The organism is Paraburkholderia graminis C4D1M, from assembly GCF_000172415.1.
Taxonomy (GTDB): Bacteria; Pseudomonadota; Gammaproteobacteria; order Burkholderiales; family Burkholderiaceae; genus Paraburkholderia; species Paraburkholderia graminis.
Genome location: NZ_ABLD01000027.1, coordinates 1 through 82,115, shown reverse-complemented (window position 1 = coordinate 82,115; position 82,115 = coordinate 1). Strand labels below are relative to the sequence as shown.

The 82,115-nt window shown below is 63.9% G+C and carries 71 protein-coding genes and 2 pseudogenes; 31 read left to right on the top strand and 42 right to left on the bottom strand.

The annotated features are described in order from the left end of the window. The first annotated feature begins 20 nt into the window (after positions 1 to 20). Positions 21 to 1,118: a galactofuranose ABC transporter, permease protein YjfF gene (yjfF, locus tag BGRAMDRAFT_RS28635; protein ID WP_006052388.1), complete on the top strand. Its 1,098-nt coding sequence runs from the start codon at positions 21 to 23 to the stop codon at positions 1,116 to 1,118. A 36-nt stretch (positions 1,119 to 1,154) separates the two neighbouring features. Here the strand turns inward: yjfF and BGRAMDRAFT_RS28630 are convergent, their stop codons facing one another. Both BGRAMDRAFT_RS28630 and BGRAMDRAFT_RS28625 read right to left on the bottom strand, forming a co-directional pair. Then, on the bottom strand, positions 1,155 to 2,456 hold the full coding sequence (locus BGRAMDRAFT_RS28630) for an MFS transporter (protein WP_006052387.1): 1,302 nt from the start codon (positions 2,454 to 2,456) through the stop codon (positions 1,155 to 1,157). Between the two features lie 67 nt (positions 2,457 to 2,523). After that, positions 2,524 to 3,303 (bottom strand): putative hydro-lyase, encoded by a 780-nt coding sequence (locus tag BGRAMDRAFT_RS28625; protein WP_006052386.1) that lies wholly within the window; start codon positions 3,301 to 3,303, stop codon positions 2,524 to 2,526. Between the two features lie 209 nt (positions 3,304 to 3,512). Between BGRAMDRAFT_RS28625 and BGRAMDRAFT_RS28620 the strand changes: the two genes are divergently transcribed. Further along, positions 3,513 to 4,451, top strand: coding sequence for a LysR family transcriptional regulator (locus BGRAMDRAFT_RS28620; protein ID WP_006052385.1), 939 nt, complete (start codon positions 3,513 to 3,515; stop codon positions 4,449 to 4,451). Between the two features lie 27 nt (positions 4,452 to 4,478). Here BGRAMDRAFT_RS28620 and mdcH read toward each other — a convergent pair whose 3' ends face one another. The 8 genes from mdcH to BGRAMDRAFT_RS28580 all read right to left on the bottom strand — a co-directional run bounded on the left by mdcH (position 4,479) and on the right by BGRAMDRAFT_RS28580 (position 11,614). Then, entirely contained in the window at positions 4,479 to 5,411 is a 933-nt protein-coding gene (gene mdcH, locus BGRAMDRAFT_RS28615; RefSeq protein ID WP_006052384.1) for a malonate decarboxylase subunit epsilon, read from the bottom strand. Continuing rightward, positions 5,411 to 6,106 carry a malonate decarboxylase holo-ACP synthase gene (locus BGRAMDRAFT_RS28610; RefSeq protein WP_006052383.1) on the bottom strand — a complete coding sequence of 232 codons (696 nt, stop codon included), beginning with the start codon at positions 6,104 to 6,106 and terminating at the stop codon, positions 5,411 to 5,413. Before BGRAMDRAFT_RS28610 ends, mdcH begins: the two co-directional genes overlap by 1 nt. Beyond that, the gene (gene mdcE / locus BGRAMDRAFT_RS28605) at positions 6,106 to 6,921 is read right to left on the bottom strand and encodes a biotin-independent malonate decarboxylase subunit gamma (protein ID WP_006052382.1); all 816 of its coding nucleotides are present in this window, start codon (positions 6,919 to 6,921) and stop codon (positions 6,106 to 6,108) included. The genes BGRAMDRAFT_RS28610 and mdcE overlap by 1 nt, the downstream gene beginning before the upstream one ends. After that, a complete protein-coding gene (locus BGRAMDRAFT_RS28600; RefSeq protein WP_006052381.1) occupies positions 6,918 to 7,814 on the bottom strand; it encodes a biotin-independent malonate decarboxylase subunit beta in 897 nt (298 codons plus the stop codon). Before BGRAMDRAFT_RS28600 ends, mdcE begins: the two co-directional genes overlap by 4 nt. Further along, the gene (locus tag BGRAMDRAFT_RS28595) at positions 7,811 to 8,125 is read right to left on the bottom strand and encodes a malonate decarboxylase subunit delta (protein WP_006052380.1); all 315 of its coding nucleotides are present in this window, start codon (positions 8,123 to 8,125) and stop codon (positions 7,811 to 7,813) included. Before BGRAMDRAFT_RS28595 ends, BGRAMDRAFT_RS28600 begins: the two co-directional genes overlap by 4 nt. Positions 8,126 to 8,130: 5 nt before the next feature. Further along, positions 8,131 to 9,024: a triphosphoribosyl-dephospho-CoA synthase gene (locus tag BGRAMDRAFT_RS28590; protein WP_044021937.1), complete on the bottom strand. Its 894-nt coding sequence runs from the start codon at positions 9,022 to 9,024 to the stop codon at positions 8,131 to 8,133. A 143-nt stretch (positions 9,025 to 9,167) separates the two neighbouring features. Beyond that, positions 9,168 to 10,829, bottom strand: a complete 1,662-nt coding sequence (gene mdcA / locus BGRAMDRAFT_RS28585; RefSeq protein ID WP_006052378.1) for a malonate decarboxylase subunit alpha — start codon at positions 10,827 to 10,829, stop codon at positions 9,168 to 9,170. Between the two features lie 8 nt (positions 10,830 to 10,837). Beyond that, the gene (locus tag BGRAMDRAFT_RS28580; RefSeq protein WP_006052377.1) at positions 10,838 to 11,614 is read right to left on the bottom strand and encodes a GntR family transcriptional regulator; all 777 of its coding nucleotides are present in this window, start codon (positions 11,612 to 11,614) and stop codon (positions 10,838 to 10,840) included. Between the two features lie 563 nt (positions 11,615 to 12,177). Here BGRAMDRAFT_RS28580 and BGRAMDRAFT_RS28575 point away from each other — a divergent pair. Both BGRAMDRAFT_RS28575 and BGRAMDRAFT_RS28570 read left to right on the top strand, forming a co-directional pair. Next, positions 12,178 to 12,471, top strand: a complete 294-nt coding sequence (locus BGRAMDRAFT_RS28575) for a type II toxin-antitoxin system Phd/YefM family antitoxin (RefSeq protein ID WP_006052376.1) — start codon at positions 12,178 to 12,180, stop codon at positions 12,469 to 12,471. 10 nt (positions 12,472 to 12,481) lie between these two features. Further along, positions 12,482 to 12,733, top strand: coding sequence for a Txe/YoeB family addiction module toxin (locus BGRAMDRAFT_RS28570; RefSeq protein WP_006052375.1), 252 nt, complete (start codon positions 12,482 to 12,484; stop codon positions 12,731 to 12,733). Positions 12,734 to 12,812: 79 nt separating this feature from the next. Here the strand turns inward: BGRAMDRAFT_RS28570 and BGRAMDRAFT_RS28565 are convergent, their stop codons facing one another. Next, positions 12,813 to 13,745, bottom strand: coding sequence for a DMT family transporter (locus BGRAMDRAFT_RS28565; RefSeq protein WP_006052374.1), 933 nt, complete (start codon positions 13,743 to 13,745; stop codon positions 12,813 to 12,815). 113 nt (positions 13,746 to 13,858) lie between these two features. On the opposite strand from BGRAMDRAFT_RS28565, the gene BGRAMDRAFT_RS28560 reads away from it, so the two are divergent. Continuing rightward, positions 13,859 to 14,731, top strand: coding sequence for a LysR substrate-binding domain-containing protein (locus BGRAMDRAFT_RS28560; RefSeq protein ID WP_006052373.1), 873 nt, complete (start codon positions 13,859 to 13,861; stop codon positions 14,729 to 14,731). A gap of 99 nt (positions 14,732 to 14,830) precedes the next feature. On the opposite strand, the gene BGRAMDRAFT_RS28555 is transcribed toward BGRAMDRAFT_RS28560, so the two are convergent. Beyond that, positions 14,831 to 16,375, bottom strand: a complete 1,545-nt coding sequence (locus BGRAMDRAFT_RS28555) for a carbohydrate porin (protein WP_083803860.1) — start codon at positions 16,373 to 16,375, stop codon at positions 14,831 to 14,833. 252 nt (positions 16,376 to 16,627) lie between these two features. Here BGRAMDRAFT_RS28555 and BGRAMDRAFT_RS28550 point away from each other — a divergent pair, with 252 nt between their 5' ends. The 9 genes from BGRAMDRAFT_RS28550 to hutC (BGRAMDRAFT_RS28510) all read left to right on the top strand — a co-directional run bounded on the left by BGRAMDRAFT_RS28550 (position 16,628) and on the right by hutC (BGRAMDRAFT_RS28510) (position 25,104). Beyond that, entirely contained in the window at positions 16,628 to 17,317 is a 690-nt protein-coding gene (locus tag BGRAMDRAFT_RS28550; protein WP_029971796.1) for a hypothetical protein, read from the top strand. A 51-nt stretch (positions 17,318 to 17,368) separates the two neighbouring features. After that, positions 17,369 to 18,205 (top strand): arylamine N-acetyltransferase family protein, encoded by an 837-nt coding sequence (locus BGRAMDRAFT_RS28545; RefSeq protein ID WP_006052370.1) that lies wholly within the window; start codon positions 17,369 to 17,371, stop codon positions 18,203 to 18,205. A gap of 20 nt (positions 18,206 to 18,225) precedes the next feature. Further along, positions 18,226 to 18,906: a methyltransferase family protein gene (locus BGRAMDRAFT_RS28540; protein ID WP_006052369.1), complete on the top strand. Its 681-nt coding sequence runs from the start codon at positions 18,226 to 18,228 to the stop codon at positions 18,904 to 18,906. Positions 18,907 to 19,185: 279 nt separating this feature from the next. Beyond that, positions 19,186 to 20,046 (top strand): transporter substrate-binding domain-containing protein, encoded by an 861-nt coding sequence (locus BGRAMDRAFT_RS28535; protein WP_006052368.1) that lies wholly within the window; start codon positions 19,186 to 19,188, stop codon positions 20,044 to 20,046. Positions 20,047 to 20,148: 102 nt separating this feature from the next. Continuing rightward, complete coding sequence (locus tag BGRAMDRAFT_RS28530) at positions 20,149 to 20,871, top strand: ABC transporter permease (RefSeq protein WP_006052367.1); 723 nt, start codon at positions 20,149 to 20,151, stop codon at positions 20,869 to 20,871. Between the two features lie 13 nt (positions 20,872 to 20,884). Further along, positions 20,885 to 21,640 carry an ABC transporter permease gene (locus BGRAMDRAFT_RS28525; RefSeq protein ID WP_006052366.1) on the top strand — a complete coding sequence of 252 codons (756 nt, stop codon included), beginning with the start codon at positions 20,885 to 20,887 and terminating at the stop codon, positions 21,638 to 21,640. 33 nt (positions 21,641 to 21,673) lie between these two features. Beyond that, entirely contained in the window at positions 21,674 to 22,465 is a 792-nt protein-coding gene (locus BGRAMDRAFT_RS28520) for an ABC transporter ATP-binding protein (protein ID WP_006052365.1), read from the top strand. A gap of 72 nt (positions 22,466 to 22,537) precedes the next feature. Beyond that, positions 22,538 to 24,202, top strand: coding sequence for an HAL/PAL/TAL family ammonia-lyase (locus BGRAMDRAFT_RS28515; protein WP_006052364.1), 1,665 nt, complete (start codon positions 22,538 to 22,540; stop codon positions 24,200 to 24,202). A gap of 218 nt (positions 24,203 to 24,420) precedes the next feature. After that, positions 24,421 to 25,104 carry a histidine utilization repressor gene (hutC, locus tag BGRAMDRAFT_RS28510; protein ID WP_029971790.1) on the top strand — a complete coding sequence of 228 codons (684 nt, stop codon included), beginning with the start codon at positions 24,421 to 24,423 and terminating at the stop codon, positions 25,102 to 25,104. A gap of 30 nt (positions 25,105 to 25,134) precedes the next feature. On the opposite strand, the gene hutC (BGRAMDRAFT_RS28505) is transcribed toward hutC (BGRAMDRAFT_RS28510), so the two are convergent. From hutC (BGRAMDRAFT_RS28505) to BGRAMDRAFT_RS28485, 5 genes are all read right to left on the bottom strand, one after another. Further along, positions 25,135 to 25,944, bottom strand: coding sequence for a histidine utilization repressor (gene hutC / locus BGRAMDRAFT_RS28505; RefSeq protein ID WP_006052362.1), 810 nt, complete (start codon positions 25,942 to 25,944; stop codon positions 25,135 to 25,137). Positions 25,945 to 25,995: 51 nt separating this feature from the next. After that, on the bottom strand, positions 25,996 to 26,868 hold the full coding sequence (locus BGRAMDRAFT_RS28500) for an amino acid ABC transporter ATP-binding protein (protein ID WP_006052361.1): 873 nt from the start codon (positions 26,866 to 26,868) through the stop codon (positions 25,996 to 25,998). A 17-nt stretch (positions 26,869 to 26,885) separates the two neighbouring features. Continuing rightward, positions 26,886 to 27,548, bottom strand: coding sequence for an amino acid ABC transporter permease (locus tag BGRAMDRAFT_RS28495; RefSeq protein ID WP_006052360.1), 663 nt, complete (start codon positions 27,546 to 27,548; stop codon positions 26,886 to 26,888). Between the two features lie 18 nt (positions 27,549 to 27,566). Continuing rightward, positions 27,567 to 28,217 (bottom strand): amino acid ABC transporter permease, encoded by a 651-nt coding sequence (locus BGRAMDRAFT_RS28490; RefSeq protein ID WP_006052359.1) that lies wholly within the window; start codon positions 28,215 to 28,217, stop codon positions 27,567 to 27,569. Between the two features lie 72 nt (positions 28,218 to 28,289). Continuing rightward, complete coding sequence (locus tag BGRAMDRAFT_RS28485) at positions 28,290 to 29,117, bottom strand: transporter substrate-binding domain-containing protein (protein ID WP_006052358.1); 828 nt, start codon at positions 29,115 to 29,117, stop codon at positions 28,290 to 28,292. Between the two features lie 296 nt (positions 29,118 to 29,413). Between BGRAMDRAFT_RS28485 and BGRAMDRAFT_RS28480 the strand changes: the two genes are divergently transcribed. After that, positions 29,414 to 30,403, top strand: coding sequence for an isopenicillin N synthase family dioxygenase (locus BGRAMDRAFT_RS28480; protein WP_006052357.1), 990 nt, complete (start codon positions 29,414 to 29,416; stop codon positions 30,401 to 30,403). A gap of 13 nt (positions 30,404 to 30,416) precedes the next feature. After that, positions 30,417 to 31,832, top strand: a complete 1,416-nt coding sequence (locus BGRAMDRAFT_RS28475; protein WP_044021935.1) for an FAD-binding oxidoreductase — start codon at positions 30,417 to 30,419, stop codon at positions 31,830 to 31,832. Positions 31,833 to 31,854: 22 nt separating this feature from the next. Here the strand turns inward: BGRAMDRAFT_RS28475 and BGRAMDRAFT_RS28470 are convergent. Both BGRAMDRAFT_RS28470 and BGRAMDRAFT_RS28465 read right to left on the bottom strand, forming a co-directional pair. Beyond that, positions 31,855 to 35,264: pseudogene (locus BGRAMDRAFT_RS28470) on the bottom strand (GMC family oxidoreductase N-terminal domain-containing protein). Positions 35,265 to 35,509: 245 nt separating this feature from the next. Then, entirely contained in the window at positions 35,510 to 36,301 is a 792-nt protein-coding gene (locus BGRAMDRAFT_RS28465) for a hypothetical protein (protein ID WP_006052353.1), read from the bottom strand. 353 nt (positions 36,302 to 36,654) lie between these two features. Between BGRAMDRAFT_RS28465 and BGRAMDRAFT_RS28460 the strand changes: the two genes are divergently transcribed. Further along, a complete protein-coding gene (locus BGRAMDRAFT_RS28460) occupies positions 36,655 to 38,475 on the top strand; it encodes an ATP-binding response regulator (protein ID WP_006052352.1) in 1,821 nt (606 codons plus the stop codon). Here BGRAMDRAFT_RS28460 and BGRAMDRAFT_RS28455 read toward each other — a convergent pair. The 4 genes from BGRAMDRAFT_RS28455 to BGRAMDRAFT_RS28445 form a co-directional block, all read right to left on the bottom strand. Beyond that, the gene (locus tag BGRAMDRAFT_RS28455; protein WP_006052351.1) at positions 38,441 to 39,205 is read right to left on the bottom strand and encodes a response regulator transcription factor; all 765 of its coding nucleotides are present in this window, start codon (positions 39,203 to 39,205) and stop codon (positions 38,441 to 38,443) included. The two genes, BGRAMDRAFT_RS28460 and BGRAMDRAFT_RS28455, sit on opposite strands and share 35 nt — an antisense overlap. 340 nt (positions 39,206 to 39,545) lie before the next feature. Further along, positions 39,546 to 39,704, bottom strand: coding sequence for a hypothetical protein (locus BGRAMDRAFT_RS35105; protein ID WP_006052350.1), 159 nt, complete (start codon positions 39,702 to 39,704; stop codon positions 39,546 to 39,548). Continuing rightward, positions 39,679 to 40,683, bottom strand: a complete 1,005-nt coding sequence (gene cydB, locus BGRAMDRAFT_RS28450; protein WP_006052349.1) for a cytochrome d ubiquinol oxidase subunit II — start codon at positions 40,681 to 40,683, stop codon at positions 39,679 to 39,681. Before cydB ends, BGRAMDRAFT_RS35105 begins: the two co-directional genes overlap by 26 nt. Before the next feature lie 30 nt (positions 40,684 to 40,713). Continuing rightward, positions 40,714 to 42,126 carry a cytochrome ubiquinol oxidase subunit I gene (locus BGRAMDRAFT_RS28445; RefSeq protein ID WP_006052348.1) on the bottom strand — a complete coding sequence of 471 codons (1,413 nt, stop codon included), beginning with the start codon at positions 42,124 to 42,126 and terminating at the stop codon, positions 40,714 to 40,716. Positions 42,127 to 42,681: 555 nt separating this feature from the next. Between BGRAMDRAFT_RS28445 and BGRAMDRAFT_RS28440 the strand changes: the two genes are divergently transcribed. The 3 genes from BGRAMDRAFT_RS28440 (at position 42,682) to ilvD (ending at position 47,046) form a co-directional block, all read left to right on the top strand. Further along, positions 42,682 to 43,539, top strand: a complete 858-nt coding sequence (locus BGRAMDRAFT_RS28440; RefSeq protein ID WP_006052347.1) for an NAD-dependent epimerase/dehydratase family protein — start codon at positions 42,682 to 42,684, stop codon at positions 43,537 to 43,539. A gap of 32 nt (positions 43,540 to 43,571) precedes the next feature. Continuing rightward, positions 43,572 to 44,870 (top strand): MFS transporter, encoded by a 1,299-nt coding sequence (locus BGRAMDRAFT_RS28435; protein WP_006052346.1) that lies wholly within the window; start codon positions 43,572 to 43,574, stop codon positions 44,868 to 44,870. 316 nt (positions 44,871 to 45,186) lie between these two features. Next, positions 45,187 to 47,046 carry a dihydroxy-acid dehydratase gene (gene ilvD, locus BGRAMDRAFT_RS28430; RefSeq protein WP_006052345.1) on the top strand — a complete coding sequence of 620 codons (1,860 nt, stop codon included), beginning with the start codon at positions 45,187 to 45,189 and terminating at the stop codon, positions 47,044 to 47,046. 112 nt (positions 47,047 to 47,158) lie between these two features. On the opposite strand, the gene BGRAMDRAFT_RS28425 is transcribed toward ilvD, so the two are convergent. From BGRAMDRAFT_RS28425 to garL, 3 genes are all read right to left on the bottom strand, one after another. Continuing rightward, positions 47,159 to 49,072 carry a glycoside hydrolase family 28 protein gene (locus tag BGRAMDRAFT_RS28425; RefSeq protein ID WP_232292381.1) on the bottom strand — a complete coding sequence of 638 codons (1,914 nt, stop codon included), beginning with the start codon at positions 49,070 to 49,072 and terminating at the stop codon, positions 47,159 to 47,161. 307 nt (positions 49,073 to 49,379) lie between these two features. After that, complete coding sequence (locus tag BGRAMDRAFT_RS28420) at positions 49,380 to 50,294, bottom strand: 2-hydroxy-3-oxopropionate reductase (RefSeq protein WP_083803859.1); 915 nt, start codon at positions 50,292 to 50,294, stop codon at positions 49,380 to 49,382. 33 nt (positions 50,295 to 50,327) lie between these two features. Next, positions 50,328 to 51,134: a 2-dehydro-3-deoxyglucarate aldolase gene (garL, locus tag BGRAMDRAFT_RS28415; RefSeq protein ID WP_006052342.1), complete on the bottom strand. Its 807-nt coding sequence runs from the start codon at positions 51,132 to 51,134 to the stop codon at positions 50,328 to 50,330. Between the two features lie 238 nt (positions 51,135 to 51,372). Between garL and BGRAMDRAFT_RS28410 the strand changes: the two genes are divergently transcribed. After that, the gene (locus BGRAMDRAFT_RS28410; RefSeq protein ID WP_006052341.1) at positions 51,373 to 52,980 is read left to right on the top strand and encodes an aldehyde dehydrogenase (NADP(+)); all 1,608 of its coding nucleotides are present in this window, start codon (positions 51,373 to 51,375) and stop codon (positions 52,978 to 52,980) included. Between the two features lie 116 nt (positions 52,981 to 53,096). Here the strand turns inward: BGRAMDRAFT_RS28410 and BGRAMDRAFT_RS28405 are convergent, their stop codons facing one another. From BGRAMDRAFT_RS28405 to kdgD, 3 genes are all read right to left on the bottom strand, one after another. After that, a complete protein-coding gene (locus BGRAMDRAFT_RS28405) occupies positions 53,097 to 53,840 on the bottom strand; it encodes a FadR/GntR family transcriptional regulator (protein WP_006052340.1) in 744 nt (247 codons plus the stop codon). 166 nt (positions 53,841 to 54,006) lie between these two features. Further along, positions 54,007 to 55,356 carry an MFS transporter gene (locus BGRAMDRAFT_RS28400; RefSeq protein WP_006052339.1) on the bottom strand — a complete coding sequence of 450 codons (1,350 nt, stop codon included), beginning with the start codon at positions 55,354 to 55,356 and terminating at the stop codon, positions 54,007 to 54,009. A 176-nt stretch (positions 55,357 to 55,532) separates the two neighbouring features. Next, positions 55,533 to 56,450 carry a 5-dehydro-4-deoxyglucarate dehydratase gene (kdgD, locus tag BGRAMDRAFT_RS28395; protein WP_006052338.1) on the bottom strand — a complete coding sequence of 306 codons (918 nt, stop codon included), beginning with the start codon at positions 56,448 to 56,450 and terminating at the stop codon, positions 55,533 to 55,535. A gap of 217 nt (positions 56,451 to 56,667) precedes the next feature. On the opposite strand from kdgD, the gene garD reads away from it, so the two are divergent. The 7 genes from garD (at position 56,668) to BGRAMDRAFT_RS28360 (ending at position 65,067) form a co-directional block, all read left to right on the top strand. Beyond that, positions 56,668 to 58,257, top strand: a complete 1,590-nt coding sequence (garD, locus tag BGRAMDRAFT_RS28390; protein WP_006052337.1) for a galactarate dehydratase — start codon at positions 56,668 to 56,670, stop codon at positions 58,255 to 58,257. A gap of 120 nt (positions 58,258 to 58,377) precedes the next feature. Beyond that, positions 58,378 to 59,220 (top strand): NAD-dependent epimerase/dehydratase family protein, encoded by an 843-nt coding sequence (locus tag BGRAMDRAFT_RS28385; protein WP_006052336.1) that lies wholly within the window; start codon positions 58,378 to 58,380, stop codon positions 59,218 to 59,220. Continuing rightward, positions 59,217 to 60,167, top strand: a complete 951-nt coding sequence (locus BGRAMDRAFT_RS28380; protein WP_006052335.1) for an SMP-30/gluconolactonase/LRE family protein — start codon at positions 59,217 to 59,219, stop codon at positions 60,165 to 60,167. Before BGRAMDRAFT_RS28385 ends, BGRAMDRAFT_RS28380 begins: the two co-directional genes overlap by 4 nt. Positions 60,168 to 60,838: 671 nt before the next feature. Further along, positions 60,839 to 61,831 carry a TRAP transporter substrate-binding protein gene (locus BGRAMDRAFT_RS28375; RefSeq protein WP_006052334.1) on the top strand — a complete coding sequence of 331 codons (993 nt, stop codon included), beginning with the start codon at positions 60,839 to 60,841 and terminating at the stop codon, positions 61,829 to 61,831. Positions 61,832 to 61,907: 76 nt separating this feature from the next. Further along, positions 61,908 to 62,423: a TRAP transporter small permease gene (locus tag BGRAMDRAFT_RS28370; RefSeq protein ID WP_006052333.1), complete on the top strand. Its 516-nt coding sequence runs from the start codon at positions 61,908 to 61,910 to the stop codon at positions 62,421 to 62,423. 7 nt (positions 62,424 to 62,430) lie between these two features. Next, positions 62,431 to 63,783 carry a TRAP transporter large permease gene (locus tag BGRAMDRAFT_RS28365; RefSeq protein WP_006052332.1) on the top strand — a complete coding sequence of 451 codons (1,353 nt, stop codon included), beginning with the start codon at positions 62,431 to 62,433 and terminating at the stop codon, positions 63,781 to 63,783. A 78-nt stretch (positions 63,784 to 63,861) separates the two neighbouring features. Further along, positions 63,862 to 65,067 (top strand): porin, encoded by a 1,206-nt coding sequence (locus tag BGRAMDRAFT_RS28360; protein WP_006052331.1) that lies wholly within the window; start codon positions 63,862 to 63,864, stop codon positions 65,065 to 65,067. A 110-nt stretch (positions 65,068 to 65,177) separates the two neighbouring features. On the opposite strand, the gene BGRAMDRAFT_RS28355 is transcribed toward BGRAMDRAFT_RS28360, so the two are convergent. From BGRAMDRAFT_RS28355 to BGRAMDRAFT_RS28345, 3 genes are read right to left on the bottom strand one after another with little or no spacing between them, the layout of a single operon-like run. Continuing rightward, positions 65,178 to 65,369 carry a 4-oxalocrotonate tautomerase gene (locus tag BGRAMDRAFT_RS28355; protein ID WP_006052330.1) on the bottom strand — a complete coding sequence of 64 codons (192 nt, stop codon included), beginning with the start codon at positions 65,367 to 65,369 and terminating at the stop codon, positions 65,178 to 65,180. Between the two features lie 59 nt (positions 65,370 to 65,428). Then, a complete protein-coding gene (locus tag BGRAMDRAFT_RS28350; RefSeq protein ID WP_006052329.1) occupies positions 65,429 to 66,205 on the bottom strand; it encodes a class II aldolase/adducin family protein in 777 nt (258 codons plus the stop codon). Positions 66,206 to 66,236: 31 nt separating this feature from the next. Continuing rightward, positions 66,237 to 67,106 carry an urea transporter gene (locus BGRAMDRAFT_RS28345; protein WP_006052328.1) on the bottom strand — a complete coding sequence of 290 codons (870 nt, stop codon included), beginning with the start codon at positions 67,104 to 67,106 and terminating at the stop codon, positions 66,237 to 66,239. 223 nt (positions 67,107 to 67,329) lie between these two features. On the opposite strand from BGRAMDRAFT_RS28345, the gene BGRAMDRAFT_RS28340 reads away from it, so the two are divergent. Further along, on the top strand, positions 67,330 to 67,884 hold the full coding sequence (locus BGRAMDRAFT_RS28340; protein WP_006052327.1) for a putative glycolipid-binding domain-containing protein: 555 nt from the start codon (positions 67,330 to 67,332) through the stop codon (positions 67,882 to 67,884). Here BGRAMDRAFT_RS28340 and BGRAMDRAFT_RS28335 read toward each other — a convergent pair. The 7 genes and pseudogenes from BGRAMDRAFT_RS28335 to BGRAMDRAFT_RS28305 form a co-directional block, all read right to left on the bottom strand. Then, entirely contained in the window at positions 67,859 to 68,815 is a 957-nt protein-coding gene (locus BGRAMDRAFT_RS28335; protein ID WP_006052326.1) for an alpha/beta fold hydrolase, read from the bottom strand. The two genes, BGRAMDRAFT_RS28340 and BGRAMDRAFT_RS28335, sit on opposite strands and share 26 nt — an antisense overlap. Then, on the bottom strand, positions 68,812 to 69,693 hold the full coding sequence (locus tag BGRAMDRAFT_RS28330; RefSeq protein WP_006052325.1) for a metal-dependent hydrolase: 882 nt from the start codon (positions 69,691 to 69,693) through the stop codon (positions 68,812 to 68,814). The genes BGRAMDRAFT_RS28335 and BGRAMDRAFT_RS28330 overlap by 4 nt, the downstream gene beginning before the upstream one ends. A 76-nt stretch (positions 69,694 to 69,769) precedes the next feature. Further along, positions 69,770 to 70,678: an SDR family NAD(P)-dependent oxidoreductase gene (locus BGRAMDRAFT_RS28325; RefSeq protein WP_006052324.1), complete on the bottom strand. Its 909-nt coding sequence runs from the start codon at positions 70,676 to 70,678 to the stop codon at positions 69,770 to 69,772. A 51-nt stretch (positions 70,679 to 70,729) separates the two neighbouring features. Beyond that, the gene (locus BGRAMDRAFT_RS28320; RefSeq protein WP_006052323.1) at positions 70,730 to 72,337 is read right to left on the bottom strand and encodes a flavin-containing monooxygenase; all 1,608 of its coding nucleotides are present in this window, start codon (positions 72,335 to 72,337) and stop codon (positions 70,730 to 70,732) included. Positions 72,338 to 72,509: 172 nt separating this feature from the next. Next, complete coding sequence (locus BGRAMDRAFT_RS28315; protein WP_006052322.1) at positions 72,510 to 73,382, bottom strand: MerR family transcriptional regulator; 873 nt, start codon at positions 73,380 to 73,382, stop codon at positions 72,510 to 72,512. Between the two features lie 38 nt (positions 73,383 to 73,420). Further along, positions 73,421 to 74,002 (bottom strand): GNAT family N-acetyltransferase, encoded by a 582-nt coding sequence (locus BGRAMDRAFT_RS28310; protein WP_006052321.1) that lies wholly within the window; start codon positions 74,000 to 74,002, stop codon positions 73,421 to 73,423. Between the two features lie 136 nt (positions 74,003 to 74,138). Beyond that, positions 74,139 to 75,025: pseudogene (locus BGRAMDRAFT_RS28305) on the bottom strand (DMT family transporter). Between the two features lie 115 nt (positions 75,026 to 75,140). On the opposite strand from BGRAMDRAFT_RS28305, the gene BGRAMDRAFT_RS28300 reads away from it, so the two are divergent. Then, positions 75,141 to 76,583, top strand: coding sequence for an aminotransferase-like domain-containing protein (locus BGRAMDRAFT_RS28300; protein ID WP_006052319.1), 1,443 nt, complete (start codon positions 75,141 to 75,143; stop codon positions 76,581 to 76,583). Positions 76,584 to 76,623: 40 nt separating this feature from the next. On the opposite strand, the gene BGRAMDRAFT_RS28295 is transcribed toward BGRAMDRAFT_RS28300, so the two are convergent. The 3 genes from BGRAMDRAFT_RS28295 to BGRAMDRAFT_RS28285 all read right to left on the bottom strand — a co-directional run bounded on the left by BGRAMDRAFT_RS28295 (position 76,624) and on the right by BGRAMDRAFT_RS28285 (position 80,755). Then, on the bottom strand, positions 76,624 to 77,703 hold the full coding sequence (locus BGRAMDRAFT_RS28295; RefSeq protein WP_006052318.1) for a TAXI family TRAP transporter solute-binding subunit: 1,080 nt from the start codon (positions 77,701 to 77,703) through the stop codon (positions 76,624 to 76,626). Between the two features lie 68 nt (positions 77,704 to 77,771). After that, a complete protein-coding gene (locus BGRAMDRAFT_RS28290) occupies positions 77,772 to 78,818 on the bottom strand; it encodes a hypothetical protein (RefSeq protein WP_006052317.1) in 1,047 nt (348 codons plus the stop codon). 365 nt (positions 78,819 to 79,183) lie between these two features. After that, positions 79,184 to 80,755, bottom strand: coding sequence for an MDR family MFS transporter (locus BGRAMDRAFT_RS28285; RefSeq protein ID WP_006052316.1), 1,572 nt, complete (start codon positions 80,753 to 80,755; stop codon positions 79,184 to 79,186). A 73-nt stretch (positions 80,756 to 80,828) separates the two neighbouring features. Here BGRAMDRAFT_RS28285 and BGRAMDRAFT_RS28280 point away from each other — a divergent pair, with 73 nt between their 5' ends. Next, entirely contained in the window at positions 80,829 to 81,653 is an 825-nt protein-coding gene (locus BGRAMDRAFT_RS28280; protein ID WP_044021933.1) for a TetR/AcrR family transcriptional regulator, read from the top strand. Positions 81,654 to 82,115 lie beyond the last annotated feature (462 nt).

The window sequence follows — 82,115 nt, the reverse complement described above, 5'->3', positions numbered from 1 at the left end:
CGATCACGCGGGGTGGCACGATGAGACGATTGTTCGCAGCGTGGGCGCATATCGTCGATCCGCGCACCTTGCCCATCGCGGTTACGATCCTGCTGTTCTGCGCGCTGTTCGGCTTCGGCTCGGTCATGTACACAGGCTTTTTCTCGTGGCAGGTGCTGCTCGATCTACTGGTGGATAACGCGTTCCTGCTGATTGTCGCCATCGGCATGACGTTCGTGATCGTGTCGGGCGGGATCGATCTGTCCGTCGGTTCCGTCGTTGCGCTCACTACGATTGTAGAAGCGGTATTGTCCGAGCGGCTGCATGTGTCGGTATGGATCATTCTGCCGATCGTTCTTCTGATGGGCACCGTGTTCGGCGCCGTGCAGGGCGCGCTGATTCACTTCTTTCGTCTGCAGGCGTTTATCGTGACGCTCGCCGGCATGTTCTTCGCGCGCGGCCTGTGTTTTCTGATCACCACGCAGTCGATCACGATCACCGATCCGACCTTCCACGCGATCTCCGCATTCCGTCTGGACATCGGCATCGGCTCCGTGACCGCGAACGTGCTGATCGCGTTCGTCGCGCTCGTCGGCGCCATTTTTATCGCGCACTTCACGCGCTTTGGCCGCAATGTGTACGCGGTGGGCGGCAATGCCCGCTCCGCGCTGTTGATGGGCTTGCCGGTCGCGCACACGCGCATCGGCGTGTATGCGCTGAGCGGCTTCTGCTCGGCGCTCGGTGGCGCGGTGTTCACGTTCTATGTGCTGTCCGGCTACGGCTTGCAAGGGCAGGGCATGGAACTCGACGCGATTGCCGCGACCGTGATCGGCGGAACGCTGCTGACGGGCGGCGTCGGCTATGTGGTCGGATCGCTGTTCGGCGTCGGCATTCTGGGCACCATCCAGACGCTGATTACGTTCGACGGCACGCTCAGTTCCTGGTGGACCCGCATCGTGATCGGCGCGCTGCTGTGCGCTTTCTGCCTGCTGCAGCGGCTGATCGAACGGCATGCGAAGTCAGTGCGGCGTCCCGGCGGCACCGGCGCGGTCGTCACGTCGGGACGCGAACGCGCGCATGGAGAAGCGTCGGCAGCAACCGACTCGCATGTGATAGGCCGCGCGCCCGAACAGGCCTGAGCCTCGCACTAAAGAGGGTGGCAGGGGCGCGCTTTTTTAGTCGTCGAGCGCCCGGCCTCGCGTTTCCGGCAGCGTAAGCGCGGCGAGAATCACGATTCCATAGGCCGCCGCCGCGAATGCGCCGATTGCGTGGCCGAGCGTCATCGTTTGCGACACGTAGCCGATCAGGAACGGGAAGGTCGCACCGACAGCGCGGCCGAAGTTGTAGCAAAAGCCCTGGCCCGAACCGCGAATGCGCGTAGGAAACAGTTCGGTCAGGAACGCACCCATGCCTGAAAAAATACCGGACGCGCAGAACCCGAGCGGGAAGCCGAGCATCAGCATCGAGAAGTTATCTAGCGGAAGCTGCGTGTAGATCGATGCAATCGCGCACGAAGCGAGGGCGAACGCAATGAACGCGCGCTTGCGGCCAATACGGTCGCTCACATACGCACCCGTCAGATACCCGCAATACGATCCGACGATCACGACGCCAAGATAACTGCCGGTGCCGATCACGCTCAGGTGCCGCTCCGTCTTCAGATACGTCGGCAGCCACGTCGTCACCGCGTAGTAGCCGCCTTGCACACCCGTCGCGAGAATGGACGCGCGCAATGTCGTCCAGACGATGTCGCCGCGGAAAATATCAAACAGCGAAGGACGCGCCTGCGCCGCATCCTGCGCCTCTTTCTGCCGCCGATGCACCTCCGGTTCTTCGACGAAGCGGCGAATCCAGATCACGAACGGCGCCGGCGCGATGCCGATCGCGAACAGCACGCGCCACGCGTAGTCGGCGGGAACGAGCGAGAAGACGGCCATGAAGAGCAACGTCGACACGCCCCAGCCAATCGCCCATCCCGCCTGCACGAGCCCCACCGCCTTGCCGCGGTCGCGTGCGCGAATCACTTCGCCGATCAGCACGGCGCCCGCCGTCCATTCGCCGCCGAAGCCGAGTCCCATCAATCCTCGCGCCCACAGCAACTGCGAGAAGTTCTGCGCGAGCGCGCACGCCAGCGTGAAAACGGCGAACCAGAGGATCGTGATCTGCAAGGTCTTCACTCGTCCGACGCGATCGGACAGTACGCCCGCTGCCCATCCGCCCACCGCGGAACTCAGCAGCGTGACGGTGCCGATCAGTCCCGCGTCGCCACGCGTGATGCCCCACGTCGCGATCAGTGTCGGAATCACGAAGCTCAGGAACTGCGTGTCCATTGCGTCGAGCACGTAGCCGATCTTGCAACTCCAGAACGCACGCTTCTCGGCCGCGGAGATCCGCCGATACCATGCGAACGGGCCTTTCCCCGCGCCGGACGCGCCGTAGCGCTCGGCGTCCGCGGTCAACTGCGCTTCGGTTTCCATGCTTGAACTCCGGTCGTCGTGATGGACCGCGTCTTCGCGCGCGGCTTGCGGATGAAATGGCGCCGCGCTAGATCACGGCGAGCGTGGTGTTGAGGATGTCGGTGACGAGCATGTGCCCCGGCTTGTGCGCGATCGCAAATGGCAGGCGCGCGCTTTCTATCGCGGCTTGCGGTGTGACGCCGCAGGCCCAGAACACCGGCAGTTCGTCGTCGTGGATGTCGACCGCATCGCCGAAATCGGGCCGCGACAGATCGCGAATGCCGATCAACGACGGATCGCCGATATGCACCGGCGCGCCGTGGACAGCAGGAAAGCGGCTCGTGATCTGAATCGCGCGGATGGCGTCGGCGGCTTTCATCGGACGCATCGAGACGACGCGATTGCCGCCGAACACGCCGGCGCGCACATTGGGCTCGCGCGTTCGATACATCGGCACATTGACCTGCTGCTCGATATGACGCAGACCGATGCCTTCGCGCCGCAGCATTTCCTCGAATGAAAACGAGCAGCCGATCGCGAACACGACGAGGTCGTCGCGCCACAGTTCATCGAGGCTGCGCACTTCCTCCGCGCGTTCGCCGTGGCGATACACATAGAACGCCGGCACGTCGTTGCGAATGTCGAGATCCGCGCCGAGTGCGGGCACGCGCCACGCGCCCGGTTCGCCGATGCCGAGCAACGGACACGCCTTCGGATTGAGCGTGCAAAAACGCAGGAAATCGCCAGCGTATTGCTGCGGAAGAATGGCGAGATTGGCTTGCGCATAGTCGCCGCAATAACCCGCGGTGGGACCGGACAGGGGACCGCTGCGCACTTGCTGACGAAACTCGGATGGCGTGTAGGACATGAACTGCTCGACTGAAGTTGACGGGACTGGCCTTCTGATGCGTTCCAGATTAGTAACGTCAAAAATATCGATCCAGCGAGTTTTTCTTGCGATTCGTTAAATTAAACTTAACGGCGGCGCGACCCGTTTTCCGGCGATGATCGTGGGCCTCATTCGCGTCTCATTCGCGTCTCATTCGCGCCTCATTCGTTATCGCGAGACCTCATGCAATGAATACCCGCTTCGTCGAAACGTTTCTCACGCTCGCGCGGCTCGGCAGTTTTCGCGCGACGGCGACCGCGATGCACGCCACCCCCGCCGCGATTTCGTTGCGTATTAAAACGCTGGAATCCGAGCTTGGCGTCGAATTGATCGAGCGCGACGCGCCCGAGTTCAAGCTCACGGCAAACGGCGAGCGTCTGCTCGCGCATGCGCGCTCGGTCGTGCAGGCCACGCGCTCGCTGCAACTCGCCGCGCAGGACGAAACGCAATTGGCGACGCGTCTGCGCCTCGGTGTGATCGAAACGGTCGTGCATAGCTGGCTGCCCGACTACATTCGCATGCTGAACCTCGAGTACCACCGCATCGTCGTGGACTTGACCGTGGATTCAAGCGCGGTGCTCGGCCCTCGTCTGCGCGCGGGCGAACTCGATCTCGTGATTCAGGTGGAAGAAGTGGGAGAGCTGGAGACGTCGATCGTATCCGCGCTGCTCGCGAGTTATCCGGTGCGCTGGATCGCGCGCAGCGACCTCATCCCCGCGACTCGCGCGAAGCATGCCGACACGCTGTTGAGCAAGCCGGTGCTGACGTTCGGCCGCGGCACCGCGCCGCAAATCGCCGTCGAGGCTATCGTGCAGACGCTTGCGCGCCGTGCCGGCGTGCCGTTTGCCGAGACGCAGGTGACGTGCATGCCTTCCGTGGCGGTCATCGTGAAGCTCTTGCGCGACGGCTATGGCATCGCGGCGGTGCCCGCGCTTTTCGTCGAGCCGTTTCTCGGGAGCGGAGAACTGGGGCACTTGCAGGTGCGCCCGCTGCCGCCGCCGATCAATGTAGCGATGTACTACCGCGACGACGCGGACGTCGGCGTGCTGGCGGCCGCGCGCGTCGCACGCAATGCGTGCGATCAGTATGCGAAAGCGATGGGGCGGCAGTTGATCGAAAAGCGCTAGATCAAGCGCTGCATGAAGCGCGGCTCGCTACTCGCGTTCGAGGCGCCGCCGCGCCGTCGCGGCGAGCCGTTCAAACGGAAGCGTGCTCGCTGCAAGCGCGGCCATCTCCGGATAATGCTCGCGCGCGATGTCGGTCAACACCTGGCCAGGCGGCGCCTCGATCGTGACGCGCGCACCCATTTCCTGCATCACGGTGAGCGCGTCGAACCAGCGCACGGTGTAGCGCATGTTGGTCGCGAGATCGTCGCGAATCGCATCGGCTGTATACAGCGGACGGCCGCCGCGATTGCCGATGTACACGCTTTGCGGCGCGCGAAACGGAATCGTGCGCGCATACGCGCTGAGTTCGTCGCTTGCTTGCGCGAGCAGTTCGCAATGCGAAGGAACGCTGACCGCAAGACGCGTCGCCTTGCGCGCGCCTGCATCCAGAGCGCGGTGGATGAAGCTATCGAGCGCGGTGTTCGCCCCCGCCATCACGATCTGACGCGGCGCGTTCACGTTGCCGATATAAACGGGCGGCTCGCCTTCGTCGATGTGCCGTGCGGCGAGCGCGGCGAGTTCATGCTCCGTCAAGCCGGAAACAGCCGCGAGACCGTAGCCCGATGGATACGCCGCTTCCATCAGTTCCGCGCGGCGGCGGACCATCTTCAAAGCGTCGGGGAAGGGGAGCGCGCCGCAGCTCACCGCCGCCGGGTACGCGCCCACCGACAAACCGGCGCTCAGGTCCGGCGTCAGTCCTTCATTCGCGAGGGCACGCGCGATCGCCACGCCTGCGACGGTCAGTCCGCATTGCACGGCAACAGTCGAGCGCAACGCATCGGGCGTGTCGAGTGTGAGCACGTCGGCGCCTAGCACGCTGGACGCTTCATCGAATGTTGCGCGCACGGCGGGATGCGACGGCAGCCGATGCAGAAAGCCGTCGCTCTGAGCGCCCTGGCCTGGGAAGATCAGCGCGAGCATCAGAGTTCCGTCCGATGAACGCAGACCCACGGATCGGCAAGCAGTTGCGGGCCGCTTGCATGACGCGCCATCACGCGTGGCTTGCCGGCGGCCCACTCGGCGAGCGCGACGCCGCCTGCTGGTGTCTCGAGTTGCGCGTCGATGCGAATGCCGGTTTCGCGCGCGAGCGTTTGCAGATAGCTCAGCAAGTCCGCCGCGCATTCACGCGACAAACGTTCCGGTGTCCGAATCAATAGATCGAGATCGCTCGATTGCGTGACTGCTGCCGTTTGCGTGGCGAGTTCGAAACCAACGCTGCCGGTCGGGCCCCAGACAAGCGCGTTGAGTGCGCTTTGTGCATCCCGTTGCAACCGGGCGAACGCGACGAACGCGGGCAACGCGGCGCGCGTTGCATCGGGCTCGTTTCGCACCAACGCCTCGGGCGAAACGGCTTCGACAATATCCGTCGATGCGGCCCACGTGCCGTACCGCTGAGACCGCTGCGCGCCGCGCAAGCCGATCGCAACGAAGCCGGGCGCGGCGAGCGCGCGCCGCACGACCGCATACGGCGCGCGCTCGAACGCATCGCGCACCCAGTCGGGTTCGCCGTCGAATGCAGCGAGGCGCCGCAAGCGCAGCAAGTCATGCGCGCGCCAGCGTTCGTCGCACGACGCAGCGGCCTCGCTTGCAAACGGCGGCGCGGCGCAGATCGGCATTACACGGCATCCCATTGCTCGGCGAGACGCCGCCGCACTTCGATGGACGCCGCGCGGTTCTTCTGCGCCGCCGCGGATTCGAGCCGACGCGCAAGCGTGCGGCTGCCGGCGCGCGCACTGCCGATCTGTTCGCACAACACCTGCTGCACGCGCGCGATCTGCGCGGCGTCCGGCGCGTCGGCGTCGATACCTTCGATCAATTGATCGAGCAGACCGAGCTTCGCGAACGAGGCCATCGAGTAAGACATCGGCACGATCGTCTCGCCGAGCGCGTCGAGCGCCTCGACCGTGCGGCGCGTGACGCGCGCGGCGGCTTCCTTGCCCATCGCGTGAACCATCGTGCCGGGCGCGTCGAGCGCGACGATGCGATCGGCCTGATAACCGTGCGCGAGGAACGCGCCCGACATTGCCGGTCCGACGATCAGCGCAATCACCGGATGCCCCGCATCGCGAGCGGACGCATACGCGTCGACCGCTGCGGCGCACGCGAGATGAATGCCGAGCATTTCCTCGCGATAGCCGTACGCCTGGCTCTTCACATCGACGATCGCGACGATCGGACGACGCGTGGCGCTTGCCGCATCGTCAGCGATCACTTCGCGAACGGCTCGCGCGAGCAGCCAGCCCTGTTCGAGTCCGACGACGTTGTCGGTCGCGCGCGGAAAGCGGTTGGCGGCGTCGGGCACGACCGTGATGAAGCGGGCGGTTTCGCCGCCGAGCGGCGCGTCGGCGCTCCACACGGGCGCCGCGTTGCGGGATTCGCCGGCGAGCGCATGGAACCAGCGCGCGCCGCGGCTCAGTGAGGTGTCGCTCATGCTTGCTCCTTGCGTGAGTGGGATTGTGGCGCTTGAGTCGCTTCGGCTGCATAGACCTCGCGCATGCTCTCCGGCGTGACGCTCGCCGGATCGATCCGCGCGAGCCGCTGCAAGAACGTGTCGACCTGTTCGCTGCGATGCGCGGCCGGCACGCCTTGCACGAACGCGGCATGCACGGCGGCGCGCACGTCCGCGGCGTCGTCGTCCACGAGCTGGTCTGCGAGCGAACTCGCCACGCGCTGCTCGCCGCCGATCAACTGCCACACGCGGCGCCGGTCGGACGCATCCAGTTCGTCGATGCCCGCTTCCTGCTCGATCACTTCGGGCCCGTTCATGCCGAGCCGCCCCTGCTTCGTCACGACCAGATACGAGCACAACGCCGCGGCCAGCGACATGCCGCCGAAGCAGCCCACCATGCCCGCGATCACGCCGACCACCGGCACGTGCCGGCGCAGCGCGACGATGGCCGCCTGCATCTCGGCGATTACGGCGAGGCCCAGGTTGGCTTCCTGAAGCCGCACGCCGCCGGTTTCGAACAGCACGACCGGCCGTACGATCTTGCCGCGCTCGCAATCGCGCAACGCCATCTCGAGCGCGGCGGCGATCTTGCTGCCCGACACTTCGCCGATGCTGCCACCCTGGAACGCGGACTCGATCGCGGCAATCACGGCGGGCTCGCCGTCGATCGTGCCGCGCGCGATCACGCAGCCGTCATCGGCCTGGCACACGACGCCTTGCAGCGGCAGCCACGGCGATTCGATCCTGTCGAACGGGCCGAGCAGTTCGCGGAAGCTGCCCGGGTCGAGCAGCGCGCGGGCGCGCTCACGCGCGGGCAGTTCGATGAAGCTCTCGCGCAGCAGCGGCGCGGCATGCACAGTCGCGGGCGTGCTCATGCGTCGTCTCCCTGTTCGGCGGCCTCGACCGCTTCCGCGAGCCGCAATGCGACCACACCCGGCGTCGCGCCGAAGTCGTTGATTTCGATTTGCGCGGCGCCGTCGTAGCGGGTGAAAAAGCGGTCCAGCACGCTTTTCCAGATATGGCTGTAGCCGTCGACGCTCGTTCGAACCACGACATGTGCAGCGAGCGCGTTGGGATTATCGGTGGGCGAGAGCAACACTTCCAGATCGCCCGAACCCACCACGCCGACGTGCGCACGGGCCGTGACGGCGCGTTGCGCCGGATAGTCGAAGGTCAGATGTTCCATGAGGCTCAGCTCCCGCTGACGTCGTGATGCGCCAGCATGTCGAGGAAAAGGGTGGCGGCGAGCAGATCGGCTGCGCCGCCGGGCGATGCGTTGAGCGACAGCAAGTCGCGTTCGAGCGCGGCCAGCGCGTCACGGCCTGCGCGCGTCGAACTGCCGCCGGCTTGCAGCACGCGCCGCGCGCCATGCTGGCCGGCATGCAAGCCTGCGAGACCCGCGCGATGCAGCAGGCAGGTGTCGTCGAGCGAGGCCATGATGGAGAGCAGGGCGTCGACGCGCGCGGCGTCTTCGGCAATGCCGCGCTCGCGTGCCGCGATCAGCGCCGGCAAGCCGACGGCGATCACATGCGGGAAGCCTTCCTGCGCCTCGCGGCGCGCGCCGCCGACCTGATAGCGTTGACGCGCGCGTTCGCCGTGACTGTCGGTGGCGGCTGCGAAGCGATCGGGGAAGCAGGCGATCTGCGCGGCTCGCCGGCAGATCGCCGAGGGGTCGAGCCGGAGCGCGGCATCCGCGAACGACGCGCCCGCGACCAGCAGCCCGACGATCCAGATCGCGCCGCGATGCGCGTTGCTGCCGCCGGTCGCGCGCAGCATGTCCTGCTCGCCCGCGCGGCCGATTTGCGCGAGTTCGGCGCGCAATAGCGCCGACGGCTCGCCGCGCCGCCGCGCCGTGCGCGCGAGTGCGGCGAAGGTCGGCTCGAGCGCGTGCGCCGAGCGTCGCATGATGGCGAGGTCGAGATCGCGATGCGCGCCGCTGCCGCGCCGGTCGACGAGCGCGGGCTTCGGCGTGAGCTCGGCTTCGTCGATCAGCGCGGTTACGGCGTAATGGGCAAGTTGCGAGTCAGAGCATGAGTCTTGTGCGCGCTTCGCGACACGTTCGTCAGAAGCAGCGGCCGCTGTCATGACCGGATGCAGAGCTTGCGTGGCCCGGGCATACGGCGCGTCGTCGCGCTCGGTCCAGGCACACGCTCGCGCGAGCGGCTCGGGCATCTCTATCGCGGACACGCATGGCGCCTCTTCGCGCTCCAACAAAGCAGCGGCTCTCATCACCAGCTCCTGAAGCGCGCCGGCGGCGCGTACAAACCGCCCGACCAGGTGACGAGATCGTCGATGCTGCGTGCCGCGAGCAGCGAACGCTTCGCTTCGCCGCGTCGAATGCCGAGATCTTCCGGATACGCGACGATGCCGCGCCGGCGCAACTCCGCCGTCTTTTCCGGCTTCGCGCGCAGGCCGATCGGCGTCACGCCGGCGACCGCGGCAATCGCCGCGCGCCGTTCGTCGATGCCCTCGGCCTTGTGCAGATGCGCGATGCCTTCCTCGGTGACGACGTGGCTCACGTCGTCACCGTAGATCATGACGGGCGCGATCGGCATGCCGTTTTTCGCGCCTACCGCGACCGCGTCGAGTTCATCGACGAACGTGGGCTCGCCGCCCTTCTTGTACGTCTCGGCCAGTTGCACGACGAGCTTTTGGCCGCGCGACACGGGCCCCTGATCTTTCAGCAGCTTGAGCCACGCTTCGCTCGAATGACGCCGGCCGCGCGGATCGTGACCCATGTTGGGCGCACCGCCAAAGCCGGCGAGGCGGCCGCGCGTGACCGTCGACGAATTGGCGTCCGCGTCGATCTGCAGCGTCGAGCCGATGAATAGATCGACCCCATATTGCCCGGCCAGTTGGCACAGCACGCGGTTCGAGCGCAGCGTGCCGTCGCTGCCGGTGAAGAACACGTCGGGGCGCGCCTCGATATACGCCTCCATGCCGACCTCGCTGCCGAAGCAATGGATGCTGTCGACCCAGCCCGATTCGATCGCGGGGATCATCGTGGGATGCGGATTGAGCGTCCAGTTGCGGCAGATCTTGCCCTTCAGGCCGAGCGACTCGCCGTAAGTGGGCAGCAGCAGTTCGATGGCCGCGGTGTCGAAGCCGATGCCGTGGTTCAGCGACGTCACGCCGTACGGCGCGTAGATGCCGCGTATCACCATCATCGCGGTCAGCACCTGGAGGTCGCCGATATGGCGCGGATCGCGCGTGAACAGCGGTTCGACGGCAAAGGGGCGGTCCGCCTCCACGACCACGTCGACCCACGAGCCGGGAATATCGACGCGCGGCAGTTCGTCGACGATCTCGTTGACCTGCACGATCACGATGCCATGACGAAACGCGGCCGCCTCGGCGATGGTGGGTGTGTCCTCGGTATTCGGACCGGTGTAGAGATTGCCGTGACGGTCGGCCTTTTCCGCGCACAGCAGCGCGACATGCGGCGTGAGGTCGACGAACATGCGCGCATACAGTTCGACGTACGTATAAATCGCGCCGATCTCCAGTTGCCCGTCTTCGAGCAGTTGCGCGACGCGCAGGCTTTGCGGGCCGGCAAACGCAAAATCCACTTTATGTGCGATGCCGCGCTCGAACAGCGTCAGATGCTCAGGACGACTGATGCTCGAGATGAGCAGATGCAGATCGTGAAGCTTCTGCGGATCGACCTTGGCCAGCGAGCGCGACAGGAAGTCGGCCTGCTTCTGGTTGTCGCCTTCGAGCGCGACGCGGTCGCCGGGCTGGATCAGCGTCTCGAGCGCATCGACGATGCGCGTGGACGGCAGCACGCCGTCTTCGAGCCACGGCGCGATGGCCGCGAGGCGGCGCTTTTTTTCGTCGCGGCGCGTGGTCCACGAACGTGCGGCGGATGGTGCTTCGGCGGGTGCGTTCATCGGCTCAATCAACTCCCGGTAGTAGCGCGCGGCGGACGGCCGCGCGGCTTGGGTTGGCTTGCGAGCGCGGCTTCCGCCTGCGCGCGTTCGGTCAGGAAACGGTGCAGCAGTTCGCCCGTGCCGAGCAGATGCGCGACGACGAGCGCCTGGGCGGCCGGCACGTCGCGGCGCCGCACGGCGTCGAGCAATTCGGTGTGTTCATCGTCGGATTCGCCCTTGTAGGACGGCAAGCCGAACTTCAGGCGCAAGTAACGCTCGCCCCGCCGATGCAGCACGCGAATCAGGTCTTCGAGCTGCGGACGCGCGGCCGGCGCATACAGGCTCATGTGAAACGCCGCGTTGCGCGCGACGTAGAGCGACGGGTCCGCCTCGCGCTCCGCCGCCCGGCCGAGCGCGGCGCATTCGCGCAACGTGGCGGCCGTGTGCTTCGGAATGGCGAGTCCGATTGCAAGGCTCTCGAGCGCCGAACGGATCTCGTAGATTTCGCGCGCCTCATCCGCCGACAACGGCGCGACCGTCGCGCCTTTGTGCACCGCGACCTTCGCCCAGCCTTCGGTTTCGAGCAGGCGCAAAGCCTCGCGCACCGGGATCGCGCTGACCGAGAAGTGCCGCGCGATCGCGTCCTGACGCAGCGGCGCGCCGGGCGCCAGCGTGCCGTCGATAATCGCTTCGCGCAACGCGTCGGCGATCACGCGGGACGTGCTTTCGCGCGGTGCGGCCGCCCGCAGCAGCGGGGCGCGCGCCGGGGTGTCCAAGGGGAGAAGGTCGGTGGTTGTGTCGCTCATGGTTCAAATATTATATACAAAAACGAGGTATTTAAACGCGGGCAAACCCGGAGATTTTTTGCGTGGGCGGCGCGGGCGTTTCGTGGGCGGCATCGTTCGGACCGCTCAGCGGTGAGTGCGTGAATTTTCTGATTGTCGCGGCGTCTTTTCGCGTGCATGCGATGGGCTTGCCGCTCGCTCTGACAGCGCTCGCGCTAGTCGCTCGTCTGTTTGTGATTTCGTTCGCGCCACAGACAAGCGCAACGCACCGTCCAGCAAGGCGAAAGGGCCGCTCGGCGTGGCCCCTGGCCATTCGGCCGACTGGCGCAGGCGGTCGTGGAGAGGCATGCTGCTGTTCGTTAGAAGGTGCGTTCGTCCGCGGTTCGATGTTTGCCGCGCTGTACAGCAGTCTGTACAATGGTCGCCGTGGCCCCAAGTCTTTTCTTTTGCGCCACGCTTCGACCGGCAGCCGCAAATCGCCAGCCCGACCCGCAACCGCAAGGGCAGGCAAACCGCGGCGGCGGAAGCGTTTTCTAACTTTTGACAGGAGTGGCCGGAGGGCAACCTCGCAGGCCGGATAACCCATGAACGTCCTTACTTACAGCGAGGCCCGAGCCGGCTTTAAGCCGGCAATGGATGAAGTCTGCCGCGACCACGCACCGATGCTCATCACGAGACAAAGTGGCGAAAACGTGGTGATGGTGTCGCTGGAAGACTTCAACGCGATGCAGGAGACCTTGTACCTGCTGAGTTCGTCGAAGAATGCCCAGCGGCTCGCGCGATCCATTGCCCAGTTGAATGCCGGCGGTGCGGCCCCGCGCGAACTGCTGACCGATGATCCGACACAAAAGCCGCAACGAACACGCCGCAAAGGCTGACAGCATCTTTATGTTTACCGACGACGCCTGGGACGACTACGTGTATTGGCAGGAGACCGATCGCAAGGTCGTCCGCAAGATCAATGCGTTGCTGGAGGAGTGCCGGCGCGATCCGTTTATCGGCACGGGAAAACCGGAGCCGCTCGTCGGCAGCCTGAGCGGTTTCTGGTCGCGCCGCATCACGTTTGCCGATCGGCTCGTGTATCTGCCGAAAGATGGGAAGATCTATGTGATCGCGTGCCGGTTTCACTATGACCAGTGAGCGAGTACCGAGCGAGTACTGCGCGAGTACCGAACGACCGCTGCGCGACCAGCTACATCTCGAGCCGTACGCGCGCCATTCACTCGGCCTGTCGCCGCGCGCGCCCGCCCGAACCCAGCAACGAAAAGAGCGGCCAGCCGAGATTCACGCCGAGGCTCGCGATCGCGATCAGCGCCATGCCGGCCCACTGCGCCAATGAAAGCGCGCGGCCGTACACGATCGCATCGACGGCAATAGCGGTGAGCGGATAGACGAACAGCAGCACCGCGATGATCGGCGTGGTCAGCTTCGGCAGCGCGCCATAGATCAGCACGTACGAAAGCCCCGTGTGCAGCACGCCCATGCCGACAATCCAGAACCATTGCATCGGCTCGATATGCGTGGCGTCGAAAGGTGCAGCGAGCGGCGCGATGAACGGCAGGCACACCACGCCCACCGCACATTGCATCAGCGTCAGCAGGTGCGGGCGCAAATTGCCGAGCCCTTTGGCGATCAACGTGACGCTGGCATAGAGCACCGAGCCGGCCAATGCCTCGCCGATGCCGATCAGGTAGCTTGCATGGCCCTGCAGATTTTCCGTGGCCGCCACGCCCGACGCGAGCACGAGCCCGCCGAAGGCCGCCGCGATCCAGCCGAGCCGATCCGCGCCGAGCCGTTCGTTGAAGAGCGCCGCGCCGATCAGCACGACCCAGAACGGCTGCACATGAAACACCACGGTCGCGACGGCAATGCTGGTGCGATGGATCGCATCGAAAAAGCCGACCCACTGCGTGACCATCAGCACGCCGGAGATGAGCGCGAGCGTGAGCGTGCGTCGCGTGAAATGCGCGCGCGTGAAGTAGCCTTTCCACGCGCAATATGCAGCCAGCGACAGAAAGCCGAACAGGCAGCGGAAAAACACCAGTGTCAGCGCGCCGAGCCGCGCTTCCTCGACGAACACGCCGAGCGTGCCCATCAGCAGCCCGCCGCCGGCCAGTGTGATCGCGCCTTGTTGACGTTGGGTGAGGGACATGCGCCGCGTCTCCGTTAGATCTCCGTTGGGTGATGCATTGAAGTATTGCGCCGCTTGCGGGCCACGCACAAACGAATTAAATTGAGAAATTCCATAAGCGCCATTGATAAATCATGCACCCGGAATTCGACGTCGATTTGCTGCGCACCTTCGTTGCAGTCGTGGATACGGGCAGCTTCACGAAGGCATCGACGACCGTGCATCGCTCGCAGGCCGCCGTCAGCATGCAGATCAAGCGGCTCGAAACCATGCTCGGCACGACGCTTTTCGCGCGCAACACGCGCAATCTTTCGCTGACGCGGCCCGGCAATACGCTGCTCGAATATGCGAGGCGCGTGCTCGCGTTGCATGAAGAAGCGTGGTCCGCGATCGTGCGGCCCGAGGTGACCGGCCGCGTGGTGCTCGGTGCGCCGGACGATTACGTCTCGTCGCTGTTGTCGCCGGTATTGCGGCGCTTTTCGAACCTGTACCCGCACGTCGAAATTGAAATTGTCTGCGCGCAGAGCACGTCGCTCGCGCCGATGCTGGCGGACAACAAGATCGACCTTGCCTTCGTCACGCGCGACCGCAAGCTGCGCGGCGAATTCGTGCGCAGCGAGCCGATGGTGTGGGTGGGCGCTTCCGTCGATACGCCGGTGCTGGCGGCGTCGCCATTGCCGGTCGGCTTATACGAGCCAGGCTGCGTGGCGCGTCAGCATACGCTGGCCGCGCTTGACGGCGCGCGGATTCGCTACCGCGCGGCCTTCAGCAGCGCGAGCCTGATGGGCCTGGTCGCCACCGTGGACGCGGGTTTGTCGGTGGTTGCGCTGACGCGCTGCAGCGTGCCGTCGCGGCTCGCCATTCTCGGCGAAGCGCAAGGCTTGCCGCACATCGAGCCGCTCCAAATCGTGGTGGCGCGCAGCGCGAAGTCGGACCGGCCGACTTGCGATTATCTGGCGGCGCAGATGGTGCAGGATCTGTCGCTGCGCGCGCAGCCGCGCGCGTAAGCGGCGGCGGCTTCGTGACACGGCGCAGCGCCGTTCACGCGCGCGGCTGCGCGGACAACGGCGACGCGGACAACGGCGACGCGGACAACATCAAAAACATCAGAACGCGATATTCGTGCGCACACCCACGACGAACGTGTTGCGCAGCGGCTTCGTCGGATCATTCGGATTCTGCCCGGCGCCCGCGTTGAACGTGTATTGCGCGTCCGCTTGCAGCATCCACCACGGAGCGATCTGATACTGGTAGGTCGCTTCGAGCGCGGTTTCGCTGGTGCGCACGCCGTACGGGCCGCCGCTAAATGCCAGGTTATCCTGATCGATTCCGCGCGTGTGGCTGCCGATCTTGATATACGTCAGCGCAAGGCCCGCGCTATCGTTGTCGCGGCCCGCGAACGGCGCTTTCAGCACGACGCCGAGATTCGCCGCGAGGCTCACGAGATTGCGGTCGCCCGGCGCACCCATGACACGCGCGAATATGCCGAGGCTGCGTGCCTCGCCGGGATTCGGCCGCCAGATGGTCTGGTCGGCCACCGCATAGAAGCTGTAATCGCCGCGATGGTTCGCCGCAACCCCGCTGGACGCAGGACTCGCGAGCGACACACCGTTGTTATCGTAGCGCGGGTCCGCGAAGGGGCCGTTGTTGTACCAGAGCCCGATCTTGTAGGTGCCCGGCAGGCTGCCTCGGGTTGCGCCTGGCGCTGCGCCTGGCGCCGCGGCGGCGTCGCTATCGGCTGGTTGATTGATCGCATACTGCAGCTCGCCGATGAACAACGTCCCGTTATGCAGATTGAAGTTGGTGCCGCTGCGGTTGTTCGGGTTGTTGCCGAGCGGATCGCCGTCGAACACGCCGGCGAGCGCCGTCAACGAAGGCGTGATCTGTCCGCGCACGCGCACGCCGAGCGCAGACAGCGGATACGCGGGGCCGCCGGACGGCATGTCGTACGAGGGCAGTGCGGGCCACCCGAACATCGTGTTGATGAATAGCGCCGAGTACGTGCTGGAGATGAATTCCTGATCGATACTCTGCTGACCGATTTTCACGTCGACGCGTTTGTTCAGGAACGACTGCTGATACCACAGCTCCCACAGGCGCGTGCTGGCATCCGCTTCGATGCCGCTCGCGGTGTTCAATGTGCCCAGCTTGTCGGTGCTGAGATTGCGGCCGTGAATCTGCAATGCGCTGACGTTGAACTGGCCGCCTGGCAGGCCGAAGGCTTTTTCGGTGTCGAGTTGCAAGGTCGCGGTCGTGAGGCCGTCGTACGCGACGCCGCGCGCCAGTCCACCGCGCAGGTTGCCGAGCAGTTCGCTCGTTTCCGTGAGCGCGAACGTCACGCCGTATTGGCCGAGCCACGGACGCAAGCCGCCCATGTCGCCGAATAGCTGGTCGCGGTTCCAGAGACCGGTCTCGTTGGCCGGCGTTTTGTTCGCATCCGCGCCGCTCGCTTCGCTTGCGTCGCGCACCGTGTCCGAACTCGTTTGCGCCATTGCCGCGCCTGAAACGGAAGCCCAGGCGAGTGCGACATACAACGCCGCGTGGCGCAGCGAAAAAAGGCGCGGGCGCCGGCCGGTCGCGCCGCTCGACCGTGCGAACTCACGGCCTGCACGCAGCAGCGCAACGCGTCGAAGGGAGGATGCGAGCTTCATCGAAAGCCTTTAATGTTGTTATCGACTGCCGGGTGTTTTTGCGCGGTTAAATGGCTGTTTAACGCGTGCGTCGACGCATCGGTTCGCGCGACTTGCGGAATGGGCGTGATCGTACCGACGCAGTCTGGGTGCGTCAACGAGACGGGCCGACGCACGGCAAGCTGACAAATTGATGAATTCGCGCGAACGCGCGGAGACAGCGTTTGTCGAACCGCACGAGATTTCCGCAGCCCACTTACAAGGACTTACATGATGAAGAAGCGCACCCTCCTGATTTCGTTGCTGGCGAGTGCTGGCCTTTTCGCAAGCGGCGCCGCGAACGCACAACTGAATCTGAAGCAGTTCGGCATTGGCGGCGGAGACAGTTCCGCGGATGCCGGCGCCGCCGCGTCGCCCGGCGGGCTCTCGCAGTTGTTGCAGACCTACGTGGGCGCGAACCAGCAAGTGCTGAGCGGACAGTCCACGCTTGCGTCCGCGATGGGTCTGAGCGGCGCGGCCGGCCAGGCGCAGCAGGCAGCCGGCTTGCTAAGCAGTGGTGGCACGCCGTCGGTCAGTCAGTTGACGCAGGTCGGCAGCACGCAGCAGTCGCTGTCGCAAACGCTCACGCAGGCTTTCGCGAGCCGCGCAGGCGGTGCGAGCGGCGCATCGCAAACGCCGGTGAACAAGCAGGCGTTCACCGACGGGTTATCGTCGCTCGCCAAAGGCGTGACCCAGTATTCGAGCATGCAGTCGGGGCTCGGCAGCATCGGGCAGATGAACCCTTCGTCGCTGTTGCAGGCCGGGATGAATCCGCAGACGATGCAAAGCGCGTCGTATATCGCGCAGTCGGCGCCGGGGCAATTGCAATCGCTGATGTCCACGCTCAGTTCCGCGGTACAGTTTGCGTCGAGCCAGGGAATCAGCGTGCCGTCGATCGCGAGGTCGGCGCTCGGCGGGCAATGAGCGCGCAGTGAGGCGCGCAGTAACACCCCATAAGCCACGAACGGATCACCAATGTCACACACATTGAATCTCGACAACTACTTCGCGCGCATCGGCTATGCGGGCCCGCGCGCGCCGACGCTCGAGGTGCTGCAGGCCATTCACCGTCTGCATCCACGGGCCATTCCGTTTGAAAACCTGAATCCGCTCACGCGCCGCGCGGTGAAGCTCGACCTCGAATCCGTCGAAACAAAGCTCGTCGACGATCATCGCGGCGGCTATTGCTTCGAACAGAACACGCTGCTCGCGAATGTGCTGCAGGAGTTGGGCTTTCGTGTGACGCCGCTGATAGGGCGCGTGCTGTGGGGCCGCGAGCCCGGCGCGGTGACGCCGCGCACGCACATGGTGCTGCGTATCGATCTGGATAACGAAGCATGGATCGCGGACGTGGGTCTCGGCAGCGTCACGCTGACGTCGCCGCTGCGTCTGTCTCCAGGTCTCGCGCAGCGCACGGACCTCGGCATCTTCCGGCTCGCGGACGCGTCGCGCGACGCGCTCTACCTCGAAGTGCAGGCACGCGATGAAAACTGGTCGCGTGCGTATCGCTTCGACTTGCATCCGGTCGAGTGGATCGATTACGAAACCTCGAACTGGTACACGTCGACGTCGCCGGAAGCGATCTTCGCGAGCAATCTGATCGTATGCCGCGTGTTGTCCGGGACGCGGCTCACGCTGCTCAACGACCAGGTGAACGAACGCGCGGCAGACGGCAGCCTCATCGGCGAGCAGCGCCTTGCGAGCGCGGACGAACTCGCGGCCTGTTTGCGCGAGCGCTTCGGTCTGAACACGGGGGACATCGACATCGCAGATATTTTCGAGCGCGTGCGCACTCGGGCCGATTCGGCGTGAGCGCGGCACAAGGCCATGCCATGATTGCGCGCCTCGTCGTCCAGACCGTGCTGTGGCTCGCGGGCATGGGCGTGCTGCTGTTTGGCGCGGCCGGCACGCTCGCGTGGCCGGCGGCGTGGTGGTATCTGATCGAACTCGGCGTATTGAGCTTGTGGATCGGCGTGTGGCTCGCAGGCCATGATCCCGGCCTGCTCGCCGAGCGCCTCGCGCCGTTCGTGCAGCAACAGCAAAGCCGCTGGGACCGGCTCTTCATGATCGGCGTGGCGTGCGTGTGGTGCGGCTGGCTGATCGTGATAGGACTCGACGCGATGCGCTTTCACTGGTCCGCGCCGCTGCCCGTCGCGCTGGTGAGCCTCGGCTCGCTTTGCGTGGCGCTTTGCATTTTCATGTGCCGCTTCGTGTTCGAAGCGAACAGCTATGCGGCGCCCGTCGTGAAGATTCAGGCGAGCCGCGGTCACAAGGTGATCGACAGCGGTCCCTACGCGCGCGCGCGTCATCCGATGTATTCGGCGGCGCTGCTGTTGTTCGTCGGCACGCCGTTGCTGCTCGGCTCATGGTGGGGTCTCGCGTTCGTTCCTCTCATGACGATCGGGCTCGGCTGGCGCGCGGTGCGCGAAGAGCGTGTGCTCGCCGAACAACTCGACGGCTATAGGGAGTACATGACGCGCGTGCGTTTTCGCTTCGTTCCTCTCATCTGGTAGACGCGCAAAGCCGCCGCACATTTGCGGCGCACGCATGAACCTGTCTAGACAAAACGCACCACACGCGAGCATGAATTAATCTCGTCGCGCGCTCGCCGTTCTTCGAACATGTCCGTAGAAGCCCCGTCCTGTCAGGGCGCCTAGGGGCTTACCCGATGATTCGCGCGATTTCGCATGAATCCCCTTGCGACTGCTTTTTGACTCGTGCAGACTTGTCTATACAAATTCAGCGGCAGTAAACATTCGGCTCGACGGTTCCCCCCATCAAGGAGTTTCGACGTGAAAGTGAAACGCACGACGGCAGCAAAAGCATTGATCGGCGCCGTGTTCGGCGCCGCGGCAATTTTCGCGGCACCGGCGCAGGCCAAAGACTGGAAGACGGTGACGATCGCGCTCGAAGGCGGCTACGCACCGTGGAACCTGACGTTGCCTGGCGGCAAGCTCGGCGGCTTCGAACCGGAACTCGTCGCCAATCTTTGCGAGCGCATCAAGCTGCAATGCAACTTGGTCGCGCAAGATTGGGACGGCATGATTCCGGGCCTGCAAGCAGGCAAGTTCGACGTGCTGATGGACGCCATCTCGATCACGCCGGAGCGCGAAAAGATCATCGCGTTCTCGAAGCCGTATGCGGCCACCCCCGCGACCTTCGCCGTCGCTGATACCAAAGTGCTGCCAAAGGCCCCGCCTGGCGCCGCCGTCGTCAAACTCTCGGGCGATGCTAAAGCCGATCAGCCGACTGTCGACGCGCTGCGCAAGCAGTTGAAGGGCAAGACGATTGGCATCCAGTCCGGCACCGTCTACACGAAGTTCATCAACGAAGGCTTCAAGGACATCGCCACGATCCGCGTGTACAAGACTTCGCCCGAGCGCGATCTCGATCTGGCGAACGGCCGCATCGACGCATCTTTCGACGACGTCACGTATTACGCGGCGAACGTCGACAAGAAAGAAACCGCGTCGATTTCGATGGCCGGTCCGAAGATCGGCGGCCCGATCTGGGGCCCGGGCGAAGGCCTCGCGTTCCGCAAGCAGGACGCCGACCTGAAGGCGAAATTCGACACCGCGATCAGCGCGGCGCTCGCCGACGGCACGGTCAAGAAGCTCTCCGCCAAGTGGTTCAAGACCGACGTGACGCCCTGATTCACGAGGCGTCGAACGAATGCGGCACGTGCGGGCGCGAGCTCGTGCGTGCGGCTGTTTCGTGCGGCTGTTGCATCGGCCGTCATGAATGAGAGGTAGGCAATGGCTCTGATACAGATGCTCGGCTTCGGGCCGGAAGGCTGGGGCGGCGTATTGCTGCTCGCGGCGTTGATGACCGTCGCGCTCACGCTGGCCGCGCTCGCGGTCGGCGCCGTGTTCGGTGCGTTGATCGCGGCGGCCAAGCTGTCGCGTCTTCGCGTGTTGCGCGTGATCGGCGAAACCTATACGACGGTGTTTCGCGGCGTGCCCGAACTGCTCGTCATCTATCTGTTCTATTTCGGCGGCTCGACGCTCGTGACCACGGTCGGCCAGTGGTTCGGCGCCGAGGGCTTTGTCGGCGTGCCGCCGTTTGTCATCGGCGCGCTTGCTGTCGGCATGATTTCCGGCGCGTATCAGGCCGAGGTGTATCGCTCGGCGGTGCTCGCGGTGTCGCGCGGCGAACTCGAAGCGGCGCGTTCCATCGGCATGCCGACGCTGACCATGGCGCGCCGCATCCTCATTCCGCAAGTGCTGCGTTTCGCGTTGCCGGGCATCGGCAATGTGTGGCAACTGAGCCTGAAGGACTCCGCGCTGATCTCGGTGACGGGTCTCGCCGAACTGCTGCGCACGAGTCAGGTGGCGGCCGGCTCCACGCATCAATACTTCACGTTCTTCGTGGTGGGCGGCGCGCTGTATCTGCTGATGACCAGCATCTCGAACCGGGTCTTCAACCGCGCCGAGGCGCGCGTGGGCCGGTCCTTCAAGCGCAACTTCGCGCGCAACTGACGGCGGCCGCATCATGAATTTCGACTTCGACTTCCTGCTCGACACGATCCGGCAATTGCTCGCGGCCGTGCCGACCACGCTCGGGCTTTTCTTCTGCTCGCTGGTTCTCGGCGGACTGCTCTCGCTCGTGATCGTCACGATGCGCGTGTCGCCGCACTGGCTGCCGAATCGTTTTGCACGCGCTTATATTCTCGTGTTCCGCGGCTCGCCGCTCCTGATCCAGATGTTCCTCGTGTACTACGGCATGGGTCAGTTCGGCGTAATTCGCGAGAGCTTTCTGTGGCCGGTGCTGCGCGAGCCGTATATGTGCGCGGTGTTGTCGCTTGCGCTGTGCACGGCGGGCTATACCGCTGAGATCATTCGCGGCGGCCTGATGGCCGTTCCCGTCGGGCAGATCGAAGCCGGCTATTCGATTGGCCTGTCGGGTTTCGCACTGCTGCGCCGCGTGATCGGCCCGATTGCATTACGCCAGTGTTTGCCGGCGTATTCGACGGAAGCGGTGCTGCTCGTCAAATCGACCGCGCTCGCGAGCCTCGTCACCGTGTGGGAAGTGACGGGCGTCGCGCAGCAGATCATTCAGCAAACGTATCGCACGACGGAAGTGTTCATCTGCGCCGCGCTGATCTATCTGTTCCTGAACTTCGTCATCGTGCGCGCGCTCAGCATGCTTGAGACGCGTCTGTCGCGGCATCTGCGCGCGGCGCCGAAGTCTGCCGCGCCGAGCCGCCCCGTGTCTGCCACCACCGAAGCACGCCGCGCCGCGCCTTAAGCGCCGCCATTCCGGATGAACCTGGAGAATTCCATGAACGCTACGGCACCCGTTGCACTGTCGGTCAAGAACATTCATAAATCGTTCGGCGATCATCATGTGCTCAAAGGCATTTCGCTCGACGCTCATCAAGGCGACGTGATTTCGATTCTCGGCGCGAGCGGCTCGGGCAAAAGCACGTTTCTGCGCTGCCTGAACCTGCTCGAAACACCGGACGACGGCTCAGTCGCGCTCGCCGGCGAAGAACTGAAAATGAAACGCCGCGGCGACGGCAAGCTGCAACCGAGCGACCGCCGCCAGGTGGATCGCGTGCGCTCGCAACTCGGCATGGTGTTCCAGAACTTCAATCTCTGGTCGCATATGACGGTGCTCGAAAACCTGATAGAAGGACCGATGCGCGTACTCAAACGCAGCCGTGCGGAATCCGTCGAAGAAGCTGAGGCGCTGCTTGCGAAAGTCGGTCTCGCGGAAAAGCGCGGCCACTATCCGGCGCATCTGTCGGGTGGCCAGCAGCAACGCGTGGCGATTGCGCGCGCGCTTGCGATGCATCCGAAGGTCATGCTGTTCGACGAGCCGACTTCGGCGCTCGATCCCGAACTCGTCGGCGAAGTGTTGCGCGTGATGCGCTCGCTTGCCGAGGAAGGCCGCACGATGCTGGTCGTCACGCATGAAATGGGTTTTGCGCGTCACGTATCGAACCGCGTGATGTTCCTGCATCAAGGGCAAGTGGAAGCGGACGGTACGCCCGACGAAGTATTCGTCGACTGTAAGTCCGAGCGCTTCCGGCAATTCGTGTCGAGTCACCACGACCGCACGACGAACTGAGCGGCGCATCGTCGGCACGTCGCTGTATCGGCATCCGCATCACACACGTAAGTTATCGCGCAAGGCAACATCATGGCCGTGATCCGTTCCGATCGTCCTCTCGACTGGACCCAGGTGGCGGCGGTCGCCGCCGGCGAACCGCTCGAACTTTCCGCCGACGCCCGCGCGCGCATCGCGGCGGCGCGCATGCTCGTCGAGCAGATCGTCGAGCGCGGCATTCGCGCGTATGGCGTGAACACCGGAGTCGGCGCGCTGTGCGACGTGATCGTGTCGCCAAGCGAGCAGCGCACGCTGTCGCGCAACATTCTGATGAGCCACGCGGTCGGCGTCGGCGCGCCGCTCGGCGTGGCTGAAACGCGCGCGATCATGGCCGCCGCGGTCAACAACTTCGCGCATGGACACTCGGGCATTCGCCTTGAAGTGGCCGATCAACTCGTGACCTTGCTCAACGCCGATTGCTTGCCCGAAGTGCCCGCGTTCGGCTCGGTCGGTTATCTGAGTCATATGGCGCATATCGCGCTGGTGTGCATCGGCGAGGGTTATGTGCGCTATCGCGGCGAGCGTCTGACGGGCCGCGACGCGCTGCGTCTGCTCGGCCGCGAGCCGCTCGTGCTCGAAGCGAAAGAGGGGCTTAGCCTCGTCAACGGTACGCCTTGCGTGACGGGGCTGGCGGCGCTGGCGCTCGCACGCGCGGTGCGGCTGCTCGATTGGACGGATGTGGTCGCGGCAATGAGCTTCGAGAATCTGCGCGGCCAGCTCGTTGCATTCGACGAAGACTCGCTTGCGTTGCGCGTGTCGCCCGGTCTGAATCTGGTGGGCGAACGCATGCGCACGGCGCTCGCCGACAGCGGCATTCTGGCGGCGGTGGTCGGGCAGCGCACGCAAGACCCGCTTTCGATGCGCACCATTCCTCACGTGCACGGCGCGGCGCGCGACGTGCTGACCGCGACCGCCGACGTGGTCAATCGCGAACTCGCGTCGATCACCGACAACCCGATCGTCGCCGGCACGCCCGAAGCGCCGCGCGTGTATTCGCAGGCGCATGCGGTGGGCGCATCCATTGCGCTCGCGATGGACAGCCTCGCCACCGCGATCGCCCAGGTCGCCGCGATGGCGGAACGGCGGCTCGATCGCCTCGTCAATCCGCTCGTGAGCGGCTTGCCCGCGTTCCTCGCGGAGCCTGGCGGCACGTGTTCAGGCTTCATGATCGCGCAGTACACGGCGGCCTCGCTGGTCGCGCAGAACCGGCGCCTTGCGTTGCCCGCGAGTCTCGACGGCGGCATCACGTCGGGCTTGCAGGAAGACCACCTGTGCCACGCAACGCCCGCTGCGCTGAAGGCGCTGGAGATCGTCGATAACGCGGGGCGCATCGTCGCCATCGAATTGCTGGCCGCCGCGCAAGCCTACGATCTGCAAGCCACCGACGCGCCGCGTGCGCCGCATACGGAAGCGCTGTGGCAACGCGTGCGGCAGATCGTGCCGACGTATCGCGACGACCGTCCTCTCGCCGACGACATGAGCGTCGCATTCCGCATGATCGCCGGCGAGGCGCCGCCGCCGTTGCCGAGTCCGGGTAAGATAAGGCCGCGCCATATAACACCTGGTGGGGGCGCGGAGTTCGTTGCGGGCGCATCGATTGCGAGCCTCGCCGCGGCGGCCACATTTCCCGCGGCAGCGAACAGCGGGAGCAACATAAACAGCATGAACAGCCCACTGAACACAGCGCGCGTCGCCTGACACAAAAACCGCTGGCGCGCGGGCTTACCCGCCGGCGCGCCAGAGACGTCGTGCGGACGTACGAGCGGTACGACGGCTACGACCCCCAACCCACTCACGAGGTCGGAGTGAACACAGTCACGAATAATCAGAAAGAAGGCCGGCAGCCGGCGCAGCCAGGCGCGCACAGCGGCGGCACTTCTCAGCGCGCCGCTTGCAAGGAGACCCCGGCGAAAGCGATGCCCGCCTACGAACAGATCAAGCGTTATGTGATCCGGCGCATCAGCGAGGGCGACTGGAAGCCGGGCGGGTTGATCCCTTCCGAAACCGAACTGGTGAAAGAGTTTGGCGTCGCGCGTATGACGGTGTCGCGCGCGCTGCGCGAGCTGACCGCCGAACGCGTGCTGACGCGCGTGCAAGGTTCAGGCACGTTCGTCGCGCCGCAGCGGTACGAATCGACCGTGCTGGAAATCCGCAACATCGCCGACGAAATCGCCGCGCGCGGTCATCGTCATGCGGCGCGCGTGCTGACGCTCGAACCGAGCGACGATCCGCACGCGCTCGAAGCGCTCGGCCTTACGAGCGGCCCGGCGTTTCACTCGTGCATCGTCCATAGCGAGGAGGGCGAGCCGATCCAGTACGAGGACCGCTACGTCAATCCGAAGGTGTTCCCCGAGTATCTGCAACAGGACTTCAGCGTCGAGACGCCCAATCACTACATGGTGCGGCTCGCGCCGATTCAGCGCGCGGAATTCCGCATCTACGCGCAAAAGCCGGATGCGTATGTGCGGCGTCATCTGTCGATGGAAATCGGCGAGCCGTGTCTGTTGCTGTGGCGTCGTACGTGGGTCGGCGACGATGTCGCGACGTCCGTGCAGCTATGGCATCCGGCGTCGCGCTTTCATCTGGCGGGGAATGTCTAGCCGGCAAGCGGCGCTATAAGCTGCATCGCGTCAGCCTTGCCGTTGCGACATATCCGGCGAGAACCGGCAGCCGAGCCGGTAACGTGATCCCGGGTGCACGAATCGCGCGAAGGTGACGGCCACGCCGCTCGTCCATGTGCGGCGCACGAGCGTGAGGCATGGTTCTTCCGCGCGAATGTCGAGCAGTTCCGCTTCCGCGGGAGTGGGCAGCCCGGCGTCGACAATATGTTCGACGTCGTGCGCGGGCACCGTTTCGTACAGATATTCCGACGGCCTGATCGCCGAGAAATCCTGTTGCAGAAAATCCGGCGCGATGATCGGGTTCACGTAGCGATCCTCCAACTGCACCGGCAGACCGTTCTCGCGATGCACGCAAATCACATGAAACACCGAAGCGCCAGGCGCGAGCCCTAACGCATTCGATACCACGACGGATGCGGTCTCGCGTTGCAAAAGCACGGTACGGTAGCTGTATTCGTGTCCGCGCGAACGAATTTCGTCGCCGATATGCGCGATCATCAGCAGCGTGGATTGCGGCCTCGCTTGTGCGACGAAGGTGCCCACGCCCGATACGCGCGTGACGAGCCCTTCGTGCGCGAGTTCGCGCAGCGCGCGATTCACCGTCATGCGCGACACGCCGAGCGTCGCGACGAGATCGAGTTCGGAAGGAAGACGTTCGCCGGCCTGACGCGCGCCCGATTCGATGATGCCGCGAATGTGATGCTTGACCTGTTCGTAGCGCGCAGCCGGCGCATGTTCGGCGGCGCGCGCATTTTTAGCCGCGTCGGCTAGCGGCCGCTCATCGGCATGGTGACGCTTGCTGCGAAGCATGGCGGACATCGGCGGCCCCTTTTCACGGTTCGCGCAATGCGCTTGGCGCAGTGCGCGCGCTCATAGCGCTTCAGCGTCGGCGTCGTCGGGGCCGCGCGCCCAGAAAGCGTTGCGGTCGAAGTAGTTTTGCAGGAACTGCCGCAAGCGCGGTTGCCCGGCGTCGTGAAAGACCTCGCGCGGTTTGCCCTGCACGGCGATGCGTCCTTCGTCGATGAACACGACTTTGTCCGCGACCTGCGCGGCAAAACCCATTTCGTGTGTGACGACCGCCATCGTCATGCTGTCGCGCGCGAGTTGCTTCATCACTTGCAGTACCTCGCCGACCAGTTCGGGATCGAGCGCGGACGTGGGCTCGTCGAAGAGCATGATGTGCGGCTCCATCGCGAGCGCGCGTGCGATTGCCACGCGCTGCTGCTGACCGCCCGAAAGCTTCGCCGGATACGCGTCGCCTTTGTGCGAAAGGCCCACGGTTTCCAGCATCGCATTCGCGCGGCGGCGCGCTTCGTTGTGCGACAGGCGCTGCACTCGCAAAAGCGCTTCCATCACGTTGCCGAGCGCCGTCATGTGCGGCCACAGGTTGAACTGCTGAAACACCATGCCGACGTTGCGCCGCACGCGGTTGATGTCCGCTTGCGACGCGCGCACACGCTTGCCGTTGCGCTCGCTGTAGCCGAGCAGTTCGCCTTCGATGCGCACGTCCCCGTGATCGTAGGTTTCGAGCGCGGCGAGGCAGCGCAGCAGCGTGCTTTTTCCCGAGCCCGAAGGACCGATGATGCAGACCACTTCCGAGCGCGCAATCTCGAGATCGACACCGCGCAGCACTTCGACTTCGCCGAAGCGTTTGCGCAGATCGCGCACCTCGATCAACGGTGCGCCGCGCTGAGACTGCGCGACAGTAGACGCGGAAGAGGGCATGTCGGCGATGGCGTTCATGATGTGATCCGTTTCCTTTATGCCATGAAACGGGCGATGCGGGCTTCGGCCCACATGCCCGCGCGCGAAGTCAGTTCGACGAGCGCGAGATAGCACACGCAGAGCATCAGCAGCGTTTCGACGAAAGCAAAGGTCGCCGAGCCGATGCCCGTCAGCACGAATGTCAGCTCGGGCACCGTGACGATCGAGAGCACCGCGGTCTCCTTGCTCAACACGATGATGAGATTCGTGAGCGCGGGCACGATCAGCACCAGCATTTGCGGCATCTGGATGCGCAGCACCGCTTGCATGCGCGTCAAGCCGAGACACGAGGCGGCCTCCAAATGACCCGGCGGCACCGATTCGAATCCCGAGCGGAACGCTTCGGCAAAATAGGCGCTGCCATAGAGGCCGAGTCCGAGCACGCCGGCTGTCATCGGTTCGAGCGTGAGGCCGAACGACGGGCCGCCGTAGTACAGCAGAAACAGTTGCACGAGAAACGGCGTACCGCGAAATAGCTCGATATAAACACGCAACAGCGCGCGCACCCAGCGTCCGCAAAAGAGTTGCAGCACCGCGATCACGAAGCCGATCAGCATGCCGATAACGACGCCCGCGGCCCACGTGCCGAGCGTCGTCGCGAGACCCGCGGCAATCGGCTGAAGATTGTGCGTGATGACGGTGGGATCGAACTGTTGCATCGCGTGGGCTCCGGTCGATCAGGCGTGCTTCAGCCGATACTCGGCTGCATGCGCAACGAGTGCGAGCGCGCCGCAGATCACGAAGTAAATGAGGCCGGCGGCGACGTACGCTTCGAGCGGTCTGTAGGTGCTCGCCGCGAGGTTCTGCGCGGTGCGCGTCAACTCCGCGACGCCCACTACCGAGATCAGCGACGAAGCCTTGATCAGCAGCACCATTTCGTTGACGAGCGAAGGCAACGTCAGACGGAATGCCTGCGGCACGAGAATGCGCCGCAGCGTGTCGAACGGCGAAAGGCCGAGCATGCGCGCGGCCTCGATATGACCTGGCGGAATGCTGAGAAAACCGCCGCGCAGAATTTCAGCGATATACGACGCCGAGCACAACGACACGGCGCTGATCGCGGCCACGAGCGGCGATACGTTGATGCCCGCGAACGGCAGCAGGTAGTACACGAGCAGCAGTTGCACGAGCATCGGCACGCCGCGAAAGAAGAACACGTACGCACCGCCGAAGCGGCGCGCGGCGCGATTCGGCGAGAGCCGCGCCGCGCACACGCCGACCGCGACGAAGAAGCCGATGAAAAGCCCCGTCAACGAAACGCCGATGGTCGCGAGCGCCGCGTGCAACAACAGCGGCATGCCCTGAACGAAGACGGTCGTGCTGAACATGAGCGTCGCCCTCGCTGATGTGCGGTCAATAGTGCGGTGAATGTGCGTTTAAACGCGCCTGCCTGGCACGCGTCAATAATTCGGCGTCGGCATCGTAGTCGGCGCATCCATCGCCACGCCGAACCATTTCTTCTGCAACGCGGCGAGGCGTCCGTCGCCGTGCATCTTCACGAGTGCCGCGTTGAAGGCATCGGCGAGCGGCTTGCTGTCCGCGTCCTTGCGCAGGCAGTACGCGAAGTACACTTTCGCGCCGAACGGCGGTTGCACCACCGCGAACGTTTCGGGGCGCTGCTTCGCCACATACGCGATGTTGGTCATCGAGTTTGCGACCGCCGCAATGCGGCCTGCGGCGAGGTCCGCATAAGCCTGATTGTTGTCGACGTATTCGCGGATTTCAGGCGGCTTCGGCAAGGTGGCGACGTATGCCTTCAACTGGTCGAGTTGCGCCGAGCCCTTGCCCGCGCCCACGGTTTTACCCGCAATATCCGACGATTGCTTGAGCGCCGAATCGTTCGCGCGCTTGAGCAGCGCGTCGGTGGCGTCCGCGATGGGGAGCGTGTACGTGTAGCGCTCCATGCGCGCCTTGGTCACGGTGATCGGACCGCCGACCATATCGAACTTGCCTGCTTCGAGACCGGGCAACACGCTCGGCCACGGCAGGTCGATGAAACGCACCTTCACGCCGAGTTCCTTGCCGACCTCGGCAAAGAGATCCTTGTTAAAGCCCGCTTGCTGACCGTTTTCGAGGAAGTCGAAAGGCGCGAACTGCATCTCCGTGCCGACCACGAGCTCGCCGGCTTTCTTCACTTTGGCGAGCTGGTCTTCCGCATAAGCGCTGACGCTTGCCGCGCACAACGCCAACATGACCAGACGACACTTCCAGCCTGCAAGGATGCTCATGAGATTCTCCAGTGGGCACAGCGCGGGTCGTACGAGCGACGCGAAACGCGCCGCAAAAGATCGGCGCGGCGCAAGTCATGCGAGGCAGTATATACCGCAGTTTTCGCGCAAAATAAATAAACGCGCGAGTAGAGAAAAGCCCTTACGCGCAGCGCCGCGAGTTCACTTGCGGGTGCGCTTTTGGCGGTATATACCACTGCAATGGCGATGGCGCCCCCGGCTAAGGCGCCCCCGGCTAAGGCGCCCCCGGCTATGGCGCCCCCGCAATTCGTCGGACCTTCTCACGGAGTAACGCGATGCCTGTGACCCGCATTCCGCTCATCGACTTTGCCGGCGTTCGCGCGGGCGACCCGCATGCGTTGCAAAGCGTGGCGCGCGAAATCCGCGACGCGTGCACGACCATCGGCTTCTTCTACATCGTCAATCACGGCGTGCCGCAAGCGACCATCGACGCCGCCGCACAGGCCGCGCGAACCTTCTTCGCGTTTCCGGTAGAGACGAAGCGGCGCGCGGCGGTCAATCATCGGCATCGCGGTTTCAATGCGCTTGGCGACGCGACCATGTATCAGGCGAAACGCCCCGATTACAAGGAGTTTTTCAGCATCGGACTCGAGTTGCCCGAGGACGATCCCGATGTACTCGCGGGCCAGGCGCTGCGCGGCCCGAACAATTGGCCGGACTTCATGCCCGAGTTGCGTCCCGCGCTGTACAGCTACTATGAAGCAGTGGGCGCATGCGGCGCCGATCTGCTGCGCGCAGTCGCGGCGAGCCTCGGCGTCGACGAACATTTTTTTGCGCCGCGTTATACGAAGCGGATGCAGCGCACGCAAATGGTCTACTATCCGCCGCAGCCGCCACAGTCCGATGAAGATCAATTCGGCGTCGCGCCGCATACCGATTACGGCTGCATCACATTGCTATGGCAGGATCAGGTGGGCGGATTGCAGGTGCGTGAAATTGCCAACGATACCTGGATCGATGCGCCTCCTGTGGAAGGCAGCTTTGTGGTGAACGTCGGCGATCTGCTCGCGCGCTGGACCAACGACCGTTTTCGTTCGACGCTGCATCGCGTGATCAATGCTTCGGGACGCGAGCGTTATTCGATCGCGACGTTCTACGATCCGACGTACGGCGCAATGGTCGATCCGCCCGAACTGGGCGCGAGTGCGGACGACGTCAAATATCAGCCGGTGGCCGCGGGCGATTACATTCTCGGGCGCATCAACGATTCGATGGGTTATCGGAAGAAGCAAAACCAGGAAACGCTGCATGACACAAAACGATAACGCGCGTCACGACATGAATCACGACACGCAGCCGCAACCCTGCACGGCGCCGCTTGCCGCCACGCTCGACGTGCTGCGTGCCGCGCTCGGCGACGATGCGGTGCGCGTCGGCGAACAGATCGGCGAACGCGCGATGACCGACTGGACGCGCCACGATCCGACGCGCCCCGCAGCGTTGCTGCTGCCGCGCACGACGGACGAGGTCTCGCGCGCGCTCGCCATTTGCCACGCGGCGCATCAACCTGTGGTGCCGCAAGGCGGCATGACGGGGCTTGCGGGCGGCGCGATTGCACGCACGACGGACATCGCGTTGTCGCTGGAACGGCTGAACGGCGTCGAGGAAATCGATGCGGCTTCGGCCACGCTGACCGTGCGCGCCGGAACGACATTGCAGAGCGCGCAGGAAGCCGCTGCCGAAGCGGGCTTCGAACTCGCGCTCGATCTCGGCGCGCGCGGCTCGTGTCAGATCGGCGGCAATCTCGCGACTAATGCCGGCGGCAATCGCGTGATTCAGTCGGGCACCGCGCGTGACCAGGTGCTCGGTCTCGAAGTCGTGCTCGCCAATGGCGACGTGCTAAGTTCGCTCGGCAAGATGGTCAAGAACAACACCGGCTACGACCTGAAGCACTGGTTCATCGGTTCGGAGGGCACGCTTGGCGTGATCACGCGCGCGGTGTTGCGGCTTCATCCGCAACGCGCCGCGCGTCATACGGCGCTCGTCGCGCTCGACGGCTACGATGCGGCGGTGAATCTGCTGCGACGTTTGTCGACGCGCTTTGGCAACGACATCGGCGCATTCGAAATCATGTGGCCGGACTTCTACGATTTTGGCGTCAAGCTGACGGGCACGCGTTCGCCGTTCGACGGCGCGTATCCGCTCTACGCGCTGATCGAACACGCCAGCTTCGATTCGAGCGACGACGGCGAGCGCTTTGCTGAAGCGCTGAGCGGGGCACTCGAAGAAGGCGCGATCCGCGACGCGGTGATCGCGCAGTCGGTGGCCGACGCGCGCGCGTTGTGGGCGATCCGCGAATGCACGGCCGAATTTCCCGTGCGGCTCGACGCGATCAACTTCGATGTGAGCCTGCCGATCAGCGTGATCGGCGATTTTGTCGAGCGCTGCCGCGCGGCGCTCGACGAACGCTGGCCCGGAAACGAATCGTATTTTTTCGGCCATATCGGCGATTCGAATCTGCACGTCACGGTGGACGGCCATTCGATTCCCGGCGTCGATCATCACGCGGTGTACGCGTTCGTTTACGAAATGCTCGGGCCGCTGCACGGTTCTGTGTCGGCGGAACACGGCATTGGTCTGCTCAAGCGCGAGTTCCTGCCGATCTCGCGCTCGCCCGCCGAACTCGCGGCGATGCGGGCGATCAAGCATGCGCTCGATCCGCATGGCATCCTGAATCCGGGCAAGCTGTTCTAGCGAGCGCGAACTCAGTGCGAACTCAATGCGCGTTCAGATAGCGCGCGATAGTCGGATAAACATCGCGCGCAGCGTTCTTGCCGAAGATGCAGTCGATGTGTCCATAGCCCGCAATCAGATGCCGCTCATAAGGTTGCTCGGGAAACGCGTTGACGAGCATCTCATAGGTGAGCGCGGTGCTTTGCGGTACATAGGTTTCATTGCAGTCGCCATGAATGAAACCGATCGGAATGCGCATGCCCGCCAGCCCCTTCATGCCGCGCGCGCCGCGCAGATAGACGTCGTCTCCGTCGGCGTCGACGACCTTGCCGGCGCGCACCATCGCGGCCAGATGCTTGAACACGCCGACGTCATGCACGCCGAGCAGTTCCTGCAGATTCGAATGAAGCGTCTCGCTCACCTGCGCGTGCTCGTATAGCAGCCCGTACATGAAGGTCGCGCGATGGCAGATCGGGTTGCCGCAACCCTCATCGTGATCGACGGGATAGAGCCGCAGCGCTTCGTCGTAGAGGTTGTGCGGCCACCTTTTGTCCTTCGTATAGGCGGTCAGATCGGTCACGCCGAGATGCTGCATGATGTCCGGAATGTGCAAACCCGCCTTGATTCTGGCGAGCGTGCCCGGGCACCGGATGCGCGGCGACCTGCGAAATCACCGCTGAACGCACGCCTTCGAGTCCCGCCATCAGCGACATGCTCAACGCGAGCCGCCCATGCAGTGACCGAGCGCTGGATGCCGCTCACGCCAGTGACCTCGCGAATCTTCGCGACGGCTGCGGGAATATCCTCGAGCGCGACTTTATCGACGTTGGTCGGCACGAGCACGCTCGGCATTTCGATGCTCACGCGCAGATCGACGAGCCACACGTCGTAGTTCGCGGCGCACAGATATTCGACGAGATTGGTGCCGATCAGATCCGTCGAATAAATGCGGCTCGACACGCCGGAGCCGTGAATCAGCAGCACGGGGCGCGCATTCTTGCGCGCAGGGTCGACATAGCGCGTGAGACGCAAGCGCGTACCGTCCGGCGTATCGAAGAAGAACATTTGCGGCGCGGGCGCGCGCAACGCACGCTTCATACGCGGCTCCGCGGCGGGATCGTGATACTGCAAAGGCGCGGCCACGCCGCCGTATTCGCTGAACAGCACGCCCGCGAAGAACTTGCCGAACTTCAGCGTCCATTCGAGACGTGTCTTCAGATCGGGTGCGTTGGTGACTTCGAGCGTGCGTTGCTGCTTGAGGAAATTCTCAGGCGTGATGATGAGCGTCGCGCTGCCGATCGCCGGCGCGTCGGCTTGGGGCGCGGCGAAAATCTGCGCGTACAGCGTGTTCGTTTGCTCCCACAGTTCGAGCGGCGACGTGCGCGTGATGATCTTCTGCCCGCTCAGATAATACGTTTTGCCTTCCGCCGAGTTGAGCGTCATTCGATAATTCATGTTGCGCTCGTCCACGTCCTGCGGGTCGGCCACGAACAGATTGAAGGTGCCGTCCGTGATCGTCATCGGCTGCGAGGAAAGGGCGGGGCAGGTTAGCGTTCCGGCGGTCTTTGCCATATGGTTGGGATCGCTAAGCATCATCGCGAGGTCGTCGGATTCGACGGTCAGCGTGAACGCGATCGGGCTCGCGGCGTCCTTGCTCGCGCCGGTCGGCGTGTAATGGCCGACCATCGTTTCGGTAAAGCGCAAGCCGATCTTTTGCGCGGGCGGTGTGTCGGCGGTGCCTTTCGAATCGTAGTCGATGCTCCAGCCGCGCGACGCCGCAAGCAGCGCGCAATTGCGCTCGGCGAGCGCGGAGATGGTCCACAACGGATTGACGCCGAGCGACATCGGCATGACGGCGCCGTCCATCACGTAGAGGCCGTCATGCACGCCGGTGCCGGTCGTGCCGCTGAAAACGCGGCCCAGGTGATCGACCACGCCATGCTCCGCATCCTCGCCCATCCCGCAGCCGCCGAGCGGATGCACGGTCACCGTTCGATTGCCGAAGATGTCGTTCGAAATCGGATCGCGCAGGTATTTGCCGCCGAGCGGCGCTGTCGCTTGCTTCAGCGTCTGCTCGACGGTTTCGTAAATCGGCTGCTTGCCGGCGTTTTCCCACGCGATGCGCGGCCGGCCTTTCTCGTTCACGCTGATCTGGCCGCTCTCGTCGTCGTGCGCCATCACGAGATAGCTTTGCGTGTGATTGAGCGCGCCGCGATACGGACCGTGCAGGAAGCCTTCGACCACGCGCGCGTCGTATTCGAGTTGCTGGTCCACGGTGCGCGGCTTCGAAACATCCACGCCCGCGAGCGGCGCGGCCGCACCGAGCATGCCGACGAGCGCGGCGCCCACCGGCCCGGCGAGCGAGCCTTCCTCGATCACGAAACCGTCCCTGACGTCCGCAGTATTGCGATGATCGATCAGGCCCGTGATGGTCGGCCCGACCGGCGGAATATCGCGGTCCACATGCGCGCCCCAGCCGACGCCGTTGATCGTGTCATTGGTGTTGTACGCGAACGCGAGCACGTCGCCATTGCCGGTGAAGTGCCGGCCGAGCATGTCCGACACGCTCAAGCCTTCATTGCGCGAACGCAATAGCAACGCGGTCGAGCCGATCGTTCCCGCCGACACGATCACGATGTCCGCGCTCACGAACAGATCCGGCGCGTCGTAGCTTTCGCGCCCCAAGCGCACGAGCTGATAGCCGACCTGCCACTTCTGCGTATCGACGTTGCGCACAACCGAATGAACCGCGGCGCCTGTAAAAATCTGCGCGCCGTGAGCGACGGCGTCGGGCAGGTAGTTCATGTGCGTCGAGTTCTTCGCGTCGTAGTTGCAGCCGGAGTTGCAGTCGCCGCATCCAGTGCAGGCTTTCTGCGCGACGCCGGCCGCATTCGTGCGGTCCTCGAAGGTGACGGTTATCGGCGGCGTGCTGAAGCGGTCGCCCATGCCGAGCGCCTCGGCGGATTTGGCGAGCGCAAGCAGTTTCGGCAATTCGCGGAAGCGGCTCGGCACCGGCGCAGGTTGCAACATGTCCCACGCGCGTTGATAGCCCTTGTCGCGTCCGGTCTGATCGCCGCGCAACGCAGCGGGCCAGCGTGTGTCGTCCCACAGGCGCGAATCGATTTTCAGCGCGACGTTCGCGTTGATCAGCGACGTGCCGCCGAGCCCGCAGCCGACCACCGCGTTGACGTCGTCGTTCACATGCACTTCGAGCAGCGCGAGCGGCGAGCCGATTTGCGCGAGCGGCGTGTTGTACTGGATCTGCTCCGCGCCCTGAAACGGCGTGCGCGGGTATTCGCCGGCCATGAATTCGCGTCCGCGTTCGAGCACGCAGACGCTGCGGCCCGCGCGCGCCATGCGGCTCGCCGCGATCGCACCGCCATAACCGGAACCGATCACGACCACTTCGTAATGCGACTTCATCGCCGTCACGGCGCTCGATAAGCGGTTCATACGCGACCACCTCGTCAGGAATCGGTGCAGGGAAGGGAACCGGGCGTCGGAAGAAAGACGGCGCGCTGCCGCGGCTTTTTTATCGTAGGCGGTGCGCGCCGACAAAAAAAGGCGCATCTGTGCGATGCGCCCAAAGGAGTCCCCTGTGCCTCAGTCATTTCCCCATTACTATTGTTGAGCCCGTTGTTGTTGAGTCCGCTCATGCGGCTTTTTACGTGTTCTTTTTGTGTCGATGCTGCAGCCTGTCATGCGGCCGCTTCATTCATTTCGCTATCGATCGACTCGGCCGCGAGCAGGTTCAGCGCCAGCAGAATCGCACTGCGATTGTCGATGTCGATCTCGATCCCGAGCACGTCCGTGAACCAGCGGCCGATCTTCGTATTGGAAAAATCGTCGGCAGTGGCCGTCTTTTTCATGGTGACGCCGAGTTTGACGGCGCGATAGTGATACGAGGGCACCCGATGCGAAGCCGCAACCGCCGACAGTCCGCCTTTGCCTTCCGAGCACCAGCCGAGGCTGCCGGCCAGCACGATCCGTTCGGGCTCGTCGAGACTTTCGATAAAAGCGCGCGCCGCGTGCCGTACCCGTTGTTCGTCGAGCCCGTATTGCAGCAGCACGCTTTGCACGGGGTCTTCCAATGCCTGGGCGTGCAGATCGATTTCCTGCGCCATGCCGTCGGTTTCCATCGACACATTGCGTTGATGCCCCGCGCTGCGCAGGCAGTCGATCAGATAGCGGCGGAAATACGCGCACAATGCGTAGCCATTGGACGGCGCGCTGTCGGCGCACGCATGCGTTTCGGTGTGGCCGGGGGCAAGACGCAGTACCTTGGAATAAATGAACTGCGCAACCAGTTCTTCCTTATCTTCGCCGAGTGCCTGCAGTTCCAGCGGATGGTAAGTCCGCAACGCCCGCTTGACGAGTTCGACCATCGACACCATTTCGTCGGCGGACAACTGCGTGCGGCGGCGCCACAGATCGGGCAGGATCGCGTCGTCGAGATTGCGGACGAACTCGTGGCTCGGAACTGCGCCCATGAAAGCCTCCATTAGGGTTAGGCGAGGATAAGGCGAGAAGCGCGGCGAGCCCGGAATGCAGGCGAAAGGCGGAAGGAAGAATCGTTGCGGCCGCGCCAGGTAGTGAGGCCAGTATGGTCGTCGGCGGCGGCTTCGCCTATATGGATTAAGTGTTAGCTGATGGGTAAACTGCCGGGTAAACCATCCGGCAGCACGCCCCTGATTCGTCTGATAAGAAAGCGGCGGCCGCGCGCCGCTGCATTGCAGTAGAACCGTGCAAGCTCTTGCGCAAACACGCCGCAGCGCGCTCGTGCAAGCGCCAGGCTCTCGCGCCCCCTCACCGAATTTGCCGTGCCCGACAAGGAGACCGCGCGATGCGGGCTGACCCGATCCAGCGTGCAATCGACGAAGACCTGGTGCGCGTGCTGTACGCGCAAGACCCGATCGCTTTCTTCTCGCACTGGTTTTCGATCGCGGTGCTGGTGGCCATTTACTGGCCCGCGATACCGTCGCCGCCGCTTTTCATCGCCTGCTTCGGCTTCTATGCGGCCGCCAACTGCGCGGGTCTCGCGCTATGGATCTGCAATCGGCGCTATCCGCATCTGCTGTCGCCGCGCGGCTGGATTAACGTGCACGCGGTGCGCGGCGTGCTGCTGTACAGCGCACCGGGCATCGCGATCTGGTTTGCGTTCCAGAGTCCGCAGAGCGACTTGCCGCTGCTGCATACGGTGATGCTCGTCACGCTCGCAGCGGGCGTGTTCATGTCGAACGGCTTCGACCTGCTGAACTTCGCCACGGCGATTCCCTTTCTGCTGTTTCCGTCGATCGTGCTGCATTTCGGCATGCATACGTTCGATCGCACGATTCTTGCCATCGTGCTCGCGTTCTTCTTCTGCGCGATCAACGTGTATGCGCTCAGTTACCGCAAACTGTTCCAGCAGGTCGTGCAGGCGCGCGTCGATCAGCAGTACCTGGCGGAATCGCTGGCGGCGCAAAAGCATGTCGCCGAAGAGGCGAGTCTCGCGAAAACGCGCTTTTTCGCGGCGGCGAGCCATGATTTGCGTCAGCCGTTGCACGCCATCGGGCTGCTGGCGGCGTCGCTCAACGATTCCGCCGCGACGCCCGCGCAGCACGCGAAGACCGCCGAGCACATCGTCCATAACGTCGAGGCGCTGAACCAGTTGTTCAACCAGGTGCTCGATCTCGCGCGGCTCGAAAGCGGCGTCACGCAGGTGATCCGCTTGCACTTCCGGCTCTCGGAACTGTTCGAGCGCGTCGGCAGCCAGTATCGTCCGCAAGCGGCGGCGAAGGGGCTCGCGCTGCGGATCGCGCCGACGTCGATGGTGGTCCACGACGATCCCGTGCTACTCGAACGCGTGCTGAGCAATCTGCTGTCGAACGCTGTCCGCTATACCGAGGAAGGCGCGATCTGGCTCGGCTTCCGGCGCGTGGGGCGAACCAATGGCGGCTATATCGAAGTGCGCGATTCGGGCATCGGCATTCCGGCGCAGGAGCACGAGCGTATTTTCGAGGAGTTCTATCAGGTCGCGAATCCGCAGCGCGACGCGCGCCAGGGGCACGGCCTCGGCCTGCCGACGGTGAAGCGCCTCGTCGGCATGCTGGGCGGCGAATTGCAGTTGCGCTCGGCGCCGGGGCGCGGCTCGGTGTTCCGCTTTCCGGTGCAGGCGGGCGACGCGAGCGGCATCGTCGCCAGTCTGAACGAGGCGGTGACGGGCGGACCGACGGCGCAAGGGCGCCGCGTGTTGTGCATCGACGACGAGCCGTCGATTCTCGAAGGTCTTTCGAGCCTGCTCGGCCGCTGGGGCTGCATCGTGCAGGGCGTACGCGACGAAACCGCCGCATTGGCCGCGCTCGAGGACGGTTTCGTCCCCGACGCGGTGCTTTGCGACTACCAGTTGGCCAATCACCGCACGGGCGCGCAGGCGCTGACGGCGGTGCGCAGCGAACTGGCGCGCTCGGGCCACGAAGGTGTCGTGATGCTGCTGATTACGGGCGATATGGCGTCGGCGGAGCTGGCGGCGCTCGCCGCACAAGGCATTCCGGTGTTGCACAAGCCGGTGGCGGCGGCGCGCTTGCGGCGCACGCTCGACATGCTGTGGCAGCAGGCGGAGATCGATAAAGGACCAACGCCGCCGCCCGCTACAGCGTTCTCCCCGCTTCAAGCCAGCCGTTGATCACGGCGATTGCCGTCGACCGGTTGTGCACGCCGAGCGCCCGGAAGATCACCGACAGATGCACCTTGACCGTGCCTTCGGCCACGCCGAGTTCGCGCGCGATCATCTTGTTGGTCCAGCCGCGATGCACGAGCCGCATGATGTCCTGCTGACGCGGCGACAGGTTTTCCAGCAAGTGCTGCTGATGCGGCTGCAACGGCTGAAGTTGCACGATGGGCTCGGTGAGCGTCGCGGTGCCTGGGTTTTGGCCCGCTGCCGTGCTCGCCACCTGTTGAGGCGAAGCGGCGGCGCGTTCCGCACAAGCCTGAGCCGGTTGCGCATCGCGCGAGCCGAGCAGGCTCAGCGCTTCCATCGGCACATAAGCGCCGCCGGACAGCACGAGTTCGATCGCCTTCAGCATCACGCTCGCGGGCTGCCGCTTCGGCACGAAGCCAAGTGCGCCGGCGGCCAGCACTGCGCGCATCTCGTCTGGCGACTCCTCGGCGGAAAGGACGACCACCGGCAGCGCCGGATTCGCCTTCAACAGCATTTCCAGCGACGACGCTCCGCTCATGCCCGGCATATGCAGATCGACGATCGCGAGATCGTGATCCGCGTCGGGCCGCGCGGCTGCGGCGAGGGTTTCCCAGGTATCGGCTTCGTCGAATTGGGCGTCGGCATCCAGCCCGCGCAGCATTCCCTTGACGCCTTGCCGGATCAGTTCATGGTCGTCCGCCACAAGAAACTTCATGATGTCTCCACGAGTCGAGCTTGCGTGTTGTGGACTACCGCTGTTGCCAGGCCCCGTTTTACTTCTATTGTCGTGAATCGCATCATTGCCGGCTACCCCGTGATCTAAGCCGATCGGTTGACGCGGCGGCCTTGCGGCTCGCCGCGCCGGTCATTCTCTGCTTGTGGCATCGCCGGCGCCACGTTTTTTTGTGTGCCCTGTGCGGGCAGGTCTCTCTCGCGCATCGGCCCCGGCTTGCTAGGTAGACGAGCCGCGCGCGCCGTTTTTTAAGCGCCGCCGGGCGGACGCAAAAGCTTATGCGGCATGGATCGAATTGCCCGCGCGCGCACGCGGCGAACGGCTATTTCACGGCAAACAGCGTCGCATTCATCAGAAGCTTGAACGCGTAACCGAGCGACATCGCCGAGCCCACGCCGAAGCACCAGAGCGCGATGAACCAGAGCCAGCCTGGCAGCCTGCGCGCCGATCTGATCCTAGTGATAGTGATGTTGGTCGCCATGACGCACCTTTCCACGGAAAACCCAGTAACCCATCGTCGTATAGGCGACGATGATCGGCAGAATCACCGCCGCGCCGACCAGCGTGAAGGTCTGGCTCGAGCGCGGCGCGGCTGCTTCCCACAACGTCACGCTCGACGGAATCGCGTACGGCCACAAGCTCACCAGCAGCCCGCCGTAACCGAGCAGCACGAGCAGGAGCGCGAGCACGAACGGCATGTTGTCATGCCGCTCGCGCACCGCGCGGCGCATGAAGAACGCGCAGACCGCGACCATGAACGGCACGGGCAGCAGCCGGTAGAACAGGCCGTCGTCGAACCAGCGTTGCGCGATGTTCGCGTCCTGCAGCGGCGTCCACAGGCTCACCATCGCGATGAAGCCGAGCAGCACGACCGTCAGCGGCCACACCATGCGATGCAGGCGGCGCTGCAGATCGCCTTCCGTCTTCGCGACGAGCCAGCAGCAGCCGAGCAGCGCGTAAGTAACGACGAGTCCGAGGCCCGCCAGCAGGCTGAACGGCGTAAGCCAGCCGAAGGCGTCGCCGGCATACGCGCCGTCGATCACCGGAATGCCTTGCAGAAACGCGCCCAGTGCGACGCCCTGGAAAAACGCCGCGCCCGCCGAGCCGCCGATGAACGCGAGATCCCACAGGTGCTTCGTGCGATTCGCCTTCGCGCGAATCTCGAACGACACGCCGCGAAAGATCAGGCACACGAGCATGAAAATGAGCGGCAGATAAAGCGCGGACAGCACGGTCGAATACACCATCGGAAAGACGGCGAAGAGGGCGGCGCCGCCCAGCACCAGCCAGGTTTCGTTGCCGTCCCAGACGGGCGCGACGGTGTTCATCATCAGGTCGCGTTCTTTCTCGTCGGGGAAAAACGGAAACACGATGCCGATGCCGAGATCGAAGCCGTCCAGCACCACATACATGAAAAGACCTAGCGCGATGATCGCGGCCCACACTACGGTTACGTCCATTTTGTGACTCGGCTAAGAGAAGACATCGGGTTATGCGGCGTCGATCGCCTGATCGGCGGCGGAGAAAGGGCGGCGCGCGGTCTGGTCCGGCGTGTGGGCAGGCGCGTCGTGCGGTGTCTGTCCGGGCAGCGCCGGGCCGGAGCGCATCAGCTTGAGCATGTAGTAAATGCCCGTGCCGAACACGAGGAAATACACGACCACGAAGGCCATCAGCGAAATGCCGACCTGCTGCGCGGTAAGCGGCGACACGGCCTGCGACGTGCGCATCACGCCGTACACGACCCACGGCTGACGGCCGACTTCAGTGGTCACCCAGCCGGCCAGCAGCGAGATGAAACCGCTCGGACCCATCGCCACCGCGACGCGCTGGAACCACTTCGACTCGAACAGCGTGCCGCGGCGGCGCAGCACCCATGCGGCAATCGACATCGCGATCATCAGCATGCCGAGCCCGGCCATGATGCGAAAGCTCCAGAACACCACTGTCGAATTCGGCCGGTCTTGCGGCGGGAATTCCTTGAGGCCGCGAATTTCGCCGTCCCAGCTATGCGTGAGGATCAGGCTGCCCAGGTGTGGAATCGACACCGCATAGCGCGTGGTTTCCGCCTGCATGTCGGGGATGCCGAACAGGTTGAGCGCGGTGCCGCCTTTCTCGGTTTCCCACAAACCTTCGATTGCCGCGATTTTCGCCGGCTGATATTCGCGCGTGTTCAAACCATGCTGATCGCCGACGACCGCCTGGATCGGCGTGAGAATCAGCAGCAGCCAGAGCGCCATCGAGAACATCTTCTTGACGGCCGGATCGCGCCGTCCGCGCAGCAGATGCCACGCGCCGACCGCGGCGACCACGAGCCCCGCGACGATGAACGCCGCGAGCGCCATATGCGCGAGCCGGTACGGGAACGACGGGTTGAAGATGATCTTGAACCAGTCGAGCGGCACGACCTGCCCGTTCACCACCTCGAAGCCTTGCGGTGTCTGCATCCAGCTATTCGACGCGAGAATCCAGAAGGTCGAGATGAGCGTGCCGATCGCGACCATCAGCGTCGCGCCGAAATGCGCGCGCGGGCTCACGCGCTGCCAGCCGAACAGCATGATGCCGAGGAAGCCGGCTTCGAGAAAGAACGCGGTCATGACCTCGTACATCAGCAAAGGTCCGGTGACGGGTCCGGCGAAACTCGAGAAGCCGGACCAGTTGGTGCCGAACTGATAGCTCATCACGACGCCGGAGACGACGCCCATGCCGAAGGCGACGGCGAAGATCTTCGACCAGAAGAGGCACAAGTCCTTGTAGTAGGTCTTGCCGGTTTTGAGCCAGCGCCATTCGAGCACGGCGATGAAACTCGCGAGGCCGATGCTCAGCGCCGGAAAAACGATGTGAAACGAAACGGTGAACGCAAACTGGATGCGGGCGAGGTCGAATGCCGATATTGCGGAGTTCATGATCGTGAAGGCGTGATGCCGCTCGTTGCGGACTACGCGCGTCGACCGGTGTCGGTGCGCACTGCGTTTCGCAGATGGCCGAAGATTAGGCCAACACGGCGAATTATGCTGCGGCGCGACGTGCGTCAAAGAACCGCGTTGTTTTGTGCGGTTTTGCCGTTCGCGCGTGGCAAATGACTGATCTGTATCAGCTTTTTCTTATTGCTTGCGAGGACGCGTTTTCCGCCAGGTGGGGCGTGAGTGCGGCAATCGACCGCGTCGCAGCAAAGGGTGGGCGCTGGAGGTGGGGTATGGCGAGGGTTGCTTGTCGATGGCGATGCGGTTTGCGGCGGTGGCCAATGGCGCGGGTGGGTGTCGAATGCGGTGGTTTGTTTTCAATGTCATACGACATCGCACCATAAATTGAGCCTGCGGCTTGTCGTTCAGTGCCTGAAAGCATCGAAAGGCACGCCGAGACCTCGGGTAAATGCCTAGTTGAAATCCGATTCCGCATCGTTGATAGTACGTTATCGTACAACTAGCCCGCGCACGAGCCGGTGCAGTAAAGGAACCCCTATGAAGAAGATTGCCCTTAGTGGCGCCGGTGGCCAGCTTGGCTCGGTCGTGCGCGCCGCGTTCATTGCGCGCGGCACGCCGCTGCGTTCGGCGGCCGGCTCGAAGCCGCTCACGCCGCTCATCGACGGCGAGGATGTGATGCACGGCGACCTGCGCGATCCTGCGGTCGTCGACCGGCTGCTGGAAGGCGTCGACGTGCTGATCCACTTCGCCGGCACGAGCGTCGAGCGTCCGCTGCCCGAGATCATCGAAAACAATTTGCGCGGTCTCGTGGAGGTGTACGAGGGCGCGCGGCGGCACGGCGTGAAGCGCATCGTATTCGCCAGCTCGAATCACGCGATCGGCATGTATCCGGTGACGGAGCGTCTGAGCCTCGATTGCGAACTGCGCCCCGACGGTTTTTATGGCCTCAGCAAGGTCTGGGGCGAAGCGCTCGCCCGCATGTACTGGGACAAGCACGGCATCGAGAGCGTGTGTGTGCGCATCGGCAGTTGCCTCGAGCGTCCGACCGAGCCGCGCCATCTCAGCACCTGGTTCGGCCACGCGGACCTGATGCATTTCCTCGACCGCTGCATCGAAGCCGACGATCTCGGCTTCATCACCGTGTGGGGCGTGTCGGCCAATACGCGTAGCTGGTGGGACAACAGCGGCGCAGCGCGCCTCGGCTACACGCCGAAGCAGAACGCCGAAGACTACGCCGACGAAATCCTGGCCCGTCCGAATCCGCTCGATGCGCTGGGCCAGCGCTTCCAGGGCGGCGGCTTTGTCGGCATCGACTATTCGCGGCGTGAGGAAGAGGGCGCGGGCACGGGCGCGGGCACCGGCGCGGGCAGCGCTTCGGCGGCGCGGCCGGCCTGAAGCAAGTTAAAGCATTACCAGGAGACGCAGCAATGAAGATCAAGGGCATCCGCTGGTGGATGGTCAGTCTGGTCGCAGCCGGGCTCATCATCAATTATCTGGCGCGCAATACGTTGTCGGTGGCCGCGCCGACGCTGATGAAAGACCTGCACATCACGACTGAGCAATATGCTCACGTCGTGGTCGCATGGCAGCTTTGCTATGCGTTCATGCAGCCGGTCGCGGGCTTTCTGCTCGATACGGTCGGCACCAAGATCGGCTTCGCGGCGTTCGCGCTGGCCTGGTCGCTCGCCTGTGCGGCGGCAGCGTGGTCGACGGGATGGCGCAGCCTCGCTTTCTTCCGCGGCCTGCTCGGCATTGCCGAGGCGGCGGGCATTCCGGCCGGCGTGAAAGCCACGAGCGAATGGTTTCCGGCCAAGGAGCGTTCGGTGGCGATCGGCTGGTTCAACATCGGTTCGTCGATCGGCGCCTTGCTCGCGCCGCCGCTCGTGGTCTGGGCGCTGTTGCATGGGCAGTGGCAACTGGCGTTCGTGATCGTCGGCGTCGCGGGGATTGTGTGGAGCGCCGTGTGGATGGTGCTGTACAAGCATCCGCGCAAGCAGAAGCTGCTCGGCGACGCGGAGCGCGACTACATCCTGAGCGGTCAGGAAGCGAAGCATAGCGACGATGGCGCGCCCAAGCGCAACTGGTTCGCGATGATGAAGAGCCGCGACTTCTGGGCGATCGGCATTCCGCGCATTTTGTCCGAGCCGGCATGGCAGACCTTCAACGCGTGGATTCCGCTTTACATGATGACCGAGCGTCACATGAACCTGAAGGAAATCGCGCTGTATGCGTGGATGCCGTTTCTCGCCGCGGATATCGGCTGCGTGCTCGGCGGTTATCTGAGCCCGCTGTTTCACAAGTACGCGAAGGTTTCGCTGTTCACGTCGCGCAAGATGGTGTTCGTGGTCGGCGCGCTGTGCATGATCGGGCCGGCGTGCGTGGGCCTCGTTGCGAGTCCGTATGTGGCCGTTGCGCTGTTGTGCGTGGGCGGCTTTGCGCACCAGACGCTGTCGGGCGCACTGTACGCTATCACGTCGGATATGTTCGGCAAGAACGAAGTCGCGACGGCCACCGGCATGGGCGGCATGGCCGGCTATCTCGGCGCGGCGGCTTTCACGGCGCTGTTCGGCGTGCTCGTGACGCAGGTCGGCTACAGCCCGCTCTTCGTGGTGCTCGCGGTGTTCGACATCATCGCGGCGGGCGTGGTGTGCCTGCTCGCGAAGAGCGCGGACAAGACGCCCGAGCCGCGCTGGTCGCAGGCGAATGGCGTGGTCCCGGCCAAGTAATCGACGCAGATATTCGACGAAGATTCGACGAACACATTCGACGAAGCGTGCGCGCCGGCATCACGCGGCGCTGACGTTCAGCCAAAGCGGCGCCTGCGGGCGCCGTTTTCGTTCACGGGTCAGTCCGTTGCACACCGCCGCAAGCCTCGCCGCGAACGCCGCCCAGCCGCACTTGCGACCCGCACACCGCCGGACCCTGTGGGATAATTGCGCGTTTTGCCCGCGGCGCGGCTCACGAGGTTGTTCGCACGGGCGCTCGAGGGGCCGTCACTCCCTTGGCCCGCTTCTTTCAAGCGATATTCATTCAACAACCACGATGCCCGCATACCGTTCCAAAACCTCCACCGCCGGCCGCAACATGGCGGGCGCGCGCTCGCTGTGGCGCGCCACCGGCATGAAAGACGAAGACTTCTCGAAGCCGATCATCGCGGTCGTCAATTCGTTCACGCAGTTCGTGCCCGGCCATGTGCACCTGAAGGACCTCGGCCAGCTCGTCGCGCGCGAGATCGAGGCCGCCGGCGGCGTCGCCAAGGAATTCAACACCATCGCCGTCGACGACGGCATCGCGATGGGCCACGACGGCATGCTGTATTCGCTGCCGAGCCGCGACATCATCGCGGATTCGGTGGAGTACATGGTCAACGCGCACTGCGCCGACGCGATGGTGTGCATCTCGAACTGCGACAAGATCACGCCTGGCATGCTGATGGCCGCGATGCGCCTGAACATTCCGGTGATCTTCGTTTCCGGCGGCCCGATGGAAGCGGGCAAGACGCGCCTCGCCAATCCGAAGACCGGCACCATCGAATTCAAGAAGCTCGATCTCGTGGATGCAATGGTGATCGCCGCCGACAAGGCGTATTCCGACGCCGACGTCGCCGAAGTCGAGCGTTCCGCATGTCCGACGTGCGGCTCGTGCTCGGGCATGTTCACGGCCAATTCGATGAACTGCCTCACCGAGGCGCTCGGTCTTTCCCTGCCGGGCAACGGCACGGTGGTCGCCACGCACGCGGACCGCGAGCAGCTCTTCAAGCGCGCCGGCCGCCGCATCGTCGGACTGGCCCGCGAGTATTACGAAGAGGAAAAGGCGAGCGTGCTGCCACGCGCGGTCGGCTTCAAGGCGTTCGAAAACGCGATGACGCTCGACATCGCGATGGGCGGCTCGACCAACACGATTCTGCATTTGCTGGCCATCGCGCGCGAAGCGGAGATCGACTTCACGATGACGGACATCGACCGCCTGTCGCGCGTGGTTCCGCAGCTGTGCAAGGTGGCGCCCAACACCAACAAGTACCACATCGAAGACGTGCATCGCGCGGGCGGCATCATGGCGATCCTCGGCGAGCTGGATCGCGCGGGCAAGCTGCACACCGACGTGCCCACGGTCCACGCGCCGACGCTGAAAGACGCGCTCGATCAGTGGGACATCGTTCGCACTGACGACGAAGCGGTCAGGACTTTCTACATGGCCGGCCCGGCCGGCGTTCCGACGCAGGTGGCGTTCAGCCAGAACACGCGCTGGCCGAGTCTCGATCTGGATCGCGCCGAAGGCTGCATCCGTTCGTACGAGCACGCGTTCTCGAAGGAAGGCGGCCTTGCGGTGCTGACCGGCAACATCGCGCTCGACGGCTGCGTGGTGAAAACCGCCGGCGTGGACGAAAGCATTCTGGTGTTCGAAGGCACCGCGCACGTCACCGAATCGCAGGACGAAGCGGTCGAGAACATTCTCGCGGGCAAGGTGAAGGCGGGCGACGTGGTGATCGTCCGTTACGAAGGTCCGAAGGGCGGGCCGGGCATGCAGGAAATGCTTTACCCGACGAGCTACATCAAGTCGCAAGGTCTCGGCAAAGCGTGCGCGCTGCTGACGGACGGCCGCTTCTCGGGCGGCACGTCGGGTCTCTCTATCGGCCACTGTTCGCCGGAAGCGGCGGCGGGCGGCGCGATCGGCCTCGTGCGCGACGGCGACAAGATCCGCATCGACATTCCGAAGCGCACGATCGACGTATTGCTGTCCGACGCGGAGCTGGCAAGCCGCCGCGAGGAGCAGAACGCGAAGGGATGGAAACCGGCGAAGGCGCGTCCGCGCCGGGTGTCGGCGGCGCTCAAGGCTTACGCGAAGCTGGTGATGTCGGCCGACAAGGGCGCGGTGCGCGATCTGTCGTTGCTGGAAGATTGATTTTTGCTCAGCGCGTCATGCGCTGTTAGCAAGAAAAAACCGTAGAAAAACCGCTCTCCCGAGCGGTTTTTTTCACAACGCGGCGCAGCAGCAACTCCGCCGCGCGCGCGTCTTACCGCTGATCGACCACGTTCGTGTTGTACGTCGTCCCGCCGATCACGACGTTCTTCAACGCAATGCCGTTGACGTTGTACGCATAGATCGGCCCCGGCGTGGTGGCGTTGGCCGGTCCCGCGCAAACGGCAGTGCCGAGATTGCAGTTCGAGATCGTCACGCCGGTGATCGGCGGAACGGTCGGCGCGGGCGTCGGTCCGTTGTAGTCGAACGCGACGGGGCCTTGCGCGACGATCGCCTGAAAACACGAAGCCGTGACGCCGTTGAGCGTGACGTTGCTCGCCTGCACGTTCGAGATGTTGACGTTCTGCACGACCGCCGGCCGCGTTCTGATTGCGTCGTTGGCCGGCTGATAATCGCAGTCGAATGTAATCAGGCCGCCCTGAGCCGCGGACGGATTGGCCGCAGTCGCAGTCACCACGCCAAGCGGCACGGTGCCGTTGATCGGGCTGCCGGCGAGCAGCGCGCTGCCGTAGCCGCCTCCTTTCAGCGCGACGCCGTTGGGCAACGTGACCTTGTCGACGTAGAAGTTCTTCACGAAGCCGCCGCGATTCATATTGGTCTTGATACGGATCGCGATATTGAGCGGATTGGTCGCCCAGTTCTGATTCAGCATCTGGAGATTGCGCGCGTAAATGTTCTGCACGCCGCCGCCCATTTCGCTGCCGAGCGTAATGCCGCCGTGGCCGCTATTCATCGTGCAGTTCTGGATCACGTGATTTTGCGCGGGACCGTATTGCGTATCGAGATCCTTGCCCGACTTGATCGCGATGCAGTCGTCGCCCGTGTTGAAGGTCACGCCGTCGCACAGCACGTTGTCGCACGCGTCGGGGTCGAAGCCGTCGTTATTCGGACCGATGCTGTTGGTCGTCACGCCGCGAATCACGACATTCTTGCAATCGGTCGGATGATGCTGCCAGAACGGCGTGTTGTTCGTGGCGTAGTTTTCCATCAGTACATTCGTGCAGCCGATGAACTCGACCATGCATGGGCGCAGATAGTGACCGAGGCCAAAGATGCGCTTCGCAATCGGCACGCCCGCTTCCGAGAGCGCGGGCAAGTAGTTCTGATCCTCTTGCCAGGGCGTCGTCGGACTCGTCAACTGCGTGTAGAGCGCGTCGGAAATGCCGGGCGCTACAGTTCGCAGATCCACGTTGCTCGGGTTCTTGTACACCTGCGAGGGCGTCGACGAACTCACGCAACCGTAGGCCCCGTTCGATCCCTTGAAGGTCCACCAGCACGTCGCGGTGTTGCCCGAGCCGGCGAACGGCGTCATCGCCTGACCGTTGAGCACCGAGGTCGCGTCTTCGCCGGTCAGTGCGATGTTCGACTGATTGCGCGCGTAGACGGGCGAGCCGAAATTCAGGCAATCGTTCGCCTGCCAGCGGCTGTAAAACAGGTTGCCGTTCGCGCCGCAGTTGACCGGGCCGTCCTTCGCATAGTCCGCGGGATTCGGGCTGAAATAGATTGTGCAATTGGCGCTCAAATGAAAATTGACGTTGCTGAGCAGCACGATCGGACCCGCGCAATACCAGTTGCCGGACGGCACCACGACGCGGCCGCCGCCCGCCGCGTTGGCTGCCTGAATCGCGGCGAGGAACGCCGGGCGCGAGTCGAATGAAGACGCCGCGTTGGTCTGGTTGGAGCCGGGGCTCGCGGGCGACGACGAGCCCGTGTACGGATTGGTTGCCGCGACCACCGCGCATGGTTGCGCGCCGTATTGCGTAACGACGAAGTCGCGCGACGGGAACATCGACTGTTTGATGCCGGCGAGCGAAGCGACGATCTGCGTCGCGGCGCCGTAGCTGCCCCAGATCGGATCTTCGGGTGTGAGGCCCGAACTGCCCGAGCCGCCGCACGCGGACAGACCGCCGAGCAGCGTCGCGCCCGCGGAGGTGCCGGCGAACACCATGAACGCCCGGCGTCCAGGTGAATAAGGTTCGGCATGAGCCGCGTTCACTGATGCTGCCCGCTTGCCGCTGTTTTTATAGTGACTCGCCACGAATGTCTCCTTGCCCTTCAGGGCGTTGTAAATAATCGTCGATGCTCGAAAGTACGGCGTTCATTGCGATTGTTCTTGTTAAGTCAGTCATCCTTAATGATTGAAAGAAACGAAGGGAATTTGTCGGTTTGTTCTGGCCCAGAACGCAACACGCGCCGCTTTACCCATTCATCGACGTCGAACGGGCGAAGCGGCGCGGCGGAACGCGCGTGATGGATCAGGTTGTTTGCTGGCCGATCTCGTGATTGGCGAGCACTTCGAGCGCACGCACCATCGCCGAGTGATCCCATGCCTTGCCGCCGTGCGCGACGCACGCATTGAAAAGCGCCTGACAGGTGGCCGTATTCGGCAACGAAACGCCGAGCGTCTGCGCGGTCGAGAGCGCGAGATTCAAATCCTTCTGATGCAGTTCGATGCGAAAGCCCGGATCGAAGGTGCGCTTCGTCATGCGCTCGCCGTGCACTTCGAGAATGCGCGACGACGCAAAGCCGCCCATCAACGCTTCGCGCACGCGCGCCGGGTCCACGCCCGCTTTCGACGCGAGCAGCAGCGCTTCGCCGACCGCCTCGATCGTGGCCGCGACGATCACCTGATTCGCGACCTTGCACACCTGGCCCGCGCCGACCGCGCCGATCAGTGTGACGTTCTTGCCCATCATGTCGAACAGCGGCTTCACGCTGTCGAACGTAGCCTGCTCGCCGCCGACCATGATGGTGAGCGACCCGGCCTTCGCGCCGACTTCGCCGCCCGATACCGGGGCATCGAGATAATCCGCGCCCGTTTCGCGCACGCGAGCGGCGAACTCGCGCGTGGCCATCGGCGAGATCGAACTCATGTCGACCACCGTTTGACCCGCATGCAACGCGCTCGCCAGTCCGTTTTCGCCGAACAGTACGCGCTCGACGTCCGGTGTGTCCGGCACCATGATGAAGATGATGTCGGCCTGCGCGGCGACGGCGGCGGGGCTGTCGCATGCCTGTGCGCCGGCCTTGGTGAGATCGTCGGGCACGCCGCTGCGCGTGAAGGCGGCGAGCGCGACGCCGTTCTTGAGAAGATTCGCGGCCATGGGCTTGCCCATGATGCCGAGTCCGATAAAGCCTGCTTTTTGCATGGAATGCTCCAGAGATGTCATGGCGGCCTGGTTTGCGCCCGCGCTGCGCGTGGCTTAGCTCTGGCCAGCCGGGTTCTTGATGAAGTGTTGATGGACGGCCTGCGCGGCGTTTCGCAACAGCCCGAGGTCGGCGCACACGGCGATGACGCGGCAGCCCATCGCGAGATAGCGTTCGGCGTCGGCTTGCACCGGCGCAAGAATGCCGCTCGGTTTGCCCGCGGCCTGCGCGCGTTCGAACACATGGGCGATCGCCTGCTGCACGTCGGGATGCGCGGCGTTGCCGAGATGTCCGTAGGCGGCCGCGAGGTCGGACGGGCCGACGAATACCGCATCGACGCCGTCGACGGCAAGAATCGCGTCGATCGAGTTCACGGCCTGACGGCTCTCTATCTGCACGATGACGCAGACGTTGTCGTTGGCAATGTCAAAATAGTCGGGTACCGTCGCGTAGCGGTTGCCGCGGTGGCCCACCGAGACGCCGCGAACGCCTTGCGGCGGATAGCGGGTGGCGGCGACCGCGCGCGCCGCGTCGTCGGCGTTATCGACGAACGGCACGAGGAAGTTGGAAAAGCCGCTGTCCAGCAGCCGCTTGATGACGACGCTCTCGTTGGCCGGCGGGCGCACGACCGGCGCGCTGCGGCTGTCCTTGAGCGCCATCAGTTGCGGGATCAGCGTGAGGACGTCGTTGGGCGCGTGTTCGGCGTCCAGCAGCAGCCAGTCGAAGCCGATCACGCCGAGCAGTTCGGCGACAATCGGGCTCGCGAGCGAGGCCCAGCAGCCGACCAGCGTTTCACCGCTGCGCACGGCGTGGCGGAAGCTGTTGGGAAGAGACTGATAAGGCTGGCAGGGCGCGGCTGGCATGAACGTATTCCTCGAACGGCAAATGGATCGGGTCAAGTTCCGACGATGGCTGAACCGCACGTTATAGGTCGTCGTATATCTATGTCCAGATTAGCACCCGATTCAGCCGTTGTAACGGTCACGTTAACCCGGAATGACGCTGAAAGCCCATGTGCGAGTAGGCGGTTCCGGTTGCATCGGCACACCTGTATGTTGTAGGATGACTTATATCTAGCGCTCTAATACAAGGAAGAGAGACATGTCCCATTCCAGCGAAGTCACCGGCCAGATCACCGGCGAAATGCTGATCGGCCGCAAGGCCGTGCGCGGCGCCGAACAGGCGCTGCACGCGTTCAATCCCACCACCGGCACGGACATCGCCGAGCCGGTTTTCGGCAGCGGCACGGCTAGCGACGTCAACCTCGCCTGCGAACTGGCGGGCAAGGCATTCGATCCGTACCGGCAACTGCCGCTCAGCGTGCGCGCCGAGTTCCTCGAACGTATCGCGGACGGCATCACGGCGTTGGGCGATGCGCTCGTCGAGCGCGCGCAGCAGGAATCCGGCTTGCCGAAGGCGCGTCTGGAAGGCGAGCGCGGCCGCACGACCGGCCAGCTCAAGCTGTTTGCGCAAGTAGTGCGCTCGGGCCAGTGGCTTACCGCGACGCTCGATTCGCCGTTGCCGGACCGCAAGCCGCTGCCGCGTTCCGACCTGCGCATGCAAAGGATTCCGGTGGGACCGGTCGCCGTGTTCGGCGCCAGCAATTTCCCGCTCGCGTTCTCGGTGGCCGGCGGCGACACGGCCGCGGCGCTCGCGGCCGGCTGTCCGGTCGTGGTGAAGGCGCATCGCGCGCACCTCGGGACCTCGGAGATGGTCGGCCGTGTGATCCAGCGCGTCGCAGCGGAAATGGACCTGCCGGAAGGCGTGTTCTCGCTGATCGTCGGCGCGGGCAATTCGGTCGGCGAGGCGCTCGTCGCGCATCCGGCGATCAAGGCGGTCGGCTTCACCGGTTCGCGCGCGGGCGGCTTGTCGCTGATGCGCGTCGCGGCGGCGCGCCCCGAGCCGATTCCCGTCTACGCGGAAATGAGCAGCATCAACCCGGTGTTTCTGCTGTCGAACGCGCTCAAGCAGCGCACCGAGAACATCGCGCGCGGTTTCGTCGATTCGCTCGCGCTGGGCGCCGGCCAGTTCTGCACGAACCCGGGCCTCGCGATTGCCGTCGACAGCGATGCGCTGAAGAGCTTCGTCGCCACCGCCTCTGAAGCGCTGGCCGCCAAGCCCGCGCAGACCATGCTGACTTCGGGCATCCACTCCGCCTACACGGAAGGCGAGGGCAAGCTGGCCAAGACCGCCGGCGTCGAAACGGTGGCGCGCGGCGCCGACGTAACGGGCCCGAACCAGGCGCGCGCCGCACTGTTCGTGACTGATGCGCAGACGTTCGTCGCCACGCCGGCGCTGGAGGACGAGGTATTCGGTCCGGCATCGACGATCGTGCGCTGCAAGGATGAAGCCGAGTTGTTGCAAGTTGCCGAGCACTTTGCCGGCCAACTGACGGCCACGATCCAGATGGACGCCGCCGACGTGCCCGCAGCCCAGAAGCTCGTGCCGATTCTCGAGCGCAAGGCCGGGCGTCTGCTGGTCAACGGCTTTCCGACCGGCGTCGAAGTCTGCCACGCGATGGTCCACGGCGGCCCGTTCCCGGCGACCTCCGACAGCCGCGCGACCTCGGTCGGCACGACGGCGATCGAGCGCTTCCTGCGCCCGGTCTGCTATCAGGACTTCCCGGCGGATCTGTTGCCCGAGGCGCTGGCTGACAGCAATCCGCTGAATCTGTGGCGTCGCCGCGATGGCGAGATCACGCGCAGCTAAGCGCGCCTGATTGGCGGCATCGAATGAAAAATGGCCGGGGAGGTGAACTCCCCGGCCATTTTCTTTTTACCGTTGGCGCGTAGTCGTACTTCTATGCGCTTGAAAAACCGGCGCGTTCAGCTATTCGCCTCGGACGTTTCGTTCGCGCGACGCAGCCGTTCGCGGCTATTCGACAGATGCATGCGCATGGCCGCGCGCGCGCCGTCGGCGTCGTGGCGGCTGATCGCTTCGAGAATGCTCTCGTGCTCGAGGTTGACGAGCGACAGGTACGCGTCCGGCTCGGCGCGCGCAATGCCCGCGGAATCGAGACGGTTGCGCGGAATCAGCGCGCTGCCCATTTGCGTGAGGATGTCGACGAAATAGCGGTTGCCCGTGGCGCGCGCCACCGAAATATGAAACTGCAGGTCGGCCTCGACGCTGTCGAGCCCGTTATGGCGCGTCGCTTCGATCGCGTCGAGCGCGGCGCGCATGCGCGCGAGGTCTTCCGGTTTGGCACGCTGGGCCGCGAGACCCGCGCATTCCGTTTCGAGGCTGATCCGCAATTCGAGGATGCACAGCACGTCGCGCAGCGTGGTGGCCGGCACCATGTCGATACCGAGCTTTTCGCGCTGCGGCTCGAGCACGAAGCTGCCGATGCCGTGCCGCGTCTCGATGACCTTGCCCGCCTGCAGGCGCGAAATTGCCTCGCGAATGACCGTGCGGCTCACGCTCAGCGTGACCATGAGTTGCGATTCGGTCGGCAGCTTGTCGCCTGGCTTCAGCGCGTTGGACGCGATCTGCTCGGTGACGTAATTGACGACGAGCTCGGCGAGATTACGAGCGCGTCGTGGCGGTGCCGCGGATGCCAGTGGTGTAGCCATCGAAAACGCCCCTTGAATCAGATAGTTGCAGATACTTTCTGCGATCCATTATACCGTCGTCTGACGACTGATTATAGAAAGGCCGGATCAATTTGAGCGGGAGGTGAGGGCCGGGCCGCAGCGCGCGGCCGCGGCCCGAAGCCGGGCGCTGTAATTCGCGCCGCGCTTAGCGCGGGCGCAGCTCCACGCGCTTGATGTCCTTCACGATCACGAGGTAGCTGAACACCGTCAGCAGCGCGTTCGCGCCGACGAACACCAGCGCGCCGTTGAACGAGCCGCTTTGCGCGACCAGGTAGCCGATCACGATCGGCGTGACGATGCCGGCCACGTTGCCGAACATGTTGAAGATGCCGCCCGACAAACCGAGCGCTTCCTTCGGCGACGTATCGGCGACCACCGCCCAGCCGAGCGCGCCGATGCCCTTGCCGAAGAATGCGAGCGACATCAGCGCGACGACGATCCAGTCGGTGGAAACGTAGTTGCAGCCGATGATCGACACCGACAGCAGCATGCCGCCGACAATCGGCACCTTGCGCGCGACGGTCAGCGAATGGCCGCGCCGGATCAGCGAGTCCGACAGAATGCCGCCGAGCACGCCGCCGGAAAATCCGCAGATCGCCGGCAACGACGCGACGAGGCCCGCCTGCAGAATCGTCATGTGACGCGCCTGCACGAGGTAGATCGGAAACCAGGTCAGGAAGAAGTACGTCAGCACGTTGATGCAGTACTGCGCGAGATAGACGCCGACCAGCATCCGGTTCGTCAGCAACTGGCGCACGAGCGACCAGCCGCCGGCCTTTTCGACGTCGGCGGGACCGGTTTTCTGGTGACCGTTGATCACGCCGCCGCCCTGTTCGATGTACTCGAGTTCCGAAGCCGACACGCCCGGATGGTCGGCGGGATGCTTCATCACCTTGAGCCAGGTGAGCGCGAGCAGCAAGCCGGCCACGCCCATCACGACGTACACCATGTGCCAGCCGAACGCGTGCGTGAGCCAGGCCATCAACGGCGTGAAGATCACTGCCGCGAAGTATTGCGCCGAGTTGAAGATCGCCGATGCGGTGCCGCGTTCCTTGGTCGGAAACCAGCTCGCCACGACTTTGGCGTTGGCCGGAAAGGCCGGCGATTCCGCCGCGCCCATCGCGAAACGCAACACGAAGAGACCCGTCACCGCGGCGGCCGCGCTGCCGAGCAATCCGATCGAGCTTTGCAGCAGCGTGAAGAGCGACCAGAAGAAAATGCTCGCGGCGTACACGCGCCGTGCGCCGAAGCGGTCCAGCAGCCAGCCGGCCGGCAATTGCGAGGCCACGTAAGCCCAGCTGAACGCCGAGAAAATGTAGCCCATGCGGATCGCGTCGAAGCCGAATTCGGCGCGCATCGCCGAGCCGGTGACCGACAGCGTCGCGCGGTCTGCGTAATTGAACGTGGTGATTACAAAGATAAGAAGCAGGATCGCGTAGCGGACTTTGGTGCGCTTTGCGACGTTGGCGGAACTCGCCGTGCGGCTCATTTCCATGGTCATCTCCTTAATTCTTGTACAAGAGAGCGGGCTCGTGGCCTCGACCGCATGTGCGAAAAACGCCCGGCGACGCGGTCGTCTCCGGGCGCTCCTTGCGCAGCCGTCTATGCGGCTCTCATCTGCGGCAGTTGTCCGCGTGGCCGGCAGTCGATCCGCCGGCCACGCGCGCTGCGTTACTGCGGGCCGAGCGTCTTGATGAGCGCGTCGAGTTGCGCCATTTCTTCTTCGGTCAGATCGGTCAGCGGCGCACGCACCGGGCCGGCGCTGTGGCCGACGAGCTTCGCGCCCGCCTTGACGATGCTCACCGCGTAACCGGCACGGCGGTTGCGAATCTTCAGGTACGGCAGGAAGAATTCGTCGATCAGTTTGCCGACGGTCGCGTGGTCGTCCGCGGCGATTGCGCGGTAGAAGTCCATCGCGGTCTTCGGAATGAAGTTGAACACCGCCGACGAGTACACCGGCACGCCCAGCGCCTTGTAGGCCGCGGCGTAGACTTCCGCGGTCGGCAGGCCGCCGAGGTACGAGAAGCGGTCGCCCAGACGGCGGCGGATCGTCACCATGTTTTCGATCTCGCCCACGCCGTCCTTGAAGCCGATCAGGTTCGGGCAGCGCTCGGCGAGACCCTCGAGCATGTCGGCGTTAAGCTTCGAATTGGCGCGGTTGTAAATGATCACGCCCATGTTCGGCACCGACTTGCAGACTTCTTCGGCGTGCGCGGCGATGCCTTCCTGGCAGGCTTCCGTCAGATAGTGCGGCATCAGCAGAATGCCGTTTGCGCCGTGGCGCTCGGCTTCTTTCGCATACTCGATGGCGACGCGCGTCGGGCCGCCAGCGCCGGCCAGGATCGGCACCTTGCCCTTGCAGACTTCGGCTGCGGTGCGCACGACGTTCGAATAGTCGTTGTGCGTCAGCGAGAAGAACTCGCCCGTGCCGCCGGCGACGAACAGCGCCGAAGCGCCGTACGGAGCGAGCCATTCGAGGCGCTCGGCGAAGGTGTCGGCGCGGAATTCGCCTTGTGCGTCGAAGTCGGTGACCGGAAAGGAGAGGAGGCCTTCTGAAACGATCTGCTTGAGTTCCTGCGGTGTCGTCATGATGTCTGTATCCAGGCGTCGGTGTAGGTTGGATCAATAGAAATGAAGATTTCTTATACGTCATCGTACAACAACAATTCGGCTAACTCAACGGTGTTTTCGCGGCATAATGGTGCTGTTAGGGTAAATACGGAACATCTCGCGCGATTCGCATGTTGTAGGATGACGTATGAATAAGCTGGCGCAGAAGGCGTAAATCGCCATAAGGATCGATGCAATGGAACTTTCACCGCTCTACATTCGCGTTCACCCCAATGACAATGTCGCGATCGTCGTGAACGACGGCGGACTGGGTGAGGGCGCCGTATTCCCCGACGGCCTCGTGCTGCGCGAGCGCGTGCCGCAGGGCCACAAAGTCGCGCTGGCCGATCTGGCCGAGGGCGACGAGGTCATCCGCTACAACGTGGTGATCGGCTATGCGCTGAAGGCGCTGCCCAAGGGAAGCTGGATCAACGAGCACGTGATCCGCATGCCGAGTCCGCCGGGACTCGAAGATTTGCCCATCGCGACGATCAAGGCGCCGGCCATGCCGCCGCTCGAGGGCTACACCTTCGAGGGCTATCGCAACGCGGACGGCTCGGTGGGCTCGCGCAACATTCTGGCGATCACCACGACAGTGCAATGCGTGGCGGATGTGGTCGAACACGCGGTCGTGCGCATCAAGGCCGAGTTGCTGCCGAAGTACCCGAATGTCGACGACGTGGTCGGCCTCGGCCACACCTACGGCTGCGGCGTGGCGATCGACGCGCCCGACGCGATGGTGCCGATCCGCACGGTGCGCAACATCGCGCTGAATCCGAACTTCGGCGGCGAGGTGATGATGGTGAGCCTCGGTTGCGAGAAATTGCAGCCGGAGCGCCTGATGCCGCCCGGCACGATTCCGATCGCCGCCGCGCAGAACCCGAGCGAGATCGCGGACATCGGCGATCTTGGCGCCGACGAGAACGGCGACGTCGTCGTGTTGCAGGACGAATCGCACGTCGGCTTCCAGTCGATGATCGATTCGATCATGAGGACCGCGGAAGGTCATCTGAAGCGGCTCAACAACCGGCGTCGCGAGACGTGTTCCGCCGCGGATCTCGTGGTCGGCGTGCAATGCGGCGGCAGTGACGCGTTTTCCGGCCTCACCGCGAATCCGGCCGTGGGCTTCGCGACCGACCTGCTGGTGCGCGCGGGCGCCACCGTGATGTTCTCCGAAGTGACCGAAGTGCGCGACGGCGTCGATCAACTGACGGCGCGCGCGGCCAACGCGGACGTCGCGCAGGCGATCATCCGCGAGATGCAGTGGTACGACGATTATCTGAAGCGCGGCGGCGCGGACCGCAGCGCGAACACCACGCCGGGCAACAAGAAGGGCGGGCTGTCGAACATCGTCGAAAAGGCGATGGGCTCGATCATCAAGTCGGGCAACTCGGCGATTTCGGGCGTGCTGTCGCCGGGCGAGAAAGTGCGCCAGAAAGGGCTGATTTATGCGGCGACGCCGGCGAGCGACTTTATCTGCGGCACGCTTCAACTGGCGGCCGGCATCAATCTGCACGTCTTCACGACGGGCCGCGGCACGCCGTACAGTCTCGCCGAAGTGCCGGTCATCAAGGTCGCGACGCGTTCGGATCTGGCGCGCCGCTGGCACGACCTGATGGACATCAACGCGGGCACCATCGCAACGGGCACGGCGACGATCGAAGAGGTGGGCTGGGAACTGTTCCGCTTCATGCTCGACGTCGCGAGCGGCCGCAAGAAGACCTGCGCCGAGAAGCTGAAGCTGCATAATGCGCTGGCGCTGTTCAATCCGGCGCCGGTGACCTGAGTGCCGCATCTGGCGAGCCGCGAAATTCGCGGCTCGTTTTACGTGGTGGCTTCACTGCTTCGTTAGCTTCATTTGCCTTGTTCGCCTCATCCGCCTCATAGACGGCTCAAACAAAAAGACATGACTGATTCGAATTCCGACCGCCCATCCTCGAAAAAACCGTTTCGACGCCTGCTGCTCACCGGCGCGGCAGGCAATCTCGGCAAGCAATTGCGCGGCGCGCTGGCCGCGTGGGCCGACGTGGTGCGCGTGACCGACATCGCGCCGCTCGGCGAGCTGGCTGCGCACGAAGAAGCGTCGATCGTCGACCTCGCCGACGAAGCCGCGGTCCTCGCGCTGCTCGAAGGCGTGGACGCGGTGATTCACCTCGGCGGCATCTCCGTCGAAGCGCCGTTCGCGGATCTGCTCGAAGCGAACATTCGTGGTCTGTACAACCTGTATTCGGCGGCGCAGAAGCAGGGCGTGAAGCGCGTCGTCTACGCAAGCTCGAATCACGCGGTCGGTTTTCATCCGGTGACGGAAGTGCTCGATACGGATGCGCCGTTGCGCCCCGACAGCCTGTATGGCGTGACGAAATGCTTCGGCGAATCGCTGTCGCGCTATTACTTCGACCGCTTCGGACTCGAAACGGTGTGTCTGCGGATCGGCTCGTCGTTCGAGCAGCCGAAGAACCCGCGCATGCTCGTCACGTATCTGAGCTATCGCGACTTCATCGAACTCGTGCGCTGTTCGCTGTTCACGAATCGCGTCGGGCACGCGATCGTGTACGGCGTGTCGGATAACCGCACCAAGTGGGTCGATAACACCAAAGCGGCGTTTCTCGGTTTCCGTCCGCAGGACAGCTCGGTTCGGTTCGAGCATCTGTTCCCGGTCACCGCGCCGACTGCCGATCTGGACGATCCCACGCAGCGCTTTCAGGGCGGCCCATTCGTGCTGGCCGGGCCGATGGAGCCGAAGCGATGAGCGCGGCGGGCAATCCTCGCGTCGAACGGGTCGAACGCGTCGAAGCGGCGGGGCCGGTGCCGGCTGCCGTGGGCGAGAGTCCGGTATGGCGCGCGGCCGAACAGGCGCTTTACTGGGTCGATATTCCGGCGCAAAAAATCGTGCGCTTGCGACTCGAAAGCGGCGAGCGGTCTGAATGGCTGTTGCCCGAGAAGGTCGCGTGCATCGCGTTCGATCGTCGCGGCAACGTGCTCGCGGGCTGTGAGACCGGACTTTTCGCGGTGACGCTGAGCGACGCTTCGGCGCCTCTTGCGACGCAAGCCGAGCCCGTGAAAGTCAGCGGACGCAAGCTCGCCGCGCCGGTCTTCCCGTTCGGCGACATGCGTTTCAACGACGGCCGCTGCGACCGGCAAGGCCGCTTCTGGGCCGGCACGATGGTGCAGGATATGGCGGCCGCCAACCCGGCCGGCGCGCTCTACCGATTGGACGCGGACGGCGTGCTGTCGGCGCCGGTCGTGGACGGACTCATCACGCAGAACGGCCTCGGCTGGTCTCCCGATGGCAGCACGATGTATCTGTCGGACTCGCACCCGCTGCGCAGACAGATATGGGCTTTCGACTACGACGTCGAAACCGGCGAGCCGCGCAACCGGCGCGTGTTCGCGGACCTGAACCACTATGTGGGGCGGCCCGACGGCGCGGCGGTGGATGCCGACGGCTGCTACTGGATCTGCGCGAACGACGCGGGCGCGCTGCTGCGCTTCACGCCGCAAGGCAAGCTCGACCGGCAGATTAACGTGCCCGCGATCAAACCCGCGATGTGCGCATTCGGCGGCCGCGACCTGGACACGCTGTTCGTCACGTCGATTCGCCCGGCGGCTGGCGCGAGCGAACACGACGGGCATCTCTTCGCGGTGCGTCCGGGCGTCAGCGGCTTGCCAGAGCCGGAATTCGCCGGCGATCTGTAAGCGAAAGAGAGCAGTCGGAAAGAGCGCCGGCGCGGGCAACGCGACCGGCGCTTATTGTTTCACGCTCGTTAATTCATCACTCGTCATACAACATTGTGGCGCGGGTACGACGATTTCGTCGTCGTTTTACGAAAAGTCGGCGTTCCGGCTTTAGCCCATCGCATTGTTTTGCAATCCCCATCGCTGTCGCGCTTATCCATGCTGACAGCGTATTCAGGTCATCTCTACCGGATGCCCGTTTCCTCGGGTAAATACCGTCTGTACAACTCAAACTGCGTTTTATAGACTTCGTATGTCGTCGTACAACGTATAAGCGCAAACAGATTGCTTTCTGTACTTTTCGAGATAGCAGCGCATTGCGTGGTACGCGGCGGCTTTGGCGTGCGCGACGGTTCAGAGGTTCACGCCCAGGCATGCCGACGCAGCAGAAGTAAAAGAAGTCGAGTTGTCTGACAGGAGTGCTGATCTTTGTGCCGGGGACGTTGCACGGACAGCACGGCAGGGCGTTCGCCACCGCAGGGGACCGCGGGCGCCGCGCCGGGAGACGCAGCAAAACCATGTCACATCCGAGACTGGCCGTCGTTACGGCAGTTCGCTACCGGCTGTCCGCGAGCGGCTGTTGCAAGCGGCTCTTTGCATCGATTGGATGTCTAATTTTGAGGAATGTCACGATGAATAAGAAGTTTGCCTCTTCCCGTGTTTCGTTGATCGTCGCCGCCTCCGTGCTGGCCTTCGGCGCCATGTCGGCGCAGGCGCGCGTGTTCCGCGTGTCGGACGTGCATGGCGACACGTACCCGACGAACATGGCCGTCAAGTACATGGGCGAGCAGATCAAGAAGGCAACCGACGGCAAGGACTCGGTGAAGGTATTCGGCAACAGCGCACTTGGTTCGGAGAACGATACGATCGATCAGGTGCGCATCGGCGCGCTCGACATGGCGCGCGCGAACGGCGCGGCATTCAACGAGATCGTTCCTGAATCGATGATCCCGTCGCTGCCGTTCCTGTTCCGTGACATCGACCATTTCCGCAAGGTGATGTACGGCCCGGAAGGCCAGAAGATTCTCGACGCGTTCAAAGCGAAGGGCATGATCGCACTGACTTTCTATGAAAGCGGCGCGCGCTCCATCTACACGAAGAAGCCGATTCGCACGCCCGCCGACATGAAGGGCCTGAAAGTGCGCGTGCAGCCGTCGGATCTGATGGTCGACGAAATCAGGGCAATGGGCGGCACGCCGACGCCGATGCCGTTCGCCGAAGTCTATACGGGCCTGAAGACGGGCCTCGTCGACGCAGCGGAAAACAATCTGCCGTCGTACGAAGAGACCAAGCACTTCGAAGTCGCGCCGGTCTATTCGGAAACGCAGCACTCGATGACGCCGGAAGTTCTCGTCTTCTCGAAGAAGATCTGGGACACGCTCTCGCCGCAAGAACAGGAAATCATCAAGAAGGCCGCGGCTGATTCCGTGCCGTACTACCAGAAGCTTTGGACCGCACGCGAAAGCGACGCGAGCAAGACCGTGACGAAGGGCGGCGCGCAGATCGTCGCACCGTCGCAGATCGATCGCGCGGCATTCGTCAAGGTGATGCAGCCGGTGTGGGCGAAGTATGAAAAGACCCCGCAAATGAAGCAGCTCGTCGACGAAATCCAGGCAATCAAGTAAGAGTCGCATGGTGTTTTACGCAGCGGGAAAGTCTTGCAGGAAGCTGCGGACTTTCCCGCTGCATGCCGCATGCTGAATGCCGCCGCTGATGTCGGCAGGCAAGAATGGGATCAAGAGATTCATGAAACGCCCAAACGATTTTCTCTTTCGCACGCTAACCGTCATCGCCTCCGTCAGCCTTGCCGCGCTGAGTCTGCTGGTGATCTATGGCGTCGTGATGCGCTATGTATTTAGCGACGCGCCCGATTTCGTCGAACCCATCGCGCTATTGCTCGTAATCGTGATCGCGATGTTCGGCGCCGCGCTCAAAGTTCGCGAAGGCGGCCATATCGGGCTCGATTCGCTCGTGAAGAGCCTGCCGGTGAAAGGCCAACTGATCGCGCACGTGTTCCAGCACTTGTGCCTGATCGCGCTTGCCGTGGCGATCTTCTTCGGCTCTCTGGAGATGGCGGAGACCACGCGGCATGACCACATTCCAATTCTGGGTTTGCCGGAAGCGCTTCGTTATCTGATCCCGGTTATTGCCAGCGTCTGCATCGCGTCGTTCTCAATCGAGAACCTGCTCGCGCTTTTCGCAAAGAAACACAAATAGAACAATCATGGAACTTGCCCTCCTTTCTATCAGTTTCATCGTTTTTCTGGTACTCGGCGTTCCTGTTTCGTTCGCGCTGGGACTCTCGTGCGTGCTGACGTATCTGTACGAGGGACTGCCCGCGGCCACCGCCATGCAGTCGATGGTCTCGGGGATGAATGCGTTTTCATTCCTCGCCGTACCGTTCTTCATCTTCTCCGGCGAGCTGATGCTCCACGGCGGGATTGCCGATCGCATCCTGCGTTTTGCGCAAGCCACCGTCGGTCATTTCCGCGGCGGCCTCGGCATGGCCAATGTGGTCGCGTGCACGTTGTTCGGCGGCGTCTCGGGTTCGCCCACGGCGGACACATCGGCAATGGGCGGCGTCATCATTCCGTTGATGAAGCGCGAAGGCTACAGCGCCGCATACGCCGTCAACGTCACGACGCATTCGTCGCTGGCGGGCGCGCTGATGCCGACGTCGACGAACATGATCATCTACGCGTTCGCCGCGCAGGGCATTACAGGAACGCTGAACGGTGTGCCGATGAGCGGCGTGTCGATCGGCGATCTGCTGTTCTCGGGTCTCTTGCCGGTGTTGTGGGTGATGGGCTTCGTGCTGATCGCCGCGTACTGGCAAGCCGTGCGCTACGGCTATCCGCGCCGTCCCGACGGTTCCACCGGACTGCAGCGTTTCCCCGGCTGGCTCGCGGTCGCGCGCACGTTCCTCGGCGCATTGCCGGGCCTGATGGTCATCGCGATCATTCTGGTCTGCGTGGCAAAGGGTATTGCTACGGCGACGGAAGCCGCCGCTATTGCAGTCGCTTATTCGCTTGTGCTGACAGTCGTCGTGTATCGCACGATGACGCTGAAGAAGCTCTCTTTCGCCTTGTCGAAAGCCGCGAAAACGACGGGCGTCGTGCTGCTTCTGATTGGCGTATCGAACATGCTGCGCTACCAGATGGCTTATCTGGAGATCCCCGATGCAATCGAGCACATGCTCGACGGCGCAACGAGCATTCCCTGGTTGATGCTGCTGTACATCAACATCATCCAGATCTTCCTCGGCACGTTTGTCGATATGGCGGCGCACATTCTGATCACCACGCCGCTGTTCCTGCCGATGGCAATGCATAGCGGCGTCGGCCCCGTGCAGTTCGGCATCATGATCCTGCTGAATTGCGCATTGGGTCTCGTGCATCCGCCGATCGGCTCAGTGCAGTTCATCGGCTGCGCGATTGGGAATGTGTCGATTGGGGAAACTACCAAGGTGGCGTGGCCTTATTACCTCGCTATCTTCAGCGCCATTAACATTGTGACGTACGTCCCGATGTTCTCCACGTGGTTGCCGAGCCTGATTAATGGACACCCGGTTTTCTGACCGGACATCCCGATTCACCGGTTGCGCGGTTCAGACAATGACCGGTAGTCAAGAACAATTTTTTAAAGAGGAGCATAAATGAAAAAGGCACTAGCAACCTCCGCCCTTGGCCTGTTCGCCCTTGGCGCACACGCTCAGAGCAGCGTGACGTTGTACGGTATCGTCGATACAGGGATCGGCTACCAAAGCAGCTCGGCTGCGCTCGGCTCGAATTCGGGCGGCCGCTCGGTTGTGAAGATGAACAACGGCATCTGGGCGGGTAGCCGCTTCGGCCTGAAGGGTAGCGAGGATCTTGGCGGCGGCACGAAGGCCATTTTCCAGTTGGAGCAGGGCTTTAACAGCGCAACCGGCGCGCAGAGCGTGAACGGCCTCGGCTTCAGCCGCCAGGCCTGGATCGGCGTGACGAACCCCACGTACGGTACGCTGACGGCTGGCCGTCAGTACACGTCGTACTACACGCTGCTGTCGCCGTATAGCCCGACTACGTGGCTGACGGGCGCTTACGGCGCACACCCGGGCGATCTCGATTCGCTGGATACGATCTATCGCGCGAATAACTCCCTCGTGTACACGTCGCCGAAGATGTACGGTGTGACGGTGAGCGGTTCGTACTCGTTGGGCGGCGTGCCGGGCAGCTTCAACGCCGGCTCGACGTGGAGCGCCGCGGTGCAGTACCTGAACGGTCCGTTCGGTATCGCAGCGGGCTTCCAGCGCATCAACAACTCGACACCTGGCGGTGGTCTGTGGGGCCCCGAGTCGACTACGTCGAATAACGGTGCGACGAGCGGCCCGGGTCTGTCCGGCATCACGAACGGCTATCGCACGGCGCAGGCTCAGCAGCGCTTCGCGGTTACCGGCGGCTACGCGTTCAGCTCGCAATGGGACGTGTCGTTCTCGTACTCGAACGTGCAATACATTCCGGGTGTGAACTCGGGTTTCCGTCATCAGGCGACGTTCAACACGGGTGGCGCAGTGGTGCACTTCAAGCCGATCGGCGCACTCGACTTGGCAGCCGGCTATAGCTACACGCGTGCGACGGAATCGAATGGCATTTCGAGCGCAGCCAGCTATCACCAGTTCAACCTGTCGCAGTACTACAGCCTCTCCAAGCGTACGGGTCTGTATGCGGTGGAAGCGTATCAACGTGCGAACGGCAAGACGATCGGCAACAACGGCGTGAGCATCATCAACGCGACGGCCGATATCGGCGACGGTCAGAACAGCGCGCCGTCTTCGTCGCGCAGCCAGGTTGCAGGCGGCGTGGGCATCATTCACCGCTTCTAATGGCTCTGGAGTAGCGGCGGCGTGTTGTTACGCCGCCACAGCGGCGCATTTTGTTCATGCGTCGCTGAGCAATAAAACCGCTGCGCGCACCGCGCGCGCAGCGGTTCAATTCAACTCTCGCTGTCGGACCACAAGCGTCCTCCCGTCGCCCAATTTTCGCGCTTCACGTCGGTGAGAATAATGTCCACCGAATTCGGTTCGACGCCGAGCGACTCGCATGTCGCTTTCGTGATTGCTTCGACGAATTGGCGCTTCTGCTCGAGTGAGCGGCCTTCAAACAGTTCGATATGAAACGTGGGCATAATGTATATGGCTCCGTTGATAAAGCGATCGGCGTACTGCGCCGCGTGCCCGTTAAGCGCTAATCACGATAGCTCGGATCGAGCCGGTCGAGCTTGCGCAGCAGCGCGGGCCATTCAAGTATTCCTTCGATTGCGCCGCCATCGTAGAGCTGCTCGGCCGTGCGAGTGGCGATTGCATCGTCGGGCACGACGAGCGGCGCGCCGCATGCCTGCGCCTGCAACTGGATCTCGCAAGCCTTGAGCAACGTGGCCATCAGCACGTACGCTTCGGCGACCGTGCGGCCGACCGTCAGCGTGCCGTGATTGCGCAGCAGCATGGCCGGCTTGTCCGCGAGATGCTCGACGAGGCGCTCGCTCTCAGCGGGTGTGAATGCCAGGCCTTCATAGTCGTGATACGCAAGCTGGCGATAAAAACGCAGCGCGTGTTGCGACGCGGGCAGCAGTCCCGCAGGCTGCGCGGAGACGGCCACGCCGGCCGTATTGTGCAGATGCATCACGCAGAAAGCGTCGGCGCGCGCGGCATGCACGGCCGCATGAATCGCGAAGCCCGTCACGTTCACCGTGTATTCGCTTGCACCGACGATATTGCCGTCGACGTCGATCTTCACGAGATTCGACGCACGCACTTCATCGAATGTGAGGCCGAACGGATTGATCAGGAAGTGGCCCGGCTCGTTCGGCACGCTCGCGGAGATGTGCGTGTAGATGAGATCGTCCCAGCCGTTGAGCGCGACGAGTCGATACGCGGCGGCGAGGTCGACGCGAGTCTGCTGCTCCGCGTCGGAGCGTGGCCCGGATTGCGCGACGCGGCCCTTCGGTACATGAGCGAACGACATATGTTTCTCCTGATGGTGCGTAACGGAGTGCCTACGAGTAGAGCATTAGCGCGCGACGCTGCTTCAGCCATTGCACGCCCCACGTTGCGGCGACGAACGGCGCGGTCAGCACGGGCAAGCCAACGCTCGCAGCGCCCGCTTGCAGCAGCGCCGCGAGCGTCACGCCGCCGAGCATCCATACAAGCCCGTATTCGGCCAGCGCCAATGCGGTGAGCGCGCCGTTGAATCCTAGCAGGCCCGCGTTAAACGAGCTTGCCGTCGCGCCCAGCAGCAGATGTTCGGCACTCGCGAGCGCCGCACCCGTCAGCGCGCAGAGCGCGTGGCGCGGAGATGCCACGGCGATGCCGATCAGCACCAGCACGCCGGCTGATGCTCCGCCAGCGAACGCGGTTTGCGCGAGACCAGCGAGCAGGCCGCTGGCGAGGTCGGCGTGCGCGTGCGCCGTTGCGAGCGTCGACGATGACGGCGCGCTTGCGGTCATCGGCAGCCAAAGCCAGGTGACGATCAGACAGGGACTCGAAAAATAGTCGAGGCCGCGTAAGCGCAGCCATCGCGACCACGGTGCGAGCAGCCAGGCCGTGCCTGTTGCGGCGAGAATCGCGACGGCGGCAGCGGTCGCGTTGTCGGCGATGAAACTGAACGCGGCGAGTCCGGCCAACGCGCCGTTGAAACCGTAGAGTCCTGCGTGCAGGTCGTCGTCGGAATAGCCGGCCAGCACCGCGCTCACGTTGGCCGCGACCGCGCCGGTCGGCGCCGCGCACGCGAGACGCGGCTCCCACAGTAGCCAGGCGGCCAGCAGACATGCGCCCGTAAAAGCGTTCGCTTGCAGCACGATCTGGCCAAGACTGCGCAGCAGCGTGCGTAGTGCTGCGGAGTGTGCTTCGGTCGCGGCGGCGTGCATGAGTTGTGGATCGATGAGCGTTGGAATCGCGGCGACGTCGCGGACACAGGTGAAACGCGAGCATAGGGCAGTGCTGCCGCTGCGTGCATGCCGGCGCGTTGATAGTCGCTATTTGCAACGCTTCGCATCATGCGGCGATTCGCGCATCGGCGAAAGTAAGACGTTCGCGCTACGATACGAAACGCGGCACGTGCCGCGGTTTTCATCGCGAGGAGGCGATCCAATGCGTGAACTTCGGTGGGCATCGCAAGAGGGCGACGGTATCGAACATCTGAGCTTCGATGCGCGCGACGACGGCTTCGAAGTAGAAAGCGTTGTCGTCGGCCAGCGCTATGGCAAGAGCTATGGGCTGCACTACACAGTGCGTTGCGATGTGCAATGGCGCACGCGTCATGCTTGGCTGAAGATTGTCGGCGCGGGAGAACTGGAGTTGCACGGCGACGGCGAGGGCCATTGGCGCGATGGTCACGGCCTTGTGCTGAGCGCGATCGAAGGATGCATCGACATCGACATCGCAGCCACGCCGTTTACCAACACGCTGCCGATTCGCCGGTTGCAACTCGCGCAAGGCGAGCGCCGGCCTCTGCAAGTTGCCTACATTTCGACGCCGGATCTTCAGGTCACGCGAGTCGAGCAGGCGTATTCGTGTATCGAGCTGAATCGCGAGTATCGCTATGAAGGCATTTTCCGCGATTTCACGGCGAATATGAAAGTGGATGACGACGGGCTCGTGATCGACTATCCGACGCTATTCAGTCGCCTGCCGCGCGAGCGTTGAGCGGCGCGTTGAACGACGATGTACCCGAGCCGCCCGGTCGATACAGGTGCCGCGCAACGAAGCGTTCGATGTGCGCGGCGACCACTTGCGGCTCGCGCAATACAACCCAATGGCCTGCGTCAATCTCGATGCGCTCATAGGGACCAAGCCACGCTTCCTGTCCGAGCGACAATTCTGGCCCGACGTAACGATCGCGTAGCGGCACGATGAACTGCACCGGCGCGTGAGCGTGGCGCGCGCGCGGATGCAGCAGCTTGTCGATGAAATTCGCGCGGTAAAGACCGAGGCCGTTGATCGCGTTGCGCAGTTGCGCGGGGTCGCGCGGTGCCCGCACGCGCTCGGTCATGCGCAACCACAGCGGCCACATGCGTGCGCCGCCAAGGCGCCATACGAGTTCCGGCAGCCACGGCAGATGAAAGAAGAAGATGTACCAGGACCTGAGAATTTGCCGGATGCGACCGCGCGGAAATTGTTTTGTCATCCTATGTTTTTCGTCAGCAGCGTTCGCGCCGCGCAAGTCCAGCGACGCGTGATCAAGGCACGGCCCCGAGATGGACGTATACGACGCAATCCGTCCTTTGAATTCCGGACTGGTGACGGCTTCCCAGCTTTGAATCGAGCCCCAGTCGTGACCGACGAGGTGAAACGGCTGCGCACCGCAGGTCGCATCGACGACCGCCGCGAGATCGGCAGCAAGCTGTTCGAGACGATAGCCGCCGCGCGTGGCCGGTGCGCCGGACGCGCCTGCGCCGCGCACGTCGTAGCTGATGATGCGATAGCGCGCGTCGAGTTGCGCGCGCACCGGTTCCCACACCGCGGCCGAGTCGGGATAGCCGTGCACGAACACGATGGGCGGCGCCTCTCGCGGTCCGCTGACGTAGACGGCGAGCCGCACGTCGCCGGCATCCACCGACAACGTGTCGCGTATCACGCGGCCGCCTGCATGCCGCGACGCGCTGAGCGGCGCGTATTCGGCGCGGCTGCGTTGGCGGCATCGACTGCTGCGACGAGGCCGTCGATGCGCGCAAGCTGCGCGCGATTATCGTGGTCCCACGGATGGAAACCCGGCCGGAAAAAACTCAGCCATTCGCCGGCAATCCGCGGAAAAACGCCATGACGTGGCCCATAAAGATACTTCAGCACGCGCCACATGCCGCGCACATGACCGCCGCGTTTGCGATCGGCGATGATCAGACGCACGTGGTAGTCGAACACGATCAGCCAGAACGTGATCGTCGTGGCGAGCATGACGCCCGTGCGCAACAGATAGCGGCCGAGGCCGGGCTTCAGCACTGCGTTCCATACGTCGTAGGAAACGGATTTGTGTTCGGTCTCTTCGAGCGCATGCCACGTCCACATCTGCGCGTAGCCTTGAACCGATCCGTCGATGCGCGTCGCGTCCTCGAGCAGCAAACCCGCAAGCATCGCCGTGTAATGCTCGAGGCAAACGGTGACGGCCAACTGATACGAATGCGGCAGCACCTTGCGGCCGAAGTTGAGGATCGCCCACAGTCGCTTGTCGAGTTTATGCGCGGGCAAGCCGGCCTGTTGCAACAGGTCGTTGTACTCGACATGCTCGCGCGTATGCATGGCTTCCTGGCCGATAAAGCCGAGCACCTGCTTTTTCAACACGGGGTCGTCGATGTCGTCGCGATAGTGGCGCACGCTGTCCATGAAAAAACGCTCGCCAGCCGGGAACAGCAGCGAAAGGGCGTTGAAGAAGTGCGTGACGTGCGAGCCTTGTGCATGCCAATCGCAGGCACGCTCGGGCGGAAGATTGAAGCGTAAGTCGCGGCGAACGGGCATCATGGCCTTTTCTCCTTGAATGCGTGTGATTCCTCGTGATTCCTCATGACGCTTTGCGATTCCCGAGCGGCGCATTGCATCATGCGCGCCTGCCGGCGAGCTGCGCCGCGCGCCGTGCGCGTTTCTCCGCGATGCGCTTCATGCGCCGCGTTTGCAGCACGACGAGTGCCTGATAGGCGGCGGGCAGCGTGCGCGCGAGCCAGTCGGCGGCTCGCGCATCGCGGCCGATCAGCACACGCCGCTTGTTCCTGCGCACGCCGTCCAGAATCACGCGCGCGGCTTCGTCGGCGGTGGTGATAAAGAACTTCTCGAAGTCGTCCTTGCCTTGCTGTTCGTTTTCCACCATGAAGCCGATCATATTCGGCGCAATGCGGCTCGACTGCGCAATGCTGGTGCGGATGCCGCCCGGATGCACACACGTCGCCGACACGCCGCATTTCATCAGGTCGAGTTCCTGGCGCAGCGCTTCGGTGAAGCCACGCACCGCGAACTTGGTCGCGTTGTAGCCGCTCATGCCGGGTTGCGAAAAGAGACCGAACACGCTCGACGTATTGACGATGTGACCTTCGCCCGAAGTCTTTAAATAAGGCAGAAACGCCTTCGTGCCGTGCACGACACCCCAGAAGTTGATGCCGACGATCCATTCGAGATCCGCGTACTCCATTCCTTCAATGGTGCTCGACAACGCGACGCCCGCGTTGTTGAACACCAGATTGACGCGCCCATGCTCAGCAGCCGTTTGAGCCGCCCACGCGAACATCGCGTTGCGATCCGACACATCGGATACGGCCGTCGTGATGAGAAGCGGCGCGCCCACGATATGCGGTGCTGCGGCCTGTGCGAGTCGAGCGGTCTCCTCGAGGCTCGTCGCGTTGCGGTCGGCGAGGGCGAGATGGCAACCTTCGCGCGCGAGGCGAATCGCAAGCGAGCGGCCCATGCCCGAACCCGCGCCGGTGATCGCGGCGACCTTGTCGGTGAAGTGCTTCATTGGTTTTATCTCCTGTCCTCTCTGAAGGTGCGTTGTCGTTATTGCGTGTTTTCAGGTCGCTTCCGCCGATGCCGATGCCTTGCCTTGCACATGCGCGCTTTGCGTTGCAGCGGCATGTGCGCTCACGTTCACGTTGACGCTCTTAGGCGCGGGCGAATAGGCGAAGTAATCGGCCATGCTGAACGTGCTGGTGGCCCGGCGGAACTTGTAGGCGAAGCCAGGCCACAGGGTCGTGTTCTTCCCGGTTCTCGGGTCCAGATACCAGCTCTTGCAGCCGCCCGTCGACCAGATCGCGCGGCCGAGCTGCTGCTGAATCTGTTCGTTGTACGCGCGCTCCACGTGCGGACGCACCTCGATCGCCGCTGCGCCTTCGTTCTGCATCGCCTTCAACGCACGCAGAATGTATTCGACCTGCGACTCGATCATGAACACCATCGAGTTGTGACCGAGGCCGGTGTTCGGACCCACGATCATGAAAAAATTCGGATAGCCAGGCAATGTCGTACCCAGGTACGCATGCGCGCCGTCTCTCCATGTATCGACGATGTCGACGCCGCCGCGTCCGCGCACCACGCCTTGGGCAAACGGATCGGCAACCTGAAAGCCCGTGCCGAAGATCAGGCAGTCGGCCGGATGACGCACGCCGTCGCTCGTGATGACGGCGTCTTCGTCGATGCGCTCAATCGCGCTCGTCGTCACCGACACATTTGCTCGCGACAGGGCGGGGAAGTAGTCGTTAGAAATGAGGATGCGCTTGCAGCCCATCGTGTAATCCGGCGTGAGCGTCGCGCGTAATTGCGGGTCGCGCACCTGGCGGCGCAAATGCCGCTCGGCGACTTTCTGCGCGGTCTTCATCAGCGACGGATGAACCGCGAACCCCAGCGCACGCGATTCGAGCATGCAGTACAGCGCCGAGCGCATGACCTTCTGCGTGAACGGCAGATGTTTGAAAAGCCACTGCTCGATGGGCCGCACGGCGCGGTCGGCCTTCGGCATGATCCACGGCGGCGTGCGCTGAAACAGATCGAGATGCGCGACGCGCGGCGCGATTTGCGGCACGAACTGGATCGCGCTCGCGCCCGTGCCGATCACGGCGACGCGTTTGCCTTCGAGCGGGTAGCCGTGGTCCCAATGCTGCGAGTGAAACGCGCGGCCCTTGAACGTCTCGATGCCGGGAATGTTCGGCGTCGACGCGCGCGAGAGTCCGCCCATCGCCGAAATCAGCACGCGCGCCGACCACTGCTGTCCGTTGGCAAAGCGCAGATGCCAGCGGCGGCGCGTGTCGTCGTAGATGGCGCTCGTCAGTTCATGGCCGAAACGCAGATGACGCTCGACTCCAAAGCGCCGCACACAGTCGTCCAGGTACGCGCGGATTTCCGGTTGCCGCGCGAACATGCGCGACCAGCGAGGATTCGGCGCGAACGAAAAGGAGTACACGTGCGATTGCACGTCGCATGCACAGCCGGGGTAGTGGTTGTCGCGCCATGTGCCGCCGACGGAATCGGCTTTTTCGGCGACGAGAAAATCGGTCAAGCCCGATTGCCGCAAGCGGATCGCCATGCCGAGTCCCGCGAAACCCGTCCCGATAATGGCGATGTCGGTCTCGGCAGGCGCGGACGGGTGGTCCGCCGCGGCGTCGTGGGGCATTCGTGCGTTCATCCCGTCGTCTCCCTTTTACGCTCATAACTGTTACATTGAGTGATGTAACGATAGGAGGTCGAGACGGACGATGCAAGAGGGCGGCTAGACGCCCGACTCTAGGAAGTGGTGAAACGGCGGTGGCGCAATGACGCGATGGTCGTTGCGGCGCAAAGCTCGCGCATCGGCTGACTTACTGTTTGCGCGTTTTCTTTGTGCCCGTCGGGCGCGCGATGCTCGGCTTCGCGCCGGATTCACCGAGTTTCTTCGCCATGATCGCGGCGACGCGATCGCCGAGATAATCGCCTGACGCTTCTTCCAGCGCGCGGTTCATCTCGCTTTCGACGAGCACCATCGCGAGCGGCCGCACGCGCCAGATGGCGTCGACGAGCGCGGGCACGTCGGCGGGCGGCGGAAGCGCGTCGGGATCGTAGCGGTCGAGTTGACGCACGACCAGATCCACCAGCGCCTTCGCGACCACGCTGAAATGCGGACGCGCGGCGCCGACGGCCTCGAGCAGATCGGCGAGCGGAATGCCTTCTTTCGCGAGCGTCGCCCCGGCTGCGAGCGCAGTGGGGCTCGCCGACACGAACGAGAGGCCGTCGCGTTCCAGCAGGCCGAGATCGACCGCCTTGGCAAGCGCCGCCGGCGAAGCCTTGTCGCCGAACATCTGCAGCAACTCGATCAACGAATATTTCCGCGGATGCTCGCGCGACCAGCGTCCGCCGATCGCGGTTTCGAGGCCGAGAATCGAGCGAAGATCGTGTCCTTCGTCGACGGCCTTGATCAGATCCTGGATGTTCGCGAGCGTGTAGCCGCGCGCGAGCAGATGATTGATGAGCTTCAAACGCGACACATGCGTGTCGTCGTACACGCCGACCCGGCCGCGCTTCTCAGGCGGCGCGAGAAGCCCGCGGTCCTGATACGCGCGCACGTTGCGCACGGTCGTGTCGCTCACGCGCGCGAGTTCGTCGACGGTGTATTCGTTGCGCGGCGCGGCACTCGCGGGCATGTTGGCGGGCTGTTGCGGGGCGTCGGGCGCGGGTGACGGAGGCGGTTTTGGCATGCCCGCGATTTTACCGCGCTGCGCGGAAGGCGAACCGGCTACGTTTGCTGATCGGGTGGCGTCGTGGCGCCCGCGCCCAACGTCCTTTGCATCAACGTGCTGTCGAGCCAGCGGCCATGTTTGAAACCGACTGCCTTCAACGTGCCGATCAGCTCAAAACCCAGTTGCTGATGCAGCGACAGCGAGCCGCCGCTGCCGCCGTCCGCGATGACGGCGACCATCTGGCGCCAGGGTCCGGCTTCGCATCGTTCGATCAGCGCCTGCAGCAGCACGCGGCCGAGGCCGCGTCCGCGATAGGCGTCGCTCACGTAGATCGAATCTTCGATGGTGTTGCGATACGCGGCGCGCGGGCGGTACGGCGTCGCGTAGCAATAGCCCGCAACTTCGCCGTCGATCTCGGCGACCATGTACGGCAATCCGTGGTTGCGCACGGACGCGAGACGCGTGCGCAGTTCGTCGACGGAAGGCGGGACTTCCTCGAACGACGCAACGCCGGTCAACACATGGTGCGCGTAAATGGCTTGAATCGCGGGCAAGTCGGCTTCTGTCGCGTCGCGGATCAATGGGGCGCTCGAGGCGGCGGTCGATGCCGAAGCGGAGGCGGGGAGGGTTGTACTCATAACGTATTCCAGGAGCGGCCTTGCATAGCGCTTACGGCCTGTCGTGCCGGTTCTTCCGACGAAACGTTTTACTATGCCCGCCGCGCCGCCAAATTCAAAGCCGTTCAAAAATCGTAGTACGCGAACACCGCGCGGCTCACGCCGTGCGCCGTGCAGGCGGCGCCTTCGAAAAGCGCCGCGCGCCGGCCACGCACGCAACCACCGCGACGGTCACGGCGATCATCGAGGGCGGCACCTGTTCATGCAGCAGAAGCCCCGCGAGCAGCAGTCCGAAGAACGGCTGCAGCAATTGCAGTTGGCCGACTCCCGCGATGCCGCCAGCGCGAGGCCGCGATACCAGAACACGAAGCCGATCAGCATGCTGAACAGCGACACGTACGCGAGGCCCCACAGCGCCGCATGGCTGACGCCCTCGAACGACGCGGGCCGGGTCCACCAAGCAAGCGGAAGCATCAGCGGAAGCGACAGCACCAGCGCCCACGAAATGACCTGCCAGCCGCCGAGGTGCCGCGATAGCCGCGCGCCTTCCGCATAACCGAGCCCGCACGCGACGATCGCCGCGAGCATCAGCGCATCGCCTACCGGAGACGCGTCGATGCCGTGGCGCATCGCGAACGCGACCACTGCGCCGCTGCCGAGCGCGGAAAACAGCCAGAACGCCGCTTGCGGACGCTCGCCGCCGCGCAGCACGCCGAAGATCGCGGTGGCAAGCGGCAGCAACCCGACGAATACGATCGCATGCGCCGAGCTGACGTGCCGCAGCGCGAGCGCGGTCAAGAGCGGAAAGCCGACCACGACGCCGAGCGCGACCACCACGAGCGGAATCACGTCGCGGCGCGCGGGACGCGCCTCGCGAAAGAGGAGCAGCAGCGCGAGACCGAGCGTGCCTGCAATGGTTGCGCGCGCGACCGTCAGAAACACAGGGTCGAGCCCTTGCACGGCAATGCGCGTGGCCGGCAGCGAGCCGCTGAAGATCAACACGCCTATGAACCCGCTCAGCCAGCCGTTCGTCGTCTTGTCCATTCGAAAAGTCCGTGCGCAATGAAATGAAGCCTATAGCATCCGCTCCCTGCATGAAAACGTTAAGCTACGGATCAGTACAATTCATGCAAACTGTACCGACGAAGGAGCAGTACAGATGGGCGATAGTGGAGAGAACGCCGACGGCGAAAAGCCGCAAGGCACGCGGGTTGGCATCGTCATGGACAATCTGCGTGAACGCATTGCCAGCCGCTCGCTGATGCCAGGCGCACGCGTGCCGTCGATCCGCGTGATGACGGACGCGCTCGGCGTGTCGAAGTCGACGGTGGTCGAGGCCTATGACCGGCTCGTTGCCGAAGGCGTGATCGTCGCGCGGCGCGGCTCGGGATTTTTCGTGTCGGGCCACGCGCCGCCGCTCGCGCTCGCCGATCTCGGGCCGCGTCTCGATCGCGAGGTCGATCCGCTGTGGCTCACGCGCCAGTCGTTGCAATCGGACTCAAAGGTGCTCAAGCCGGGTTGCGGCTGGATGCCGGCGTCGTGGCTGCCCGAGGACGGCGTGCGCCGCGCGTTGCGAGCGATAGCGCGCGATCCGCAGTCGCCGCTCGCCGATTACGCGAATCCGTACGGTCTGCCCGCGTTGCGTCAGCAACTCGCGTGGCGGCTCGCGCAGCACGGCGTCGACGCGCCGCCCGAGCAGATCGTGCTGACCGACGGCGGCACGCATGCGCTCGACCTCGTGTGCCGCTTTCTGCTCGAACCGGGCGACACAGTGTTGATCGACGACCCGTGCTATTTCAACTTTCAGGCGCTGCTGCGGGCGCATCGCGCGCGTATCGTCGGCGTGCCTTACACGCCGTCCGGGCCGGATCTCGCGGCCTTCGAGCGGGCGCTGATTACGCACCGTCCGCGGCTTTATGTGACCAATTCCGCGATTCATAATCCGACCGGCGCCACGCTCGCGCCGGCGATCGCGCATCGGCTGCTCAAGCTCGCGGGCGAGCACGATCTGATCGTGGTGGAGGACGATATCTTCGCCGACTTCGAAGACGAAGCCGCGCCGCGTCTCGCGGCCTTCGACGGGCTCACGCGCGTGGTGTCGATCGGCAGCTTTTCGAAAACGCTTTCGGCGGCGGCGCGTTGCGGTTATATCGCTGCGCGCGGCGAGTGGATCGAGCCGCTGATCGACCTGAAGCTCGCCACGACGTTCGGCAACGGGCAGCTTACGGCGAGCGTCGTGCATCGATTGCTGGTGGATGGGACGTACCGGCGTCATCTCGAGTCGATGCGCGCCAAGCTCGCGGATGCGATGGGCGAGACCATGCGCCGCCTCGGCTACGCCGGCCTGGAGGTGTGGACGCGACCGCACGCGGGCATGTTCGTGTGGGCGCGTCTGCCCGATTCGCTCGACGCCGCCGACGTCGCGCGTCATGCGTTAGGCGCCAATGTCGTGTTCGCGCCGGGCAATGTGTTTAGCGTCTCGCAGTCGGCTGGCGGCTATTTGCGCTTTAACGTATCGCAATGCAATCGGCCGAAAGTGTATGAAACCTTGCAGCGGGCGATGGAAAGCGCGGCCACGCGCGGCGAGCGCGAGCGGGCGTGACGGTGCATGAGGGCGCCTGTTTGCTCGCCCCCAATTCAATTCATTTGCACAGCAAAAGCAACCGCTCCTGGTTCGTACACGTGCTGCGCGGTTTTTGCGCGACCTGCGCGGCGGCAGCCGCCGCGTTGACGCTCGCGGTTCTGTTGGCGAGGCACGCACGCAGATGCTTCTCGACCGGCGGGTAATACTTCCAGCCGCGTACGAGCGTCGGCAACTCGAGCTTCACCTGTTTCCACTTCGGATGCCCATGCTCCTGCAGATTGTCGAAATTCGCGCACAGCGAGTCGGCAAAGTGATTCAGGTTGCCGACGGTATCGCGCAAGCCGTAGTCGTAAGTGACGAGGAAAGCCTTGACCGTCAGCGTCGGGACGTCTTCCTTCAGCCAGTTCGGATAGCTGGTTGCGCGGATCGTCGCCGGGAAATAGGTCTGCTTCGCGCGGGTCGTTTCCGGCGCGGCGGAATCGGCCTTTAGCAGACGGATTTGCTGCAACAGTTCCGGGTTCATGTCGTTGAACAGTTTCGCGGGCTGCCCGACGACGATGATGGCGACGTCCACTTTTTTCACGATCAGTGCGGCGAGTGCGTCCTCGTTGCTCAGATGCTGGACGTTCTGTTCGGGAATCGCCTGGCCGAACATCAGGCGATACAGCGTGGTCGCCGACTGCGCAGTGCCGCTGCCGAGCAGGCCGACGCTGATGGTTTTGTCCTTGATGTCGCTTAGCGTTTTGAGCGGCGAATCCGCGCGCACCACGACGTTTATCTCTTCGTCATAGAGCGGCATGATTAGACGCAGCGGACGAATCGCCGTACCGGCATCGGGATTGCCGGAGTTGGCCATGTCGATATACGCCTGATACACGTCGGACTGCACGAGCGCGAGCTTGACCCCCGGCTCATAGCGCATGCGCTGCACGTTCTCGGCCGAGCCCTTGGACGCGACCACGGCGAGGTCGATGCCGACGGGTTGCGCGACCCATTTGGACAGGTCCTGACCGATCTGGATATACGTGCCCCGTTCCGGGCCGGTAACGATCTTGTAGTGCGCGGGTTCGGCACTGATCAGCGAAGATGCGAGGAGCAACGCCGCTCCGAGCCATCCCGTCAAAAGTTTATGTAGCATGGTTCGCACCTATCGGTCAGTTGGCACAACCTCGTCCGTTCGATTCGGCATCCGAAATATCTGTTTGATTAGTTGGTAGTCTGACGGACGGTTTTTGCACTGGACGTCGTCTGCGAGTTGAGCGGCGCCCAGCCCGTTTCGCGGATCACGCGCTCGAGGATCGTTTTCGCGGCGTCGCTGCCGCTGTCCAGCGCGAGCGCCTCGTCTGAATGCTCGCGCGCGCAGGGCCACGACTGCTGATCGGCGCACATTTGCGCGGCGAGCAACGCGGCGTCGCGGCGCGCCGTCAACGGCTTCAATCGCGCGGCGAGAGTCTGCGCCTCGCTGCTGTCCGGTTGCAGCAATTGCACCGCGGCGAGAGCGGCTTGCGCCGCGCTGAGATCGTTGGCGGCGAATGCGGTCCGCGCTGCCTGCAACGCCTGGCCGGCATCGCGGAATTGCGGCGTGGCCGGTTTCGTTGAAGGTATCGCGATCGGCACGGCGGCCGGCAACGCCTGCGTGGTGCTTCGTATGGCGCCGGCGCTGATCGGTTTGCCAGGCACGGCGCCAACACCCGTGTTGGCCGCCTGATCCGGCGAGTATCGTGCGATGGTGCCCGTCGCTGTCCTCGCATCCTGCGCGGATTCCAAAGCCTGGTCGCCGTTGCCATGCAGGTCGCGGCTCTCGCTCAATAGCGCATAGCCGACATACGCCAGGCCCGCGGCGACAACGGCCACGCTCGCCACCACCACGTGCCGCACACGCAGACCGGCGCGCTGCACCACCTCGCCGGTTTCGGTGACGGGCAGCAACGAAGTATCCGGCGCGACGAGCGGTGAAGGCGCCGTTTGAAGACTGGCCACGGGCGCGAAATTCAATCCGGCATGTAGTGCGCCGCCAGGGAAGTCGGGCTCGCTGAATGTCGGCACGGTGAAGCTGTCGTGCAACGTCGACATGTTCAGTGTATTCAGCGTTTTCGGCCTGCTTTCATGCAACGCGCTGCGGGTAGACGCGTCGTCATCGAGCGGATGAAAAGCGCCGCAATACGGGCAGTGTTCGAGTTGCCGGTAGAGGGCGCCGCCACATCGGTTGCAGGGCGTCGGAAATTGATGGCCAGCTAAGGTTTGAGTGGACATGCTATGGCTCCACCTGTGGAAAACAATGCCGTTACGGCATGCTCCCGATCGCGTTTGAGGCGGGGTTGGCGTCCGCGGAAACCACGATCTACATGCGCCAGAGAGTCCGGGCATGCACGAAGAGAACGTTGCATGCCGTCGTTTTCAATATGTGGCGTTTCGAGACGCGCGTCAATGGACGATCGACCCTATGTTATGTGCGCTACCGCACATTACCAGGTAGGACGAATGATCGTGCATGTGAGGAAGACGAGCGCGCGCCGCTTTTTTTATGCTATTGGCGCGCCGCTCGAAGATGAATTTCGGGCGCTTGCAACTAACGTTGGCATTAAGCGACCGACAGAGAAGAAGCGCAATGCGATTACTTACTGCTTGCGCAGCGGATGATCTTTCAGCAGCCACGCGCATGCGAACGCAAGCAGCACCACGCACGCCGCTGACAGATACACCATATGCAGCGCGCCTGCGAATGCCTGCAGATAGTCGGCGCGCAATGCGTCGGGCAACTGGTGAATCGCCGCGGGTCCGAGTGCGTGGGGCAATTGGGTGTCCGGTGGAATCAGCTTTTCGAGCCGCGCGGCAAGGCCGTTTGAAAACACGGCGCCGAACGCCGCGACGCCGACCGAGCCGCCGATCGAACGAAACAACGTCGCGCCCGATGTGGCCACGCCCACATGTTTGAACTCCACCGTGTTTTGCACGGCGAGAATCAGCACCTGCATCACCATGCCGAGACCGCAACCGAGAATGCCCATGTCGAGATACATCACATGAATCGGCGTGTCGATCTGCAAGCGCGCGAGCAGCAACATCGCGACTGAGACCAGCAGCGTGCCGGCAATCGGGAACATGCGATAACGGCCAATTTTGCTGATCGTGCGGCCAGTCACCATCGACATGACGAAGAGGCCGCCCATCATTGGCAGCATTTGCATGCCGGCTTCTGTCGGCGTGGAGTTCTTCACCACTTGCAGATAAAGCGGCAGGAACGTGACGGCGCCGAACATCGACACGCCGACGATAAAACCGATCAGACTGCTCACGACGAACGTGCGCTGCCTGAACAGTTCGAGCGGCATGATCGGCTCGACGGCGGTGCGCTCCTCGTGGATGAAACCCCAGATCGCGACGAGCCCCATCCCGAGCGTGAACCAGAGTTCCGGCGACGACCACGGCAACGTCGTGCCGCCCTCGCTCGTGAAGAGGATGATGCAGGTCAGCGCGCCCGCGAGAAACGTGGCGCCCATGTAGTCGATGGTGTGCTTGACGTGACGCACGTGCGGCTTGAACACTGCGCCGATCACCGCGAGCGCGACAATGCCGAGTGGCAGGTTGATGTAGAAAATCCAGCGCCATGTGAGGTGTTCGACGAGAAAGCCGCCGAGCAACGGCCCGACCACGGTTGCAAGACCGAACACGCCGCCGAACACGCCTTGATAGCGGCCGCGCTCGGCCGGCGGAATCACATCTGCGATAGCGGCCATCGTCACGACGAGCAGGCCGCCGCCGCCGAGTCCTTGCAACGCGCGCAACACGATGAGCTGAGTCATGTCCTGAGCGATGCCGCACAACGCGGAGCCCACGAGAAAGAGTCCGATGGCGGTTTGCAGCACGATCTTGCGGCCGAACAGATCGCCGAGCTTGCCGTAGAGCGGCACGACGATAGTCGAGCTGAGCAGATAAGCCGTCACGACCCACGACAGATTATTGAGCCCGCCCAATTCGCCGACGATGGTCGGCAACGCCGTCGACACGATGGTCTGGTCGAGCGCCGCAAGCAGCATGACGAGCAGCAGCGCGGGGAACAGCAGGCGAATCGGCGGATGGCCGGCGGCTTGCGCGTCCGCCTGATTTTTCGCCTGCCTGTCTTGCCGCGAACCGGCGTGCGGCTCAGCGTTCAGCACGCGCTCGGGTTGTGTGATAGTGGACTCTTGCATGGGGGCGTATTGAAATTAATTAATGCAGAAATTAATATATGCGACATCCGGTCGCGCGTCAAACACGAGAGCAATGAAAAGGACTTCGTCGGTGGGCAAGAAGATGAGCGGTGGGAAGGCGGGCGCGAGTAGCGCGGGCGCGGCCAGGGTGCGCAAGAGCGCGACGCGCGGTGCGGGCGTCGCAGGCGGTGCTGTGCGCGGTGCTGCGGCAAAGGCAGCGACGGCCGCGCCGGCAGCCGCGCCGCAAGACGTTGCCGCGCGACGGCCTGGCCGCCCTTCGGGCGCGGCGCGCGGAGCACAGCAGCGCGACCGTCTGCTCGACGCGGCGCTCGAGCTGTTCGCGCGCCAGGGCATCGTCGATACGACGCTCGGCGAGATTGCCCGCGAGGCCGGTTTCACGCCGGCGATGATGCATTACTACTTCAAGACGCGTGAGCAACTGCTCGACGTGTTGATCGACGAACGTATCGGACCGTTGCGCGCGGGTCTCGGCGTGCCATTCCAGGAGCATGCCGACGATCCCGTCGCGGCCATCACGCAGCTTGCGCAGCGGATGGTGCGGGGGGCGGTGGAGCATCCGTGGTTTCCGTCGTTATGGGTGCGCGAAGTCATCAGCGACAGCGGTTTGTTGCGGCAGCGCATGCACGAGCGTTTCGGCGACACGAACCAGAAGATGTCGCTTGCCGCTATCGAACGATGGCAGAAAGAGGGGCTTCTCAATGCGGCGCTCGAACCGTCGTTGATGTTCGTCACGCTGCTCGGGCTGACGGTCTTGCCGCTCGCCACGTCGAAGCTGTGGCGCAACGATCCGAAGCGCCGCCAGGTCGGCGGTGACGAAATCGCGCGCCACGCGGTCGCGCTGCTCACCCAGGGGATTGGTCCGAAGAAAGCTCAGTGAGCTGATTAAAAACCATAACGCGCAACCGGTTCGCGCACGTTACGTTGCACCGATGCGCGGCACATAACGTGCTACCGATGGGATGAACGCGAACGCTGCGCAACGGGGCTGCGGGCGTCGCACAAAAATCTGCGGAAAGACGAAAAGAAGCCGCGGCGGCGAGCTACGTGCGGAGCATCGCACGCGCTGTCGCGGGAATCGGGTGCCGGCACCGGTCGTCCTCGCAAGGACTCCGGGAGCCGTTTTTTCATTGGCGTGCAATTTTGGCGCGTTATGGTGCGCGCGTTGCAGGGACCCTTGTTTACAATCGTGCGCTTTCCTGCAACTCGGCACCTGAAATCGAGTCGGAACCATGAACAGCAACATCGCGGCCGCACAAAACGGCGGCAAGCAGCAAAACCAGCATAGTCAGCAGGGCGACACGTTGGCCAAGCCTGACGGCCTAACCGGATTTTTAGAGCA

What these genes read in the sequence shown, in the direction of transcription:
- BGRAMDRAFT_RS28285 (WP_006052316.1), bottom strand. Translation starts at nt 80,755, where the DNA reads ATGCAAGAGTCCACTATCACACAACCCGAGCGCGTGCTGAACGCTGAG.
- hutC (WP_006052362.1), bottom strand. Translation starts at nt 25,944, where the DNA reads ATGTCCGCCATGCTTCGCAGCAAGCGTCACCATGCCGATGAGCGGCCG.
- BGRAMDRAFT_RS28595 (WP_006052380.1), bottom strand. Translation starts at nt 8,125, where the DNA reads ATGGAACATCTGACCTTCGACTATCCGGCGCAACGCGCCGTCACGGCC.
- cydB (WP_006052349.1), bottom strand. Translation starts at nt 40,683, where the DNA reads ATGGACGTAACCGTAGTGTGGGCCGCGATCATCGCGCTAGGTCTTTTC.
- BGRAMDRAFT_RS28460 (WP_006052352.1), top strand. Translation starts at nt 36,655, where the DNA reads ATGCGGGCTGACCCGATCCAGCGTGCAATCGACGAAGACCTGGTGCGC.
- BGRAMDRAFT_RS28475 (WP_044021935.1), top strand. Translation starts at nt 30,417, where the DNA reads ATGAATCACGACACGCAGCCGCAACCCTGCACGGCGCCGCTTGCCGCC.
- BGRAMDRAFT_RS28345 (WP_006052328.1), bottom strand. Translation starts at nt 67,106, where the DNA reads ATGCACGCCGCCGCGACCGAAGCACACTCCGCAGCACTACGCACGCTG.
- BGRAMDRAFT_RS28580 (WP_006052377.1), bottom strand. Translation starts at nt 11,614, where the DNA reads ATGAGCGACACAACCACCGACCTTCTCCCCTTGGACACCCCGGCGCGC.
- mdcE (WP_006052382.1), bottom strand. Translation starts at nt 6,921, where the DNA reads ATGAGCGACACCTCACTGAGCCGCGGCGCGCGCTGGTTCCATGCGCTC.
- BGRAMDRAFT_RS28400 (WP_006052339.1), bottom strand. Translation starts at nt 55,356, where the DNA reads ATGGAAATGAGCCGCACGGCGAGTTCCGCCAACGTCGCAAAGCGCACC.
- BGRAMDRAFT_RS28465 (WP_006052353.1), bottom strand. Translation starts at nt 36,301, where the DNA reads ATGGGCGCAGTTCCGAGCCACGAGTTCGTCCGCAATCTCGACGACGCG.
- mdcH (WP_006052384.1), bottom strand. Translation starts at nt 5,411, where the DNA reads ATGCTCGCGCTGATCTTCCCAGGCCAGGGCGCTCAGAGCGACGGCTTT.
- BGRAMDRAFT_RS28360 (WP_006052331.1), top strand. Translation starts at nt 63,862, where the DNA reads ATGAAAAAGGCACTAGCAACCTCCGCCCTTGGCCTGTTCGCCCTTGGC.
- BGRAMDRAFT_RS35105 (WP_006052350.1), bottom strand. Translation starts at nt 39,704, where the DNA reads ATGGCGACCAACATCACTATCACTAGGATCAGATCGGCGCGCAGGCTG.
- BGRAMDRAFT_RS28320 (WP_006052323.1), bottom strand. Translation starts at nt 72,337, where the DNA reads ATGAACGCACGAATGCCCCACGACGCCGCGGCGGACCACCCGTCCGCG.
- BGRAMDRAFT_RS28410 (WP_006052341.1), top strand. Translation starts at nt 51,373, where the DNA reads ATGTCCCATTCCAGCGAAGTCACCGGCCAGATCACCGGCGAAATGCTG.
- BGRAMDRAFT_RS28565 (WP_006052374.1), bottom strand. Translation starts at nt 13,745, where the DNA reads ATGTCCCTCACCCAACGTCAACAAGGCGCGATCACACTGGCCGGCGGC.
- BGRAMDRAFT_RS28315 (WP_006052322.1), bottom strand. Translation starts at nt 73,382, where the DNA reads ATGCCAAAACCGCCTCCGTCACCCGCGCCCGACGCCCCGCAACAGCCC.
- BGRAMDRAFT_RS28385 (WP_006052336.1), top strand. Translation starts at nt 58,378, where the DNA reads ATGACTGATTCGAATTCCGACCGCCCATCCTCGAAAAAACCGTTTCGA.
- kdgD (WP_006052338.1), bottom strand. Translation starts at nt 56,450, where the DNA reads ATGACGACACCGCAGGAACTCAAGCAGATCGTTTCAGAAGGCCTCCTC.
- BGRAMDRAFT_RS28435 (WP_006052346.1), top strand. Translation starts at nt 43,572, where the DNA reads ATGAAGATCAAGGGCATCCGCTGGTGGATGGTCAGTCTGGTCGCAGCC.
- BGRAMDRAFT_RS28530 (WP_006052367.1), top strand. Translation starts at nt 20,149, where the DNA reads ATGGCTCTGATACAGATGCTCGGCTTCGGGCCGGAAGGCTGGGGCGGC.
- BGRAMDRAFT_RS28600 (WP_006052381.1), bottom strand. Translation starts at nt 7,814, where the DNA reads ATGAGCACGCCCGCGACTGTGCATGCCGCGCCGCTGCTGCGCGAGAGC.
- BGRAMDRAFT_RS28560 (WP_006052373.1), top strand. Translation starts at nt 13,859, where the DNA reads ATGCACCCGGAATTCGACGTCGATTTGCTGCGCACCTTCGTTGCAGTC.
- BGRAMDRAFT_RS28440 (WP_006052347.1), top strand. Translation starts at nt 42,682, where the DNA reads ATGAAGAAGATTGCCCTTAGTGGCGCCGGTGGCCAGCTTGGCTCGGTC.
- BGRAMDRAFT_RS28555 (WP_083803860.1), bottom strand. Translation starts at nt 16,375, where the DNA reads ATGAAGCTCGCATCCTCCCTTCGACGCGTTGCGCTGCTGCGTGCAGGC.
- BGRAMDRAFT_RS28625 (WP_006052386.1), bottom strand. Translation starts at nt 3,303, where the DNA reads ATGTCCTACACGCCATCCGAGTTTCGTCAGCAAGTGCGCAGCGGTCCC.
- BGRAMDRAFT_RS28495 (WP_006052360.1), bottom strand. Translation starts at nt 27,548, where the DNA reads ATGCAACAGTTCGATCCCACCGTCATCACGCACAATCTTCAGCCGATT.
- BGRAMDRAFT_RS28295 (WP_006052318.1), bottom strand. Translation starts at nt 77,703, where the DNA reads ATGCTACATAAACTTTTGACGGGATGGCTCGGAGCGGCGTTGCTCCTC.
- BGRAMDRAFT_RS28355 (WP_006052330.1), bottom strand. Translation starts at nt 65,369, where the DNA reads ATGCCCACGTTTCATATCGAACTGTTTGAAGGCCGCTCACTCGAGCAG.
- mdcA (WP_006052378.1), bottom strand. Translation starts at nt 10,829, where the DNA reads ATGAACGCACCCGCCGAAGCACCATCCGCCGCACGTTCGTGGACCACG.
- garD (WP_006052337.1), top strand. Translation starts at nt 56,668, where the DNA reads ATGGAACTTTCACCGCTCTACATTCGCGTTCACCCCAATGACAATGTC.
- BGRAMDRAFT_RS28330 (WP_006052325.1), bottom strand. Translation starts at nt 69,693, where the DNA reads ATGATGCCCGTTCGCCGCGACTTACGCTTCAATCTTCCGCCCGAGCGT.
- BGRAMDRAFT_RS28545 (WP_006052370.1), top strand. Translation starts at nt 17,369, where the DNA reads ATGTCACACACATTGAATCTCGACAACTACTTCGCGCGCATCGGCTAT.
- BGRAMDRAFT_RS28455 (WP_006052351.1), bottom strand. Translation starts at nt 39,205, where the DNA reads ATGAAGTTTCTTGTGGCGGACGACCATGAACTGATCCGGCAAGGCGTC.
- ilvD (WP_006052345.1), top strand. Translation starts at nt 45,187, where the DNA reads ATGCCCGCATACCGTTCCAAAACCTCCACCGCCGGCCGCAACATGGCG.
- BGRAMDRAFT_RS28420 (WP_083803859.1), bottom strand. Translation starts at nt 50,294, where the DNA reads ATGACATCTCTGGAGCATTCCATGCAAAAAGCAGGCTTTATCGGACTC.
- garL (WP_006052342.1), bottom strand. Translation starts at nt 51,134, where the DNA reads ATGCCAGCCGCGCCCTGCCAGCCTTATCAGTCTCTTCCCAACAGCTTC.
- BGRAMDRAFT_RS28610 (WP_006052383.1), bottom strand. Translation starts at nt 6,106, where the DNA reads ATGCCGATCTGCGCCGCGCCGCCGTTTGCAAGCGAGGCCGCTGCGTCG.
- BGRAMDRAFT_RS28445 (WP_006052348.1), bottom strand. Translation starts at nt 42,126, where the DNA reads ATGAACTCCGCAATATCGGCATTCGACCTCGCCCGCATCCAGTTTGCG.
- BGRAMDRAFT_RS28405 (WP_006052340.1), bottom strand. Translation starts at nt 53,840, where the DNA reads ATGGCTACACCACTGGCATCCGCGGCACCGCCACGACGCGCTCGTAAT.
- BGRAMDRAFT_RS28325 (WP_006052324.1), bottom strand. Translation starts at nt 70,678, where the DNA reads ATGAAGCACTTCACCGACAAGGTCGCCGCGATCACCGGCGCGGGTTCG.
- BGRAMDRAFT_RS28350 (WP_006052329.1), bottom strand. Translation starts at nt 66,205, where the DNA reads ATGTCGTTCGCTCATGTACCGAAGGGCCGCGTCGCGCAATCCGGGCCA.
- BGRAMDRAFT_RS28290 (WP_006052317.1), bottom strand. Translation starts at nt 78,818, where the DNA reads ATGTCCACTCAAACCTTAGCTGGCCATCAATTTCCGACGCCCTGCAAC.
- BGRAMDRAFT_RS28590 (WP_044021937.1), bottom strand. Translation starts at nt 9,024, where the DNA reads ATGACAGCGGCCGCTGCTTCTGACGAACGTGTCGCGAAGCGCGCACAA.
- BGRAMDRAFT_RS28540 (WP_006052369.1), top strand. Translation starts at nt 18,226, where the DNA reads ATGATTGCGCGCCTCGTCGTCCAGACCGTGCTGTGGCTCGCGGGCATG.
- BGRAMDRAFT_RS28425 (WP_232292381.1), bottom strand. Translation starts at nt 49,072, where the DNA reads ATGGTGTTCGCCGGCACCTCCGCGGGCGCGACGCTGCTCGGCGGTCTG.
- BGRAMDRAFT_RS28550 (WP_029971796.1), top strand. Translation starts at nt 16,628, where the DNA reads ATGAAGAAGCGCACCCTCCTGATTTCGTTGCTGGCGAGTGCTGGCCTT.
- BGRAMDRAFT_RS28500 (WP_006052361.1), bottom strand. Translation starts at nt 26,868, where the DNA reads ATGAACGCCATCGCCGACATGCCCTCTTCCGCGTCTACTGTCGCGCAG.
- BGRAMDRAFT_RS28490 (WP_006052359.1), bottom strand. Translation starts at nt 28,217, where the DNA reads ATGTTCAGCACGACCGTCTTCGTTCAGGGCATGCCGCTGTTGTTGCAC.
- BGRAMDRAFT_RS28485 (WP_006052358.1), bottom strand. Translation starts at nt 29,117, where the DNA reads ATGAGCATCCTTGCAGGCTGGAAGTGTCGTCTGGTCATGTTGGCGTTG.
- BGRAMDRAFT_RS28375 (WP_006052334.1), top strand. Translation starts at nt 60,839, where the DNA reads ATGAATAAGAAGTTTGCCTCTTCCCGTGTTTCGTTGATCGTCGCCGCC.
- BGRAMDRAFT_RS28340 (WP_006052327.1), top strand. Translation starts at nt 67,330, where the DNA reads ATGCGTGAACTTCGGTGGGCATCGCAAGAGGGCGACGGTATCGAACAT.
- BGRAMDRAFT_RS28310 (WP_006052321.1), bottom strand. Translation starts at nt 74,002, where the DNA reads ATGAGTACAACCCTCCCCGCCTCCGCTTCGGCATCGACCGCCGCCTCG.
- BGRAMDRAFT_RS28620 (WP_006052385.1), top strand. Translation starts at nt 3,513, where the DNA reads ATGAATACCCGCTTCGTCGAAACGTTTCTCACGCTCGCGCGGCTCGGC.
- BGRAMDRAFT_RS28480 (WP_006052357.1), top strand. Translation starts at nt 29,414, where the DNA reads ATGCCTGTGACCCGCATTCCGCTCATCGACTTTGCCGGCGTTCGCGCG.
- BGRAMDRAFT_RS28515 (WP_006052364.1), top strand. Translation starts at nt 22,538, where the DNA reads ATGGCCGTGATCCGTTCCGATCGTCCTCTCGACTGGACCCAGGTGGCG.
- hutC (WP_029971790.1), top strand. Translation starts at nt 24,421, where the DNA reads ATGCCCGCCTACGAACAGATCAAGCGTTATGTGATCCGGCGCATCAGC.
- BGRAMDRAFT_RS28630 (WP_006052387.1), bottom strand. Translation starts at nt 2,456, where the DNA reads ATGGAAACCGAAGCGCAGTTGACCGCGGACGCCGAGCGCTACGGCGCG.
- BGRAMDRAFT_RS28370 (WP_006052333.1), top strand. Translation starts at nt 61,908, where the DNA reads ATGCCGCCGCTGATGTCGGCAGGCAAGAATGGGATCAAGAGATTCATG.
- yjfF (WP_006052388.1), top strand. Translation starts at nt 21, where the DNA reads ATGAGACGATTGTTCGCAGCGTGGGCGCATATCGTCGATCCGCGCACC.
- BGRAMDRAFT_RS28570 (WP_006052375.1), top strand. Translation starts at nt 12,482, where the DNA reads ATGTTTACCGACGACGCCTGGGACGACTACGTGTATTGGCAGGAGACC.
- BGRAMDRAFT_RS28280 (WP_044021933.1), top strand. Translation starts at nt 80,829, where the DNA reads ATGAAAAGGACTTCGTCGGTGGGCAAGAAGATGAGCGGTGGGAAGGCG.
- BGRAMDRAFT_RS28365 (WP_006052332.1), top strand. Translation starts at nt 62,431, where the DNA reads ATGGAACTTGCCCTCCTTTCTATCAGTTTCATCGTTTTTCTGGTACTC.
- BGRAMDRAFT_RS28380 (WP_006052335.1), top strand. Translation starts at nt 59,217, where the DNA reads ATGAGCGCGGCGGGCAATCCTCGCGTCGAACGGGTCGAACGCGTCGAA.
- BGRAMDRAFT_RS28525 (WP_006052366.1), top strand. Translation starts at nt 20,885, where the DNA reads ATGAATTTCGACTTCGACTTCCTGCTCGACACGATCCGGCAATTGCTC.
- BGRAMDRAFT_RS28300 (WP_006052319.1), top strand. Translation starts at nt 75,141, where the DNA reads ATGGGCGATAGTGGAGAGAACGCCGACGGCGAAAAGCCGCAAGGCACG.
- BGRAMDRAFT_RS28575 (WP_006052376.1), top strand. Translation starts at nt 12,178, where the DNA reads ATGAACGTCCTTACTTACAGCGAGGCCCGAGCCGGCTTTAAGCCGGCA.
- BGRAMDRAFT_RS28520 (WP_006052365.1), top strand. Translation starts at nt 21,674, where the DNA reads ATGAACGCTACGGCACCCGTTGCACTGTCGGTCAAGAACATTCATAAA.